We start from the raw sequence: 115,343 nt of genomic DNA, 5'->3' as shown, positions 1-115,343 counted from the left end.
GCCCGTTACAGCAGCGCAATTGCAGTTCGTGTGCCCATGTAGATGAAAGGCCACGATGTCGAAAACTGACACTCTTAATGTGAAATTGTGAATTTTCACGGGCTGGGTGGAGCCTGATGCGTGAATTAAGTTGCGGCTTGTATGAGCCGTCTTTATTTGAATTATTAAGGGGCTTCGACGGCGTTGGTGGTGCCGACGAAGGCACTCTATTTATCCTAATGGGGCGTTCGAGAGAGGGAAAATCAAGAAATTTCCCAGAAAGTTTGCTGCCTGTGATGGGGCAGCGAACAAAAGAGAAAGAGCCTGGCGCACACGTTTACGCTGACAGCGTGTGTACGCCAGGCTTAGTACTAATTCCGTCTGCTCTACAGCAGATCCTTCACTTTCGGATCCACCAGCGCGGTCACTGCGGCCTTCGCATCGGCTGCAGTTTCGGCATCGACAGCGTATGCTGCCATCTGCTGGCAGGTAGCGCGGTCGTGGAGGCGGAGAGCGGCGCGGACGGCCGGCACCTTCTTGGAAGCCATGGACAGCGAGCTCACGCCGAGTCCCACCAGGACCAGTGCCAGCAGCGGGTCACCGCCGGCTTCACCGCAGACACTAATGGGCTTGCCGGTAGCATTGCCGCCCTTGCATGCGGACTTAATCATTTGCAGCACAGCCGGCTGCCATGGCGATAGGAGATCCGCCAGAGCCCCCTGCATACGGTCGGCCGCCATAGTGTACTGCGACAAGTCGTTAGTACCAATGGAGGCAAAGTCCACAATGGACAGCAGCTGCTTCGCGCGAATTGCTGCTGCGGGGACCTCAATCATGATGCCGACCTTCGGCAGGCCACGCTCCCGTGCCTTGTCTGCAAACCACTTTGTTTCTTCGACCGTTGCGATCATCGGAGCCATAACCCGCAGGTCAGCCTTACGGCCGGTGGCGTCAAACGCAGCGGCGAGTGCATCCAGCTGCGTATCCAGCAAATCTTCCCGAGCCTGCGACAGGCGCAGTCCGCGGCGACCCAGCGCCGGGTTTTCTTCCTCGCCTAGGTCGGCAAAGCTCAGCGGCTTATCCGCACCCGCATCCAGCGTGCGCACAACCACGCGTCGCTCACCGAATGCCTTCAGCACACGAGTGTAGGTTTCCGTTTGTTCCTCCAAACTCGGAGCCTTGTCGCGGTCGAGGAAAAGGAACTCAGTACGGAACAGGCCGGTGCCCTCATTATCCTGCGCTGCTGCAGACTCACCATCTTCCGCCGTACCAATGTTGGCCAGCAGATTCACGGGGTACCCATCAGCGGTCTTGCCTGCGCCCACAGACTGCGCCAGGGCTGCTTCCCGGCGTCGAGCACGCTCTTCCAACGCGGCGACCTCATCGGCGGTCGGATTCGCAATTACCTCACCGGCGCCGCCGTCAATGGCGACGAAGGTACCGGCCTCGAGTTCCATGACGCCCTTCGCCTTAACGACGGCTGGAATGCCCAGCTGTGCTGCGAGGATAGCCGTGTGACTGGTCGGCCCGCCTCCAGCGGTGGCAATGCCTACGACCAACTCGGGGTCAAGACCCACGGTTTCAGCGGGCGCGAGATCGTCGGCAAGCAGGATAGTTGGGGTGGAAACATCCGGGACGCCCGGTTTTGGCAGGCCACGCAGCTCGCAAATTGTGCGGTCGCGAACATCGTAGAGGTCGGTGACACGTTCAGCCATGTAGCCACCGAGACTGGTTAGGAGCTGCGCGTAGTCCTCAACGGCATCGTGAACGGCCTGGGTGATGCCGGAGCCTGCCTTGAGTTTCTTCACCACGGCCCTGGCGAGCGCCCTATCGGAAGCCAGTTGCGCAGTGGCCTCCAGAATCGGGCGTGCCTGCGGGCTGGAGTGCTCAGCCTGCTTCTTCAGCGACTCTGCGACGTTGGCCATCGCCGCGCGGACGCGCTCACCATCGGCGACGGGATCGGTCGACGACGGTTCTTGAGTATCAACTCCCGGGGCGGGGAGTACCTTTACTACTTCAGCGCTGGCCGTACCGGTCGAGACACCGATGCCATAGATGACAGTGTGCTGCTCGTTCATTGCTTCCGATCTCCTTTTCGGGACCTCTGCGGGGATACTCGTCGGTCGTGGTGTGCCGTGGTGTTATCCAGGAGTGTTTTAGCTGGGCTTACTCGGCATCCAGGTCGCGCTCGAGCATGGCTGCAAGCTCGTCCAGAGCTGCAGCTGCGGAGTCGTCCTCGCAGCTCAGCGTGACTTCGTCGCCGTGCTTAGCGCCGAGGGTCATGACCTCCAGGATCGAGGCGGCATCGGCCTCTTCGTCGTCAAGGGAAATGACAATGTCGTAGTCGTACTCAGCAGCAGCCTGAGTGAACAGGGAAGCCGGGCGAGCGTGCAGGCCTACGGAGGAACCGATGGTAGCGGTACGAGTAATCATGGTTGAATCCTTTCGGGTCGAATATGTGAAATTTTCTGACTCAGGCACAGTGCCTGTACATCCCACCGCGGGTGCGCCGCCCGCTGGTGCTTGCTTAGCATCAACGTCGCGCACGCTCCGGGAAACCCTGGAGGCGGTGGGAGATACAGCCGCTGCCTGCACAATGCGTGCAATGTGCAGGGTGAGGTAGGAAACTTCGTCTTCCGTCAACCCCGACCCCAGACGCAGTTCAATGACTGCGGAGATACGCTGTGCGCAGCGAAACGCCTCTGGGGCGGAGTCACGGATGGCCTGGCCAATAGCGGAGGAGTGATCTTTCAACTGCTCATGCTTGGCAATCCGGACGAACAGGTAGCGCAGGTGTGTGATGAAGCGCCCCACATTGACAGTCTCTGGCTCCAGCGTGATGCCAAAATCACTTTCAATGATTGTGAGCAGCTGCTGCAGGACGCCCGTCATGGTGTAGGTGAAGCTCAAATCACCCGTAGAAAAACCAGCATTGACTAGGTGTAACGTAATCGCCACCGCTTCTGAGCGGGGTAATGGCGCTATACGACGGTCATTGAGAGCGCGATTGATATGCGACAAAATCGCCTGCGCCTGCGCGTATTCTTCACTATAAAGTTGGCTGACTTCCGCGAGCAGCGGGTAATCTGCTCGCTGCCCGTTAGCTGCCCTCATGATGGCGAAACCAATGTGATCGGCTAACGCCACAAGGAGGGAAGCGTTCTTCGTCATCGATTCCGGCAGGCCGGCTGCGGTTACCGCATCGGTCACAAGAGTCATGTGAGCCAGCGGAATTTCTGTGAGCATCGTGGCAATATGGTCCGGATCACGGCCTTCCGCTGGGACAAAGATGCGAACAACTTTGCTCGAATCAACCGGCTGCCCCGGGCGGGCCTTGAAGCCAATGCCGCGGCCGGTGATGATTTTCTCGCCGGTCGCGTCCTTGGCCAGGACCACGTTGTTATTGAATACTCTCAGGATTTCCATGTCGGTAACCGTGAACTCCTCCATAAGTTGAGGGATTTCAGGCCGGTATGCCTTCTAGAAATCAATTATGGCTGAACTTCGATGACCATGTCGCCGGCTTGGACGGAGATGCCGGTGACCGGGGAAACCTTGGTCAGCTTCTTGGTATTGGTGATGGTCATCAGTGTCGTGGTTGGGTAGCCAGCTTCCTTGACCTTGTCGAAATCGACTTCGGCAAGAACATCGCCGGCCTCGACGTGCTGCTTCTTGGAAACCTGGACATCGAAGCCTTCACCGGCCATCTTGACCGTGTCGATACCGACGTGGACGAGTACCTCTACACCGTCATCGGTCTTAATACCGAAGGCGTGACCGGTCTTTGCCACAGTCATCAACGTGCCCGATACGGGTGCGACCACGGTAGAACTGGTCGGCTTGATACCGACACCGTCACCGAGAGCACCGGAGGCAAAGACCGCGTCGCCGGCCTCAGCAAGGCTGACAACCTCACCGGCAACCGGGGCCTGCACCTGTACAGGCTTGGTATCAACGGCAGTTGCGACACCACCGGCGCCAGCTGCCGCAGCAGCCGGTGCGGCAGCCTCGGCGTTGGTACCAGCGTCACCGGAAGCCTCAGCTGGAGCCGAATCGGAGCCACTGGTGGCAGCGTGTGGGGTGGCGTCGCTGGGTTCGTCGTCAAGCTCTGCGGCGCGTGCGGCCTCGGCCTCAGCCTTCTCTTCCGGCGTGCGGTAGTCGGTGAGAATGATGGCGAACATGGCGACGAAGAATGCCACGGCGACGGAAATCAGGTAGACCCACATCGGTTTGAACACGACAGTGGTGATGAGGGAGGTGAAGACGAAGGCGTTGGTTGTCACACCACCGAACGGAGCCGACAGGATGGCGATAGTCAGACCGCCGGCGAAACAGCCGAGCAGCATGCGCGGGTAAATCCGCTTGAAGCGCAGGTGAATACCGTAGAGGGACGGCTCGGAGATACCACCGAAGAGACCTGCGGCGAGTGCACCGGTTGCCGTCTGGCGCATCTGTGTGTCGCGGTCGCGCATGGAAAGAACCAGCACACCGGCAGTTGCACCGAAGCAGGCGAAGTTCCAGGCACCCATCGGGCCTTGGATGAAGTCGTAGCCGAGAGTCTGGATATTGACCAGCATCAAGGCATTCAGCGGCCAGTGCAGACCCAGCGGTACCAGGAACGGGTAGAGCATCGGGATGAGAATTGCGAACACAAACGGTGCGTTCGAGTTCATCCATGCAAGGCCGGAGCCAATTCCGTTACCCAGCCAGATACCCAGCGGGCCAATGAGGAAAGCCGTCAGCGGAATCATGATCAGCATGGAGATAAACGGTACGAAGACCATCTGGACATTCTCCGGGAAGATTTTCTTCAACCCGTGGTAGACCACTGCCAGAATGGCGACCATGATCAGCGGTACAAAGACCTGTCCGCCGTAGTCATTGAGCTGCATTGGCAGGCCGAAGATGTTGGCGGTGAAAGTTTCGGTACCGAGTTCCTCGTTGACTGTCTTGATGGTGTCCGAGAAGCGATCGGTATCCTGCAGACTCATAAACTCCGGCGTCATTAGGGCAGCCATGATGGCTGCGCCCAGCCATGGATCTACCCGCAGCTTCTTCGCTGCGTTGTAGGCGACCATGATCGGCAGGAAGTAGAAGACGCTGCGCCACATGGCGTCAACAAAGATCCAAGTAGCGGACTTATCCTCAGCGCGGAAGTCGACGATGTTCAGACCGTCGAGAACCGCGGCAATAGCGATAATCAGCGATGCGCCCAACAGCACGCCCAGGATTGGGCGGAACGAATCGGAGAGGTACTCGAAGAAGTTGTCCAACCAGGAGTACTTGCCGCGTGCCTTCGAGCGAGCTTCTGCCTTAACGTCTGCGTCGGACTTAGTGGCGACTGCGCCGGCGCCCTTCATTTCCGGTAGATGCTTAATGGCCGTGTACATCGATTCGACACCACCGCCACAGATGACCTGGTAGCGGTTATCGCCCTGGTGAACGACACCGAGTACGCCCGGCACCTTGTCAATCTTGTCCTCGTTGATCTTGGAGACATCACCGAGTTCAAAACGCAGACGCGTCGCACAGTGCGTCATGCTTGTGATGTTTCCGGGTCCACCGAGGTTTTCAACTATTGCCCTCGCGCTGGAATCTTTTGACGACCCCATCGTGACCTTCCTTCACAGTAAGCAGGGCCGTTAAACGCAAAAAGACCCGAGGCGCCACAAACTGTGGGCCTCAGGTCTTGCCTCAAAAGAGTAACAACCCTGGGTTGATATCTATTAACTTCGACCCTACTCCGCTTTACATAGTTTTGACAAGGTAGTAATTCAAGCTCAAATTTCACATTTGGGGATAGCCTGGATTGCCTGTGGACAACCGCATGCAACCTATTTCGCGCTCAGTGCGGAAGCCGTAAGGTGGCAGCTATGAGGATTGGAGTTTTAGGTGTAGGAGCTGTCGGCGGCTGGTTTGGCGGTCGCCTCGTGCAAGCGGGTTATGATGTCGTCTTTCTCGCCCGCGGCGAGACTCTGACACGTCTTCGTGAGGTGGGGCTCACGCTTATCGACGAGCACGGGGAACGCAGCATTATCCCCGTCAAAGCAGCCGACAATTGGGGTGAACTCACTGCCGATGGCGTCGACGTCGATGTTGTGATTGCGGCAACCAAGGCGCTGCCGGGCAACGATCCTTTCCCGCAAGTTCCGGCTGGTGCAGCAGTGGTGACCACCCATAACTCGGTGGAAATCCCTTATTTGGCAGCGGGGCGGTTCGGTGAGGACAAGGTGTTCCCGGGTGTTATCCGCGGTTTCTTTATCCACACTGGCCCGGCAGAAGTCACCTTCCGACCAGGACCGATGAGCCTGAACATCGGCACATTCGATGACTCCACTAATGACCTGGTCGGGGCAGTTATCGAGGCATTGCACATGGCTGGGCTCGGTGGCGAACAGCTCCCGGATATCTGGGTCGATATCTGGGCAAAAGCGATGTTCGTGGCTAACCTCGGTGCCCTAGGTGCCCTGGCTGATAGTCCGATTGGTTACTTGCGTTCGGAAATGCGCGACAGCTTGACGCGGATGTTTGAAGAAACCGAGGCAGTCGGTCGAGCCTGCGGCGTTGCGCTGCCAGAGGACATCGTGTCGCGGACCTTGGCCTTTACTGATGCTCAAGGGTACGACAACACCTCGTCGATGCAGCGCGACTACACCGCGGGACTTACCAATGAGCTCGATGCCCAGATTGGCGCAATCCGCCGGATGGGGCAGAAGGCGAAAGTGGAAACGCCGACGCTGGATCTGGTGTATGGCGCTCTGGTTGGGCGTCAACACAAGCATAAGAATTAAGAGCTGCGGTGCTCAGCTAAGTCAAACCGGAATTGGGGGATTGGAAAGACTGATGAAAATTGGATCGGACTACACGGAAAACAATGGGCTCATCATCGGTGAGGATGGATTGGCTCGACCGGCATGGGCTGCTCACAGTGAGCTGCTGAGAGAGTACTACGACACCGAGTGGGGGATGCCGGTGCGCGATGAGCAAGGACTATTCGAACGGCTCAGCCTGGAGGTATTTCAGGCGGGGTTGTCGTGGGAGACAGTGCTGAAGAAGCGGCCCGCGTTTCAGGAAGCCTTCGCGAACTTCGACCCCGATGCGGTTGCTGATTTCGATGACGAAGATGTCGAAAGATTGATGAATGATGAACGAATCATTCGGAATCACAGGAAGATTACCGCGGTAATCAATAACGCCGCGGCGACGATTGCTCTGCGTGAAAACGGCGGCTTAGCCGAGTTGATGTGGTCGTTTAAACCGGAGAAGTCTCCCGAGCCACGTTCAATCGAAGAGGTGCCCAGCTACTCCGAGGAGTCCAAGGCGCTTGCCAAGGCATTGAAGAAAGCTGGTTTTAAGTTCGTAGGCCCCACCACGGTCTTTGCATCAATGGCTGCCGTGGGGATTGTCGATATCAACATTGTTGGCGCACATCGGCGCGGTGCCTCTGGCGTTTTTGGCTAGGGGAAAGGGGGATTTAACTAGCTAGGGGGAAAGAAAAGAGCGTGCCACCCGGCACGCTCAAAATCTTTCGGTTCGTGTAGAACTACTTGTTCTCGTAGGAGTCGGAGTAGTTCTGGCCGTCCTCAGAGGTCCACTTCATGGTGTCCTTAGTGAACGGCTGCTCCCAGCCGTTTTCAATCTCGGACTCCGGAGCGGTCGGCAGACCAATCTCGTTTTCCAGTGCGCCGTTGGCAACCCAGGTCTCGCGAATCTTACCAATCAGCGGCTGTGCACCGTTGGTCTCCGGGGACTCAACGAAGGTGACGTTCTCGTATTCAGCGGCAACTGCGTCGCCGACCTTCTTAGCGGACTTGAACTCGCCAGCCTCAGAATCGTACGGGGAGGTGAAGGAAGAAGCTGCCTCGGTGATGGACTCAGGCAGGTCAGCCTCTGCCACATCCTCGCCAGCAGCGTCGCCCAGACCCAGACCGTTCATAGCCTCGCCGGCCTTGTCCTTAGCGCCATCAGCAGCCTCGCCAGCCTTGTCCTTAGCGCCATCAGCAGCCTCGCCGGCCTTGTCCTTAGCGCCGTCCATAGCGTCGCCAGCCTTATCAGTGGCGTCGGTTGCTACCTGGCCAGCCTGATCCTTGGCGTTGTTAGCAGCATCCTGTGCATCATCGGAAGAACATGCAGCCAGGCCGCCGAGTAGGGCGGCGGAGCCGACGATTGCGGTAGCGATACGGGTCGTCTTCTTGTTCTGCATTTCAAAACCACTTTCTTGAGAGCTAACTAAGTTACCTATTCAATTATTGGCATCTTCCACTATTTGTCCGAATTAAATTCAAAGAGAAATTGACAATTCTTTTGAATATCGGACATTCGAAGATGGTGTGGCTTCAAAGCCGTACAGAAAGAACACTAGGTAATTCTGGGGCCTGTGCAAGTCAAATGGCGCGAGTCTGTGCACTCTATGCTCTATTTGTTACCGAATTTGCGTGATTGCGAAATTGGAATAGTGCTGGTGAGGGCGTTGCGAGTAACGGAAAGGTATCAATCTTATTAAGCTTGACGTTTATTGCTTATTTTCTTTCTCTGCGTGGTTGGAGCCGCGGGCATCGTCGTCAAGCGTGTACTCGCCATCTGGCAGGACGAACCAGGCTAAGAGGTAAAGAGCTAGGAATCCAGCGCCAATCTTCCAGCCAATCATCGATCCAACGCAGGGAAGGATGATGTAGACCATTCGTGTGAAAGTGATATCCCAGCCTTGGCTTTCCGCGATTCCTGCGAGGACGCCACCGAGGAGGCGGTCATTACGCGAGCGGTAAATTTTCTTGGTGGACTTTTCGGGAGCGGCGTCGCTCATCAGATAAAAACTCCAAGGTATGGCTATTTAGGCATTTTTCGGTCGACCGCGCTTATACGTAAGTTTCCTTCGGCATGATAATCCATGCTGCGAGGTAGAGAAGAAACTGCGGACCAGGCATCAGGAAAGACGCGACAAATATAACGCGCAGCAAAGTCGCATCCCAGTTGAAATACTCAGCGAATCCACCGAGCACACCTGCAACCATTTTGTTATTGGTGGAACGGGTCAGTGACATGTTGTTCATAACAATCAAGGGTAGCCCCAATCCGTTTAGTTCGCAGTGGTGCTAGCTCTACTAAATGTGTCGACTAAAACAGCATGTCCCAGCTAAAAACACCGCTACCCCAAGACGGTTAGGTGGGGTAGCGGTGTGGGCGTCGTCAAGCGAGCTTGACTGGGCGAGTGCTAGCAGTCGTAGTAGAGCTCGAACTCCTGCGTCGTCGGGCGCAGACGTGCCGGCATAATCTCCTGATCGAACTTGTAGCGGATATGCGCGTCGATGAGATCCTGTGTGAAGACATCGCCGGCGAGCAGGAACTCGTGGTCCTCCTCCAGCGCCTTCAGCGCACCCTCCAGCGAATGCGGGACGGTAGGGACGTCCTTGAGTTCCTCTGGTGGCAGCTCGTAGAGGTCCTTGTCAATCGGCTTGCCAGGCTCGATGCGGTTCTTGATGCCGTCGAGACCAGCCATCATTGCGGCGGTGAAAGCCAAGTACGGGTTGCCCGACGGGTCCGGAGCGCGGAACTCGATGCGCTTGGCCTTCGGGTTTGCGCCGGTAATCGGGATTCGGATGGCGGCCGAGCGGTTCTCCTGGCTGTAGACCAAGTTGACGGGAGCCTCGAATCCCGGAACCAGGCGGTGGTAGCTGTTCATCGTCGGGTTGGTGAAAGCCAGGACTGCACCGGCGTGCTTCAGGATGCCGCCAATGTAGTAGCGCGCCATGTCGGACAGGCCGCCGTAACCGTTTTCATCGTGGAATAGTGGCTTGCCATCCTTCCACAGTGACTGGTGGATGTGCATACCAGAGCCGCCATCGCCGGCCAACGGCTTCGGCATGAAGGTAGCGGACTTCTGGTTGAACTTGGCGGTGTTCTTCACCACGTACTTGAAAGTCTGCATGTCATCGGCGGCGTGCAGCAGGGTATTGAAACGATAGTTAATCTCCTGCTGACCGCCGGAGCCCATCTCGTGGTGGGAGCGCTCAACATGGAAGCCAACATCCTGCAGGTGCTCGCCGATTTCGTCACGGAGATCCTGCATGTGGTCATACGGAGCAGTAGGGAAGTAGCCGCCCTTGGTGCGCACCTTGTGGCCGAGGTTGCGCGATCCGTCCGGGTTTACCTTCACACCGGAGTTCCACCAGCCCTCAACCGAGTCCACCTCGTGGAATGACTTGTTTGAACTGGAGTCGTAGCGGACGGAGTCGAAGATGTAGAACTCTGCCTCAGCGCCAAAATTACAGGTATCGGCGAAGCCCAGTTCGTTCAGGTAGTTCTCGGCCTTACGGGCAATATTGCGCGGGTCGCGACTAAACGGCTCGCGGGTGTGCGGGTCATGGACGAAGAACTTCATGTTCAGCGTCTTCGACTTACGGAACGGGTCGATGAAAGCCGTGTCCAGGTCGGGCAGCAGCATCATGTCGGAGTTATCCACCGAGGTGTAACCCGCAATGGACGATCCGTCGAAGGCGAGGCCCTCGTAGGCTGAGTCCTCATCAAACTCGGATACCGGAACGGTTAGGTGCTGTTCGATGCCGGGAACGTCGGTGAACTGGACGTCTACCCAGCGAATGTCATTGTCCCGGATGTATCGTTGGATTCCTTCCGGAGTTGTCTGGTCACTGCTGGGTTTGAACTTACCCATTGGTAAAACTCGCCTACTTCGCGTCTAGCTTGTTGAGCTTACTAATCGTGGTGTTGAAATTACTGGTCACTACTACTTCAGCAGCGGAACATCCCACAGGTTCAGCTTGGTGCCGATGCCCTTTGCCAGGGCGTTGTCGTAGACATCGGTGGCCCAGGCGACGTCCTCGACTGGCATGCCTCCGATGGAGTAGCAGAAGATTTCCTCGTCGTTCTGGCGACCCGGGGCCTTACCGGAAGCGATATCGCCAATGTTGACAAGCTTCTCGGCGGGAAGAGTGCCCTCTTCCTTCATGTCCCACCAGCGGTTACCCGGAATACCGAGCAAGCGCTCATAGGTCACGTCTGGGCCGTTCTCGTTGAACCACTCTTCGTACAGGCCGGTGTAGTCAACGACGAGGTTGCAGTCGTCGGAACGCACGAAGTCGTCGTCGAGGCGTGCAGCGGCCGGCATGAGCAGCAGCGCGCCGGGCTTCAGATACTCCTTCTTGAAGTACGGGAAACCGGACGGGCCATCGGAGGAAGTCGAGGTGCCGGCGATGAGGATGTCGGAGTCGCGGATGGCCTCTTCTTCGGTCTCGACGATACGGACCTCTTCCAGCTGCGGGAACTCGTTCTTAATCCAATCCACAGCCTTCTGGGTCGAAGCCTGGGAGCGGCCCTTGACCTTAACCTTCTTAATGCTCGGACGCTGCGACATAGCGGAGCCGAGAATGGTGCGGCTCATAACACCCGGGCCAATGATGCCAACGACCTCGGCGTCTTCGACGGCCAGGTGCTTGACGCCGACACCCGGAACAGCGCCAGTGCGGTAGGCCGACAGGAGGTTTGCCGACATGACAGCCTTCGGGGCACCCGTAATTGCATCGTTGAGAATGAACAGGTGGATCGAACGTGGCAGGTCGTTCTGGCGGTTATCGGCATTGGAGCCGTACCACTTCACACCTGCGCCGTTGAAGCGACCACCGAGGTAAGCGGGCATTGCCATGAAACGACGGTCAGGGCCATTTGCCGGCATACCCTCATGGATTGGGTTATCCGGGAAGTTGATCTGGGCACCGTGGGAGTTAGCGGAAGCGCCGGCCATCCGGTAGTCGCCGTCGGCCAGCAGAATCAGGGTTTCTTCCATGGTCTCAACACACTTGGCGAAATCCGTGACACCAGCTTCAACCATGTCAGGTTCGCTGAGGTAGAGAAAATCAATGCGAGTTGAGTTTTCTGGGTTGGCAGCGTTTTCGTTAGTCAAGAATGCTCAAATCCTTCTTAATGTTCATCGGCCACCCTATGCGGCGGCTGGGCTTAAGTTATTCCAGATGCATGCTCTCCAGAATCAATCAAAACGCCTCGGCGCGGGCTCTCGAGGCGCCATTTCCGAGGGGTATGTCGTACCACCATACGGAAAAACCACAGCGTAGGGGGCGTTTACGTAGTTTTCAGCACGCCATTTCTGCTTTACGACGGTCACAGCGACAGAGCCCAATTTCCGTCAATAAGTTGCCCGTAATAACTACTTCGACATGCACAATTGATACTTTTTGAGAACGATTACAGATGAGTGAATTATCCTCCCACGCATCAATGTTTATGAACTTTGTCACATGTCATTAAGTTGCGACACATTTCTGGTTCAACGGGCGTGATTGCCTGGCGTCCTACCTTCGCAGCATGCCCCATCCGCTCTTGGTGTCCGCCCCCTTGCGGTGTCCCTCGCATCCGTCCCTCGTGTTGTCCCTAGCGCCACCCTCGCACTTATGGCCACTTTTCTGGCACTTATCGATGATTTTCCTTCACTTGTCGACGGCTGTCCGGCACTTATGCGCACGGTATCCTCCCCACCCTGTCACTTGTCGATGCGCTGTTCACTTATGGCCACGCTATAGCGCATCGACAAGTGAATATTGCATCGATAAGACTGGGGCGGAGAGTGTGCAACTCTACTCGTGCAGGGGTCGCGGCCCTTTTGTGGTGGTGTATGACCCTGTTCAGGGGAGTGGCCCGGAACCGCGCACAAATTCGTGCTCACATACGCGCGCGTATGCGGGCCCAGGCGCCCGCAGTCAGCATGGCCGCAACGAAAAACCGCCTGGCCACATTTACTGTGGTCAGACGGTTTTGGCTATTGACTTCAAGCAGCTAGGCGGCCACTAGGAGCAATGGGGGGGGTGCTTGCTGTGGCCGTCGTGAAGCGAAAACTTTAGCAGTCGTAGTACATTTCGTATTCCTGCGGAGTCGGGCGCAGGCGAACCGGTTCGATCTCGTTTTCGTACTTGTAGTCGATGTAGGTCTGGATGAGGTCCTCGGTGAAGACATCGCCCTCGAGCAGGAACTCGTGGTCGTTGCGCAGGGCCTCGAGCGCGGCCTCGAGAGAGGTCGGAGCCTGTGGGATGTCGGCGGCTTCCTCCGGCGGGAGCTCGTAGAGGTCCTTGTCGACCGGAGCGTGCGGCTCGATGCGGTTCTTCACGCCGTCCAGTCCGGCCATCATCATGGCAGCGAAGCCAAGGTACGGGTTGCCCGACGGGTCCGGGGCGCGGAACTCGATGCGCTTTGCCTTCGGGTTGGAGCCGGTGATCGGAATGCGAACAGCGGCAGAGCGATTGCGCTGCGAGTAGACCAGGTTGATCGGAGCCTCGAAGCCCTTGACCAGGCGGTGGTAGGAGTTCAGGGTCGGGTTGGTGAAGGCCAGTACCGCACCTGCGTGGTGAAGGATGCCGCCGATGTACCAGCGAGCGATGTCCGACAGGCCTGCGTAACCGGCCTCATCGTGGAACAGCGGCTTGCCGTCCTTCCACAGCGACTGGTGAGCGTGCATGCCCGAGCCGTTGTCGCCAGCCAGCGGCTTCGGCATAAAGGTGACGGACTTGCCCTCTTCCCAGGCGGTGTTCTTGATGATGTACTTGAAGGTCTGCAGGTCGTCTGCAGCGTGCAACATCGTGTTGAACTTGTAGTTGATCTCCTGCTGACCACCGGTGCCGACCTCGTGGTGGGCGCGCTCCAGGTCGAAGCCGGCGTCAGCGAGCTTCAGGCACATCTTGTCGCGGAGGTCCTGGTAGTGGTCGTACGGAGCGGTAGGGAAGTAGCCGCCCTTCAGACGGGTCTTGTAACCCAGGTTTGCAGAGCCGTCCGGGTTCTGGTCCTTGCCGCGGTTCCACCAGCCTTCGATGGAATCAACTTCGTAGAAGCCGCGGTTGGTGTCGGTCTCGAACTTGACGTTGTCGAAGATGTAAAACTCCGCCTCAGCGCCGAAGAAGCAGGTGTCGGCGATGCCGGTAGAGATGAGGTATTCCTCCGCCTTCTTCGCGACGTTACGTGGGTCGCGGGAGAACGGCTCGAGGGTAAACGGATCGTGGACGAAGAACTTTACGTTCAGAGTCTTTGCCTTGCGGAACGGGTCAATGCGCGCGGTGCTCAGGTCGGGCAGCAGTGCCATGTCGGACTCGTCGATGGAAGTGAAACCACGAATCGAGGAACCGTCGAATGCCAGGCCTTCGGCCATCGCGTCCTCGTCAAATGCGGATGCCGGGATGGTGAAGTGCTGCTCGATGCCGGGAACATCCGTGAAGCGGACGTCTACGAACTCGACGCCCTCTTCCTTGATATACGCGACTACTTCCTCGGGAGTTTTGAAGGACATGTGCGGTCTCCTTAGTTGGCCTTGTTTAGTACGCAGCAGGGAATTCTTGCACGCTGTTTCGTGCACCTGCCGCGCTGTCAAGGACTGGCCGGTTGACGCCTTCAAGCTTAACGAACCACGCATTCATTCTGGAATTAGAACCACGAATTTCTGGCATGGCGCGTGAGGAATTCGCCAATACGGAATGGGTTACGCAAATAGGGAGCGGATTATCTGTTTATGGAAACACGGCAATATACTGCGCATTCATGTCACACACGCTTTACGACGAGCCTTTAGCTCCCATGCTGATAAGAAAATGGAAAAGGCGACGCAACATCGCCCCCGGATTACCCCCGCACGCGCTGAATGGCTGTCCCAGCCCGTGATTTGATAGCCGGATTGCTGCACTAGACTATGAACCCATGGAAGAAAAGCACAGTTGGCTAGATGGCCCTCAGATTCCGGGAGAGTTCGATAATCCGGACAAGCTCTCGGACTATCCCGGCCAGGCATTGGGTCTTGCCCCCGATGGCCCAGGATCGCAAGCGACGTTGATGCGTCGCGTCGGCGGCATTCTCATTGACTGGATTATTTCCTTGATGATTGCCGGCGCTTTTTCGATGTTCTTCGGCCCGAGCGAGGCGCAGATTGACCAGTTCGGAGATTCGTTTATCGCCTGGCAGTCATTCCTTGCGACCTATTCGCCAGTTGTCTTCCTCATTATTGGCACGGTGTCGGTTTGGCTGTTCGCCCGCACTCCGGGCCAGTGGATGATGAAGATGGGTGTCGCTCGCGTGGACAAGCCCAGCGAGCGAGTTGGCTTTGTTCGTGCCTTCTTCCGCAGCTTGCTTACTCTTTTCTTGCTGCCGCCAGCAATCACCGACTCGGATATGCGCGGCATGCACGACCGTGCCACTGGCACGGCCGTCATTTTGGGTTAGCGCTATAGCACCAACACGACCAGGACCTGGGCGAGAATAATCTTCATGATCATGGCCATTGGATACACCGTTGTGTATCCCATTGCCGGCAACTCGTTCTTGGCCTGGTCGTTGACGTATGAGAGCACTGCCGGGTGAGTCTGCAAGCCCGAGAGGATACCCGCAGTTTGGCCGAATGGAATCTTCAGCACACGGTGACCGACAATGAGGGTCAACAGTGCGGAGCTAAACGCGATGATGGCGGCAAGACCCAGAACTGTCAGTGATGCCGGGTCAGACAACGCAGCCTGGAATCCCTTACCGGCAGTGGTGCCGATACCAGCCAGGAACAGTGCTAGACCCATGGTGCGGAACGCCAGGTTGGCCGAGTAGGGGATAGGCCAAACCAACGGGCCAGTGCGACCGACAGCACCCAGAATCAGCGCCACAACCAGTGGACCACCAGCGGACCCCAGGGCGAGCGAGCTGCCGCCCGGAAGCGGAATCTTGATGAGACCCACCAAGACACCCAGCGTAAGCCCAAGGGTGAGGGGCAAGAGGTTGACGTCGGAAAGCTTCTTGTAAGAGTCGCCGAAGAACTTTGTTGCGTCCTTGATTTTCTCTGGCGGTGCAACTACGCGGACGCGATCACCAAGCTCTAGGCGCATGTTTGGCTCTGCGACGATGTCGTGGTCGCCGCGGCGAATACGCGTAATGATCATGCCGTCCATGCGAGTCTGAAGTTCCGCAATGGGGACACCGACCACGTCAGATGCAGAGACGAAGATGCGACGGAAGTCCAGGCGACCGTCGTGTGTCGGATCGCCTGGCATAAGCTCGCCAAGGTACTCGGCGGCACGAGCAATTTCTTCCTCTGTACCGACGACGGAAATAATATCGCCGACGGAGACAGTGTCACCCGGTGATGGAATGTAGAGGTGGCCCTTGTACTCAATGCGTGAAACCGTAATGTCCAAACCGAACTTCGACGGAAGGTCAGTGATGGAAGGCAGGTCGTCCTTGAGAATCTTGATGTCCCGAGTATGCAGCGGAAGCGCGGCAACACCTGCGTCAATAGCTTCCTGGTCGTGATCGACGCGGAAGACCTTCGACATAATACCGATAGAAGCAATCACTGCCAGCACGCCGATTGGGTAGGCCAGAGAGTAACCAATCACCGGCATATCGTGGGCAGCGGCCAGCTCGGCCTTATCCGAAATGAGGCTAGGAAGAGCATCGACGATTGCGGCCATAGCCGGGGTGTTGGTCAGGGCGCCTGTGAAGGCGCCTGCGCCCTCCACCGGGTCGATAGGCAAAAACTTGATCAGCAAGAAAGACTCGATAGTGACAACTGCGAGCACACCAATGCCGAACAGGTTGTGCTTGATACCGCGCGAGCGTAACGAGCTGAAGAACTCGGGGCCCGCCTCCAACCCGATGGTGTAGACGAATAATGCCAGGCCCACGATGTAAATCAACGGGGAGATTTGAATTTCCGGCTCAATAGTCGCGAGGATAAGGCCGACGAAGAGGACGGCAGCCACGCCAAGCTTGAAGCCGAAGATCTTGATCTGGCCAATTGCCAGGCCAAGAAACAAAATCACTAGAAGCGCTAAGAGTTCATTTTCAGCCAAGAGTTGCACATATCCCATGGTGGCACAACTAGCAGTAATCTTCATTAAGCATTGTTTCCAGCAAGGATACGACCTTTGCTGACAGCGTGATAAGTGAGAGCAATCACTTCAACAAGACATCAATAACTGTGTGTGAAGACATGGCTTTAGGCATCGTTTTAAAGCTTTAAAGCACAAAAAAAGGGGGCCCGAAAGCCCCTTTTTTCTGCTTCAACCTAGATTGCCCCTCGGTGGGTTGCCCGAGCAACCGACCCTGGTGAAACCTAGCTAAAACCTCTAGTGCTTCTTGCCGCGATTGGCGGCACGGCGCGCACGACGGTTCATGCCGGCCTGTGGGTTAGCGCCCTTCGGCATTGGACCCTTGGGCATGTTCGCGCGCGCATCGCGAATACGGTCCATCGACTGGATGCGCTCATTCAGAGCGTTAGCCTGATCCTTATTCAGGTTGCGCGGCAAACGCATGAGTTCGCGCTGCAGCTTCTTCGGCGGGACCTGGCCCTCGTCGCTACCAGCAATCATGTCGTAAATCGGAGCTTCGCCCGCAATGCGTGCCAGCGACTTCTTTTCACGAGCAATCATCTGCTTGACGCGGTTCGGATCACCTTCACCGACCAGCACAACACCGGCGTTACCAATAACACGGTGAACAGCATCCATGTGCTGATTAGCGACAACACCGGTCTTGACGTGCCAGACATAGCCAACGCCCTGACGCATATTGTCCAGCGTCCACGCCGCAGCGCCGGCCTGGCCTTCCGCCTCTGTGTAGAAGGACGCCTCAAGACGCTTAGAGAAGATGTACATCGCGACCATAAAGCCGATCGAGATACCAATAATCGTCAGAACCCAGGGCCAGACTCCACCAATGAGCAGACCAAGCAGTAACAGCAGGATAATTGGACCGAAGAAGCCCAGCGCCATGTAAGGCACGAGCTTGTTGTCCCGCGAGCGCTGCAGCTTAAACGCCTGCCACATCTGGCTACGAGTCTGCTTACGCTGAGCGCGCTTGGCGGCGCGGTTCGCCTTCTTCATTTCTTTCGCATCATTGGTCGCCATAATCACCAACTTTAGGGCATGCGATGTAGTTTTAGGCAATAGACCGCGCCGTAGCGCCGTTTCGCTTTACGACGGCGCTGCGGCCGTCAGCCTCTAGGAAGCCGGAATAGCCGAAGTGACTGGCGTATCCTCCGATGCGCCATAGCGGTCGAGCAGCGTCGAGGCTTCCTGAAGCGCGAGGTTGTTGTCGTTGTCGTCGGCAAGCGCGGACAGATGCGCCGGCAGTTCCTGACCGCGGTGCGCCAGTGCGCGGGCGTAGAGCCGTCCAGCGCGGTAGGAAGAGCGGACCAGCGGGCCGGACATGACGCCGGCAAAGCCCATCTCTTCAGCGGTCTTGGAGAGCTTGACGAACTCCTCCGGCTTAACCCAACGTTCAATTGGATGGTGCAGTGGAGTGGGGCGGAGGTATTGAGTAATCGTCAGAATATCGCAGCCGGCATCGTGCAAATCCTGCATAGCGGAGATGATCTCGTCATAGGTTTCGCCCATGCCCAGGATGAGGTTGGACTTGGTAACCAGTCCAGCTTCGCGAGCGCGAGTGATGAGTTCCAAGGAACGCTCGTAGCGGAATGCGGGGCGGATGCGCTTGAAGATACGAGGCACCGTCTCCACGTTGTGGGCGAAAACCTCAGGCTTGGCATCGAAGACCTGCTGTGCTGCAGATTCGTCGCCACGGAAGTCATCGACAAGGAGCTCGACTCCGGTATTCGGGTTGAGTTCGTGGATCTGGCGGCAGGTCTCAGCGTAGAGCCAGGATGCACCGTCGGGCAGATCGTCGCGGGCGACACCGGTGATAGTGGCGTAACGAAGACCCATCTCGCGGACGGATTCCGCAACACGACGCGGCTCATCCTTATCCAATGGGTCGGGCTTGGCTGAGTTAATCTGGCAGAAGTCGCAGCGGCGGGTGCACTTATCGCCGCCGATGAGGAAGGTGGCCTCGCGGTCTTCCCAACATTCGTGAATGTTCGGGCAGCCAGCCTCCTGACAGACCGTGTGCAAAGAGGCACCCGAGACACGGTTTTTCATGTCCTTGTAGCTGGGGCCCGGACGAACCTGGTTGCGAATCCACCGGGGCTTGTTCTCGATAGGGGTCTCGGCATTTCGTGCCTCGACGCGCAGTAACTTACGTCCTTCTGGCTTAACAGTCACAGTTTCATCCTACTCTTTTGTTGATGAGTACTCGAATATGCCGGTGGTGGAGTTGTGCTTCACCCGGTGTGGCAGGTCCTTCGTGGGGTCGGGCGCGGAGCCGAAGGAATGGTCGGCAACGGTCAAACGGCCTTCCAAAGCATCTTGCAAATCTGCCAGAAGCGGCTCTGTCATCTCTGACACGCTAACATTTCGGTCAAGCTCCCGGGATAGGGCGGTCACTCCAGCATCGGAGATGCCACACGGGATGATGTAGTTGTAGAACTCCATAGAGTTGTCGCAGTTCAGACTGAGTCCGTGCATGGTTACACCATGGGTCACGCGGATTCCCAGTGCCGCAATCTTTCGGTCGCTCAGTCCGTTTGATGCGGGAACCCATACCCCCGAGCGGCCATCGATGCGGCCAGCAGCCGCGATGCCGGCTCGGCGAACGGTTTGAATGAGGGCTTCTTCCAGTCTGCGGACGTAGTCCACCACATCGACCGGCTGAGCGAGCTTGATGATGGGATACATCACAAGCTGGCCCGGGCCGTGCCAGGTGATGCGGCCACCGCGGTCGACATCGACGACCGGCAACCCATTGGTAGGACGGTCCTCCGGCTGGGTGCGCTTTCCTGCTGTGTAAAGACTCGGGTGCTCAAGCACGAGAACCTGATCTGGAATTAGGTCTTTCGCACGCTTGGCAGCAAGGTCTGCCTGTAGGTGCCAGGTCTCTTCGTAGTCGACAAGGCCGAGATGTTGAATCTCGATGTCGGAGCTTGATTCCCGAATGGATTTATCTGCGCGAGTAAAAGGTTTTCTTGGGGCAGTCATGGTGGCCTATAGGATACGCCGAAATTCTGTAGGCCTCAGATTACTTGTTACTTGGATAGCGCCAAACTTACTTGGATAGCGCCAGACGTAAAAATACCCCGGTGGTCACTAGAAAGTGACCGCCGGGGTAAAAGTGGCGTGCTTTTGTGGGCTTAGCCGAAGACGACGCGGAGGATGGAAACGGTGATTGCCGAGATACCTGCAGCGGCCGGAAGGGTAATAACCCAGGCCAAACCAATCGGCTTCATCAGGTTCCAGTTAGCGGCACGGTTAACGATACCGACACCGAGAACGGCACCAATCAGAATGTGGGTGGAGGAAACCGGCAGACCCAGCAGGGAAGCAATCATAACGACCACAGCAGCGGAAAGCTCTGCGGCAAAACCCGATGCTGGGTGGATCTCAGTCAGGCCGGATCCGACGGTCTTGATAACGAAGCGGCCGATAAACCACAGACCGGAGATGAGAGCGACACCCATGGTGGTCATGACTGCCAGCGGGACGCCGGACTCGGAAGAGATCTCGTTGGTACGGAGAACATCCAGAATTGCCACGAACGGGCCAAGCGCGTTAGCGATGTCGTTCGAGCCGTGGGAGAAAGCGAACGCAGCAGCGGTGAAGACCTGCATCCAGCTGAACAGCAGGAAGGTGGAACGATCCAAATCCTGACGCTTCAAAGTACGCGCGAAGATGTAAACGGCAAGCCACACTGCGGTGGCGATCATGCCCATAATCAGGAAGTTGTCCAGGCTGGAAAGCCCTAGGTGAAGGTTCTTCAGACCCTTGAACAGCATCATCGCGGAGATGACAATAGAGCCCAGGGCTGCTAGACCCGGAACCCAAGCTTCCAGCGCACGGTGAGCGCGGACATCATCAACCTTGGATTCGATGTGGACGAGCTTGCGGAAGTACTCAGACTCCAGGTCATCCGGAGTCCAGTCGTTGTCACGCATCGTCGTCGCGTCGCGAAGCATCGCGTTGGTGTACGAGATCTGATCGTGCTCAGGGAGCTTTTCGAAGTCGTCGCGGTGCTGCGCCTTGAGGTCCGCCTTTTCCTGGTGGATGGCCTGCAGCTGCTTGGAAGCCTTGTCGTTGTAGACGAGAATCGAGTTCTTAATGCCGCCGAACAGGAGGAACGCGACCAAACCGCCGAGGAGCGGAGAGAGGACCCAAGAAACGGCGATCTGACCGATCTGATCCCACTGGACCATGCTCCAGCCACCCTTGCCGGTGATAAAACCGACCGTCAGTGCGGCACCGACGATACCGCCGACGATGGAGTGGGTAGTGGAAACTGGCCAACCCATGCGGGTGGCAACGAGGAGCCACACTGCCGCGCCGAGAAGCGCGGACATCATGATGAAGGCGAACTCCATCGGGTCCAAACCGTGGATTGCGTTCAGGTCCACAATGCCGGAACGGACGGTGTCAGTAACCTCGCCACCAGCGAGGACGGCGCCCGAAACCTCAAAGACTGAAGCGACAACAAGCGCCTGCTTCATGCTCAGGGTGCCGGCACCGACTGAAGTACCGAAGGAGTTAGCAACGTCGTTACCGCCGATGTTGAACGCCATGAAGACGGCGAACGCGATGGTAATCAGAAGAATTGCCGTATTTGCCTGCGGGCCCACAAAGTCATAAGCCCAGAAGACAAAAATTACGATGTTGATTGCGAGAAGCCCGCCGAAGAAGAGGTGCCACCACTTATCTGAGGAGCTCGATTGCTCAGATGATGTGGTCCCGGTCGACGAACTAGTATTCGCTGGAGCCGAGGACATGCTCCACCTTTCTAAGTTACGTACAGAGAGCAAAAATAGGCACGCCAAAGAAGCCTGCTGTCTAATGATTTCTTAGATTGGTAAAGGCTAATTGCTAACTAGGTGACGGCGAGGTTAACAAATAATGAATTTAATTATCGCTATCTTCAGCTCTCGTCGGTGTAGCTGAAAGCGATAGCCGGAACTGTGTGCGGGGGTGTGTGGTGTTCTCGCATTTCGGCAGGACAAAAAGTATGCGCATTTGCTACTTGCAGCTTTGCTTTCGGTTCGACCCTCCCGCTGTCTGCTAATGGCTTAACGGCGCAATAACAGCACGTTAATTCTTTGTGCCGATGGAGCCTTTGCTAGCTATGTGTGGCTACGTGAAATCTGAGCACTAGCCAAGAATAGGGGGCCTGCGCATTTGAAGGAATCGCTGATTAGGTTCAACTGCGGGACGAATGCGGCAAAATAAATACCCGCGTCAGCCGCAAAGTGCGACTAACGCGGGCAGGGAAGAGGCAGAACCTCCTGTTAGCAAGCCAGCTAGATTCCCGCGGCGCTACTACCCCAGGAGGGGAGCAAGCTGCTTAGAGCTGCAGATCCGATTCGAAGTTAGCAACCTCGAGGCGATCAACAACGGTCGTCATGAAGCGACCTGCATCAGCGCCGTCGATCAGGCGGTGATCGTAGGTAATTGGCAGGAAGACCATGGCGCGAATACCAATGGCATCTGCCTCATTCTCGGTGACGACTACTGCGCGCTTCTTAATCGCGCCGGTGCCGACCATTGCGGCCTGCGGCGGAACCAGAATCGGAGTGTCGGTCAGAGCGCCCTCGGAGCCGATGTTGGTAATGGTGAAGGTGCCGCCGGACAGGTCGTTCGGGGTCAGCTTGTTGTTGCGAGCGCGGTCTGCGATGTCCGCAATAGCAGCAGCCAGCTCCGGCAGGGACATATCCTGAGCGTTGTGGATGACAGGGGAGAGCAAACCACGCTCGGTATCGACAGCGATACCCAGGTTGACCTGTTCGTGGTAGGTAATCTCCTTGGTCTCTTCGTTCCAGGAAGCGTTGACGTTCGGGTGGCTGACCAGAGCCTCAACGATTGCCTTTGCAAAGAATGGCAGGAAGGTCAGCTTTGCGCCGTGCTTCTTCTCGAACTCAGCCTTCTTAGTAGCGCGCAGATCCCAGATGGCAGTCATATCGGCCTCGTGGACCTGGGTCAGCTGTGCGGAAGTCTGCAGAGACTCGAGGGTCTTGGCAGCGGTGATCTCGCGGATGCGGTTGACACGCTGGGTGGTGCCGCGCAGCTCAGCGAGCTCAGGGCGAACGCCCTTGGTGGACCAGTTGGAGCCGGACTCAGCAGTAGCCTCCTGGCCGCCCTCGGCAGCGCGCAGAACATCCTGCTTACGAATGCGGCCGCCGATTCCAGAGCCCTCGACCTTAGTCAGGTCAACGCCGTGCTTGTCAGCCAGCTTGCGGACCAGCGGGGTGACGTAAGGAACGTCCTTGTTAGCGGAAGGCTTGGATTCAGCCTTCGGAGCCTCAGCCTTCGGAGTCTCCTTCTTTGGCTCCGGCTTGGACTCTGCCTTTGGAGCTTCCTTCTTCGGCTCCGGCTTGGACTCTGCCTTTGGAGCTTCCTTCTTCGGTACAGCCTTCTTTGGCTGGCCACTGCCAACGCGAGCGATGACCTCGCCGACGTCAACGGTGTCGTCTTCGTCGTAGAGGACCTCGAGCAGGGTACCTGCGACCGGGGAAGGAATTTCGGTGTCGACCTTGTCGGTGGAAACCTCGAGCAGTGGCTCGTCGACCTCGACGGTGTCGCCGACCTTCTTCAGCCAGGTGGTGATGGTGCCTTCGGTGACGGATTCGCCGAGCTCCGGCATCTCAACGTCAGTTGCGTCGCCAGCGTCAACGTCGGTGGAGTCTTCCTCAGTCTCCTCGTTAGCCTTTACTGGCTCCTCGTCCTTCTCGACTGTGGCAGATGCCTCCTCGGCCTCTTCCTTGGCGGCTGGAGCAGCGTCTGCATCGCCAACGCGAGCGATGACCTCGCCGACGTCAACGGTGTCGTCTTCGTCGTAGAGGACCTCGAGCAGGGTGCCTGCGACCGGGGAAGGAATTTCGGTGTCGACCTTGTCGGTGGAAACCTCGAGCAACGGCTCGTCGACCTCGACGGTGTCGCCGACCTTCTTCAGCCAGGTGGTGATGGTTCCTTCGGTGACGGACTCGCCGAGCTCCGGCATCTCAACATCAGTAGCGGAACCGGAGGCAGCCTTCGGTGCTTCCTTCTTTGGCTCTTCAGCGTCTTCCTTCGGAGCCTCTTCCTCGGTCTCCTCAGCGGAATCGTCAGCGCCTTCCGGCTCTTCGCCCGGCTCGCCGACCTTTGCGATGACCTCGCCAACATCGACGGTGTCGTCTTCTTCAAAGAGAATCTCGGTGAGAACACCGGCGACCGGAGATGGAATTTCGGTGTCGACCTTGTCGGTGGAAACCTCGAGCAACGGTTCGTCGACCTCGACGGTGTCGCCGACCTTCTTCAGCCAGGTGGTAATGGTGCCTTCGGTAACTGATTCACCGAGCTCCGGCATCTCAATAGAGGTCGCCATGTTTGTGCACTCCTCGAAAAGTTAAGAAATCTCGTTTTAAGACGGTTATTACAAATTAGCTTACAGGTTGAAAACTCTGCTTGCCCCGTGGGCTGCGCCCGCTTTCGACTGGTGCTTGGAATAGCTCATTCCAGCCATGATTCCAGCCGGGCGGGACGCAGTCGGATGACCGGCTACTTCGTTGCCAAATCCTCAATCACAGAGAACATCGTCCGAACCGGAACACCAGTGCCCCGCTTCGGGGTATAACCATACTCCCCGGTGGTGTTGAAGGCCGGACCGGCAACGTCGATGTGAACCCATTCAACATCCTCGCCAACGAATTCGCGCAGGTATGCAGCTGCAACGCTCATGCCACCAAAGCGAGAGTTCGTGACATTCCGCAGGTCAGCTACCGGTGACTTCAGGGCCTCTGCTAGCTCAACTGGAATCGGCATTGCCCAACCATTTTCACCAATGCTCTGAGACAGGTCTGCAACACGGTCACGGAACTCGTCGTTACCCAGGACACCCGGGGTGCGCTCGCCAAGAGCGACTAGCTGCGCACCGGTCAGGGTGGCGGTGTCAATCAGGTGAGTCGGATTGTCTTCGCAGGCGCGGACAATGGCATCTGCGAGTACGAGGCGGCCCTCTGCGTCGGTATTCAGAATCTCAATGGTCTTACCGCCGTACTGTGTGATGACATCGCCCGGACGGTACGCCTTACCGCCCGGCATGTTCTCCGCCATTGGAACGGTTGCGGTCACTGGGGTGGATACGCCTAGGCGAGCAGCCAGGACGACTGTGGCAATAACAGCCGCAGCGCCGCCCATATCGGAGATCATGTTCTCCATGCTGGCACCCGGCTTCAGCGAAATACCGCCAGTATCAAAGGTGATGCCCTTACCGACCAGGCCCAGCGAATTCTCTGCCGACTCATCGCCCTTCCAGATCAGGCGCACCAGGCGCGGCCCGCGCGAGGATCCACCACCCACGGCATTGAGGCCTCCGAAACCGCCGGCGCGCAGAGCGTCGTCGTCAAGCACCTCGACCTCGAGCCCCGCGTCACGGCCCAGCGCTGCAGCAGCGTCAGCAAACGTCTCGGGGTAGAGGTGCGACGATGCTGTATTGACGAAGTCACGCGCGGTGGCAACGGCATCTACAATTGCCGAAGCGCGCTTTACGACGTCGTCATCAGCGCCCAACACAACCACCTTCTGGGTGGCCTCGTTGCTTTCTTCGTCGCTCTTCTGACCGGAGTAAGCGTAAGCGCCCAGCGCAAAGCCCTCGGCTGCAGCCTGCGGATCGATGGCGCCGAGAGTGTTAAAGACCACCTTGGCCTTGGTCATACGGCGCGCAGCGGCGCCGCAGGCACGGCGGATGTCCTCGGCATCCAGGTCCTCAGAACCCACGCCAACGCCCGTGACACTGTCGACATCCAGGCCAGCAGGAGCCGGGATGGTGGTCACGGACTCGGCCTTAGCGTTGGCGGAGACTGCCTCAAAGGAGGCGAGCAGCTGCTCTGCAACCGAACCGATGGCCTCGGGTGCGACCAGCTCGAGGCCATCCTCGCCGTCGATAAGCGCGACGAGGACCGCGTCGGCGTCCGCGGGCAGAGAGTTGTCGGCAGCGATGACCACGCGAGTGCCGATAGCCGGCAGGTAATTGGACAAAACAGCGGCGTTGCGAGAGGCACCGAGCTGTGCCGAATCATTGTTAGCGGGGACTGACATGTAGTTGCATCTCCTTGTAGTCGTACTATGTGGTACACCACCGTATCCCTATTTGCCGGTTCGTGTCCTTCACCCCTGGACAGCGGACTGACGAGCCAGCGCCACGACTATTGGAATGTACCCGCGCCTAGTGCCCGCGACGCTGACATTGCCCTGACTAACACGGTCTTTCGGGGGCGAGTATTGATACGACTCGATCCTCGACGGTTTAGGATGAAAGACATGTCTGCTTTGGAATTTGCAATCGAACGTAACCCGAATCCACTCTCTGATGCCGAGCGCGAGGAGATTTTGGCCAACCCTGGTTTCGGTAAGCACTTCACCGACCACATGGTCCGAATTGACTGGACTGCAGACAAAGGCTGGCATGGCGCCAAGCTGCAGGCATACGGTTCGATTGAAATGCAGCCGTCTTCTTCGGTCCTGCATTACGGGCAGTCGATTTTTGAGGGCCTGAAGGCGTATCGCATGCCGGATGGTTCCATTGTTACTTTCCGCCCGGAGCAGAACGCCCGTCGCTTCCAGCGCTCCGCTGACCGCATTGCAATGCCGCAGCTGCCGGAGGAGACCTTCCTCGAGGCAATCCGCCTGCTGGTTGAAGCCGATGCAGCATGGGTGCCGCCAGCTGGTGGCGAAGAATCCCTGTACCTGCGTCCAATCATGTTCTCCACCGAGAGCACCCTGGGCGTGCACCCGTCGAACTCTTACACCTTCCTGCTCATCGCTTCACCTGCCGGCGCGTACTTCTCCGGTGGCATTAACCCGGTGACCGTGTGGATCTCCCACGAGTACGTGCGTGCCGCGCCGGGCGGCACCGGTGCTGCGAAGTTCGCAGGTAACTACGCAGCTTCGCTGGCGGCTCAGCAGCAGGCAGAGGAAAAGGGCTGCGACCAGGTTGTGTGGCTGGACGCTGTCGAGCGCAAGTACATCGAGGAGATGGGCGGCATGAACCTGGCGTTCATCTACCCGGATGAGACTGCTGACGCTGGTGTTCGGCTGGTGACTCCAGAGCTGTCTGGTTCGCTGCTGCCGGGCATTACTCGGGCATCGCTGCTGCAGGCTGCTCAGGATCTGGGCATGAATGTCGAGGAGCGTCGGATTTCCACCGAGGAATGGAAGAATGATGCCACCTCCGGTGTTATGGGCGAGGCATTCGCCTGCGGTACTGCTGCAGTCATCACCCCGGTCGGGTTTGTGAAGTCCGCTGAGGGCGAGTTCGAGATCAACGGCGGCGAGACGGGCGAGTGGACTATGAAGCTGCGCGAGCGCCTGACCGGTATCCAGCACGGCGAGGTTGAGGATACCCACGGTTGGATTTACAAGCTCGTTGAGGCTTAGTTTCGGCGTAGGTCGGCTAAGAAAAATTTAATAGTGGTTACAAGAATTAGTACTTTCGCAGCCCCTGTTTAGTATTCGCTGGTCAGGGGCTGCGTTTTTGCTTTGCTGGTTCCTCAACGGCTGTGTCGTTTTCTCATGGTTCATGAATTGTTCAGATGGCATTTGTTTAGCCGTTAAAAACATCTCTAGCGTGACCGGGGTCACTGTGAAAAACTGCCAACACGATTGATTTTTGTAGTTGGGAAAACAGTTTGAGGCGCTGTGATGGTGGTAGTTCAAGACTTTTTTAAAGATAGTTTTTCGTCAAGTAGTTCAAAGCGCCTAAGAGTAACCATCGTTGTCACTCTGTTGTTGGCTGCGTGGACGATTGGGTTTAGTGCGATTCCGGCTCCGGTGGCGGCAGCCCAAGATTCGCCTTCGCCGTCCGGGGTGGAACAGCCCGCTCCTACGGGCGAAGGGGGTACGGGCGAAGCAAAAGCAGAGCTAATCATGGATCTGTCTGGCTCGATGCTTGCCGACGACGCCGGAGGCACCCGCCTCGATGCGGCAAAGCGCGCATCCACGGAGCTGATTGACTCCCTCCCGGATGATGCGCTGCTTGGCATGCTGGTTTATGGCCAGCGCGAATCCAGTGATGAATCCAACCGCGAACGTGGTTGCCAGGACATCGAGGTGCTGTCGCCTGTCCAAAAGGTCGACAAAGAAGGCCTGAAGAGCAGGATTGCCGGGTTGGAAGCTCAGGGCTATACGCCGATCGGCAATGCACTGCGTAAGGCGGCTGATGAGCTTGGCCCAGACGGTGAGCGGTCAATTATTTTGGTCTCTGACGGTATCGACACCTGCGCGCCGCCACCGGTGTGTGAGGTTGCGAAAGAATTGGCGGGGCAGGGTGTTGGCCTGACGATTCACACCGTGGGATTCAAGGTCGATGAAGAGGCTCGCGCTGAGCTTGAGTGTGTTGCGCAGGCAACTGGCGGTCAAAGCATGACTGCGGACGATGCCACCCAGCTCGCAGACCACATGAAGTTCTTAACTCAGCGGTCAGTGCAGGGCTACGAAACCACGGGTACTCCTTTCGAGTTCTCCGAGACTAAGGAAGGCGCGAAATGGCTCGGCGAGGGCAAGTACCAGACGACGCTAGTGCCAGAGGTTGCCCAGCACGATCGCACCCCGCTCTACTACCGAATCGCGGTGCCGAAGGGACACAACGCGATTGTTACCTCAAAGGTGTTAGCGAATATCGATGCTGAGGGTAAGGGCCAGCAGGATGTCCGAACTGAAGTTGACGAAATCATCAATGAAACTGGCGGAAAATGCCAGGACGACGGTCGTATGGGGTCGCTGACTGGCGCCGAAGCTAGTGCCGATTCGTGGACTCCAACTTCGGCCGATGCAAGCGTTCTTGCATGGGATAGTGACCGCATCGAATCCAGTTGCGATCAAACCAAGTGGCTCGTCGCAAATAACGTGTGGGTCTATGACGGTGATTCAGTAGCGGACTATCGTGATGAACCGGTGAAGGTCGAGGTTAGCGTCCAGTTTGAGCCAGTCCTGAAGAAGCAGGATGCTGACAAACTAAATGAGGGGCGGTCTTCTTCGACCGGCGACAAAGCCTACAAAAAGGCCACTTTTGGAGAGGCCAAGCCCGTAAACGGTGGCAATAACGCAGCCCAAGCGCCGGAAGTTAAATCTGGGGATAACATCTCTGACACAATCGTGCCCGGTGAACAGAAGTTCTACAAGATCCCTGTCGAGTGGGGTCAGCGACCAGTGATTGCTGCCCGCACTGGAAATTCGGAGCGCGATAATGCCGATTCCATGGGAGTTGCGCTGTTGAATCCATTCGAGGTTTCCGTGGCGGATGGAACAATGCACTTTTATCAGGATTCCGAGGACCTGAACTTGTCAACAGATCGTCCGGTCGAATACAACAACCGAGAATCTAATGTTGGAGGACGACCTGTAGCCAACGCCGGCTACTACTACGCGACTGTCCGAATGGCTAACTATCGCCCGGATGAAGAGGTCAGTGGCATCGATCAGCCGTTCCAGCTCGCATTCCTCCTGGACAACAAGCCAACTAAGGGGCCTGACTGGCGACCGACTGACAAGAACGGCCCGACTCCATCCGATAAGCCGATTCTGGCCAAGGGAGAGCCGGAACAGGAATCGTCAAAGGACTCGTCAGAAGATGCGTCGAATGAATCTGACTCCTCGGATACGGATTCTCAGGCATCCGCATCCTCGTCGGACATGGAAGATGAGGGCATGAGCCCGTTGGTCATTGGCACCGTTGTAGCAGTGGTCGCCGTGTTTATCGGCATTGCCGGCGCAATCGTCTACCAGAACAAGAAGCGCAAGGAGTAGACAAACCGTAAGATCAGGAAGTTCCTGAGCAAGGGGGGCAGGGTGGGGAAGGCAGCAAAAGTGTGTCCGCCTGGCGTATCGCTGGCGGGCACATTTTTGCTACTTAGCCGCAAGAACTGACAACTCCAAGAATTATGGGCTGCAGATGTGAAACTGTGTGAGTTTATGACACTTTCATGCCATTTTTCAGGCCATTTTTGACATAAACGCAGTCAGTAACTCGGATCGACCCACCGCCGCCAGCCATAATCGCAGTCACTAGCCCCTACTGAACCCAAACCCCACTGAACCCAAACCTGGGAGTGCCACCCCAACAAAGAAAAGCGCGCCCCGTGCATCGCTGCGGCGGGACGCGCTTTTTTAATTAGCTGGGAGGCTAGAAGGTGTGCTCGTTCTTGGCGCCCCGGCAAACGGTCGGCGCAAAATAATTTGGGCGAGCCCCGAAACGAGCCTCCTGTACTCCGCCTTCCCGGCGGTGTGCCCTCAGAATACGTCCGCGTCAAAGCGACCGTCAATAGTTCTTTTTAAAGAAAACCCCAACGGGGGCAATGCGCGCATTTTCCCTGCTAGAACCCTATGGCAAGTGCCACGGCACAGACAGCGCACGTTATCTCAATGACCGCACCAAACACGTCGCCGTTGACTCCGCCAAACCTCTTCACGCAATGCCGCGTCAGCAGCAGTGTAACGCCAAAGCTCAGTGCACAAGCGACTACGCCCACGAGCCCAACCACCCAGCCCGACACAGCGAGCAGCAGTATCCACCAGCAGGTCACCGTGACTGTGGACTGAGTACCGGCAGTCAGAGAGCCGAAGCCGCTGTTCGAAAAAGGCGGAAAGCCGCGCCAGCAGGCAGTCGTTGCTGCCGCGCGAGAGGCTACAAAAGGCAAGCACAGCGCAACCACACCAGGCCACATCTGACCAGCAGACCACTGCGACAGCACACTAGCCACAATCACGGCAAAAGCAGTCGTCGTCGTCAACATCGTCAGCACGATGGAGCCCACGCCCATTGGGCCGGTGCTCGGATCGCGCAGCACCTCCCGCGCCCCCTCCGGCGGCTTATACGAGCCGAGGGCATCCGCCACATCCGCCAGCCCATCCAGGTGCATCGCGCGGGTCAACATCTGTGCCGCCACCATAATCAGGGTGCCGCCGAGGATCGGGGTGACGTCGTAAAGCGTGGGCGTGCGTGACGACGACGTTGCGAACAGCGCCGCCGTGATGAGAACTGCACCCGCGGCAGGAACGAGCCCAGCTACTGGCAGTGCGGCGATGGCGCGACGGCCGGTGATGCGGTCAAACACGCTCGCGCCTTTGAAAGGCAGGATGGTGAGCCAGGACAGGGCAGTGGTGATGGCCTCAGCGACGGCATTGCCGTGAGCAGAGGGATCGCCGTCGAGGTTGTCCTGGCGAGACGGGCCGGCTTTGTCGGACAAGTCGATTAGTCCTTGGTGCTTACGCCTGCGTCGGCGAAAGTAGCCATGTTGCGCAGGACCGATACGCCGGACTTGACCAGCGGTAGGGCAGCGACGGCGCCGGAGCCTTCGCCAAGACGCATCCCGTATTCGAGAAGTGGTTCCTTATCCAGGTGTCGAAGGGCAAGCGCGTGCGCGGGCTCTGCCGACTTGTGGCCGGCGACCCACCAATCGCGGGCGCCCGGAGCGAGCTGGTCAGCCAGCAGAGCAGCGGATGTGACAACCACTCCGTCCAAAATCACAGGAGTGCGACGAACCGCTGCTTGCGCCAAGAACGCGGCCATCACGGTCATATCCGGCGAGGAAATACGACGGAGCACCTCAACCGGGTCATTGCGCAGGCGACGCACGCGGAACATGGCATCGCGTACGGCAGCGACCTTGAGCTTCCACCCCTCGTCATCAATGCCAGTGCCTCGGCCGACGACGACCACCGGTTCGGAGTTGGTCACGGCACCAATCAGCGCCGCGGCTGGAGTGGTGTTTCCGATGCCCAGGTCGCCGGCAATGAGCAGGTCAGCGCCTTCATCAACGGCGGCGTCGGCAATCGCGATGCCCGTGCGGATGGCCTTATCGACCTCCTCCTCGCTCATCGCATCCTCGCGGTCGATAGAACCACAGCTGCGACGGATACGGTATGGCCCTTCGGCATCGTGGTCGAGGGAAATGTCCACACCGGTAACAGTGGCTCCCGCGATGTCAGCGATAGCGTTCACGCCGGCACCCTTTGCCTCGATATTGGCAAGCATCTGAATAGACACCTCGGACGGGTACGCGGACACCCCGCCCTGGGCAACACCGTGGTCACCAGCGAAGACATAAACACGACAATCGTCCAGGTCACGCGGAGGGCATTCTCCCTGACACGCCGAAATCCAAATGCCGAGTTCTTCCAACCGGCCAAGTGAGCCTGCGGGTTTAGTCAACTGCTCATGGCGCGCGCGGGCGGCCTGTTCAGTCTCTTCGTCAGGGCGTGCTACCGGTCCAAAATAATCCGCGTTCATACTCTCAAACGCTACCCGAAAACGATTTGTCTACCGACCATTGGTGCACAGCTATTCGCATTGCTAGGCAGACCGTCATAGGGGAAGCGGCGTGGAGTGAATCTAGTTCGCCGCCTTGACTTCCATGGGGCAGCCAGCCACAACTAGGACAACACGATCACAGACAGCTGCGAGCTGTTGGTTGAGAAGGCCAATTTCATCACGGAAAAGCCGCCCTGAGCGGTGTTCGGGAATGACACCGAAGCCCACTTCGGGCGACACAATGAACAGGTCGGAATCTGCGGGGAAGTTGCGCACGGCGTCGACAAGCGAGTGCGTCCACGGCGCGACGCTGCCCCTCGGCGCCTCCCACAGCCCCTGCGCGTCGATGATGTGCGTCAGCCAGGTGCCGACATCGTCCAGCAGCATGCGCCGCTCCGGCGACGCGAGAGCTTCCACCGCATCGACGTCATCAACCGTGTGCCAGGCCACTCCGTGCTCTTTTGCCTGTGCTTGACGACGAATGCGGTGCTCCTCGACCCTGGAGTGAAAATCGCTATCACCGGGCCAGGGCCGTGCTGTTGCGATGTAATGCAACACCGTTGAGGCTGCAGCATCTGAGGCACCGCCGGTTGAGGCTGCGGCGGTGGCCAGCAGCTCGTGCTCAGCCCATGAGGACTTGCCTGAGCGGGCGCCACCGAGAACCAAAGTGCGCATGGCAGATGAGGCTACTTGATTTCGTCGCCGATGTTGACCTGCGGACGCGGAGTACGCAGACGACGCGGCTGAGAAGCGCGGGAGTAAGCGTAGAAGCCCAGTCCCCAGGCCCCTTCGGTGGTCTTCGGGAAGCGCTCACGCGTCAACTTGATGGCACGGCGGCCGATGTAAATGCCCTCGATAATCAGGGCGATGATGAGAACCATCGCGATGAGAGATGCGATGTTGGCCAGCTTCGGCAGGGAAGTGCCAATCATCATAATCAGCAGCAGAATCAGCGCGAACGGGAGGAACACGTTAGCGAGGAAGCGACGGGAATCAACCCAGTCGCGGACAAACTTGCGCTCAGCGCCCTGGTCGCGTGGCAGCATGTAGCGCGGATCGCCGGCGGCCATGCGCTCGTCGGCAATGCGACGCTGCTCACGTCGCTCTGCTCGCTCGCGTGCCTTGGCGGCCTTGAGCTCTTCCTTGGACATGGAAGCCTTGAGCTCCTTGCGGCGCTGGCGAGCTTCCTTAGCGGTCAGCGGCGCCTCGACCGGGCCACGGCGGATGCCGCGTTCGCGCTCAACCTCGTTGCGCTTCGGAGTGGGGCGCCCCTTCTTGGGAGTAAAAGCACCGCTGTGCTTCTTCTCGGGCTGCTGAGACTCCGAAGCGGTGCCCTTGGCCCCGCTGGATGCGGTCGCGTCGGTGGCTACGTCTCCGGCGTTGGTTGCGTCAGCGTTAGCTGCCTCAGCTGCCTTGGACTTTTTGTCATTCTTTTTCCACGGTAGATTCACGACCCCAGATTATAAGGTCTTCAAGGTGCTTCCCTAATTAGGTTGCAGGTTGAGGGGCAGGGACGGGGCAAGGGCGAGGTTTTGGGGATGACCGCCGCAGGGGCAGGCGGGAAGAGTGCGCTTGTGGCGTGGGAAGCCGTGGTGTGGTTGCGATGTGGCGGCAAAAAGAGACTTCCGAAAAAGAGAAAGAAAAAGAGAACCCAGAATTGGGAATTAAAGACTGGTCGGTAAGGTTGTGATAAATAATGACGTAGCCGACCTTGGGGTCGACTCGCATACTTAAACACTTCAACAAGGAGGACACGCGCTATGACTACTGCTCAGAGCACTGGCGTTACCCTGACCGAAGCTGCGGCTGCCAAGGCAAAGGCACTTCTGGACCAAGAAGGTGCCACCGACCTGGCACTGCGTATTTCCGTGGCTCCGGGCGGCTGTGCCGGCCTGCGCTACCAGCTCTACTTCGATGACCGCAGCCTCGACGGCGATGTCGCCGAAGTTTTCGGTGGCGTCAAGCTGGTCGTTGATCGCCAGTCGGTTCCGTACCTGTCCGGTGCCACCATCGACTTCGCTGACACCATTGAACAGCAGGGCTTCACCATCGATAACCCGAATGCCACTGGCTCCTGCGCTTGCGGTGACTCCTTCAACTAAGTCATTAGCTGAGCAGAGCTGTCAGCAGACGCTGTGAAAAGCGTCGGATAGTAAAAGGCTCGGACCTCACTCTTGTTAACTGAGTGAGGTCCGAGCCTTTTCTATTGGTTGCCCCAGCTATGGTGGCAGCCTGCCGGGGCAGGATGGGGTTGAGGCGCGGGGACCGTCGTAAAGCGAGCTAGAGCTCGACGGGGTAGTCGCGCTGCTCGATGTCCGGAGTAATGCGGTCTTCGATGAAGATGCCGTGCCAGACCATGAAAGCAAGGATGGTCCAGAGGCGGCGGGAGTGGTCGCGCTCGGTTGGGTGGTGCTCGGCGAGCATCTTGAGCACGGCGTCCTTATTAATGAACTCATCGGTCTGGGACTCGCGGATGATGTCCTCGGCCCAGCCGTGCAGTTCGTCGCCTGCCAGCCAGTGGCGAATCGGCACCGGGAAGCCCAGTTTGCGGCGGTTGAGCACGTGCTCCGGAACAATCTGCTCCATGGCGCGACGCAGTGCGTACTTGGTGGTGCCGTGAGAAACACGCATGTCCACCGGCAGCGTCTGTGCAACGTCGAAGACCACACGGTCGAGGAACGGCACGCGCAGCTCCAGGGAGTTAGCCATGGTGATCTTGTCCGCCTTGACCAGAATGTCGCCACGCAACCAGGTGAACAGATCCAAGTGCTGCATCCGAGTCACCGGGTCCCAGCCTTCAGACTGCGCGTAAATCGGCGCAGTGACATCGCTGTGGTCCCATTCCTTCTTGGCCCACGGCAGCACTTCCTGCAGCTGCTCAAAGTTAAAGGAACGAGCATTGCCGTAGTAGCGCTGTTCCAGCGGAGTAGTGCCTCGCTGCAGGAGCGACTTGCCGCGCATGCCCTCTGGCAGAGCTTCGCCGACCTTAGCCAGACCGCGCAGCAGGGGAGATGGAACCTTGTCGAACGGCTTCAGCGACAGCGGCTCCTTATAAATGGTGTAACCACCAAAGAGCTCGTCTGCGCCCTCACCGGACAGTACGACCTTAACGTGCTTACGAGCCTCTGCGGCCACGAAGTACAGCGGCACCAGTGCAGGGTCAGCTACCGGGTCATCGAGGTACCACATAATCTTCGGAATCGCCCCGGCGAACTCCTCCGGCGAGACGACCTTCACAATGTGCTCGACGCCAATGGCGGCGGCGGACTCGGCAGCCACATCGACCTCGGAGAAGCCCTCGCGCTCGAAGCCAGTGGTAAACGTCAGCAGGTTCGGGTTGTGGCGCTTAGCCAAAGTTGCAATCGCAGTGGAGTCGATACCGCCCGACAGGAACGAGCCCACCGTGACGTCGGCACGCATATGCTTCTCGACGCTGTCCTCCAGCGCACGGGCAATGCGGTCAAAAACATCCTGTTCAGCGCCCTTAGCCACTGGCTGAATCGGGAAATTCGGCTTGAAGTAGCGGGTCTGCTTAACTTCGCCACCAGGCGTAACGATGGCAGTGCAACCCGACTCCAGACGAACAATGTCAGTGTGCAGCGACTCCGGCTCCGGAACGTACTGCAGATCGACGTAGTGCTCCAGTGCGCGCTTATTCAGCTTCTTCGCATCGATGCCCATCTCCGGCGCAGCTTCGAGCAGGGACTTCTTCTCAGAACCGAAAATTGTGCCACGCTCTGTGGTGGCGTAGTAGAGCGGCTTAATGCCGAACGGATCGCGCGCCAGGAAAAGCTTGCGCTCGACGCTGTCCCAAATGGCAATGCCGAACATGCCGCGCAAGTGCTTTACGACGTCCGCTCCCCAGTGGTGGAACCCAACGACGATAGGTTCACCATCGCCGGAGGTATTAAAGGCATAGCCTTTCTTCTCCAGCTGCTCGCGAAGTTCGACGAAATTGTAGATTTCGCCGTTGAAGGTCATGGAGTAACGATTCGGCTGATTCTCTGGTCCCCACTGCAGCGGTTGGTGGCTGTGGGCAATATCAATAATGGATAGGCGGTTGAAGCCGAAAACTGCGTCCTCATCGTGCCACGTGCCTGCATCGTCAGGGCCGCGGTGCCGCATGCAGGGCAGGGCCCTTTCGACAACGGGAACGAGCTCCGCTGCGTCAGAATTTGCAGCCAGGATTCCGAGAAGACCACACATGCTTCGTGCGCGCACCTTTCGCTTAGTGTCACTTAATGGATTTTCGACGGCTCCGTAGCTAGCGGCTCAGCGCGACTGGTTGTCGCCTTAACCGGTGGCCGTGAAGGACCGCCGCGTGGCTGAGTAGCTGGGTTGAACCCCAGATTGGCGCCACATAGAAATGCTGCACCTACTTTAATGCCTTTTGGGGAAAAGCGAGAATGTCTGAGTTTGCCGTGTCTAGGGCTCGGGGCAAGGTTGCGCGGGACGGTGTGTGCGTCAGCGCGTGGCACAAACACTAAAAAATTCATAGACTTAGGAGCGTCAACAGGGTGTAACTGGTGAGAATGCCACCCCCGATAGGCGGGTCTTTCTCAGTATTTTATTAGGGCAGATATACTCAAAGGCACCCCACAGCCATATTTATTGTGGAGAAAGCTTAAGAATCGACTACTCTGCTTGGGTAGGACGAAACCTTAATCGGTTATCGAAAATTGTGTGGATCAGGAAGGCAGACACACGTGAATCAGCGTAGAAAGTTCGGAGTCGCCCGTAAGCTCGGCGTCCTCGGCGTTGCCACCGGTAGCGCAGCCTTGCTTGCCGGCTGCGATGTTAATCCTCCGGAGAACGGCTTCTTCAAGCTGCTCCGCTTTGGTTGGCCGGAAGGTGTGACCCCGGAAGCACAGTCCATGGGTAACTTCTGGGTTTGGACCTGGGTTGCAGCTTGGATTATCGGCATCATCGTTTGGGGCGTTACCCTTTACTCGATGGCAAACTTCACAGCTAAGAAGGCTGAAAAGAAGGGCAAGGGCGAGTTCCCGCGCCAGACTGCATACAACGTTCCGGTTGAGTTGTCTCTGACCATTCTCCCGATTCTGATCGTGATGACTCTGTTCTTCTTCACGGTTCAGACTCAGGACAAGGTCACTGCCCTGGATAAGGATCCGGAAGTTACCGTCGACGTCACCGGTTTCCAGTGGAACTGGAAGTTCGGTTACGCCAACATTTCCGCTGACCTGATGGGCGGCGAGGAATACAACGGCCGTATTGAGAAGCCGGCTGATGAGCAGTTCTTCACCGAGGGCGGCCACGAGGTTCCGTCCGCTGAGGATCGCGCAAAGCAGAAGGAGCACCCGGTTCACGGACGCTCCAAGGAGAGCCTCGACTACCTGCACTACGACGAGATTGAGACCCTCGGTACCACCGAAGAGGTTCCGGTCCTCGTTGTTCCGGAAGACACTGCAATCCAGTTCGACCTCGCGTCCGCTGACGTGATTCACTCCTTCTGGGTTCCGGAGTTCCTCTTCAAGCGCGACGTGTTCCCGCACCCGGAGGCTAACAAGTCCAACCGTGTCTTCCAGATCGAAAAGATTGACTCGGACAAGATTGCCAACCGACCAGAGGACAACCCGAGCGACAAGGTCAAGAACGCATTCGTTGGCCGTTGTGCCGAGATGTGTGGTACCTACCACGCAATGATGAACTTCGAGATTCGTGCTGTCTCCCGTGAGGCATTCACCGAGTACATCAAGTTCCGCCAGGAGAACCCAGAAGCTACTAACGCTGATGCTCTGAAGCACATCGGTGAGCCGGCATTCGCAGTCTCCACTTCGCCGTTCAACTCCGGTCGTGTCGACACCCGCGACATGGGTGATCGTGGTGCTAACACCATTGACCTGAACGCGACCGCCAAGTAAACCCAGCAAGATTCTTACTTAAAGGAAGTTCTCAAATGAAGTCTGCAGCAAAGCTCTTCTACGGACTTACCGTGTTCCTGGGGTTCATGGCTGTCGTCTACATCTTCGGCACTCAGTACCTCCAGGACACCGGTAACGTCATCAACGAAAGCCAGGGTCGCCTCGAGTGGGCTGGCGCAACCGGCCTGGTCCTCGCAGCTCTGATGACTCTGATGCTCGGTGGATACTTCCACTTCACTGAGCGCCGCTCCGACATCACCCCGGCCGACTTCGAAGAGGCAGAGATTGCCGACGGTGCAGGTACCCTCGGTTTCTTCTCCGCTAGCTCGATTTGGCCGTTCGTGATGACCATGGGCATCCTCCTCATGGGCTACGGCATCGCATTCATGGCCTACTGGCTGATTGTCCTTGGCGCGGTAATTCTGATCGTCTCCGGCACCAAGCTCAACACTCAGTACATCACTCCGCCGGAGAAGCACTAGTCCGAGTGCAATCAGACTGAACCACAGTCGTAGATAACCGAAAAGTCTCTCCCACTAACAAGGGCGTTAGTGGGAGAGACTTTTTTGTTTGGGCGAGTGGGAGGGGATTCCTAACTGGTGTTACCTCGTCGGTTAGGATCTGTAGTCAATATATGATTCCGCATCAAGCGAATTCGACGGGTTTCTGCCCCTTAGGTAGTTCGATGACCTCACCGTCAGTCACCTGCAGATGACGCGCTTCGAGCGAGTTGATCATGCGGTGATCGTGGGTAATCACAATAATTGTGCCCTCTGCAGATGCGATCGCGTCTTGGACCTGCTCGATTAGATCCACACTCAGATGGTTCGTAGGCTCATCGAGCAGCAAGATCTCCGGCGGATTGGCTACGACCAACGCTAACGCCACCCGGCGCTGCTGGCCGATGGAGAGGCTTCCTACCGGTCGATTGGCATCCTCAGGGCTAAGCAATCCAAAGTCGTCGAGAGGCACGCGGGCATTGGGCGCAAGGTCGTACAACTCACGGGCGGACTTCTTTGGGTTTTCCCAGTCTTGTTCCTGAGCCAGCATGGCTACTCGACAGTTCTCGCCGATACGCACCTCGCCAGCCTGCGTCTCAACTTGCCCCATGATCGTCTTAAACAAAGTAGATTTGCCGGCCCCATTAGGGCCGGTGATCACGACCTTGTCGCCGGGACGAATAGTCAGTGAACCAACCCGAATTCGATCTGGGACGACCACACCGCGCATCTTGATGTGAAAATCTTCATCGCTGCCCGAAGCAGCGCGCTTGGTCGGTAGGGGTGCGGTCAACGGGGCATCAAAGCCCAGTAGTGCCGGTGGACGCTCCACACCTTCCTCAATGAGTTCCTCCAGCCGCTGCTTAGCCGAACGCACGCGGCGGGCGATTTGCCGCTCTACACGACCGCCACGGCGGTCATAAGCCATCTTGTTATTGTCCGTCATTTCCCGACCCGGTGAGATCTCACGAGCGCCATTCTCGATGGTGTCTTCCAACCGATTGCGTTCATGCTCCTCCGAGCGCCACTGGTGCTCCCATAGCTCACGCTGGTGGCGACGGTGCTTCGCGTAGTCGGAGTAATTACCACGGAACAGCCCAATACCAGGGCGCCCCGGCACCAAGTCTCCAATTACAGTACAAACGGCATCCAGGAAGTCGCGGTCATGTGTTGCCACCACAACCACTCCAGGGTGGTTCTGGATGGTGTCAATCACGAGCTGGCGACCGCGTTCATCGAGATGGTTGGTGGGCTCGTCGAGAAGCAGAATCTCTGGCTTTCGAATGAGCGTAATCGCGAGCCCCAACCGCGCCCGCTGCCCGCCGGAAATCTCCGTGGTTAGTTGCTCTGTCAGGGGAGCGCCGTCCGGAGCAGAACCGGTCAGGCCGAGATGGTCGAGCACAATCTCCGCATTATGTTCGGCGTTCCAGTCATCGTGAGCCATGACGTCCGAGAAGGCCTTCGAATACGCCTTCTCTGCCGCCTTAGACTCATCTGGGGTCTCTGCTAAGGCCATCGCCTCAGCTGCCTCTTCTAACTCCGCTAAACGACGTTTCGAGGGGCCGAGGGCTTCATCGATAAGCATTTGCACCGTGGAGTCGAAAGGAGCTTCCAGTTCCTGAGAGCCGAGTACACGCGTGCCAATATGAGTCACCGTACCGCTCGTGGGCCGACGACGACCCGACAGCAGCCAAAGAAGAGTGGACTTGCCGGCTCCGTTGTCTCCAACCAGACCGAGGACATCGCCGTCGGAAAGCGTGAGCGAGACATCGCGCAAAACAGGCGTGGCCTCGTAGTCGAAGTTGACACCGTTGGCGACAAGCTGTGTGGCGTTGCTCGAAAGATCGGTGGTGGGGGAGGGACTGGTAGACATATGTCCATTTTAGTACTGGTAAACAGTAGATTTGGTATCCGACATATGTGGGGTCAAGGCGAAATCGGAAGAATCTGGGTAACAAAAACCACCCCGGTCGACATCCGAAGTGGATGCGGACCGGGGTGGTCTTATTTGAGCGCAGTAGAAAACCTACCGCGGAACTTTACTGCTCGAGCTGGCGACGCTCTTCAGCGTTTTGAGCTTCGAGGTCACGGAACATCTGAGCCTGCTGCTCGTGGTTCTCGTGCTCGATACGAGCTGCCTCTTCGGCGATCTCCGGGGAGTCCGGGCTGAAGAAGCTACCGCGACCCGGGCTACCAGCGGCGCCCAGTTCGTTCATGGTCTTCGGGACGTAAGCACCCTGGTACTCGAGCGGAACGGCGTGGCCGTGCTCGTCGACCGGACCCAGTGGCTGGTGGACCTCGATGAAGGAACCATCAGGTAGCTGGTTGATGATGCCCGTCTCGATGCCGTGCTCCAGGACAGCGCGGTCAGAGCGCTGCAGGCCGATGCAGATTCGGTAAGTGACGAAGTAAGCGATCGGAGGCAGGATGATCAGACCGATACGGCCAACCCAGGTCATCACGTTCAGCGAGATCTGGAAGTGGTATGCGATCAGGTCGTTACCACCGGACAGAGTCAGCAGGGTGTAGAAGACCAAAGCCATGGCACCCAGGCCGGAGCGAACCGGCACGTCGCGCGGACGCTGCAGCAGGTTGTGGTGGGCGTTGTCGCCGGTGATCTTCGCCTCGATGAACGGGTAAGCGAAGAGCAGGACAACCAGAACACCACAGAGCAGGGCGACCCAGAAGACTGCCGGGATCGTGTAAGAGCCCAAGTAAAGCTCCCACGGCGGCATGACACGGGCAGCACCGTCAGTCCACAGCATGTAGATATCCGGCTGGGAACCAGCGGAAACCTGCGCCGGGTTGTACGGGCCAAGGTTCCAAATTGCGTTGATCTGGAAGATACCAGCGAATAGCGCCAGGAAGCCGAACGTAATCAGGCCGAAGGAAACGGACTTGACTGCGAAGATCGGGAGAATACGAACGCCGACGACGTTGTTCTCGGTACGACCTGCGCCAGGGAACTGGGTGTGCTTCTGGTACCAGACCAGAGCCAGGTGAGCGGCAATCAGACCCAGCAGCAGGGCCGGGAGAATCAGCACGTGTGCAATGTACAGGCGCGGGATAATCATGTCACCCGGGAAGTCGCCGTTGAACATCATCCAGTGCAGCCAGGTGCCGATAATCGGCAGACCGATGATGATTGCGGACATAATACGCAGACCAACACCGGAAAGCAGGTCGTCCGGCAGGGAGTAACCCATGAAGCCCTCTGCCACGGACAGCAGCAGGAGGATGGAACCGATGACCCAGTTAGCCTCACGCGGCTTGCGGAATGCGCCGGTGAAGAAGATGCGGAACATGTGCGCCATGATGGACACGGCGAACAGCAGAGCACCCCAGTGGTGAATCTGGCGAATGAACAGGCCACCGCGAACCTCGAAGGAGATCTGCAGGGCGGTCTCGTAGGCGCGAGACATCTCGACACCGTTGAGCGGCGCGTAGGCACCGTCGTAAATGACCTTCGACATCGACGGGTCGAAGAACAGAGTCAGGTAAACACCCGAGAAGAGCAGGACTACGAAGGAGTAGAGTGCAATCTCGCCCAGCAGGAAGGACCAGTGGGTAGGGAATACCTTATTGAGCTGCTTACGCATGCCGCCAGACAGGGTGTAGCGGTCATCCATATTCTTAGCAGCGGTTGCTAGTTTCGTTGGATTACTCATGACTGACGCTCCCAGAATGCCGGACCGACGGGCTCAATGAAGTTGCCCTCTGCGTACATGTAGCCTTCTTCGTCAACGCTGATCGGCAGCTCTGGAAGAGCGCGAGCAGCTGGACCGAAGACCGGCTTGCCGTAGTGCAGTGCATCGAACTGCGACTGGTGGCATGGGCAGAGAATACGGTTCGTCTGCTGTTCGTACAGAGAAGTCGGGCAACCGATGTGTGTACAAATCTTCGAGTAGGCGAAGTAGTCGCCGTAGTGGAAGTCTTCCTGACCCTTGCGCAGGATTGCCTTTTCAGCGTCCTGGGAACGCAGACGGATCAGCATGACCGAGTTGCGGGAGCCGTGAATCGAGTGCATGTGTGCCTCGTAGACATCAGCATCCTTGGAGTACTTGTCGCCGTCGTTGACGTCCTCCTCCGGAAGAGGGAAGACGGTCTCCATGGAACCTGCGGACAGGTCCTCTGGGCGGAGGCGAACCAGGCGGGAAACGCCCTTAGTGGTGTAGCCGTGTACGCCCTCTTCAGCGATAGCGCCGGTGTCGCGACCCAGGTAAACCTTGTGGCCCTTCTCGACGAGAGTCCAGCCAGTGGTCCACAGGGTGCCGTCACCAGTGACGTCAACGTCGTGGCGTGGCTTCCACGGGTTCTTAATCATGCCGCCAAGCGGAAGGATCATGCCGATACCAGCCAGGACGGCGCCGGTACCAAGGAGGCCCTTGATAGCGGAGCGACGACCCAGGGTGGAGGTCTGCCAAGAATCGTTCAGCAGGGCAACGATGGTCTTCTGGTCGACCTCTTCGGACGGACCATCGTGGCGGCGCTGAACCGAAATCTCTTCCGGAATGAAGCGCTTGGTGAACTTAACTGCACCAATACCCAGGGTGACGATGCAGCCACCGATGGTGATACCCAGCAGCGGGGTGTACATAGTGTACAGCCACAGACCCTCTTCGCCGTGCCCCTTGTAGTGCCACGGGTAGAACAGGTAGATGGCGATGAATGCCAGGCCAAGAATGACCGACAGTGCCAGCCAGATGGTGACACCACGAGCCGCGCGCTTTTCAGCCGGGTCGTTGGCAATCGGGAAGCGTTCCTTGCGGTAAGCAATGGTCACGTCATCGAGTTCAGCACCCAGACGAGCGAGATCCGCATTGCTCATCTTCGACAGCTCTTCGGAGCTGTACTTCTTGTTTTCGTTATTACTCATCGGCGGGATCCAATCCAAAGAGCGGCCGCTACGAGAGCGACAATGCCTACAATCCACATGACAAGGCCCTCAGCAACTGGGCCGATGCCACCAATGCCCCAACCACCCGGGGTCGGAGTTTCCTTGGCGTTCTTGATGTAGGCGATGATGTCCTTCTTCTCGTCAGCAGACAGCTGGCGGTCAGAGAACTTCGGCATATTCTGCGGGCCGGTCAGCATGGCCTGGTAGATTTCCTGCTCATTTGCAGGATCCAGGACCGGTGCGTACTTACCGCTGGACAGTGCGCCGCCACGACCGGTGAAGTTGTGGCAGGATGCACAGTTCAGGCGGAACAGCTCGGAACCGCGAGCAACGTCAGCCTTGTCAAGCTCACCGTTCGGGCCAGCGTTCTTACCGCGTAGCGACTCCATAGCGATGGAGCCGTCCTCGTCGCGGACGATGCCGGCGCCGCCGCCATTAGCCTGGACGTAGGCTGCGATAGCCAGCGTCTGCTCTTCGGAGTAACGCGGGGTCTTACGTGCTGCCTGAGCCTCGTTGCGGAGCATCGGCATACGACCGGAGTGAACCTGGAAGTAAACCGAGCCTTCGCCGACGCCGATCAGCGACTTGCCGCGGTCCTTAACGCCCTGAAGGTTGGCGCCGTGGCAAGTAATACAAGCAACGTCGTAAAGCTCCTTGCCCTGCTGAATCATTGCGGCTTCATCCTGCTGAGCAGTAGCCGTCTGTGCATCAGGGGTCAGAGCATTAGCGAGGAAGCCCGCGCCGGTGAGGGCGAGAGCCATAGCCATAATGCCGGAGGCAGTACGGCGCATCTTGCGGCGGCCCTTTGACTTCGGGGCCGCAGCCAAGGACGTGGTGTCCTTGGTTTCGGAGGTAGTGTTTTCCATCTTTTTCCCTTTAATACTGTTCGTGGAAAGTGGATGGGCTGTAGGCCGTACTAAACAAAGGACGGCCAATACGGCCTACTGGATGAAGTAGATGGTGATAAACAGGCCAATCCACACGACGTCGACGAAGTGCCAGTAGTACGAGACCACGATGGCAGCAGTGGCCTGTGCCGGGGTGAACTTCGCCTTGGAGGTACGGATAAGCACCACAACGAAAGCCAGCACACCCGCGAGGACGTGGGCTGCGTGGAATCCGGTGGTGATGAAGAAGACCGAACCGTAAATGGAGTTCTGAATGGTCAGACCGTGGCTAACCAGGGTGAAGTACTCGTAAGCCTGGCCGACGAGGAAGATTGCACCCAGGGCGGTAGACAGTGCGTACCACTTACGGAGTGCGAAAACGTCGCCACGCTCGGCCGCGAACACGCCCCACTGGGCAGTGAACGAAGACGACACTAGGATCACGGTGATCAATAGTGCGTACGGGACATTGAGGTGGCCGGTACCCCAATCCCACGAATCGCCCTGGCCGTTCGCGCGTGACACGAAGTACATCGCGAACAGACCGGCGAAGAACATTAATTCCTGAGACAGGAACACAATCGTGCCGACACTGACCATATTCGGTCGGTTTAGTGTCGCAGCACGACGTGGTGCTGTCATACCTTGATTTTCAACTGCGCTCGTCACAACTAACAGTATGTACTGTTCTTAAGGAGTAGTCACGTTGCAACCCCCGTTTTTGTATAAAAATTCCTAAAATCCCAGGTCGCGAGGAAAGGTTTCTGAGAATTTCACTAATTTTTCCCCCTGTTGGGAACTTTCCGGTGTCTTTATCCGACGCGGGTGAATTCGAGGGTTTTGTTGTGCCGAGGTGCGTGGTGTCCATCCCCCTGGACTGCCAAGTTCGCCTCCGGTGAACCTGGGTTAGCGATACTGCGGCATCGGCTGTCGGTTAGTTTATCGCAGGTTCGGCTCTGTTTAATATCGTATTTTTCCAGTTGCCCCAATGGGGGTGAGATTTTCGGTGAACGCAAAAGGTGGACCTGGTGATGCGCTGGATATATGGGGGAGGTATCTTGTCTTATTACGTACAGCACGGTGGGATTTTTTCAACAGCCCTGTGATGTGGTGCGCCTGGTGGGCGGGATAGCCAGCAGAACCTAGGTGCAGTTGTATTAATAAAGTACGAATACAGACTCGACTATCTAGTGGAAGGGAGTGGCGATGAGCGAGATCGGCGATAAGAGGGCGGTCGAAAACTGGCGCCATGTTCTCTCCACGATTGGCGCTGGCCGCGAAGTTTCCGGTGAGGGCATTCGATTCGCCATGGATCAGATCATGTCCGGTGCTTCCGGGGACGTGCAGACCGCAACGTTTGCTTTCGGTCTCCTCGCCAAGGGGATTACGGCTGCCGAGCTCGATGCTGCGGCTGAGGGCATGCTTTCATTTGCCCGCCCAGTTCATGATCCACAGCTCGCCGGTGTTATTGAGCGCGGTGCAGTCGATATCGTCGGCACCGGTGGTGATGGCGCAAATACCGTCAACATCTCCACGATGTCCATGATTGTTATCGCGGCCAGCGGTGTGCCGGTGCTCAAGCACGGTAACCGCGCGGCTTCCTCGAAGTCGGGCGGAGCTGACATGCTGGAGGCCTTTGGCATCGACATTGAGAACGGTCTCGTTACTTCTCCGGAACATCCGGATTTCTACGTGCGCTTCCTCTTTGCCGCTCGCTTTCATCCGGCCATGCGCTTCGCTGGACCGGTGCGTAAGGAGCTAGCGGTTCCGACAGTCTTCAACCTGTTGGGGCCGCTGACGAATCCAGCACGCCCGCAGGCGAGCTTGATTGGCTGTGCCTTCGAAGATCAGATGGAGACGATGGCGGACACCTTCGCCCGCCGTGGTCAGCGCGCGCTGGTGGTTCGCGGAAGCGATGGCCTCGACGAGATTACCGTTACTGGCCCCACCAAGGTCTTTATTGTGGAAAACGGTGGAGTTGCCGAAGATGCCATCGATCCACATGACTATGGCATGGAGTACTCCGAAATTGACGCGCTGCGTGGCGGTGACCCTGCTTACAACGCTGATGTTGCACGTCGCATTTGGGCTGGCGAGCTCGAAGGCCCGATTCGCGATGCAGTCATCCTTAACTCCGCCGCCGCAATCGCCATTTCGCGTGGTCTGAGTGGCCGTCCGCTAAAGGAAGCTATGGCCGACTCCATTGAAGAGGTCAAGGAAACGCTCCAGTCGGGGCTGTGCTTGGACATCCTTACCGCGGCGATGAAGGGTTAAGGTTCGCGTCGCGCTTCACGACGTGCTTGCTGCGCGTCAATTGCCCACTGAAGGTATTTTCCTGCGCCCAGCCTAGGGTAGGAAAACTCGCCTCCGGTGGGCTTTATTCGTACCTCCGGGCGCTGCAGCCATTTCCAGATAATACTGAGTTCATCAATTGATGCTCCTTTATATAAGGAGTCATCTGGAGTGACTGTTTGGGCCGAACTCACCATGAGGTCGATGATGTAGTTCATATCCGCGCCACGTGGTGCGGTGCTGGCGCCGGCCAACCTGCCGTAGCGAATTTCCGCTAGGTGCCAGCCTCCATTGCCATCGGGGAAAGCGGCTTGCAGAGATGGGATGGCGGCAAGCATGCTCAGGCGCTGCTGCTTGTCCAAGCTGATAATGAACTCCGCAGTGCGGTCACGCTGCACTGCCGCGCGTTGGAAGCGGTGTGCTTCGGCAAGTGCTGATATCTCTGCAATCATGTCTGCGATCTCGTTGGAACCGGTGGTGGAGATCTGGGCGGTTGTTATCGCAAAGTCGTCGTTAAGCGCGGAGAACCTGTCGCGGATGGCAGTAGCGGTGTCGCGCGTGCGGAACGGACCTAGGCTGCGGGCGTCGGTGACTGTCCGGCTAATTTTGGCAGGCCGACCGGGGCTAGTGGGGACGATGTACCAGCCGCGGGTTGGTTCGGTGCGTTGTCGGTTGTAGGGCGGACGGAGTGCAGAAATCAGACGAGCCTCGCGGATTTCTGCAGCGAAGCCGTGCGGGCACTCGATGATCTCGACGCGTTCGGCTAGAGAGACCATTTCCGTAATCTTGCGACGAGAATCAGTGCCGTTGAAATACTGCAGAAGTCTACGTCGCAAATCGAGAGCTGTACCTATATATAAGGGGTCGTCATTTCTTGACCGAAAAACATAGACACCAGGGGTGTGCGGAGCTCCATCGGCAAGGTGCCGTTTAGCACGAACCTCTGGAGCGACGGTGGGCGAGTAGTGTACTAGCTCGGACGCTGTTTGTACTTCATCGCCAGCTAGTCTCTCCATGAGGTAGTGAAGGACGTCGACGGTTGCGATTGCGTCGTCAAGCGCCCGGTGGGTGGGGCGATTCGGAGAACCGACGTACCGTGCGAGCTGTGAGAGCTTGAAACTGCCAACTTGTGAGCGGTCGAGGACGCGACGCGCCAACGTGAGGGTGTCTACGACACTGGGGCTCGGCCAATCTAGGCCCAAATCTGTGCAAGCCTGGCGGAGGAATCCAATATCGAACTTGGCATTATGCGCAACCCAGACGCTTCCCCGGGCAAATTCGAGGAACTGAGTAATAACTGTGCCGAGCTGTGGGGCGGTTTCAACATCGGCGGTAGTGATGCCGGTCAGAGATGTGATGTGGTCGGGGATCTCCATACCGGGGTCGATGAAGCTGGAAAAGGTGCCAATTGTCTTACCGCCACGGGTTTTGATGGCCCCAATTTCAATGATGTGGTCGTTTTTGGCCTTCAATCCGGTCGTTTCCAGGTCTACGACGACAAAGGTGGTGTTGAAAAGAGAATCATCGACGGTGCCTTCGAGAGGGAAGTGCTGTTGTCCTGAATCCACGTCAATAATCCTATGCTGAGCGCTCCTAGTGGTGTTAAAACTGTGAAACTTGAGCAAATTGAGCTGTTGCAAGCTGGAGTGTGACATAAAACACGTTTTGAGCCCGCGATAAAAATGTGTCGACTTTAAGGCATTAAGTGTAAAGTTCTCGGCGGACTTCAAAATGCCAGGTAGTGACACGTTTATCAAACTGTTATTATTCCGCTATAGGGGGAGTGTTTAGTTGTAACAGCTTGGTAACGGTTTAGTTCTATCGATGGTAACAACCGGGCCTCGAGCGGTTTTCTGGACAAACGGCTAGACAAAACTTGATGCCATTTCGTAACCTTATCGAGACATTGAAACGGGGCCACTGAGTTGGTGCCGGTCATTGATAAGAAAACACAGAGCCTTATCGAAGGTCCTGAGGGTCTAAGTAGTGAGAGCCTCAGGGGATTCGAGCCGGGGACCCACCTCGAACCATGGGGTGAATCCCAAAGGGAAATCCCGGAGGGTAGGAAGTCTTCCATTCTTCCGAACCCGTCAGCTAACCCGGTCGGCTAAACAGGAAGATTTTGGAGTTTCAAAACAATGGGCAAGCACCACCGCCGTTCTAACTTTGCACGCAACGCAGTCGCATTTGGCGCAACTGTCGCCGGCGTTACCGCTCTCGCAGTTCCGACCGCTAACGCTAACCCGCTGAACGACATCCAGGGCGCACTGAACGGCTTCGATACCCCGCAGGTTGCAGGTATGCAGGATGTTGTTGGCAAGTTCAACGACATCGCAGGTGAGGTTACCTCCGGCAGCGTTGCAAACGTTGCAGCACCGTCCACTGGTTCGGCTATCGTCTCCGCTGCACGTTCCAAGATCGGTTCCCCGTATGTGTGGGGCGCTACCGGTCCGAACTCTTTCGACTGCTCCGGTCTGACCTCCTGGGCATACCAGCAGGTCGGTAAGTCGATCCCGCGTACCTCCCAGGCGCAGGCTTCCCAGGGTACCGCGGTCTCCAGCCCGGCACTGGGTGACATCGTTTCCTTCTACTCTGGCGCTACCCACGTCGGCATCTTCTCCGGCAACGGCAACGTGATTCACGCTCCGCAGTCCGGCGATGTCGTCAAGGAAGCTCCGATGAACTACATGCCGGTTCACAACTTCGTCCGCTTCTAATCTGTTTGAACGGATGACAACCTGCGGGGCCTTGATACCCCGCAGAGCCTTGGCTCTCTTTTTACCGAGGGGGCACTGAGGCGAGCGCCCGGGTGCTGACGCTATGCGCGTCGTAAAGCACTATAGGGGCGCTCGCCTCATTTTTTGTTTTTCTACTGCGGTTACGCAATGCGTGGAGTCGAAGGGCTATCCTGGTTACTCCCTTTGGATACCCCTTTGCGCTGGCGGTTTGTCGGTGTGTTGTTCCGCGGCAAGGCTGCTACAATTTGCTCGAATGCGTCAAGTGGTTTGATGTTTTGTTTTTCGGGGAAGAAATTTGAATACACAACTTGAAAAGGGTTTGGATTTGTCGCGTCACCGTGTCTCTCGTCGTCGCCACAACTCTCGTCGCGGTGTAGTCGGGCTTACGGTCGTGACTGGGCTAACCTTTGGCGCCGTAGGTTTGGCGCCGATTGCCTCTGCACAGGATGAACAGCCAGCCCCGGATCTGGCTACTGCAGACGGCATTATTGCAGAGCTGGAGAAGATTTCTCGGGATACCGAAGCGGTTTCTGAGGAAGTTACCGAGCTGGATTCCCAGGTTCAGGCCAAGGAAGAGGAACTCCGGCACGCCGAGGGGGAGCTGAAGCACTCTGAGGATCAGGTTCTCCGAGCACAGGATGACCTCAAGGCGCTCTCTGGTGAGATTTCTTACTTCGCGAAGAAGCGGATGCGTGGTGAAATCGTCGACCCATTGTCGGCCGCCCTGGGATCTGCCAGTGCTCAGGACGCTATCGACCGTGCCGGTTACATCAACAAGATGTTCCGCGACAACGATGAAGTTGTCAGCCGTGCGGTGCAAGCCCGCAAGGATGCCGAGGATGGTAAGGCCAATGCGCTGCGTCTGCAGGACGATATCCGCAAGCAGCTCGATGACCTGGCCAAGCGCCGCGATGATTTGGACAAGCGCAGCGCCGAATTTGATGAGCGCGCCGAGCATGTCAAGTCCATGGTTGAATCGCTGAGCCCCGAACAGCGGGAAATTTGGATTTCCAAGAACAACCCAATTACCGAAGGGTTGGACAAACTGCTCGGATCTTCCGCCGCAGTTGATGCCGCTCTGTCGAAGCTGGGCTCCCCGTACTCGTGGGGAGCTGCTGGTCCCTCTGAGTTCGATTGCTCGGGTCTGATGTACTGGGCGTACCAGCAGATTGGTAAGTCCATCCCGCGGACCTCGCAGGCGCAGCTCGCCGGTGGTACTCCGGTGAGCCGCGACCAGCTGCAGCCGGGCGACATCATCGGTTACTACCCGGGAATCACGCACGTGGGCATGTACATCGGCAATGGTCAGATTGTCCATGCTTCCGACTACGGTATTCCAGTCCAGGTCGTTTCCATCGACCAGGGGGGCCCGTACCAAGGCGCTGTCCGCTTCTAACTAGCGGCAGGTGACCTCGCGTCCTTTTAGTCAAGGTAGATAAACTCGGCTCCATGTCTGCGCGCGTACTGCTCATTACGAATGACTTCCCGCCTCGCGATGGTGGAATCGAGTCCTACCTGCGTGATTTCTGTGCTCGTTTGGATCCGGAGAACCTCGTAGTCCTCGCGTCCTCGCGAGCTCCGAAGGAAAAGCTCCGCGCCTACGACGAGTCGCTACCGTACCGTGTTTACCGCATGCGTGATTCCGTGCTGCTGCCACTGCCGCACGTAGCTCGTCGCGCCGCTCAGATTATTCGCACCGAACGCATTGACACCGTATGGTTTGGTGCCGCCGCGCCACTTGGTTTGCTTGCCGACGCATGCCGTCGCGCAGGTGCCACCCGCATCGTTGCTACCACTCACGGACATGAAGTGGGCTGGTCGATGCTGCCATTGGCCCGCCAGATGCTGAGGCGCATTGGTAAGAGCTCCGATGTTGTGACCTATATTTCCCGCTACACCCGTGGTCGATTTGCGGCAGCCTTTGGTCCGCAAACAGCATTTGAACGCCTGCCTTCCGGTGTCGATATCGAGCGATTTTCTCCGGACCCCGAGGCGGGACAGAAGATCCGGCAGCACCACGGAATCGGTGAGTCTCAGCCGCTTATCGTCTGTATTTCTCGGCTAGTGCGCCGAAAAGGCCAAGATATGCTGATTCGCAGCATGCCTAAGGTTCTTGAGCAGCACCCGGATGCCAGGTTGCTGATCGTGGGTGTTGGTCCGTTGAACCGAGAATTGAAAAAGCTGGCAGTAAAGCTCGGGGTCTCCGAGCAGGTCATTTTTGCCGGCAAGGTCTCTTATGATGACCTCCCCGCCTATTACAATGCGGCCAGCATTTTTGCCATGCCCGCCCGAACCCGCGGACGTGGCCTCGATGTAGAAGGCCTCGGCATTGTCTACTTGGAAGCACAGGCCTGCGGTGTCCCTGTCATAGCTGGCAAGTCTGGTGGCGCCCCGGAGACAGTTATCGATGGCGAAACTGGCATCGTTGTCGACGGGGCCTCGAAGCGCAGCGTCGCCATCGGGCTGGTTGAGATTTTGGATAATCCGGAGCGCGCGGCGGCGATGGGAGCCTGTGGTCGGGAGCATGTTGTGCAGTCGTGGACCTGGGAGGTCATGGCTGCTCGGGCTCGCCGAATTCTCCGAACCTGCGCAATCCCTTTATAATCAACTGTTATGTCCACCGATATTCCGATTCATCCGAGCTCAGAAGAGTCCGACGCCGCTGATCGCCCGGCTATCGGTTTTGATATTGGTGGAACAAACCTGCGCGCTGCAGTGGTCAGCGCTGATGGGCAGGTGCTGTATCGAGTTCAGACTAGTTCTGACGGCAGTGTGGATGCCATTGAACGTGGCATTGTCCAGACATCCGAGCGCTTGGTTGAACGCTTTCCAGATGTCAGCGCCATCGGTTTAGCTGTAGCTGGTTTTTTGGATTCTGACCGCCAGACGGTTCGTTTTGCCCCGCATCTGCCGTGGCGCGATGCGAACGTCGTCAAGCGTTTATCCTTGCTTCTCCCATGTCCGCTGCAGCTTGAGCACGATGCCAACTCGGCCGCCTGGGGTGAGTATCGCTTTGGTGCGGCTCGCGGTGCGGATAATTGGGTGCTGTTTGCGCTGGGTACGGGAATCGGCGGCGCGATGATGCAGGGGGGTGAGATTTACCGTGGCGCGTACGGCACGGCGCCGGAATTCGGCCACCTCACCGTTGTGCCGGATGGTCGTCCCTGCTCCTGCGGAAAGCGTGGTTGCTTGGAGCGTTACTGCTCGGGTACGGCGTTGGTTACCACCGCTCAGGAACTCTCTGAATCCGGTCGCTACTTCTCGCGGCTTACCGACGGGCTCGTGGCCGGCTCGGTAACTGGTACCGATGTCGTCTCGGCTGCTCGCCAGGGGGATGAATTGGCTCTAGCTGCGATTGATGACTTTGCTACCTGGCTGGGGCGTGGCCTGTCGATGGTGGGCGATGTCTTTGATCCGGAATTGATTGTTATCGGTGGCGGTGTTGCCTCGGCGTCTGATCTATACCTGGACAAGGCCAAGGCCGAGTTTGCCCGCAATCTCACCGGCGCTGGCTATCGTCCGGTAGCGGATGTGCGGGTCGCTGAACTAGGTGCGGATGCTGGGTTGATTGGTGCGGCGGATATTGCGCGCAGCGTTGTGGCTGCCGAGGGTGCGACATCGTCGTAAAGCGTCAATTTGGGGATTGCAGGGGAATTCGCCCGCGAAAAGGTGGGGGAATGGCTGCGGAGATGGATCGTCGGACCAACTGAACCTGTATAGTTTTAAACTGTGAATAATCGCTGGTACAAGTTCTTTAAGTACATCCTCATTGGCCCTTGGCTGCGGATCTATAATCGCCCGTACTACATCGGTGGTGAGAAGATTCCTCAGGAAGGTCCAGCGCTGATGGCGTCGAACCACCTTGCTGTGATGGATCACTTTTTCTTCCCACTGGTCTGCCGTCGTCAGCTGACGTTCCTGGCGAAGGCGGAGTACTTCACCACGCCGGGCTTTGTCGGCGGTATCCAGAAGTTCTTCTTCTCCTCGGTGGGGCAGGTGCCGATTGACCGTACCTCTGGTGATGCAGCTCGCGATGCGCTGAACGCCGGCTTGAAGGTGCTGTCACGCGGTGACCTGCTGGGCATTTCCTTGGAAGGCACCCGTAGTCCCGATGGTCGACTGTACCGCGGTAAAACCGGTGCGGCACGTGTCGCGCTGGAGGCCGGTGTGCCGGTGTTCCCAATGGCGATGATTGATACGGAGAAAGCCAACCCGATTGGTTCGTGGATTCCTCGTCCGGTGAAGGTCGGCACGATTATCGGCGATCCGATTAATCCGTCGGAGTACAAAGCCAAGTACAGCGATGAGTATGAAGCGGCCAGGGCACTGACGGATGACCTGATTAAGGAAATTCAGAAGCTTTCTGGTCAGGAATATGTCGATGCTTACGCGACTGATGTGAAGAAGTCCTTGGAGGCCGGCACCGGCTATCCAGCGGGAACCGAACCGGGTGGAGAGCTCACTACTCCGGCTCCGGGGCCGAAGCCGACCCCTCGTCGCTGGTTCCGACGCGCTCGCTAGAATAATTAGGCGCAGATAGTTTTCGCGACAGTGGGGCTGCACACTTCCTATGGCGATTCGGTGCATGGGTAAGATTTGCTCGGTAGGGCTCCACGGTCTTTTGGTCGCGAGGTAGCCGACGCGAGGCCGAGGCTGGAGAGGATTCCACACCGTGCGTTATTTTTATGACACCGAGTTTATTGAAGACGGCAAGACTATTGATCTTGTCTCCATCGGTGTCGTAGCTGAGGACGGCCGCGAATACTACGCGGTGTCTACCGAGTTCAATGAGAGCAAGGCCGGCCCGTGGGTGCGGGCCAACGTGCTCAATCAGCTGCCCAACCCCTCATCTCCGCTGTGGAAGAACCGGGACACGATCCGCGAGGAACTGCTGGCATTTTTCACCGAACCCGGTACGGGCAGCCCAGAGCTGTGGGCTTGGGTAGGCGCCTACGATCACATTGCGTTGGTGCAGCTTTGGGGTGATATGACCAAGCTGCCGCAGTTCATGCCACGTTATACCCGTGAACTCAAGCAGTACTGGGAGATGGCGGGCAAGCCACGGTTGCCGAAACAGACTGCAGGTAAGCACGACGCGCTGGCAGATGCCCAGCACAATCTGCTGAAGTTTCAAAAGATTGCACAGAAGTTGCCGCTTGATTAAGCAACGGAATTCGAATATTTGGTGACCTGACTAACACCCTTCTGGCAGGGGCACTACAATGAACTTCTGTGAGTTGGACTATTGATCTCCCTGTAGATGACCTGCCCGATCTGCCACCGCTTCCCGGAGACATGGCTGAGCGCTTTGCTGATGTCGTATCCCGCCAAGCCCTACAGCAGCCAAGCTGGGATGCCCGCGCCGCTGCAAACGTGCGTCGCATTCTCGAATCGGTGCCGCCAATTGTGGTCGCGCCTGAGGTTCGCAAGCTTCGTCAGGAGCTTGCCGACGTCGCTAATGGTAAGGCCTTCCTGTTGCAGGGCGGTGATTGTGCGGAGACCTTTGAGTCCAATACTGAGCCGCACATCCGCGCCAATGTGAAGACCTTGCTGCAGATGGCCGTTGTGCTGACCTACGGCGCATCCACTCCGGTCGTGAAGATGGCTCGTATCGCTGGTCAGTACGCCAAGCCGCGCTCGAAGGACATCGACGGCGACGGTTTGCTCAGCTACCGCGGTGACATGGTCAACGGTGTTGAGCCGACCGAAGAAGCTCGAGTTCACGACCCAGCTCGAATGGTGCGTGCCTACGCCAATGCCTCCGCGGCGATGAACCTGGTACGTGCACTGACAGGTTCGGGCACCGCTGACCTGCACCGTCTGCACGAGTGGAACCGTGAGTTCGTCAGCAACTCGCCGGCTGGCGCCCGCTACGAGGACCTGGCACGCGAGATTGATCACGCACTGCAGTTCATGGCTGCCTGTGGTGTTGCGGACTCGAACCTGCAGACCGCGCAGATTTACTGCTCGCATGAGGCGCTGGTTGTTGACTACGAGCGCGCTATGCTGCGCCTTTCTGAAAACGATGGCAGCCAGGAGCTGTTCAACCTCTCCGCGCATCAGCTGTGGATTGGTGAGCGCACCCGTGGCATTGAGGATTTCCACATCAACCTGGCTGCCATGATTGGCAACCCCGTCGGTGTGAAGATTGGCCCGACCACCACGCCGGAGGAGGCTGTCACTTACGCCGACAAGCTCGACCCGTTCTTCCAGCCTGGTCGCCTGACCCTGACTTCGCGTCTGGGCAATGACAAGGTTCGCTCCGTGCTGCCTCCCATCGTTGAGGCTGTGGAAGCTTCTGGTCACAAGGTCATTTGGCAGTGCGACCCGATGCATGGCAACACTTACTCGGCCTCCAATGGGTACAAGACCCGCCACTTCGACCGCATCGTCGACGAGGTTCAGGGCTTCTTCGAGGTGCACCGCTCGATCGGTTCACACCCGGGCGGTATCCACGTGGAGCTGACCGGCGAAGATGTCACTGAGTGCCTCGGTGGCGCGCAGGACATTTCCGATGTCGACCTGCCAGGCCGTTACGCATCCGCCTGTGACCCGCGTTTGAACACTCAGCAGTCGCTGGAGCTGGCCTTCCTGGTTGCCGAGATGCTGCGCAACTAGTTGCAACCAGCTCAGCTAGGTACAACTAGCCCAGCTGGTGCAGCGCCGCGTTCAGTGGAGCGCTGCACTTTTTACAGAGTGCTGACCGAAATGCGGTCGCCCGCCGTGGCCTTGGCGCCCGGTCGGGGTGACTGCAATACGATGCGATCCTCCTCGTTCGCAGAGACGTCGATGTCGAGCTGAAGATGCTGTTTCTCCGCTTCACGACGTGCCTGCGCAACAGTTTTACCCAGCAGCTGCGGAACCTTCACTGCTCTGGACACCGTCAGCGTGACAGTCGCATCATTGGGGTTAACCAAACGACCTGCACTCGGTGAGACTGCGTCGACACGGCCGTAGTCGCGCGAGGAGGAGGACGCGTCCTTTACTTCGCTTACCTCAATGCCCTCGCGCTGCAGAATTTGGCGAGCAGTATCCTCCGACTTGCCCACGACATTGGGCACTTCGATGCCGTTGTTAATGGTCAACGTCACAGAACTACCGCGTTCGAGGCCAGTGCCTTCCTCAGGAGACACGGAAAGAACCTCTTCCGGCTCAGCAGAGGAGGAGAACTCCGCCGATACCTCCCGGACTTCCAGCCCGGCCTTGCTCAACAGCTCACGAGCTTCATCCTCTTGAAGCCCCACGATTTTTGGCACCTTCACCGGTGCTGGCCCCTTGGAGTAATGCACAGTCACAACTGAGCCAACTTCGACGGTCTGTCCTGGAGCAGGAACCGCATATACCAAGCCGCCGGTGGAGACATCATCGGAAAAGACGGGGTCTCCGACCTCTTCTTTCAACGTCCGCTTAGCTAGGGCAGCACTGAACACTTCCTTTGAGTGGTTCGCGGGATATGCGGGCACAGTCGGGCGGCCGAGACTGACCAGTACGCGAACATCATCACCGCGGACAACCCGCGCTCCAGCCAGGGGGTCCGAGCCAATAATCTGGGACACTGCGACATCGTTGTCGTAGCGCTCATCAACCACCGGTTCAAAGCCCGCCTCACTGATTGCGGTCATCGCCTGTGGTTGCGACAGCCCAGTGATAGAGGGCACTTCGCCATAACGGCCAGAGCCCAGCCACCACGCGCCAAGCCCCATGCCCAACGTGGCAACCAGGGCGATAATCAGCCACAATGCACATCCACGGCGCGTCCGCTGTCGGGTAGCTCGACGGCTCTTAGGCGTCTGAGTCTGAGCAGATCGCGGCTGCGGATGCTGTGGGTGCTGTGGCCCCTGAGTGTCCGGCGGCAGCGGATATTCCGGAGCGCCTGGAACGTCGGCTGGTACGAGAGCTCCACCAGACGGCTCCGGGGATTCCCAGCCAGTGGGGTTGTACTCGTCATAGCGATCGAAAGTGCGTGTCCGCCCCGCATCCGGGTCGTCGAAATCATCGAAAACGTTTGGTGGTCCCGGTGGTCGGGAAGAAACGGGGCTACCGGGTGCGTCCGTCGAGAAGCCATAGCCGTCGTGACCGAAGCGCTCGGGTGCCGTCTCTGCGGTGCCGTGTCTGTCATCGAAATGGTCGTTGCCCGGTCGGTGGAAGTCCTCTGTGAGCCCCTCCATGGCGGCAGCGTTGGCGGCTGCTGAATTGACGGGCGATGGCACGCGGAATGGTGGCAGCGCGAGTTTGTCCGCAATGTCTTCGAGTGCGTCACCGAATTCCTCGGCCGTCTCAAACCGATCCTCCGGCCTGCGGGAACAAGCGCGGGCGACCAACTCGTCGAACTCCTCGGGAACGCCGTCGATGAGCTCCGAGGGTGGCGGGACATCTTCGTTCAATCGCTTCATGGCAACGCCGAGCGAAGAATCGGCGATGAATGGCGTGGTGCCGGTAAGCAGCTCAAAGAGCAAAATACCCGCCGCATACACATCGGAGGCAGGGGAGATGGATTCACCCGTGACCTGCTCCGGAGCCAGATAAGCGACGGTGCCGACGATGACCGAGTTAGAGGTCACCTTGGCATCAGCGGCCGCGCGCACTAGACCGAAGTCCGCCAGCTTCACTCGCCCGTCCGAGGCAATCAGCACATTTTCCGGCTTGATATCTCGGTGCACCATGCCGCGGGAATGCGCCACCGATAGGGCGCGCAAAACCGAGCGCATTACGACGGCAGCTGCATGTGGAGGCATCGGACCGCGCTGACGGAGCAGCTCGCGGAGGGTCCCACCGTCGACGAATTCCATAATGAGGAAAACATGCCCCGCCGGGTCCGTGCCCTGGTCGTAGACGTTGACGAGCGACTCGTCATTGAGGTGCGCGACCGCGCGGGCCTCACGTTCGAAGCGGATGCGGAAAGACTCGTCGTCGACAAAACGCGGATCCATGACCTTTGCGGCCACCCTGCGATCGAGCCGCAAATCGGTGGCGCAGTACACGGTGCTCATGCCACCGTGTGCGATGGTGGCTCCGATGCGGTAGCGACCATCGAGAATCTGCCCCTCGACAAGCTGCGACATAAACCAGCCTTCCCTGTTCCAATCAGTTGCTTCTAATAAGTATATGGGGACGTACCTACTGCAAGGCCAACGCGCTAAAGTGACCAGTGTGAGAAAGATTCCAACTTGCCACGATGTCCTGAGCGCCGACGAACCCACTCTTGCGCTGCCCGATGCCGCTGACCTCATTGGCGTCACCGTCACCCGAATTCACGCGTTGCTGCAGGAGGGTCGCCTTATTGCAGTCCACCGCGACGGCATTGCACAAATTCCCGCCCGCTTCTTTGAAGATGATGAGGTCGCGCGTTTTGTACCTGGCGCACTCGCATTGCTTGCCGACGGCGGCTACACGCGAGAAGAAACGCTGGAGTGGCTATTCACCGAAGATGAATCTCTGCCTGGACGTCCGGTGGACGCCCTGCACGGTCACCTTGCACGCGAAGTAATGCGCCGCGCACAGGCTATGGCGTTGTAAAGACCCGGACGGCGTCCTACGCCCGCCGTCCTACGCCCGCGATAGCTCCTGTCGTAATCGCCCGGCCACTGCTGTGAAAAGCAGCGGGAGGGCGATTTTTGCTTTTCGAGCGCGTCCCACTTGAGCGCGTTGCGCAAAGACGTTGTAGTTCATGCGCTCAATTTCGCCGAGAATGTCTGAGTAGAGAATCTCCGCGGCACGGATAGCCTGACGCCCTGGCACCTCTAACATGTCCACGCCGCTGCTGGCTTCGGCATAGAGTGCGCGGTTGCGAGCGATGAAGAAGGCCAATGCCTGACGTACCGCCGGGGTCGTCTGTCCCGTGGCGGCACAGTAGCCGATCTCCTCGGTACCCACTCCGAAGGCCTCCCACTCATTCAGTGGTAGGTAAATACGGCCACGGCGAAAATCCTCGGCGATGTCGCGGAGGAAATTCGTCACCTGAAAGGCTTTTCCCAGGAGCTCTGCGTAGGGAGTGGCTTCCTCGCGGGAGACCCCTGCGCGGGTGCCTAGGATGGGCATCATCTCAAGGCCGATGACTGCTGCGGAGCCCCACATATACGAGTCGAGTTGCTCCCATGTTTCAAAATGCGCAATGTGGCACGATGTGTCGGGCACGTCCATCAACATGGAGTGAACAAAGTCCGCAGAGAGCTGTGGATCGATGTCGTAGTCGCGAAAAGTCTGTGCGGCCGCCGAGATGACGGCACGGTCGCGGTCGCGGTGGACGTCGTCAAGCGAACCGATGACGACAGCTGAGTGGAAAAGCTCGCTTAAACGTGTGACCGTGGCTTCGATGTGCGTGGGGGAGCGGTCGGCGTCGGCGGGGCAGTCGACGTAGTCATCGACGATGCGTGCCCAGGCGTAGAGAGACCACACCGCACGCTGTTGGCGGGGTGCCAATAGTCGCGTGGCCAGGGAATACGTGCGACCGTGGGAGGCCATAATATCGCGGCAGAGCTCGTAGGACTGTGGCAGCGCGATGGTCGAGAGAGGCTGTGGGGTGGGCATGGACAACTATGCGACCTCGGTCGACCGCGACAGGGGCGCCACCGTGGAATCCGTGTCTGCGGCGGTTTTATCGTCACGCCACGGGTACTTCCAGCTGAATTTTCCAGTGGTCAGCCAGCCGACGGCCAGCCAGCCGAGAACGGTAATGATAACCATCCAGGGCACGTCGTAGAAGCGGTGATTGCCGCCGCCGGCGAAGGACAGCGACAGGATGAATGTGAACAACACGGTGCCTTGAACCACCCATCGTGGCGGGCGAATCGTTCCCATGGGAGTCAATAAGCTGGCGTAGTACCAGGGAAGTGCCACGGCATTAAATACGCAGGCCACCACGTAGGCGGCAATCATGCCAGCGACATTGTTACGAGGGGTGGCTCGGAAGTAGAACCAGGAGATCACGAGTCCCACCAGCATGATGATGGAGGAGACCACGCGTGTGTGGCTGACGATGACATTGAAACCGATGTCGTCGTTGAACCACGCCGTGACGCCCGAGATCACACCAGCGACCGCTGACGGTGCTGCCAGGGGGTTAATCACCTTGGTATTGCCACTGATCTCGGAAATCCAGCCCCAGCTCGAGCCGGTCAGCCACGTCACCACTGCAAGCGTGCCGACGCAAACTGCGACCAACACGATGCCCACACCGGCAATCGCCGGAATCTTGCGCAGCATCTCTTGAACCGTGGCGATGGGCTCGCGCCTGGTCAACACAATCCACACGACGAAGGGCAGCGCCAGGACAGCGGTGGCTTTCAGCGCGACGCCAATTCCGATGAGGACAGCAGCGACCAGGCCACCCCGCATGCGCTCCATGTGCAGTGCGGCGACTAGTGCCAGGCTGACCAATCCGACCATCAGTGCCTCGTTGTGCATACCCGCAATCAGATGCAGTAGCACCAGTGGATTGAGCACACCGAGCCACTGTGCGAAAGCCGGATTTGCTCCAAGCTCCCGGGCGATTCGCGGGATCGACCAGACAATGGCGGCGAAGCCCAGCAGACACACAATGCGGTAGAGAATCACGCCGACGGTGATGTTGTCGCCGACAATCCGCGTGATGACCTCGCCAATTCCCAGATGCAGCGGGCCATACGGGGTGGTGGTATTCCGCCAATCTGCGGATACCTCCAGCAGCATCGGCCCTGGATTGGCTGCAGCTCCCTCAGTGTAGGGATCAAACCCATCGCGGACCATCGCGCCCTGCATGAGATACGAATAGACATCGCGAGAGAACAGCGGTGCGGCCAGCGCGAGGGGAATTGCCCAGGCCATCAGGATTGAATTGAACCGACGCAACGTGGACTCATCGCCGCCAGCGTTCGCTGGAACCGCAGCGTCTGCTGCGTCGCCATCATGGGCAGAACCGGCCACAATGTCCCGGATGGTCCCCTTCGAGAACAGCAGTTCCCGCCCGATGCGCAGCCACGAGATAAGCAGCAGGGCGATACCTACCCAAATCACAATCTCACAGAAAATCTGACCGTGACCGTAGGTGATCCAGTCGAGTCCCAGAGCGTGGACAAGGCCGCCACGGTAGCGATTCGCACCGGAACCGTAGGAGCCCAGAGCAATGAGGATGCCACCGTAGACACCCAGCTGAGCACTCCGCGATAAATTCATGTCAACCTAAACAATCGATACATTGCTGATGCATTAATCCTAGTTGGTCAGTGACCACCGGCAGACATCCGGGAGACATTCATGAGCTAAGGCGTTTCAAACCGCTGTGCCGCAAGTCGTCCCGAAATCATGACCGTCGGCACGCCAACTCCCGGCACCGTCGTCGATCCCGCCAGCGTCAGATTCTTTGGCATCTTCGGAGAGAAGTTGCGGGGACGGAATGGCCCCGTCTGTCGGAACAGATGCGCCAGCCCAAACGGCGAGCCAACGCCCATGTCACGTTCTTGCCACTGTTGAGGGGTATCGATCCGACCGACTCGCCACTTCGTAGAGATCCCGGTCAGTCCGCGCCGCTCCAGCTCAGCGGTTATTTTCGCGACGTAGTCCCCACCGATTCGCGACCAAATCAGATTGGCCGACTGCAAGTTGGGGCACGGCGCGAGCACGCTGACAGGCTCCCACTGCACGCCGTTCGCATCTGTGACGATACGCTCCGGCGCGCTCACCGCAGGCCGGGTGACCAGCAATGACGGGTCCGACATTAGCTTTCCATGACGCGGTGACGAGATTTCTTCAAAGGTCTCGTTCCACTTTTCGCCAAACGAAATCAGGTGATGCCGTTTCGGCCACGTCGTCGTCTCCGAAACCGGAATCAGTCCGTGCGCCACCACCGCCGATGGGGAAAATCGAACCGGGAACAGCCGCCGCGCTCCTGTCCGCTTTACGACGCTCCGAAGGCCTCGCCACTTCGATGAGCTACTGGCGGCAGAGGTAGTCGCGTCGTGAAGCCAGCTCTGCACCACAGGTAAATCGGTAGTAGCGATGACGGCATCGGTGGGACGCTCGCCAGTTGCCGTGGTGACGGCGGAGACAAAGCCTGCCTCGTCGAGCTTCAGCCCAGTGACATCAACGCCGAAGTCGATGGTGCCGCCAGCTCGACGGACGGCCTCGGCGAGCAACTCGCTGACGGCGCCTATACCCGAACCAAATGCGGGGGAGTGCGGATAGTAAACCCCCATCGAGGTATCCATGTGGGAAATGCAGCCGTAGACCGCACGGGCCTTAGCGGGAGGCACACCTGCGTAAAGCGCCTGGAAGCTGAAAACGCGAGCGAGATCATTATCTCCGAGGAAGGCACGAATCTTAGGTTCGAGGGCGCCGAAGGCACCGAGTCGGAGGAGCGTAGTGAGGTCGCGAAGCGCGCCGGGCCCGGTGAATAGGTCCGTAACGCGGTCAAAGCTGCGGGACATGAAGTTGTCGAAGCAGGCATTGAAGAGACTTTGCAGCCACGTGCGAAGTTTGCGGTAACCGGCGACGGTGGAGTCAGAGGCACCGAAGCGCGCGAGCTCATCGGCCATCATGTCTTCGTTGGAAAACACGTCGAGCCCGCCGCGGGTGGCAAATTCCGCACGGTAGGTGGGCGTGATTGGGGAGGCCGAAAAACCCGGGTCGATATCGCGCGCGTAGAGGCCGACGGCGGCGAGGGCATCGTCGACAAGCGAGGGCATGGTCCATACAGTTGCGCCAGTGTCGAAGACTGCGGTGAGCGATTGCTCGTCGATATCGACTGTGATGGGTTCACTGGCGCAGCGTCCGCCGACGAAACTTCCCCGCTCGACAACGGTGACATCGTAGCCATCGGCGATGGCGTAGAGCGCGGCGGTAAGTCCGGACAGGCCTGCGCCGATGATGGTCAGTCGTGGTGTGGCGCCCTTATGAGGACGAGTGATCGCACGTCGCAGACGCGGGGAATTACTGAGGGCACGAGTGGGGGAAGCAGCGGGCATGACTACGCAACACCTGGTCTAATGCTGACGAGCGGTGGCGCGAACGCCCATAGCAATGAGGTTCTCGCGCGACGTTGCAGGCAGGTCGGCATTCTCGATAGTGGAGAAAGCGCGGCTGGTCAGGCGGTCAATTTCACGTTCGACGGCATCGGCAGCGCCGGAATCAGCGATGAGATTTCGTAGCTCATCAATATCTGCAGCAGACGAGACCGCTCCCAGGCGTTCATCGATAAAGCGGGCCTTTTCAGGTGCGGAATCGAGGTAGAGGCTTAAAGCCTGGCCGACCAGTACGGTTCGCTTGCCCTCGCGGAGGTCATCGCCGGCAGGCTTGCCCGTGACTTCGGGATCGCCGAAAACACCCAGCTGATCGTCGCGGAGCTGGAATGCCACACCGATATCGCGGCCGAAGCTGCGGTAGGCCTCAACCAATTCCGCTGGGGCGCCGGCAATCGCAGCACCAATGTGGAGCGGCCGCTCGATGGTGTAGGCGGCGGTCTTGAACAGATTGATTTTCTCAGCGGTCTCGACGCGACTGTCCCGGCTGGCTTCGGCCGTGATATCGAGCAGTTGGCCGCCAAGTACTTCAGTGCGCATCGCCCGCCAGGGGACAAGTGCGCGGGTTAGCGCCTCCGAGCTGAGGCCTGAAGAGTGCATCATGTCATCAGCCCAGGTCAGAGCAACATCGCCAATGAGGATTGCGGCCGAAATACCGAAGCGGTCGGCGGCTCCATTCCAGCTATTGGCCTCGTGCTTGGCCTCGAATACCTTGTGGATAGTCGGTGCGCCACGGCGCGTATCAGCGTCATCGATGATGTCGTCATGAATGAGTGCACAGGCTTGAATGAGTTCCAGGGCGCTCACCGCGTTCATCACAGCCTGGGAATCCTCGGCTGGGGAGAAACGGCCTTCGAGGCCGCCTGCTCCCAACCACCCCTGCCAGGCGAAGGCTGGACGCACGCGCTTGCCCCCATTGAGGACGAAGGAATGGAGCGAATCTATGGCCTCGGTGTACACCGCATCGACCGACGCGACATCGTCGCCACGGCTTTTGAGGTAGTTCTCCAGCGTTTTGGTAACAGCAGCTGGTACTTCGCGGGGCTGCAGCGCGGCCAAATCCAGTTCTTCGCTCATGTGAGCCTCTCGTCGATGACGGGTAATGCTGACTCAAGAATAGGACACCGCTTAGTATGAGTGACTATGTCCTCAACAATGCCACCGTCGCCAGGCCGCCAAGTGACGATCCGCCAGGCGCTTTCAATGCCGAGCGCGGGCAGTATTCCCTTCTCGGTCGAGTTCATGCCCCCGCGTGACGACGCCGCCGAGGAACGTCTTCTTCGAGCAGCTGAGGCTTTCCATGATCTTGGTGCCTCCTTTGCATCCGTGACCTACGGCGCCGGTGGTTCTAGCCGCGACCGCACCCTGCGAATCGCCCAGCGCGTTTCGAGGCAGCCGCTTACAACGCTTGTGCACCTGACATTGGTAGAGCACACTGTCGACGAGCTGCGGGAAATCCTGCGCTCTTATCTCAGCGCGGGGCTGACGAATCTGCTTGTTCTGCGTGGTGACCCACCGGGAGACCCGCTTGGTCCTTGGGTGGAGACCGAGGGCGGTCTGCACTACGCCAGCGAGCTGATTGAGCTGATTAAGGCCGAGCCGGAGTTCGAGAAGTTTGAAATCGGCATTGCGTCGTTTCCGGAAGGACACTACCGCTCGCCGGATTTGGACCATGATACGCAGTACACGCTGGCCAAGCTGCGCGCGGGAGCCGAATACTCGATTACGCAGATGTTCTTCGATATTGAGCACTACTTACGCCTTCGAGACCGCCTGGTGGAAGCCGACCCAGTGCACGGTGCCAAGCCCATCATTCCGGGGCTGATGCCGATTACATCGCTGCGCTCAGTGCGCAGGCAGGTTGAGCTCTCCGGGGCACAGTTGTCATCCGATTTGGAGGAACGCCTGATTAAGGCAGCAGATGGTGACGAGCAGGCCAATAAAGATGAGATTCGCAAGATTGGTATCGAGTTTTCGACCAACATGGCAGAGCGGCTCATCGCCGAAGGCGTGCCGGGGCTGCACTTTATGACTATGAACTTCGCTCGCGCCTCCCAGGAAGTTTTGCACAACCTCGGCATGGCGCCCGAATGGGGCACCGGCCAGGATATGCTGCGCGGCGGTTTTTAATTGCTAAAAGTCCTGCATGTCGCGAACTCTTCGCGCCCACAGGACACCTAGCACTGAGGCTAGGACACCGGCGGCTGTGGTCACACCGGCAAATAATAGGAATTGATTCCGCTTGGTGGATCCAGCCGGCGACGAAGCCCATACATTATGGTTCTCGCCACTGGCGAGCTGCCATTCCACCTTGTTCGGTTCGGTCTGGCGGCCATTGGAGTCAGTAACCTGCTCCGGGAACGCGACGACGAAATCAACCTTCGCGCCGGGCAGGTGAGTCAAATCCATGTGGCCGTTCATCGAAATCTTGCCGCCACCGGTACGGTCTAGGTCGATGTCTACGCGATCGTCGGAAAGCTGTCGGAGCGTATCGGTGAGTTCAATGAAGTGCAGCTCGTTGAACGAGACTTCCATCTTTCCTGTGGAGGAGTCGATTACTCCCTGCGAGACGCGGTCGGAGAGATCTTCCGGTACTTGCCACTGCTCAAATTGGGAACGGACTTCCTCCGTGGGTGTTACGTGAATTGTGCCCGAGACCCTGTCGTCGCCGGAAATGGTAATGCCAGCCTGTGCGTCAAAGCAGCCGCTGAGCGGCAAGATGGCGGCAATTCCGGCCATTGCTGTGGCAATGCGCAGAGGCGAAAGCCGTCGACGTGGTGTGGAAGGTTCACTCGGTGATGATGTCACGGGGAAGATCTACTCCTAGAACTGCGAAGGGACGGGAGTCCCCTGTGAAATAAAAGTTCCTTAAAACATCCTTGAAACCAAATTGGCGGTAGAGCTGCCATGCCCTATTGGCCTCATTCGGGTATTCCGGGGTTGACAACAGAACTCGCGTCTCTGGGCGGGAATCGACCAACTCGCGGAGCAGTCGTTTACCGAGTCCCCGCCCCTGAAAGCTGGGGTGTATGTGAATCTCAGACAGTTCGGCGTAGTTGCCCAAGAGCTTGACGACGTCCGGTAGCGAGCGCCCGTCCATGAGCAGTCCATCTCTTACCTGGCGATACCACCAGTGCGTGTCCAATCCTGTACGGCAGTAGCCGATGCCAACCAACCTGCAGCGCGGGTCGCGGAGAGCCTGGGCAGGGGAGAGCTCTTTGGGGTGAGCTATGGCTGCAGCAGCCATGAAGCCGGGTTGAGTGGTTTGCTTCTGCCATTCGTGGAGACGACCGGGCAAGATTGCGGGGTTGTACTGCATCGCGGTGATGTAGAGAGCCACTGCTTCTTGCAGGCGGAGATTGAAGTCTCCTGCTGTCATCGGAACCACGCTGTATTTCACAGTGACCAGATTAGCGACTTGGACGAACTTAGTTGTGAGATTACTGCAATAACATCGAGTCGAACAGGTGTGCGAAAGTGCGCATGGCGTAGTCCGGGCTTGGGGATAGATTGCAGTCAATCCCGCTAAGGAGAAGCGGAAAATCCGTGCTCATGTGAATGCTGTGTGAAAGGAGAAGCAGGGTGGTGGCAAGGTCGAACGTGGTGGAGTTTAGGGCGATTTCGCAGTCGGGTTCGGTCGCCCCGGTCGGTGTCTCAAGGCAATCGCTGGAGCTGCTGGGGCGGGCAGAGGCTCTGCTAGCGAATGCTCGGAATGCCAGCTCTGATGAGATGTTGGAGCTTTCCTACTGTGCGGCGCTGCGTTGCGCAGGCGCGCTGTTGAATCGCGACGATGTGTCGGTGGCTGGGGGTTCTGGCTCGGGCGCTCGTTCGGGCTCGGTAGTTAAGCGTCGTCGTTCGGCAACACAGAGTGCCTGGTTGCGTTTAAAGAAAGAGCAGCCCGAATTTGATAGCTGGGTCACCAAGTTTGAGCAGTTCACCGCGCTGCGTGAGGAAGTCCGGTTGGGTATTTCGCGTCGCATTGACTCTCGGCGGGCGCAGGAGTTGTGGGATTTAAGTTGTGCATTCTTGGGGGCTGTCCGGGCTGAGCTGGGTGTTCTGCCCGCGGCTGCGTAAGCCGGTGGGGGCGTGTTAGAGCGTTGCTTTCCTAAATAAATGGGGGATTGTTCGGATTCATGGAACAATAGAGGTGAGTCGCCCGTTGAAGGGGTAAGAATGAAGCTAACGGACGCCGCGTTAGCAGCACGTGGCCTGTAATTAACTTTGTTGTATCGGCATTGTTAGTTGAGGGGTCAAGGCTCGCCAGTATCGCGGTGGGCAATGCTCAAGTAGGCGATGGAGGAATTGTGGGATTATCTGAGCACGAACAGCGGATGCTCGACGAAATCGAGTCTGCACTCTACGCTGAGGATCCTAAATTTAGTTCGACGATGGCCGGAAATGCGTTCAGCTTTCCGGAGGAAAACAGCGCACCTCGTGGGTTTTCCATCCAGGTTTTTGCGCTCATGCTCCTCGGTCTGCTGATGTTGATTGGCGGCGTCGCTCTTTTCTCTGTGAGCAATTGGTTCATTGTGTTATCGGTTGCCGGCTTTGGCCTTATGTTCGGTTCCGGCGTTTGGGCTCTGACCGGCGCCGGTAAGCAGGAGAAGGCTAGTTCTGCTTCGGGGCTGAGCTTTGGAAAGTCTGAGTCCGGGGCGGCAAAGAGTCGTCGAGGGACCTCGGGTAGCCGTGGCTCCTCTGGTGATTCCACGTTGGAATCGCGTTTCCGTGGCCGCTTCGAGGGGCGTTAGGGGATAAGCCTCAAGAATTAACAAGTGAGGGCAAGCCAGCGATGGCTTGCCCTCACTTTTTTGTTTTTCTAGACGTGAATCGTCTCCACAAGATCTCACCCACTTTGCCCCACCCCGAGTCCCCACTTTCCCCCACTTAGCTATTGGGATGGAGGAATTCTTATCTGCGGTCGTTGTTGGTATCTCCGAAAGTTTGGCTCTGGCGACACAAAATTGCAGGTCAACGCACTAAGTCTGGCGACCAGGTTGAATCTGGATGGTTTTTAGCAGGTAAGTGGTGGGTAGTGGGGCGTAAACTGCTTTCTGTTAACAATGTGGTTGGTGTGGCGTCGTTATCGGCGTGGTCGCGGGTGGGTGCCCCACTTTTTATTCGCGCTTTAATTGTCGAGGTGATTCTTTAAAAGTCCAGGTCAATTGGGTTAAAGCAGATGTCCTAGCGGTGGGGTTGCGCTGATGCTGTGGCTATTTTTCTCCTTCTTGTGTTGATAGTGGCAGATAGTGGGGTAAAGTGGGGCATGATGTTGATTGAGGTTGGTCAACATTGCAGAAGTGAATATCCGATTTGCGCTTAAAGTTTGGCGAGATTTTGGCACAGCGGGAAAGCACAGCCCTCCGGCTCTGCTTGAAGGCAACGCCTAAATCCCTGAATTCGGTAAGCGTTTGTGCGTTGACATTGAGGTTGACACGGGGATAGGAGGCCAGTGACGCATGTTTCTGGGCACCTATACGCCGAAGCTTGATGACAAAGGGCGCCTGACGTTGCCGGCGAAGTTCCGTGAGGATCTCGCAGGTGGCCTGATGGTCACTAAAGGGCAGGATCATTCTCTGGCGGTGTATCCGAAAGAGGAGTTCGTCAAATTAGCTCAGCGGGCTACTAAGGCCTCTCGTACGAATGCCAAGGCGCGAGCTTTCATCCGAAATCTTGCGGCGAGCACCGATGAGCAGCGTCCTGATGGCTCGGGGCGAATCACGTTATCGATGGATCACCGTCGGTACGCGAATCTCTCCAAGGAGTGTGTGGTTATCGGCTCTATTGACTTTCTGGAGATCTGGGACAAAGAGTCCTGGGAGGCCTACCAGGCGGAGCATGAAGCTGATTTCTCCGAAGGTGAGGATGACTCGCTGTTCGGCGTTTTATAAACCGCTTGGAATAACCGAAAAGAGGGAATGTCCGCATGGACTCTGCCTGATAGCCCCTGGTGTACTTCCCCGATACCAGGTTCTGTCAGGCGGGGCCCTGTGAACATCCCCGCTTTTTGTTTTAAGCACCGATAGCAGCATTCCCAGTAGTGCTCATGAGGTGCGGTCTGGTTGCTGGCGCGGCACTCGTCGTTAAGCAAACCGGGAATACACTCGATAGATTCTCTGACCAGTGCGAACATACCCGGTGAGGAGGGGAAATGAACGGATCGGCACCTGCGGATGATCGCAAGTCCGGCGAGTTTGGTCATGTCCCCGTTTTGCTTCACCGAGTGACTGATTTGTTGCGCCCGGGCATCGAGGCACTGGGTGACGACGCAGTAGTTGTCGACGGCACTCTTGGTGCCGGTGGGCACACGGAATACCTGTTGGAGCAGTTCCCGAAGCTCTGCGTTGTTGGACTCGATCGCGATGACAATGCATTGCGAGGGGCAGAAGAACGTCTCGCGCGCTTCGGTGATCGCTTTGTATCCTTCCGTGTGCGTTTCGATTCGCTCGCCGAGGTGCTCAGTGGTGAGATTCCTGCAGCCGCTGGTGGCAGTGGCGCGGAGGACATTCTCGCCCGCGCCGCTGAGAAGGGCATTGCAGGTGCGCTTTTCGATCTCGGTGTTTCCTCGATGCAGCTTGACCAGGTCAATCGTGGATTCGCCTACCGAGTCGACGCCCCGCTGGACATGCGCATGGATGCAAGCCAGGGGATTACCGCAGCGGATGTGCTCAATACCTATTCGCACGGTGATATCGCGCGTATCCTATCGACTTACGGCGACGAGCGCTTCGCCGGCAAAATCGCCTCGGCAGTCCTGCGTGAGCGGGAGAAGGAACCGTTTACGACCTCCGGTCGTCTGGTCGAGCTGCTCTACGAAACCATTCCGGCGGCATCTCGCCGCAAGGGCGGACACCCGGCCAAGCGTACGTTTCAGGCTCTTCGTATCGAGGTAAATCGTGAGCTTGAAGCTCTGGAAAATGTACTGCCACAGGTCTGCAATGCACTCGCAGTCGATGGGCGTGCAGTGTTCATGAGCTACCAGAGTCTGGAAGACCGCATCGTCAAGAAGGACTTTGCGGAGCGCGTGAAGTCGACAACCCCACCGGGGCTCCCGATGGAGCTTCCGGGGCATGAACCGCACTTTGCTCTCATCACGAGAGGTGCGGAGAAGGCGTCGGCAAGCGAGATCGAAGACAACCCCCGAGCCGCACCGGTGAGAGTTCGCTGTATCGAGCGAATTCGAGCCGATTGACCCAAACCTTTCAACCGCACCAAACGCACCCTTAACGATCTAAGTACTGGGAGAACTTTCGAGCATGGCAACGACAATCACGGAGCACGCCCCCACCCGGCGCACCTCCCGCGGCGCATCTGCAACCGTCGCCGGTGCCAAGACGAAGACTCGTCAGCGCGGTCGCAGCGCCCGCACGAAACAGGATCTTTATCAGCGCCGGCGGTTTGGGCGCACAGGTTCTCAGCAGGTCATCTCGGTGCGTGGGCGTCGCGTTACGACGTCCTCGAGGGATAACCACAAGTTTGCCGGTGCGGCCGTGATGATCATTCTCGTCGTTGCCGGAATCGTGGCGGCGATGTGGCTGTCGGGTATTTCGACCTCGACATCCTTGCAGCTGGATGCTGCGCAGACCAAGGAAAAGGAGCTGCGTAACCAGCTGGAGGTGCTCGAGCGGGATGTTGCTTACATGAAGTCAACCGGTGCTATCGCGCAGCGTGCTGTGGAAGAGGGCATGGTCAATCCGGAGCAGCCTGCCGTTTTGACGACTGATCCGGAAGGCAAGGTCGTGGAAGTGCGACCGGGCGATGAGAAGCAGCAGAAGATTATCGACCTCAACAGTGAGTCGCCGAATGTTCCGCATGCGCCGTCGTCGAACCCGAAGGACACCGAGAATGTTCCAGGGATGCAGGCACCGGCCATTGAAGAAGCGCACCCACGTCCCAACGGGTTGCCGGCAACCGCTCCGTATGCGCCGCAGAACCATGAGCCCGCACCAGCACCTGCGCCGGCTCCGGCACCCGCGCCTGAGGCTGAAGCTCCAGCGCCAGCTCCGGAAGCGCCCGAAGCGCCAGCCTCGGTGCCGGAAGTACCGGAAGCACCGGCACCCGAGCCAGCTCCAGCACCGTAGGAACTTAGAAACTAAACACGGCCAAACTGGCCAACTGTCCGATATTCTGGCGGTTCCACTGTTTCTGGTCAGGCGACTGTAGACTAATTAATTCAGTACTCGCGATGGCAGGGAATACCGCCTAACGTTATCGCGCGCGGGAGAATCGACTTAGTAGAAAGCACTAGCGCATGATTCGATCTGAAGACGACTACCCCAACCGTGGAGGGGGGTATGACTTCGGCGAACGTGCTTACCGAATTACATCCCGTGAGCGCAGAGACCAAAGTCGAGTTCGGGATGGTCAGCGCAGCCGGAGGCTCGATGCTAATACCAACCGAAGCGTGCCCCCGCGCGAAAAAATGCGCATTAGTAATAAGGACTTCATCCGGCGTCGCAACTGGCTGCAGTTTATAGGCGCTATCGCAGTCGTAGTGCTGGTCTCCCGTTTGGCTTGGGTGCAGCTCGTCGCAGGTCCTGACCTTTCTGCGGCGGCACAGAATCAGCGCACGGTGGAAGTTGTTGATGCAGCTCGGCGCGGTGCGATTCTCGACCGTAATGGAGCTCAGCTTGCCTTCACGATGGAGGCACGCAGTATTACCGTGCACCCGAACACTTTGCGCAAGTGGATTGGGGACGCACATAAGCAGCGCCCGGATGATGTCGCTGCCTACGATGAACGCCTCGAGCAGATCGCCAAGGATTTGCCGAAGCTACTCGACGTGGCCGACATCGACGCGGAGAAGTCGGGAAGCAGTCGCCGTCGTCAAGCGGAACCCGAAACCGAGGAGAACTCGGTGATGAGCGCGCCGTCCCGGGTGAGCTCGAAGGACATTCTAGAGAAGCTGCGCAATGAGGACAGCACCTACGAGGTGCTCGTGCGTAATGTCGATCCGGACAAGGCCGCCGCCATCGTGGAAAAGTATCCGGAACTGGTGGCGGAGCGTCAGGATATTCGCCAGTACCCGAATGGGGCGACGGCGGCTAACGTCATCGGCAAGATTGGCATGGATGGCGTCGGCCAGTTCGGCTTTGAAGCCTCTCGTGATGCCACTTTGCAGGGTATTAACGGTGGCAAGACCATTGATATCGCCTCCAACGGCGTGGCAATCCCGGGATCCACGCGCGATGTTCACGCGGCTGTGGACGGTACGACATACGAGCTGACCCTGGACCTCGACATGCAGTACTTTGTCCAGCAGCAGGTCAACCAGGCGAAGGCCAACTCGGGAGCGAAAGATGCGTCGGCAGTTGTGCTCGACGCGAAGACCGGCGAAGTGCTAGCAATGGCGCAGGCGGACACGGCTAACCCGAATAAGGATATGGGGGCCGAGCTCGAAGAGGGGCGCACTATCGGAAACTCCGCTGTATCGAACCCATTTGAGCCGGGCTCTGTAGCAAAGATCATTACCGCCGCGGCCGCTATCGAAGATGGCAAGACCACACCGGATGAGGTTCTGCAGGTCCCGGGCACGATTGATATGGCGGGTGTCACCGTGAGCGATGCATGGGAGCACGGCACGGAAGCTTTCACGACGACCGGTGTATTCGGCAAGTCCTCCAATGTCGGCACCCTAATGCTGGCAGAGCGTTTGGGTCAGGACCGCTTCGCTGAGATGCTGCATCTCTTCGGGCTGGGGCAGTCCACGGGTATCGAGTTGCCCAGTGAATCGTCCGGCTTTGTGCCACAGCGTCCGCAGTGGTCCGGCGGTACATTTGCGAACCTGCCCATTGGTCAGGGTATGGCCATGACACTGCTGCAGATGACAGGAGTTTTCCAGGCAATCGCCAACGATGGCGAGCGCATCCCGCCGCGTATGATTCGTTCGACAATTTCCCCGGACGGCACGAAGACGGCAACAGAGCGCCCGGAAACAGTGCGTGTGGTTAGCCCGGAGACCGCCCAAACTGTGCGCGCTATGTTTGAAGGCGTTATGCAGTCTGATCCCACGGGGCAGCAGTCGGGTACCGCGGCCGGCAATAGTATTGAGGGATACTCGCTCACAGGCAAGACAGGTACGGCGCAGAAGTTTGACCCCGACACCGGCGCGTACTCGAATTCCAAGTACCACATCACGTTTGCAGGCATCGCGCCTGCCGACGATCCCCGTTTTGTCATTGGCATTATGCTTGACGAACCCCAGCGTGGTGTCCATGGTGACGGCGGTCAGTCAGCAGCCCCACTGTTTAAGGACATCGCCGCTTGGGCGCTTAACCGCTACAACGTACCGCCGTCGCCACCCCGCGAGGGCAAGTTGTTGCTGCAGCCGTAACGAGGTCACCACCACAATGAAGTTACCGCGACAGCACTAATACACAGACTTTTATTACTTTGGTTTCTGCAAAGTGAATCTCTTGAATTTTTCCAACCTGTTGTACACCAACGACTGACTTGAAAGAGGGAACAGCCAATGACCGCCACCCTTGCGAAATTGTGTAACCTCGCGCATGGCCGACTTGACGGCATTACCGAATCCGCGGCGGCAGGAGCGGATATCGCCGCAATCGAACTCAACGCTGCCGAAGTGCCTGAAGGCGAAATGTTTGCTGCCGTCCCAGGTACTCGCACGCATGGTGCGCGCTACGCGCAGCAGTCGGCTGCTACAGCGATCCTGACTGATGAGGAAGGTCTGAAAATCCTGCGGGAAGCAGGGGAGACTCGACCAGTCCTGGTTGTCGACGATGTCCGGGCCGTCATGGGGCACGTTGCTGCAGAAATCTACGATCACCCCTCGGATTCACTGACCATCATTGGGGTTACCGGCACCTCTGGCAAGACCACCACGACCTACATGCTGGAGGGCGCGCTCCTGGCAGCTGGATGCTCGACAGGCATCATTGGTACTACCGGCACGCGCATCAATGGCCGTGCCGTTCCGTCGAGCCTGACTACCCCAGAAGCTCCGGCCCTCCAGCGCCTGTTCCACCAGATGCTCTCCGAGGGGGTGACGCACGTTGTCATGGAGGTTTCTTCTCACGCACTGTCGTTGGGGCGTGTAGACGGAGTCAGTTTCGAGGTCGGGTGTTTCCTCAACCTCTCGCAGGATCATCTGGACTTCCACAAGACCTTGGAAGAGTATTTCCAAGCCAAGGCCAAGCTCTTTGATCCCGCAGGTCCGACACATGCACCGAAGGCTGTCGTGTGCATCGACGACGACTGGGGTGTCCGCATGGCAGATATCGCTGCCGGCGACCCGGATGTCCAAGTCACCACTGTCCATACTCAGCATCGCGTAACCGACAAGACGCCAGCTGCCGAGGTCTTTGCAGAATGGCACGCCGCTGCAGCCACTGTCGCCACCAACGGTGTCCAACATGTGGAGCTAACGCGAAATAACACTGACACAGTTGAGGTGGAAGTTCCTCTGCCGGGTGCTTTCAACGTTGCCAATGCCGCAGTCGCATGGGCTGTGCTCGATGCGATTGGGCATGCCAATCACGCGGCCAAGAGCGGTCTGGCACAGGTGCGTGTGCCAGGCCGCATGGAGCGCATCGATCGCGGACAGGACTTCCTGGCTGTGGTGGACTATGCCCACAAGCCAGCCGCAGTAGCTGAAGTGTTGGCCACCTTGCGTGCACAGACCGAAGGTCGCGTGCTGGTTGTCGTCGGCGCCGGTGGCGACCGCGATAGTGCCAAGCGTCCAATTATGGGAGCTGAGGCTGCATACGGTGCCGATGTCGTCATCATCACCGATGACAATCCACGCTCCGAGGTGCCCTCTGAAATCCGTGCGGCCGTGGTCGCCGGTGCGAAGGAAGCGGTTGCCAGCGGCAAGGCCAGTTCTGACACGGTTGTTGAGGAAATCGGCGATCGCGGCCAGGCAATTCGCCGTGTCGTCGAGCTCGCCCACAGCGGCGACAGCATCGTGGTGGCAGGCAAGGGACACGAAACCGGCCAGAATATCGGTGGCGTAATTCACCCGTTCGATGACCGTGAACAGCTGGCCGAAGCACTCACACAGCGACTGGAGGGATCCGCTGATTGAGATTGCTGAAATCGCTGAGGAAGCGCACCACCTGACATGCCTACCGCGAACCATTCGCGGTAGGCGAATAAAATCAAGAAATCATCCTTTACTAGGCGCCTGGAACTCTAACCAACAAGGACTATAGACATCATGATTGCCCTGACCGCCGCGGAAATCGCTCACATCGTGGGAGGTGAACTCGCCCACGTCAATGATGACGCCACAGTGACTCAGCCCGCAGAATTCGACTCCCGAAAGATTCGCGAAGGCTCGCTCTTCCTCGCCCTGCCGGGCGCGCGTGTCGACGGCCACGACTTCATCGATCAGGCTGTAGCAGCTGGAGCGCCGATGGCACTGGCGGCACGAGATGTTGGGCAACCTGCGGTCGTCGTCAAGCCTCTTGGTAAGCAGGACTCCAATGCCGACGCATTTGCACACGATCCGGATGGTTCCGGGGCGGCGGTGCTGGAAGCGCTTGGTAAGTTGGCGCGTTACGTCGTCGACGAGCTGAAGAAGGATCAGCTGCATGTCGTCGGTGTGACGGGTTCGGCGGGAAAGACGTCGACGAAGGACATGATGGCGACGCTGCTGCGTACCGACGGTCCGACGGTGGCGCCGAAGGGGTCGTTTAACAACGAAATTGGACATCCGTACACGGTGCTGCAGTGCACTTCGGAGACGAAGTACCTGGTTGCGGAGATGAGCGCACGCGGAATTGGGCATGTGGCCCACCTGGCGCGCATTGCGCCACCGACTATTGGTGCGGTGCTCAATGTTGGCACGGCGCACCTTGGTGAGTTTGGCTCGCGCGAGGCAATCGCGCAGGCTAAGGGCGAGCTCGTGGAAGCGCTGCCGGCTGCGGAGCAGGGCGGTGTGGCCGTACTTAATGCCGACGATGACTACGTCACTGGCATGGCTCCGCGTACCCAGGCGAAGGTGGTGTTCTTCTCTGCAGATGAGAACTCCGAACGCCACGCAACCGCGGATTACCGCGCCACGAATGTGCAGCTCGACGATTTTGCTCGTGCATCTTTTGACCTGCATGTACCGGACGGGCGTACATTCCCGATCCAACTGCAGGTCTATGGTGCGCACCAAGTGGCCAATGCCCTGGCGGCGATTGCGGTGGCAGTGGAATCCGGTATTGATGCTGAGCAGGTCGCAAAGGCGATGGCCGCGCATGTGGCAGCGTCAGAGCGGCGCATGGATGTCCAGCAGCTCACTGGCAACATCGTCGTTATTAACGATTCCTACAATGCCAACCCTGATTCGATGCGTGCGGGGATTGATGCTCTGGCACGTACAGCAGCTGGCCCAACGCACCAGGACGCCTCATCGTGGGCCGTGCTGGGACAGATGGGTGAGCTTGGTGATTCCGCTGAAGATGAGCACTCGTCGCTTGGCGAGTACCTTGTGGGCCGCGGCATCGATCGACTAATTGCAGTCGGAGAGAGTTCTAATGTGCATGCCCTGGCCGACAAAGCGGAAGAGTTGGGGTTAAATACTTCTAGGGTGCCGGATACATCCACTGCCGCGGATTTGGTGGCGGCCGAGGTGCGTCCGGACGATGTGGTGTTAGTCAAGGCCTCCTATGCGGACGGTATGTGGCGGGTCGCGGACTCGCTGGCTGCCAAGGTTGGGACTACGCCCGAAGGTGAAAGCGGAGAGGAAAAGTAAGTGATTCAACTTATTCTCAGTGGTGCGATTGCATTTCTGGTGAGTGTCTTTTTAACACCAGTGCTTATTCGCAAATTCTCTGCTGAAGGTCTTGGCCAGGAGATCCGTGAAGAAGGGCCGAAGAGCCACCTGCGCAAGCGGGGAACTCCGACTATGGGCGGCATCGCCATCATCGCCGCAATCGTCGCTGGTTATTTCCTCTCACACCTCGTTACGTATATCCAGACTGGCGTGGGGCCGTCCGCCTCCGGTCTGTTGGTGATGTTCCTGGTTCTGGCGATGGGCGCATTGGGTTTTGCCGATGACTTCATCAAACTCTACAAAGGACGCAACCTGGGGCTGAACAAGACCGCGAAGCTGGTTGGGCAGCTGGCGGCAGCGCTGATTTTCGGCGTGCTGCTGCTGCAGTTCCCGGATGCGTCTGGCTTGACTCCCGGTTCGACGAGCTTGTCGCTGATTCGAGATATTCCGTTCCTGAATCTGGCACCGGGGCCTGTGTGGTTCGGCATGATTGTCTTCCTGGTATTTGTCTTCATCGTCATTGCCGCATGGACGAATGCCGTCAATCTCACTGATGGCCTTGACGGCCTGGCCGCTGGCGCCACCGCGCTGCTACTGGCCACCTACACGCTGATTTCCTTCTGGCAGTTCCGTAACTCTTGCGAGGCTTCGCTGGGCAGCGGTTGCTACAACGTCCGCGATCCGCTGGATATCGCCGTTATTTCCGTCGCGGGTCTGGGCGCCTGTTTGGGCTTCCTGTGGTGGAATGCAGCGCCGGCAAAGATCTTCATGGGAGATACCGGTTCGCTGGCTCTTGGCGGTTTGGTAGCGGGTCTGTCATTTGTCACCAAGACTGAGCTGCTGATGGTTATCATTGGCTTCATCTTCGTGATGGAAGTTGCTTCCGTGGCAATCCAGATCGCGGTTTTCCAGACGACTGGCAAGCGCGTATTCCGCATGGCTCCTCTCCATCACCACTTCGAAAACGGAGGTTGGGCGGAGACAACTGTTGTCGTTCGCTTCTGGCTACTCGCAGGCATTTTCAACATGATTGGCGCAGCCATCTTCTACAGTGACTGGCTCTCTCAGGTAGGCGTATTTCAATGATTAACTCACCAGACCCGACCAACCTCACCGATATCCGAAATCTCGACTTAGTCGCTACGGTGCGCTCTGGTCGAGTTCTGGTGGCAGGAGCCGGAGTTTCCGGTCGCGGTGCCATTGCGATGCTCAAGGACATCGGCTGTCCGGAAGTTGTCGTCGTGGACGATTCCGCTCTCGGCGCACTGGTTGCCGCTGACTTTTCGGTTCGGCATGTCACGACCGCAGACGCTCGCGACGAGCTTGCCGACGCGGTTGCGATCGTGACCTCCCCGGGGTGGCGTCCGACCAGTCCGCTGTTCGACGCCGCCGCTGAGGCCGGTGTCCCGGTATTCGGTGATGTGGCGCTGGCTTTCGCCGGCGACTGTGCCCAGCTGTGGGGTCCGAAACGGACCTGGCTGGTAGTCACCGGCACTAACGGCAAGACCACAACCACCTCCATGCTGGCCGCCATGCTCGGGGAGCAGGGCGCAGCTGTGGGCAACATTGGTGTGGCCCTGTACGACGCACTGACTGCTGAGCCTCGTATCGAGGTGTTGGCCGCAGAGCTGTCCAGCTTCCAGCTGCACTGGGCTCCAAACATTCGCCCAGATGCGGGAGTACTGCTGAACCTGGCGGAAGACCACATCGACTGGCACGGTTCTTACGAAAACTACGGTCTGGACAAGACCCGTGCGCTGCGCGGTACTGTCGCAATCTACGGTGCGGATGACGCAGATGTCGTCGAGCACGTGGAAAAGATGCTGAAAAACGACGAGCTCGGCAACTCCGTCGTGGGCTTTACCGATGGTCCCCCGGAGGCACACCAGGTCGGAGTTCGCGACGGCATGATTGTCGACCGTGCTTTTGGCGGCGGCGATGCCGCAGCTGACGACTCTGGTCCGGGCATTGTCATCGCACCGGTAGCGGGAATTTCTCCTCCCGGCCGGGCAGGTGTTCTCGACGCGGTGGCCGCCACTGCGATGGCGCGCAGTATCGGTACCTCACCGGAGCAAATTGCAGCGGCATTGGAGACTTTCGAAGTTCGGGCACACCGCGGTCAGATTGTCCATAAGGCAAATGATGTCGTGTGGATTGATGACTCCAAGGCCACCAACCCCCACGCTGCCGACGCTGCACTGTCCGGTCATGAGCGTGTCGTTTGGATCGTCGGTGGTCAGCTCAAGGGCGCGGAAATCTCGCCGCTAGTGGCGAAGCATGCTCACCGCCTGCAGGCCGCCGTGGTTCTGGGCGTCGATAGGCAACTAGTCAGCGATGCGCTCTCCCGCATCGCACCTGCTGTGCCGGTCGTTGTCATTGATGACACCGACAAGGTCGATGCCATGGCGAAGGTCTGTATGGCAGCTAGTGAATATGCCAACCCTGGGGATGTGGTGCTGTTGGCACCAGCTGCCGCCAGCTTGGACATGTACTCCGGTATGGCTGAACGTGGCGACTTGTTCGCGCAATGGGCGCAGAAGGTGACGTCAACTGATGGATAACTCCCGCAAGGCTCGTAATTTAAGCGCTAGCGCCGCGACGGCACAAAAGGGGACGAAGGCTACCAGTTCACAGCGGCCTTCGTCGTCAAGCTCTAGTGCTCGAGAACGGCCGGCGTGGGTGGAGCGTTTTAACGACTGGAAGTCGCGTCCGCTGTTCGACTACCACCTGCTGATGATTATCGTCGCGCTGCTGACGTCAATCGGACTGGTGATGGTGCTGTCGGCATCCATGGCCAGCGCGGGTAATGACTCGGGCAGCGTGTGGTCGGTGTTCATCCGTCAGCTGGTCATGGTGGTGGCGGGTCTTATCTCCATGTGGATTGTGCTGCGAATGCGGGTGGAATTGATTCGCTCGCTATCGACAGCAGCGCTGATTTTGTCCTTTGTGCTGCTGGTTTTGGTGATTATCCCTGGTATCGGCATCGGCCTGGAGGAAACCGGTGCGCGTTCGTGGCTGAGTATTGGTGGTATCACCATGCAGCCGTCAGAAATCGCGAAGATCGCGCTGGCACTGTGGGGTTCGAAGCTGCTGGCTGAAAAGGTCCGCACTGCTGTGTCCTATACCGATTTGTTCGGGCTGTTCGGTGCGGTCAGCTTCGTGGTATTGGCACTGGTGATGCTGCAGCGTGACCTCGGCATGGTTGCTTCCATGGCGTTCGTCGTGGTGGCGTTGGCGTGGTTCGCTGGCCTGCCGCGCGTATTCATCACCGGGCTGCTTGCCGCTGCGGCTTTCGCCCTGGTGATTTTTACCGTCACCGCGGGTTTCCGTTCGGCGCGAATCAGGGTCTACTTGGACTCGCTGGTTGGTAACTTCAACGACGTGCAGGGCGATGCCTACCAGTCCTACCAAGGCTTTCTTTCGCTTGCCGACGGCTCTCTCACCGGTGTCGGTCTCGGTCAGTCGAGCGCGAAGTGGGGATACCTACCGGAGGCGAAGAATGACTTCATTTTCGCCATTATCGGTGAGGAGACTGGTTTCCTCGGCGCGCTGATGGTTATTTTGCTCTACGCAGCGCTCGGCTGGGTGGGACTTCGTATCGCCGGTCGTCAGAACGATCCGTTTCTCCGTCTGCTCGCGGGCACGATTACTGCTGCAACCGTGGTGCAGGCTTTCATCAACATCGGCTACGTCGTTGGTGCGTTGCCAGTGACTGGTCTGCAGCTGCCGCTGATTTCCGCCGGTGGTACATCGGCGATGGTGACGTTGTTCTCGATGGGTCTGCTGGCCACATGTGCCCGCCACGAATCGGAGGCAGTCTCTGCAATGCAGACTTCGGGACGTCCGGGGCTGGACAGGTTCCTGGGTATTCCGGAACCAATCCCGTATGACGAATCGCGTCGCCACGCGCCGAAGGTGCGTGCCCATCGCGATCCGCAACGCTTCGGTCCTCCCGTGGTGACCAGTGGAGCGCGTACTCCACGCGGCGAGGGGGCGCAGGTGCGGGAAACCTACAGTGGCCGAGCTGACCGACCCAATCGGCCCGGCCGTAGTGGAGGCAGCCGCAGTGGTCGAGGTGCCGCCCCGCAGCGTGGCTCCCGAACCTCCGGCAGCTCCGGAAACTCGGGCAGCGTTCGTGGCCGCGAAGTGGATTATTCCCCTCGCAGTGACAACGGACGGACGCGGGGATTTACAGCGAGGTCGCCGCGGGCTGGACGGTCACAGGGCTCCTGGTCGTCGTCAAGCTCAGGCCGGGGCAGTAGGATTCGGGGCGAAGGCCGTGGCGGACAGTCGCGTTCGCGCCAGCGCCCGGGCCGAAACAATAGGAACGGCGGTTCAGCACCGCGGAGGAGGAATCGATAACACCATGGCAGACAAGAATCTGGGCGCAGCCGCTGGGGCGAAAGGCGCTTCGGAGTCTGAGCAGTTTCTCAAGGAAGATGGCTCTGCTCCGACCATTGTGGTGGCCGGCGGTGGTACGGCTGGCCATATCGAACCTGCACTGGCAGTAGCGGATGCGATTTTGAAACTGCAGCCGGATGCCCGCGTCATTGCACTCGGTACGAATCGGGGGTTGGAGTCGACCCTCGTACCGGCGCGAGGCTATGACCTGGAGCTGATTCCGCCAGTGCCGGTGCCGCGCAAGCCGACTGCGGATTTGTTCAAGCTGCCTCTCAACGTCGCTCGTGCGGTGCGTGAGACCCGCAAGGTTTTCAAGCGTATTGACGCTGATGCGGTCATCGGCTTTGGTGGCTACGTATCGGCACCGGCCTACATGGCGTGCCGTGCGGGGAAGAAGATTCCGTTCCTGGTTCACGAGGCCAACGCCCGTGCGGGCCTGGCCAATAAGCTCGGTGTCGCACTCGGGGGCGTCGGCTTGGCCGCCGTGACTGGCTCTGGCCTGAAGGCCGAGGTTGTTGGCAATCCCGTGCGTGCCAGTCTCGCGGCGTTGGACCGCGACGCCAAGCGTGCCGAAGCCCGCGAGTTCTTCGGTTTACCGCAGGAGGGTCCGGTGCTCTTTGTCACCGGTGGTTCGCAGGGGGCACGTTCCATCAACGAAGCTGTTACCGGTGCAGCCGCAGAGCTCGCCAACGCCGGTGTATCTGTACTGCATGCCTACGGCAAGAAGAATCACGTCGAGGTCGAGGCTATCCGCGAGGACGCCCCCTATGTCGCTGTGCCGTACATCGACCGGATGGATCTGGCGTACTCCGCCGCCGACCTGATTTTGTGCCGTTCCGGTGCGATGACGGTGGCTGAAGTCTCAGCTGTCGGCTTGCCTGCGGTGTATGTACCGCTGCCACACGGAAATGGGGAACAGGCGCTCAACGCCACCGATGTCATCGATGCTGGTGGCGGTATTCTCATCGCCGACGAGTCGCTGACTGCGGCATCAGTTTCGGATATCGTGATTCCGCTGGTCACGTCCCCAGAAAAGCTTGCCGACGGGCGCCGCGCCCTGGCCAACATTGGACATGGTAACGCTGCGGAGAACATCGCCCGTCGGGTGCTGTCTGCGGCTGTGAACTCTAAGAAGTAAAGCGAGCATAAACATGAACGTTAATTTCGATGACTTTCAGCCGGTAACGGGAGAGCTGCCCGCAAGTGTCCACATGATTGGCATTGGCGGTGCCGGTATGTCCGGTATCGCTCGCATCCTGTTGGCGCGTGGCATTCGTGTTACCGGTTCCGATGTCAAGGAGTCCCGCGCGGTGGTGGGACTGCGTGCGATGGGAGCCACCATCGCCATTGGGCATGACCGTGCGAATCTTGAGCTTGCTGGCGAGGGAGAGCTGCCGGACGCAGTGGTCATTTCCTTCGCAGCTATTCCGAAGACGAATCCGGAGCTGGCCGGTGCACATGAGCTGGACATTCCGGTGCTCAAGCGCTCCGATGTGTTAGCGCTGTTGATGCAGGACTCCAAGGCTCTCCTGATCGCCGGTACTCACGGCAAGACCTCGACTACGTCGATGACCGTCGCCGCTTTGCAGGCAGCTGGTTTGGATCCGTCTTTTGCCGTTGGCGGTCTGATGAGCAAGGCCGGTGTCAATGCTCACCAGGGCAGTGGCGATGTCTTTGTTGCTGAGGCCGATGAGTCGGATGCCTCGTTGTTGACCTACCAGCCGGAAGTGGCCGTAATTACCAACATCGAGCCCGATCACCTTGACTTTTTCGGTGACGACGAGACCTACTACGCCGTCTTTGACGCTTTTGCAGAGCGCATTAAGGATGGCGGTCATCTGGTCATCTGTGCTGAGGATCCGCATGCGGCCGCATTGGGCGAGCGCGCGGTGGAGCGCGGCATTAACGTGCTGGCTTATGGTGGGGAAGAAGCCTTGGCTCAACACCCGACGCTGCCGGTCGGTGCCGTTTTGCACGGCTGGACTCCGGTCGGTGGTGGTGCCCGCGTGGAGGCCACTGTTGGCTCGACATCGGTGAGGTTTGAACTTCATCAGCCCGGCCGTCACATGGCGCTCAACGCGCTGGCTGCAATGGTCGGTGGCGACTGCGTCGGGGCAGATTTGGGGCGTATGGCGCGCGGTCTCGGTGAATTCACCGGTGTCCGTCGCCGCTTTGACTACCACGGCAGTATCGGCGAGGGCCCATTTGTTGGCGCTCGTATCTACGACGACTACGCGCATCACCCGACCGAGGTCTCCGCAGTTCTCGGCGCAGCTCGGGAGTTGGTCACCGAGGCCGGTCGTGGCAAGGTCATCGCTGTGTTCCAGCCTCACTTGTACTCGCGTACTCGCAACTTTGCCGAAGAGTTCGCTGCCGCCCTGTCTCTGGCGGACAAGGCCGTATTGCTCGATGTCTTCGGCGCCCGCGAGGAGCCACTGCCGGGCGTCGACGGCGCGCTCATTGCCAACAAAATGACCATCCCTGTGACGTATGAGCCGCATTTCACCAGCGTCCCGGCTCGCGTTCGCGAAATCGCCGAACCGCACGATGTCATTCTGACCATCGGCGCTGGCTCTGTGACGATGCTTGCCGACGAAATCGTGCGCGAGCTCAGCGGCGACAACGACGAACAGGTGGAGTCGTAGCACTGTGAAAACCAGCCGAAAGCAATCTCAGCAGACCGACGGTGCAGGCCGGGGCACAACAGCGTCGCGGCGTCGGCGTTCAGCGCGCGCCCCGCGACGCGGCTGGCTCATCGGCGGTGGCCTGGTCGCGATTATCGCCATCGTTGCAGCGGTGGTGTGGTTTTCGCCGTGGCTGGTTGTGAAAAACATCGATGTTGAGGGCGTCGTCCACGGGGATAAAGACGCGATTGTCGAGGCCAGTGGTATCTCCGAGAATCAAAAGCTCATTCGCTTGGACACGGATGCCTCAGCGCGCTCCGTGGCGGGGCAGCCGTGGGTCGATAGCGTGACGGTCAGTCGTTCGTGGCCGCAGGGCGTGACTATTTCGGTACGGGAATTCACCCCGGTGGTGTTTGTCCGTGCCACTGACGGAGAGCATCTGTTTTCCGCAAATGGTCAGGAGTTCGTCACGGCAGCCCCGCCGGCGGGTGTCATCGAGGTTGTTGATGCACCTCGCGTGGATGAGCCAACAGACGGCAAAGTTGACCCCGAACCGCGCGTTATCAAGGCGGTTTTGAACGTCGTCAAGGCGTTGCCAGAGCCCGTTGCACACCGTGTGGAGCGGATTAGCGCTCCTTCCGAGGCAGAAATCAAGCTATTTCTGACCGATGGATACGAGGTGTACTTCGGGTCCTCGGATAATGCGGCAGAAAAGGCACGCGCGACGGAGATTGTGCTGAACCGTGGCGAGAAGATTTGGAATGTCTCCAACCCCCGACTACCCGCTGCTAAGGGAGAGTAGAGAATGGTGGTGTCTGGAGTGATTTCTGTGGCTAAACACTATCCCTCAAGTGCAGGTTTAAGGTAGCGACACGCGCTAAAAGGTCGCTGAATTATTTGCAGTTTTCGACCACAATGGGGTCAACAGCTTTTCGGCCATGATGCACTTCTTCCGTGCGGTGTCATGGAGAGCTGTACTGCCCGGCGGTGCCAATGCTGTCGTGCGGCCCATGTGCAACGTGGCTAGATGAAATTATTTAGGACCTATAGGAAAGGGCGAGAAACGCGCAATGACCTCCCCGAATAACTACCTCGCCGTTATCAAAGTCGTCGGTGTCGGCGGCGGTGGCGTCAATGCTGTCAACCGCATGATCGAGGAGGGGCTGAAGGGTGTCGAATTTATCGCAGTCAACACCGACTCGCAGGCCCTGATGTTCTCCGACGCTGATGTCAAGCTCGACATTGGGCGTGAGGCAACTCGTGGTCTGGGAGCTGGCGCTAACCCCGAGGTTGGCCGCACTTCCGCGGAAGACCACAAGGACGAGATTGAAGAGACCCTCAAGGGTGCCGACATGGTCTTCGTTACCGCAGGTGAGGGCGGTGGAACCGGTACCGGTGCAGCTCCGGTTGTCGCGAGCATCGCCAAGAAGTCCGGTGCCCTGACCGTCGGCGTGGTAACCAAGCCGTTCGACTTCGAGGGCAAGCGCCGTGCACGCCAGGCCGCTGAGGGCATTGAAACCCTCAAGGAGGTCTGTGACACCCTTATCACCATTCCGAACCAGCGTCTGCTGCAGATTGGTGAGCAGGATCTGTCCATGATGGACGCGTTCCGCTTCGCCGACGAGATTCTTTACAACGGTGTCCAGGGTATTACTGACCTGATTACCATTCCGGGCATGATTAACGTCGACTTCGCCGACGTCCGCTCGGTAATGGCTGAGGCTGGCTCGGCTCTGATGGGCGTTGGTTCCGCACGCGGCGACGACCGTGTGATGAACGCCGCTACTCAGGCCATTAACTCCCCGCTGCTGGAGTCCACCATGGATGGTGCACAGGGTGTGCTTATTTCCGTCGCCGGTGGCTCCGACCTGGGCTTGATGGAGGTCAACGCCGCCGCGTCCATCGTGGAGGAAAAGGCTGATCCGGATGCCAACATCATCTTCGGTACCATCATCGACGACAACCTCGGTGACGAAGTTCGCGTCACTGTGATCGCTACCGGTTTTGAGCAGGGTAACGGCAACCCGCTGGACAAGCCAGCCGCAGGTGCCGCTGCACGTCCGGCTGCACAGGATGCCGAGGCGCGTCCGGCCGCTGAGCAGGCACCGCGACAGGGCAGCGCACTGCCGGGCGGTGACAACCTCGGCGCTCCGGCCCCGCGTGCGGAGGAAGAGCGCCCGGTCGCACAGCCGCGCGAGCGTGAGGATCGCGACCGCTTTGTCCCGCGCACCAACCCGAACAGCGGTGGTCTGTTCACCGACAACCCGACACCGCGTACGCAGGAATACCGCAACTACCGTGGTGCTCACCGTTCCGAGGATCGCGATGACCGCGACGACCGTCGTGGCGGCTACCAGGCTTCCAGCGACCTGCCGGAGTGGGGCTTCTAAGAAATCATGACTGAATCCCGCCGCAGCCGAAAAATTCTGACGAATCGGCGCGGCGGGTTTTCGCTGCCACCATATGATTCCTTCAATCTTGGAGATCATGTCGGCGATGACCCGTCCGCAGTCGAACGCAACCGCCAGCGCTTGGCCGATTCTCTGGGAATCGACCGTGCCCGCTTCGTCTATATGGAGCAGCTTCACACCAACACGGTCACCGTCGTCAACGAACCACAAACTGAGCCTGTCCCGGCCACCGACGCCATCGTCACGACCACGCCGGGTCTCGCGCTGGTAGTACTCGTTGCCGATTGCGTTCCCGTCTTGCTTTCCGACGATCATGCGGGTGTCGCCGCTGCGGTACACGCGGGGCGAACCGGCGCTCGCAACGGAATCGTTCGTAAATCTGTCGAGAAGATGATTGAGCTCGGTGCCATGCCCGAGAATATCCATGTGCTTCTCGGTGCAGCGGCTTCTGGCCACAATTACGAGGTGCCTGAGTCGATGGCCGATGACGTCGATAAGCATTTACCCGGAGCGAAGACGCGAACGAAGCAGGGGACTGACGGTGTCGACGTGCGCGCCGGCCTGATGCGTCAGCTCTATGACCTCGGTGTACGGCATGTCAATGTCGAGTCCAGCTGCACTATTGAAAGTGAGCAGTACTTTTCCTACCGGCGGGAGGGGAAGACTGGCCGTCAGGCGGGCATCGTAATCCTGCCTGAGCAGGGCTAAGTTTCAAAGTTGTAATTTTGGCGCGCCAAATTTGCGCGTGTCTATGCGATATTGCCAACCCAGCCGGTAGGTTGTGGGTAGCACAGACTTAAATTCGCACACTAAGAAGGACGTAGCAGAAGATGGCTGATTTCTTCCGTGGGGTTTCAAATTTTTTCGGTCTTACCCCGACTGATGACGCGGCTTACGACGAGCACTACGACGAGTTTGACCGCCGTGACGAGGAGCGTTTTGATGACTCCTATGCCGACTCGCGTCGTGCGGAGCGCCACCGCTACGAGCTGCGCGAAGAGGCTCCACGTGAGACTGCAAGTGTGAACTCCCGCGAGGAGGACTACCGCTACGGCAACCTGCACTCCGTTGCTGAGACCAAGGAACCGGAGCAGGTCTTCATCAAGCCGGAAAGTGGTTTCCAGGACAAGTACTCCAAGGCTCCGGACATCGGTTCGCACTTCCGCGACGGTGACATTGTCACCTTCGATCTGAGTGAGCTTGACCCATCTGAGGCTAAGCGCTACGTCGACTTCGTTGCTGGACTGGTTTTCGGTCTGCGCGGTCGAATCAAGGCTGACGGCTCCGTGTTCACCCTGTACCCGCATGGCTGCGATGTCAACGAGGGCCAGTTCGACCGGATGTCCGGCTAGTCAGCCGGCTCGCATGGCTTGTTAGTGTTTCGTATTTCGATTAATTAGCTAGACTGTTTATTCGTGTCTTCACTACTGCTAGTTCTGCTAATCCTGCTGAAGCTTTTCACCTATCTGCTGTTGGCTCGCATTGTGATTGAAATGATTCAGTCATTTTCTCGCTCTTGGCGACCAGGCAGGGTGTTTTCGTCGATTGGCGAAGTTGTTTTTGTCATTACCGACCCGCCGGTGAAGCTGTTGCGCCGACTCATCCCGCCTATGCCGATGGGCAACGTGATGGTGGACATGTCTGTGCTTGTTTTGTTCTTCATCCTTATGATTCTGCGAATGGTGCTGCAGGTAGCTCTCGGCGCGGTGGTGTAAATATCGCTAACTGTTTGCTTGGGGTCCACAATGTGGATTTCGGTGGAGCTGTGTTGTTTTGACTGTCCCGAATGTGATGTTCTCGGGCATTGAATTGCTACCGGGGGTGTTAATCGGGGGCAATAATAGGAACCCGTTGGGGAATGTAATCCCCAATGGGTTTTTATTGTGTCGGGGGTAAAGTTCTGTGGCTAAAGGTGCAGGGTAAGGGCGAGGTTTAACGTTTTACTAGAACTTTGCCATTGGTTAGAACGTGGGGGATAGAGTCCTGCCCAAAATAAATGGGGTGAGGACTGTGACTAGAGCAGGTAGGATTGGCCGGGTAAACAGTACTACTGGAAATAATTCTCTTAAGATTTCTTAAGAACTGTCCGCTCAAAGTGTTAGGGGAACTCACCATGCCGTTGACTCCGGCTGATGTGCATAATGTGGCTTTCAGCAAGCCTCCGATTGGCAAGCGTGGTTACAACGAGGACGAGGTCGATCAGTTCCTCGACCTCGTAGAGGACGCACTGGGTGAGCTCCAGGATGAAAACGCTGAGCTGCGCCAGCGCGTTGAGGACCTTGAAGGTCAGCTAGAGCAGGGTGGCGGCGCAGACTACGCTGCTTCCGGTGCTGCCGCTGCGGCGCCGGCTGTCGATGAGGACAAGCTGCGCAAGGAAATTGAGCAGGAGCTGCGCGCTGAGTACAACGAGCGCCTGAGCGCTCAGCAGCAGGAGATTGAGGCTCACTACCAGGATCGTCTGGATGCTCTTGAGAAGCGTGCTTCTGAGGCAGAGGCTTCTGCACAGCAGGCTTCCTCCGCAGCTGCGGAGCAGCCGCAGGCAGTTGCAGCAAGCACCGGCACCGAGTCGCAGGAAGTTAGCCTCCGCGCTGCTCGTATCCTGCAGGCTGCTCAGGACACCGCTGATCGCGTCACCACTGACGCCGACGCTGAGGCCAACAAGCTTGTCACCGAGGCTCGTGAAAACGCTGACCGCACCGTGGCAGAGGCCAATGAAGAGGCCGAGCGCACTATCACCAACGCTCGCAATGAGGCAGAAGCAACTTTGGCTGATGCCAAGGAGCGCAGTGAGCAGCTGTTGGCTGATGCCCGCAACGAGTCTGAGTCGACCCTCACTGACGCTCGCCAGCGCAGCGAGCAGATGATCAGCGACGCAGACGCTCGCTCTAACGCCACCATCACCGCAGCGCAGCAGAAGGCAACCGCGCTGCAGGACGATGCAGAGCGCAAGCACCACGAGATCATGACCACCGTCAAGGAGCAGCAGACCGCTCTGGAGGGGCGCATCGAGGAGCTGCACATCTTCGAGCGCGAGTACCGCACCCGCCTGAAGACCTTCCTGGAGTCCCAGCTCGACGACCTGAACTCTCGCGAGTCGGCTGCCCCGGCCGACGGCTACAACAACTAATTACGTAGCCAACACGTAGAAAACCACCACGCTCGGCTCCCCAGAGAGGGGAGGCAGAGCGCGGTGGTTTTTGCTATCTTTCCCTGCGAACCAATCGCATTCTTTGTTCCGGTCAGGGTTGTAGTAGTTGCCTGAGACACTGCTATACTGACACCCATACGCGCAATGAGCCGGCCATCACCGGGGAGCGTTTCGGAAGAACAGTCCAGTAGAAAATGGGCCCAGTAGAACCGAACGGTTTGGCACCGTTACAAAGCCTTATTAAATAAGCGGGCTATCGCGTGAAACCGCATGGTTCTTGTTCGCAAGAACCGTCGTAAAGCGTGATGCCAAGCGGGGTGGTACCGCGCGAGACTCCTTTTCAGCGTCACCAGTAACAACGCTGAAGGGGCTAGGCATGCGTCCCCGTGGTGAGTATTAATGATGTTCGACCACGGAAGTGACGTAGAAACGGTGTCTAATTCGAACGATGTAAATGCCTCTGCTGAGGCCACTCCGGCAGGTGGCGCGTATCCGCGCACTGCTGACTTTGGTAAGTACACCTCCAGCCCGAAGTTTCCGGAACTGGAGGAAAAGGTTCTGGAGTACTGGGGCAAGGACAGCACTTTCCAGGCCTCTATCGATCAGCGTGATGGTGCTGACGAATACGTCTTTTATGATGGCCCGCCGTTCGCCAACGGTCTACCGCACTACGGTCACCTGCTGACCGGTTACGTCAAGGACATCGTCCCTCGTTACAAGACCATGCGTGGCTACCAGGTTGGTCGCGTCTTCGGCTGGGACTGCCACGGTCTTCCGGCTGAGCTGGAGGCAGAGAAGCAGCTCGGTATTAAGGACAAGGGCCAGATCGAGGAAATGGGTCTGGCTAACTTCAACAAGTACTGCGCTGAGTCGGTGTTGCGGTACGCGGGCGAGTGGAAGGAATATGTCACTCGTCAAGCGCGTTGGGTTGATTTCGACGGCGGATACAAGACCATGGACATGAGTTACATGGAGTCCGTGATTTGGGCCTTCAAGGAGCTCTACAACAAGGGCCTGGTCTACCAGGGATTCCGCGTGCTGCCGTACTCCTGGGCAGAGCACACCCCGCTGTCCAACCAGGAGACCCGCCTGGATGATTCCTACAAGATGCGGCAGGACCCGACCCTGACCGTGACCTTCCCGTTCACCGGCGCCAAGGCGGGCTCGGCAGCGGAGAAGACGCTGGCGGACAACCCGGTGCTCGCTGACACTGCGGCTATCGCTTGGACCACCACGCCGTGGACGCTGCCGTCCAACCTTGGTCTGGCCGTGAACCCGAAGGTCACCTACGCCGTAGTTAAGGTCGGCGAGGATTCCTCCGTGCCGGAGTTTGCAGGTAAGACCTTCCTGCTGGCAGAAGCACTGATTGGTGCCTACGCCAAGGAATTGGGCAAGGAACACGAGGTCGTGGCTACCTTCGCTGGTGCTGACCTGGAAGGCCTGACCTATCAGCCGATCTTCGACTACTTCGCAGATCACCTGAACGCTTTCCAGATTATGGTGGCGGACTATGTCACCACCGAGGACGGTACTGGTGTGGTCCACCAGGCGCCGGCCTTCGGTGAAGACGATATGAACACCTGTAATGAATACGGCATTGATGTCATCATTCCGGTGGACATGGACGGTAAGTTCACTTCGCAGGTGCCGGAGTACCAGGGCAAGTTGGTCTTTGACGCCAATAAGGACATCATCCGTGACCTGAAGGCCGCTGGCCGCGTCGTCCAGCACCGCACCATCGAGCACTCCTACCCGCACTCCTGGCGTTCGGGCGAGCCGCTGATCTACATGGCACTGCCGAGCTGGTTTGTGTCCGTTACCAAGATCCGCGAGCGCATGGTGGAGCTCAACCACAACGAGATTGAGTGGATGCCGGAGCACGTCCGCGACGGTCAGTTCGGCAAGTGGCTCGAGGGCGCACGTGACTGGAACATCTCCCGTACCCGCTACTGGGGATCGCCTATTCCGGTGTGGGTTTCCGACAACGACGAGTACCCGCGTGTCGACGTCTACGGTTCCCTCGATGAGCTGGAGGCGGACTTCGGCGTTCGCCCGACCACACTGCACCGCCCGGAGATTGACGAGCTGGTTCGCCCGAACCCGGACGACCCGACCGGTAAGTCCATGATGCGCCGCGTCCCGGATGTCCTGGATGTCTGGTTCGACTCCGGTTCCATGCCGTTTGCGCAGTTCCACTACCCGTTCGAGAACAAGGAGTGGTTCGAGTCCCACGCACCGGCCGACTTCATTGTGGAATACATCGGCCAGTCCCGCGGCTGGTTCTACCTGCTTCACGTCCTGTCGGTTGCACTGTTCGACCGCCCGGCGTTCAAGAAGGTCGTCGCCCACGGCATCGTGTTGGGCGATGACGGCAACAAGATGAGTAAGTCCAAGCGCAACTACCCGGACGTCAACGAGGTCTTCGACCGCGACGGCTCCGACGCTATGCGCTGGTTCCTCATGTCCAGCCCGATTCTGCGCGGCGGCAACCTGATTGTCACCGAGCAGGGCATTCGCGAGGGCGTGCGCCAGGCGCTGCTCCCGATGTGGAACGCATACTCGTTCCTGCAGCTCTACGCTTCCAAACCGGCCGAGTGGTCGGTGGACTCCGACAACATCCTGGACAAGTACATCCTGGCCAAGCTTGCAGCAACCGTCCGTGCTGTTACTGAGTGCCTGGACAACACTGGCATTGCTTCTGCCACCGATGAGGTCCGTCAGTTCTGTGACGCACTGACCAACTGGTACGTGCGCCGCTCCCGCGACCGCTTCTGGGCCGGCGATGTCAAGCACCCAGAGGCCTTCAATACCTTGTACACGGTGCTGGAGGTTCTCACCCGCGTGGCTGCTCCGCTGCTGCCGATGGCCACCGAGGTCATCTGGCGCTCGCTCACTGGCGGCCGCTCGGTGCACCTGGAGGATTGGCCGAACGTCGACAAGCTGCCGACCGATGACGAACTCGTTGAGTCCATGGACATTGTCCGCAATGTCTGCTCGGCAACATCGCGCATCCGCAAGGCCAACCAGCTGCGTAACCGCCTGCCGCTGAAGAAGCTGACCCTGGCATTCCCGGATGCCGAGCGTCTGCGTGAGTACACCGACATCGTTTCCTCCGAGGTCAACGTCGACAAGGTGGAGTTCACCTCCGACGTGGACTCGGTGGGACGATTCGAGGTCTCCGTCAACGCTCGCGTGGCCGGTCCGCGCCTGGGTAAGGACGTCCAGAAGGTCATTAAGGCTGTGAAGTCTGGCAACTATGAGGTTGTCGACGGCACGGTTGTCGCCGATGGTATTCCGCTGCAGGAGGGCGAGTACACCCGCAACCTGGTCGCGATCTCGCCAGATTCCACCGCTGAGGTCGACGGTGTCAATGGTCTGGTCGTGCTCGACACTGAGCTCGACGAAGATCTGGAGTCCCGCGGTTGGGCCGCTGACCGCATCCGTGGTCTGCAGGATGCCCGCAAGAACGCTGGCCTTGAGGTCACCGACCGCATTTCGGTGAAGCTGCAGGTCCCGGCCGAGCGTGAGGAGTGGGCCAACCGCCACGCTGACCTCATCGCCCGGGAAGTTCTCGCAACCGCTTTCGAGGTCGTCGCTGGCGGAGAGTCGCTGAGCTACGACGTGGCGGACGGCTGCTCGGCGGATATTGCCAAGCAGTAGGGGAGAGTAATCTCTATGCCGACTTCCGGGCGGTGGGTTCTGCACATCGACATGGACGCGTTCTTCGCGTCCGTCGAGCAGCTCACTCGCCCGACTCTGCGCGGGCGGCCAGTTCTCGTCGGCGGACTGGGCGGTCGAGGTGTGGTCGCCGGTGCCTCCTATGAGGCCCGCGCGTACGGCGCACACTCGGCTATGCCGATGGCTCGCGCACGTCGTCTCATGCCACCGACCGCCGTGACGGTCAGCGCGCGCAAGGGCATCTACGGGCCGGTGTCGCGCCGCGTGTTCTCTGTAATCCGCGAGCGCGTGCCCGTGGTCGAGCAGCTCAGCGTCGACGAGGCTTTCATGGAACCCGAAGAGCTTCAGGGAGCCTCGAAGGAGCAGGTCATTGCCTGGGCGGAGCAACTGCGGGCAGATATCCGGCGGGAGACCGGCTTGGCCTCGTCGATAGGCGCGGGCGCGGGCAAGCAGTTCGCGAAAATTGCGTCAGGCCTGGCGAAACCCGATGGCGTGTACGTGCTGGACCCCGCACGCAATCACGAGCTTCTACACCCATTGCCGGTAGAGAAGCTCTGGGGCATCGGCCCTGTCACCGCTGCAAAATTGCACACGCTGGGTGTGGAGACGATCGGTGATTTTGCCGCCATGTCCCAGCGTGATGTCGAGGTTTCGCTGACATCCAAAACCGGTGTAATGCTGTGGCAGCTGGCGCAGGGGACGGACGATCGGCCGGTTAAGGAGCGCGATGTCGCCAAGTCTGTATCGGCGGAGTACACCTATCCTGAGGATTTGGAGTCGCAGGCCCAGCTCCACGCCGCCGTCGATCGCGCAGGTGAGTCCGCATTTCGACGGCTCAAAAAAGATGGCCGTGGTGCTCGCACCATCACTTGCAAGGTGCGTCTGTCTGACCTGAGCATCCATACCCGATCTGAGACGCTCGCCTACGCCACACAGGATTTCGACACCCTCATGGCGGTGGCGCACCGAATCGCGTTCACGCCCGCGGAGGTCGGCCCAGTGCGACTGGTGGGCGTCGGTTTCTCCGGGCTGGATTCGCACATACAAGAAGTCCTGTTTCCTGAGCTCGACCGCGCTATCACCGTCGAAGATCGAGTACCAGCACCTGCGCTTTCCGACGCTCCCGCCGGCCTGGTCGAGCTATCTGGAACCGGTGCGTTGCCGACCGTTCGGCTTTCCGACTCCAAGTGGGCACCCACCTCGGACGTACACCACAGCGAGTATGGACATGGTTGGGTGCAGGGGTCGGGGCACGGGATTGTGACTGTCCGCTTTGAAAGCCGCACCAGTGGCCCCGGGCGCATGATTACGTTGAAGGAAGACGACCCGGAGCTGCGTCCGTGCTCCGCGGTGTGCAGTTTGGACTGGCCGGAGTGGCTGGCATCCGACGAAGCAGCAGCTCTCGACTTGCCGCAACCTGAGCGGGAAAGCGAAGACGATCTCGGCCCCGACGCGGATGCTTGATATGGCTGACTGCCTCAGTGCCGTTCGCGGCTCTCTGTTTATGCGCTGTCCGTAAACTGGGGCACTATGACTACCGCATCCCGCATTGCAGAGCTCGAGGCAGCTCGCCGCGCCTCGTTGCGCAACACCGATCGAGATCCGAATCCGTCGACCACACTTCCCGACGACGGTCTGGATAACCGCCAGCGCATGCTGAACGGTCAGTGGTATATCGCCGATCATCCGGAATCACAGGCTCTGAACGTGCGAATTGGCCAGGTGGCCGCTGAATTTGAGGTCGCATTCCGCGAAGACCAGCAGGCAGCACAGCAAGTGCTAGCACCGGCACTGGGGTCTTTCGGAGAGAGCAGCACCGTTCGCCCGCCGATCTACCTGGACTACGGCGATAACATCCACATCGGCGACAACGTTTTCATCAACTTTGGGCTCACCGCACTTGACGTGGTGAAGGTGACAATCTGCGACTATGCGCAGCTCGGGCCCAACGTACAGCTGCTTCCACCAGTACACCCACTGGGAGCTGAGGCCCGCGCCGCTTATCTAGAGTCTGGAGATGAAATCATCATCGGACGCAATGCCTGGATCGGTGGCGGAGCCATCATCCTGGGCGGTGTTCACGTCGGCGACAATTCTGTGGTCGCCGCGGGTGCCGTGGTGACTAAGGACGTTCCCGCGGGCGTAGTTGTGGCTGGAAACCCGGCGAAAATCATCCGCATCATCGAGGCGTGAATTAGAACAGCGTCTGCGGATGCACATTCGCAGCCAGCGCGGCGGCGAGAATGATGCGCGCCTGCGGTGCATGCACGCAACCAGCGCTAATCACACCGTGCCGAGCCAGCGTCGCACCGCCACCGGCACCGCCGTAGGCGGCGTGGACATCACCGCGCGGAACGCGCGTTGCCATCACGACGGTCACATCAGCCGCAATGGCCCGGTCAATGGCAGCGGCAAACTCATCGGAGACATTGCCCGACCCCAGGCCCTCTACGACAATGCCGCGTGCACCGGCGGCGACTGCCGAATCCAGCAGTGATCCATCTGCACCCAAGTAGGCGGGGATAATCTCTACCTTCGAGCCCGCCAAAGCCGCCAGAGGCAGCGGATCTGGACGAACCGGCTCCTCCGGTGCATTAGTGGCAAAAGCCAAAGGATCGGTTGTGTGCCACTTCGTCGCACCTCGTACCGGCAAGACTGCGTGGCCAAAGACAATAAGAACGCCAATTCCCTGCGCAGAGGCATCGGAAGCAATGGTCACGGCCTCAAAGAGGTTCCCCGGTCCGTCGGTTTCCGGATGATCATAGGGAAGTTGTGCACCAGTAAAGACAACCGGACGCGAGTCAGCATGGAAAATATCGGCAGCCATGGCCGTTTCCTCCATCGTGTCCGTGCCATGAGTTACGACGACACCGTCCACGGAGTCGTCATCAAGCACTTCGTGAATAGCGGCGAGAACACGGTCAACGTCGGTGAACGCGAGATTCGACGAGTCCAGCATCCCGAGCTCACGAACCTCCAGCTCTAACATGCCCTCTGGATAACGCTGCGCGACCGCTGCGACGAGCTCCGTGCCCGAGATGGTCGGGGTTAGCGCACCGCTGCGATCCGTGGTGCAGGCGATGGTGCCGCCGGTGGTGATGACAACGATTCGGCGAGGGGAGACCGTGCTAGACGAGGCCGAGCTAGCCGGGGAATGATCCTGAGTCGACATGTCCACCATCTTACCTAGGCGATGTTTTGGCCTTGTGTAGGATTATGGAAGGCGTGAAGCCAGCGAATCTTCATGCAGATTTTATTGGAGTAGTGCACATATGAAAGTCCCCTGCAACCAGCGCGTTAGCGGAATGCGTTGGCGCACAGCGCGTGGTGTGACAGTAGCGGCGATTGTCTCGGTCAGCGCACTTGGGCTCGCTGCCTGCGGTGGCGGCAATACTGCAGCGCCGACGACTGAATCGAAGACATCCAGCTCGGCGGAACCCGTCATCATGCTGCCGACGCGCGCAGAGCTTAACGACGTCCTCGCACGCCTTATCAACCCCGATTTACCTATCGAGGAAAAGGCGCTGACCATCGAGGACGGAGATACTGCCGGCGATTTCTTCGACATTGTCACCAATAGTGCCAATGAGCAGGAAATCAGCTTTGATGTCATTGATCCGATCACGCCCGGCTTCACGACGAAGCAGGCCGTAGCCGGTGTCAATATCCTCCGCCCGGAGGAAGATCCGATGCTCGTGGATCAGGTGGACTTCATTTACAGGGATGGCCGTTGGATGCTGAGCAAGGAATGGGCCTGCAACCTGGCATCGACGCTTGATCCGGAGCACAAGCCTGGGTTCTGCCTCGCGCCGGGCGAAACCCCTCCGCCGCCGCCTGAGCCGGAGGAAGAAGCCCCAGTTGAAGAGGCTCCGGTTGAGGAGGCCCCAGCACCGGTCGAGGAGCCAGCCCCGGCTCCGGCGCCCGAACCACCCGCTGAGGAAGTTCCGCCTCCTGCACCTGAACCGCCGGCTGAGGAGGTCCCGCCTCCTGCGCCGGCCCCGGCTCCGGCTCCGGCGGAGGACGCGCCTCCTCCGCCTCCACCGGCTTAGGCGCCGTCGGGCCAGGTATCACAGCCTAGTCCGGTCGGGTGCACTGGGCAGACAAAAGAAAGTGTCTAGGTTTATGACAGTTCCGCCCATTTTTTGGGAAGAAAAGTGACATAAACCTAGACACTTTCTCGTCTTCTAACCTTGCGCTGGCCAGAGCTATTTCTTCTGGGCTACTTCTTCGACCCGCTGCCGTCCTTAAACTCCAGCCCGCGGTGCGTCTGCTGAGTGATGCGCACATCGGAGTTGCCGTCGCCGTAGGTCACGGAGGTCACAAAGTCGATGTTGCCCTTCATCGGAAGCGGCTTAGTCAGGTCGATGGTGACGCGGTCGGCAAGCATGTCAGTCGTGGCCTCGACAACCTTCAGTGCACCCTCGCCGCCAGTGTCCAACTCGGTGACTGTCGGAACCTGCTTGACATCGACCTTCAAATTAACAATGTCGCCCGCACGGCTGAGCAGGGTATAGGTCACTTTCTGCGTCATCGTGGTCTGGCCTTCGACCTCGCTTTCGACCGTCCAGGTCGCATCCTTTCCGATGTCCTCGGAGGGGAAGACGATAGGTACGGAATGCAGCTGCTGCAGCGCCATCTCCACGCCAGCGCGAGCGGTGTCGGTCGCCTTCTCCGGCGCTCCCAGTTTGAGTTCCTTGACCTCACCAGTGGCCGTTGTTGACCAATCAGAGATGAAGCCCTGCGCGGTCGCGATATCCTCATTCAGCTCATCGTTGGAGCCGTGGGGTTTACCCACCTCTGACGTCACCACACGAGTATCGTCATCGCTGGTAACAGTACTAGTCAGGGGGATTTCCAGGCGGGTGTCCGGGAAGGTCTGGTCGCTATCGGCGTTTCCGCCACGCTGCGCGAAGCCCTGCGTCACCGCCACGGTCGACTCCTGCTCTGCACCGTCGTCCTTCCAGCGCACGCTCGCCAGCTCACCGCTACCAGCACTGGTCAATTCGACCTTGGGTTGTGCAACGTCCACGGGTTGCGTTTCCACCGAGCTTTCCGACGAGCACGCGGCCAATGACACCATAGTGGTAGCGGCAACAACAGCGGTGCCGACCCTCGCCAGCAGGCCATGCTTGGTGTGACCAGGCTGGTCGCTGCGGCTAGGTCGACGGAACCACGAGGAGGTGGTGTCTCCTGCACGTCGTAAAGCAGTGGAGGCCGGAACAAACTGAGATTGGAAACGTCGAGTCACACCGGTTAGCGTACCGGTTTCGCGGTGGATAGGAACCACCCGGGCGGTGTCAGTTGGCTGAATATGGGTTTGTTAGGCCATTATGGGACAGTGACTAAGAAGGAAACGAGGACATATTTCCCGCGGCGGGGGATTCTCGCTGCGGTTATTGTGTCAGTTGCGATTATCGATCAGCTGACCAAGATTATCGCTTTGAAGACTCTCGATGGCCGTCCTGCGGTGCAGGTCATTGGCGATCTCTTCGAGTTGCGGCTCGTTTTTAACCCCGGTGCAGCCTTTTCCTTTGGCACGAACGCCACCTGGGTTTTTACTACGTTGCAGCTGGTTTACATCCTGGCTGTGATGTGCTTTTCCCATTGGTTGCGCAGTCCTATATCGGCGACTGCGGCGGGGCTTATTGCTGGTGGTGCGCTGGGCAACCTCATCGATAGGCTGTTTCGGGAACCCGGTTTCTACGTCGGCCACGTCGTCGATTTCCTGTCGGTTAAGGGTTTTGCCGTATTTAATATCGCGGACTCCGCGATTACAGTGGGCGTTATTATCCTCGTTATCTGGATGGTTTTTTCCAAGGAGCCGGATCTCTTCGCTGATCAGATTGCAGCGGAGAAGAAATCTTCCCAGACGGATCAGAAGCAGTCGGCGGAGGGAGGACAGCAGTGAACGACAATGCAGTAAATACCGGTGCAGCACTCGGGGGAGCGCACCAGCCCGACCGAGAAACCCGGCAGATGCCCGTTCCACCGGGCTTGGCCGGTATGCGGGTAGACGCCGGTGTGGCTAAGTTGCTGGGGCTCTCGCGCACAGCGGTGGCTGATTTGGCAGCGGCCGGGGACATCACGGTCGATGGCGTGAGCGTTGGTAAGTCCGACCGATTGGAAGAAAACGCTTTCCTCTCTGTGTTGTTGCCGCCGGTGGAAAAGCCATTGGTTCCCAAAGAGGAACTCGTCGAGGGCATGGACGTGCTCTACCACGACTCCGATTTGGTGGCTGTTCACAAGCCTGTCGGTGTGGCCGCACATCCGTCGGTCGGTTGGGAAGGCCCAACGGTTATCGGCGGACTGGCGGCTGCTGGTTTCCGCATTTCTACCTCCGGTCCGCCCGAGCGAAAAGGCATCGTGCATCGCCTCGATGTTGGCACCTCTGGCGTGATGGTTGTCGCCTGCTCCGAACGGGGCTACTCCGTGCTCAAGCGGGCGTTCAAAAACCGTGAGGTGTCCAAGACCTATCACGCTCTGGTTCAGGGGCATCCGGATCCGCTGTCGGGGACAATTGATGCGCCGATTGGCCGTCATCCTTCGGCGGGTTGGCGCTTTGCCGTCCGCCAGGATGGCAAGCATGCTGTGACGCACTACGAAACGCTTGAGGCCTTCGCCCCAGCAACGCTGCTGAAGGTGAATCTAGAGACTGGGCGCACGCACCAGATTCGCGTGCACTTCTCTGCGCTGAATCACCCATGCTGCGGCGATCCCATGTACGGTTCCGATCCGGCATTGGCCAAGCGCCTGGGGCTCAACCGCCAGTGGCTTCACGCGGTCTCGCTTGGTTTCCACCATCCGGCAGATGGGCGCTGGATGGAAATCGAATGTCCATACCCAGATGATTTGAACCACGCATTGGAAGTTTTGAGGCAGAGCGCATGACGCAGACCCCATCGGGATCCAAGAACCCACCACGCCGTGAAACTCGTGCGAAAAGCACTGGTGACGGCAGTATTTCGCCAGTGATGGCACTGATCTCTGGTTTCTGTGTTGTCATATTGGTGATTGTTTTAGCAGTCGCTTCGACTTCCGATCGGGTAAGCAAGCCGCAAAATCTCAACGGCGATGCGCTCGGCCCGGACCCGTGGGAAGCAACCGAGCAGTACGTAGAGCGTGCCGACGAGTCCCTCGCGAATATGAAGAAAGAGGACTATCGGCTAAAGACCGGCCAGCCAGTCGTGGAGGACCCGAAGTTCTGGGCGATGGTGACTTTTGACCGGCTGCTCGATGCGCAAGAAGCGGCACAGGTCTATGAAAAAGAGCCCTCTCTGCGAGTGTCGACTGCAATCATCGGCGGTGTGAGCACCCGGTATTTGCCGCAGCCGAGTAAAACAGCGAGCGAAGAAAAGCTGCTGCAAGATCAGCTGGAGTTAGCAGCTGCTTACGCAGACGTCGCGATTGACGACGAACGGCTCGGCTTCAACGGGTTACTGGTCTATGGTGACGCTGAATCGTTGATGGATGTCAAGAAAATGCCCGATGTGAAAGCTGTCGAGGCGCTGCCATCAGATGCGGCGCGTGGCCGTTTTGGTATTCGCCCGGTGCTGAGTTCCGGCTTCACGGATAAAGATCCGCTCTTTGCGCCGGGGCTGAGCCAGAACTAAGCGGTCAGAACTAATAGAAGCCAGAACTGAGTGCCCAAATCCAAACGACTAGGATGAAGCGGCTAGAACTCTGCCGCCAGTACGCAGTCAGTTTCAACGAGAACGAAAAGGAGTCAGTCAACAGTGATTCAGGCATTCGGTGCGTACCTTTTGTGGGCGCTGTTTCCGCTCTATTTCCCCTTGCTGGAACCAGCAGGGGCCGTAGAGATTTTGGCGCACCGATTCGTCTGGACCCTTGTCTTTATGGTCATTGCCCTCAGCTTCATGCGCGCATGGCCAGAGCTGAAGGCCGCGAGTGCCAAGACCTGGGGCACTATTTTTATTGCCGCACTGTTGATCTCCGTCAACTGGGGTGTGTACGTCTACCTGGTCAACAATGGGCAGGTGGCGGAGGCCGCGCTCGGCTACTTCATCAACCCGCTGGTCAGCGTTTTGTTGGCGATGATTTTCTTCCGTGAAAGCATCTCGCGGTTGCAGCTCGGCAGTGTCATCCTGGCAACCATTGCGGTCATTGTTCTCACAATCGGTGTGGGACATCCGCCGTTGGGTGCGCTGGCGCTGGCGTTCAGTTTCGGTTTTTACGGACTAATGAAGAAGCGGGTATCGCTTTCCTCTGCAGCTTCGCTGACGGCCGAGTCCGCCGTAATCACACCGATTGCGCTGGCCTACATCCTCTGGTTGACCTACAACGGGCAGAGCACCTTTACCTCCGAAGGAACTGGTCACGTGCTGCTCATGATGAGCGCCGGTGTTGCTACCGCCATTCCGTTGCTTCTCTTCGGCGAAGGTGCCAAGCGCCTGCCGTTGGCCACATTGGGCCTGATGCAGTACCTGACTCCAGTTCTCCAAATCACCCTGGCAGTCACTGTGCTGGGCGAGCAGCTCGAACCGGAGCGCTGGATCGGGTTCTTCATCATCTGGGGTGCCGTCGCGCTGTTCATCTGCGATCTCATCCTGAAGATGCGGCGCCAGAGGCGGGTTCGCCGGGAACTCCGCAAGGCCGGTGTTGAACCGGCCGCGGTTTCCGACGATGCCGCCGACCAGACGGATGGGGCGGTTACCCGGGACGTCGTAAAGCCGGCAGATAATTAGCAGAAAAGTTCGCGCAGGTGCTCGTTGAGGAAGATTCCCTGCGGGTCGACCTTTTCCCGTAGTGCCTGGACCTCGCCGAACAGCGGATAACGTTCCGCGAAATCCTCCGCGCGGAGCGTGTGCAATTTGCCCCAGTGCGGGCGACCTTCGTGGGCCTTGAAAATCGGCTCGATGAGGTTGAAGTACTCTCGATAATTTTCCTTCCAGTAGCGGTGGATGGCGATGTAGGCACTGTCGCGACCGTACGCAGTGGATAGGGCCACATCATCGGCTTTCGCGGAGCGCACCTCGATGGGGAAGGAGACTTTCATCCTCTTGCGGGCAATCGCGTCGCGGATTTCCCCGAGGACATCGGAAGCGGCCTCGAGCGGGACGGAGTACTCCATCTCGGAAAAACGCACTCGGCGCGGCGAGACAAAGACCTTGTGCGCCTCATTGGAGTAGCTGCGCTCTGGCACGGTGTTGGTGGCAATCCGGTTGATGGTATCGGTCGTAGCGGGAATGGCCTTAGCAATCTCGCAGCACGCCAAGAGTCCCATGTTGTTGACGACTTCGTCGTTAAGATACGTACGCGCGCTGCCCAGGCGCTGCTTCAGGCTATTGCGGCTCGGGCGGCGGTGGCGCTGCGGTTCAATGCGAGTATTGTGCTTGACCAGCGTCTCGCGCTGTCCCGGGAACCAGAAAAACTCCAGGTGGTCAGCTTCTTTGCAGCGCTCGGCGAAACTCTTGCGCAGGGAATCAAACTCTTCGCGGTGCTCGTCGGCGTGCAGATCAAACGCTGGCACGACGGACATCGTGACCTCCGTAAGCACGCCGAAGACACCCAGTCCCAGCCGTCCGAGGCGGTAGAGCTCGCCGTCGATTCCCTCAGCGTCCGGATGGCAGTGCCTGACGACGCCATCCGCGGTGACAATCTTGAATCCTTTCACGGTGCCTGCGAAGCCGGTGAATCCAAGCCCGGTGCCGTGTGTGCCAGTAGAGATAGCACCGGCCAGCGACTGCGGATCGACATCGCCCTGGTTGGGAAGTGCCCAACCGAGCGGGCGCAGAATACCTGGAGTGTCGCGCAGGCGAGTGCCGGCACGCAGCGTGGCGGTCTGGTTGGCGGCGTCGAGTTCGACCAGACCAGAGCAGCGGTCGAGTTGAATGCGGTGCCCATCGGTGGTGGCCACGGAAGTAAAAGAATGACCGGCCCCTAGCGGGCGCACCGTAGTTCCTTCGGTCTTCGCCGCTTTAATTACCGAGATAACGCCCTCATCATCGTGCGGCTGATGAGTGTAGGACGGGGTGCACGATTGCGTGTGCGCCCAATTGCTCCAATGAGAGTTGGCGACGGCTTTTGCCTGCGCACGCCGACGTACGCGTGGTACGCGGGACTCAACTGTAGAGACTGTGAAGCGGGCGTTGTTGCGTGAATTGCTCATGTGAAGATCAATCCCTTTCCTCGGTACGTGGGCCAGTGGGCGATGATGGCGCCATCTCGAACTGCAATGACTTCTTGTGTGTGCTCGGCTATTTCGCCGGCCTTGGCGTGGCGGAACCACACGGGATCTCCCAGCGAAATTGCGTCGGCGGTCTTGCCGAGCAGCGGAGTCTGCACCTCACCTGGTCCTTCCTCTGCCGCGTAGCGCAGGCCAGTGGGGTACCAGGGGGTTGGCAGCCGGTCAGCTCCCGCCGGTCCAGAGGCAATTCGACCACCGCCGGACACCGTGACCACGCCCTTCTTAGGGCGTCGCGTCGCCGGCAACACAAACCAGGACGCCGGGCGCAGATTGAATGCGCGATAGTTATCGAAGAGGGTTGGTGCCAGGAACCCCGACCCCGCCGCTGCCTCGGTGACTGCGGCCTCGGCGCACGTCGACTCCAGCGACCCCGTGCCACCACCGTTGACAAACTCCAGCGGCCCCGCCACTTTCTCGACTGCAGCGACAACCTTCGCGCGGCGCTTTGCCAATTCCTTCTTTGAGACGGCCTGCATCACTCGAATTGCGCGCGCACGCAGGGAGTTTCCGGCATCGCCCACTCCGGCAATGTGTCCCTCATACATCATGATTCCCGCCAGCTGCAGCTCCGGACGGGCAATAATCTGCTTGGCAAACGCCGCTGCCTGCTTCGGCGAGAACAGGCTTGAGCGCAGCGTACCGATATGCACGCCGGGGAGGGGACGAAAGGATGCGTCGACGTCCATACACACGCGGATTGGCGCATTTTCGCTTGCCGACGACGCCAGCGCCTCTAGATGCTCGGGACGGTCAACCATGACGCAGATGGCGGCACGCGCTGCATCATCGTCGGCAAGCTCTGAGATAGCGCGGGCGTCAAGAGTTGGGTAGGCGACGACGATGTCGTCACTAATGCCTTCTCGGAATAGGTACAGCGCCTCTGCCAGTGAATATGCCAGCACGCCCTGGAAACCGGGGAAGGCCAGGGCGTGCGAAATAAGCTGTGGAATGCGAATCGATTTCGAGGCCACGCGGATAGGCATCCCGTTTGCACGGCGGAGCATATCGCGGGCATTGGCTTCGACCGCCGCGAGGTCGACGACGACTGCAGGAAGGGAAGTGCAGTTAAGCAGCGTGTCGGTAGCTAGTGGCGGGCGGGCTGTCTGGGACGTCTGCGGCGGCAGCGCCTCGGGTAAATGAGACGTCGGTGTCGGAGCCGGGCGGGATGTACCCGAGGACTCCGGGGCAGAAGCTCGAGAAAGTTTCATGCCCTAAAACGTAATCATTGAAAACCTGTACTGTCTTTGATTTTGAAAAGAAAGTCAGAATTTTCCAGGTCTGCGCTTTTTTTAGACCAGCCAGCTGTAGCGGGCGGCATCCATGTTGGAGGTGATGACATCGCCATCGATGAGGTAGCCGGCGGCAACGGGGCGGCGGTCGATGGTTGCAAGAACCTCGTCAAGCTCGGGCTTGGGGAAGTAGGTGAAGTGGCCATCGGAAAGTGGTGCGAACACTGTATTGCTCCTTTGGTTCTTTGCTTGGGATTAACACGGAAAGGCTAGCGGCCGCGAGGAAATATGAGGACTTCCTCACGAACCGTGGTGTTGAGTATTGTCAACTGGTTTTGAAAAGTAAAGGAAAAGTAAGAGTGATGTTGCACACGTCTTTAGCTATAACTGTGCAGGCATAAGGGGCTGCTTCATTTTGGGTGTTCGAAGGAATCTTGTTCAGTCCGGGGGATTGTCTACAATCTGGACTCATGGCTAACTCCTCCTTCGTGCACCTCCACAATCACACCGAGTACTCCATGCTCGACGGTATGGCGAAGATTGATTTGCTCGCCGACGAGGTTGCGCGACAGGGAATGCCTGCGGTCGGTGTCACCGACCACGGCAATATGTTTGGCTCGAATGCGTTCTATCGGCAGATGAAGTCCAAGGGCATCAAGCCAATCATCGGCATTGAGGCATATATGGCGCCGGAGAGCCGTTTTAATAAAAAGCGCATTCAGTGGGGTGAGCCGCATCAGCGTCGAGATGACGTCTCGGGTCGCGGTTCCTACTTGCACCAGACCATGTTGGCTGCGAATGCGCAGGGTCTGCGGAACCTGTTCTACCTGTCGTCGATGGCGTCGTATGAGGGGCAGATTAGTAAGTACCCGCGTATGGATGCCGAGTTGGTGGCGGAACGCGCCGAGGGCATTATCGCGACCACTGGTTGCCCGTCGGGTGATGTGCAGACGCGTCTGCGTCTGGGGCAGTTCGACGAGGCTCTGCAGGCCGCCGGAATGTGGCAGGACATCTACGGCAAGGAAAACTACTTCCTTGAGCTGATGGATCACGGGCTGGATATTGAGACCCGTGTGCGAAGTGAGTTACTGGAGATTGGCCGGAAGCTGAACCTGCCGCCACTGGTTACGAATGACTGTCACTATGTCACCCGTGACCAGGCCAAGGCTCACGAGGCCATGCTCTGTGTGCAGACGGGTAAGACGCTCAATGACCCGGACCGTTTTAAGTTCGACGGTGACGGCTACTTTATTAAGTCCGCCGAAGAAATGCGCGCGACCTGGGATCACCTAGTCCCGGGTGCCTGCGATAACACGCTGCTCATCGCAGAGCGCGTTGAGGACTACGACGAGCTGTGGGAAGAGCACCCGCACGATCGCATGCCGAAGGCGGACGTTCCGGAAGGGGAGACGCCGACGACATGGCTGCATCACAACGTGATGGAGGGGCTGCGCAAGCGCTTTGAAGGGCGCGAGGTACCGGAGGAGTACATCCGGCGCGCGGAGTACGAAATTGAGGTTATTGACGGTAAGGGCTACCCGTCGTACTTCCTTATCGTTGCGGAGTTGATCCGCCATGCCCGTGAGGTGGGCATCAAGGTCGGTCCGGGGCGTGGTTCCGCTGCCGGTTCCCTGGTTGCGTACGCGACGTGGATTACCAATATCGACCCGATTGAGCACGGTCTTCTCTTCGAGCGATTCCTGAACCCAGAGCGTCCGTCCGCGCCGGATATCGATATCGACTTCGACGACCGCCGCCGCGATGAAATGATTCGCTACGCGGCAGATCGCTGGGGCGAAGACAAGGTGGCGCAGGTGGTCACCTTCGGTACGGTGAAGACCAAGCAGGCTCTGAAGGACTCGGCGCGTGTGCAGTTCGGTCAGCCGGGTTACCAGATTGCAGACCGCATTACTAAGGCGCTGCCACCTGCGATTATGGCTAAGGACATTCCGCTGAGCGGCATCGTCGACCCGGAGCACCCACGCTACGGCGAGGCCGCCGAGGTTCGTCAGCTTATTGAAACCGACCCGGATGTGGCTCGAATTTACGAGACAGCCCGTGGTCTCGAGGGCGTCGTTAGGCAGACCGGCGTGCACGCTTGTGCCGTGGTGATGGCGTCGGTGCCACTCTTGGATCACATCCCGATGTGGAAGCGACAGGCTGACGGCGCGATTATCACTGGCTGGGACTATCCGGCGTGTGAGGCCATCGGTCTGTTGAAGATGGACTTCCTGGGTCTTCGAAACCTGACGGTTATCGGTGACTGTATTGAGCACATCAAGTCCAACCGAGGCGAGACAGTTCTGCTCGATGACCTTCAGACCGATGATCCGAAGGTCTATGAGCTGCTGTCGCGCGGTGACACCCTCGGTGTGTTCCAGCTCGATGGTGGCGGAATGCGTGAGCTGCTCAAACGCATGCAGCCAACGGGCTTCGACGACATCGTGGCATCGCTGGCGCTGTACCGTCCGGGGCCGATGGGTGTGAACGCGCACTTTGACTACGCGGATATTAAGAATGGTCGCAAGCCTTATAACGCCATCCACGCGGAACTGGATGAGCAGCTGAAAGAAATCCTGGAAGAAACACACGGCCTGATCGTGTACCAGGAGCAGATCATGAAGATCTCGCAGAAGCTGGCGAATTACACCGCGGGCCAAGCAGATGGTTTCCGTAAGGCCATGGGTAAGAAGAAGCCCGAGGTGCTGGCCAAGGAGTTCGTGAACTTCGAAGGCGGCATGTTGGAGAATGGTTTCTCCAAGGATGCTGTCCAGAAGCTGTGGGATATTATTCTGCCCTTCGCCTCGTACGCGTTTAACAAATCTCACGCGGCGGGCTACGGCCTGGTGTCCTACTGGACCGCGTATCTGAAGGCCAACTACACCGCTGAGTACATGGCGGCGCTGTTGACCTCGGTGGCGGATGATAAGAACAAGCTGGCTATTTATCTGTCGGACTGTCGCCACCTTGGCATTAAGGTGCTGCCGCCGGATGTCAATGAGTCGGGTATGGACTTCGAGCCGGTCGGTGAGGATATTCGCTTCGGCCTTGGCGCTATCCGCAACGTCGGCCATGATGTGGTCGCGTCGATTGTGAAGACGCGCGAGGAGAAGGGCAAGTTCACGTCGTTCTCGGACTACCTGGACAAGATTGAGACGCTGCCGTGTAACAAGCGCATCACCGAGTCGTTGATTAAGGCCGGCGCTTTCGACTCGCTGGGGCACCCACGAAAGGGCCTTGCGCTCATTCACGAAGAGGCCATTGACTCGGTGCTGTCGACCAAGAAGGCTGCAGACAAGGGACAGTTCGACCTGTTTGCGGGCTTCGGTGGGGAAGAGGACACCGGATCGGAGAGCATCTTTGAAATCCGTGTGCCGGATGAAAAGTGGGATCGCAAGCACGAGCTGACCCTGGAACGAGAAATGCTGGGCCTCTATGTCTCCGGTCATCCACTCGATGGGTTCGAAGAATCGCTGGCCGCGCAGACCGATACCGCTTTGACCACGGTCGTCGGTGGGGAAGTCGCTAACAACACCGAAATCACTATTGGTGGCATTGTCTCTAGCGTTGACCGTCGCGTGAATAAGAACGGCCAGCCCTGGGCGATTATCGGTATTGAGGACCACAACGGCGCGCGCGTGGAAGTTATGGCTTTTGCGAGAACCTACGCGATGATTGCCACCAGCATTGCTGAAGACGCCATCGTGCTTATTCGTGCCCGCGTTCAGTACCGCGATGACCGCATGAGTGTGGTCTGTGATGACCTGAAGCTGCCGGATCTTGGCCGTAATGGCTCCACTTCGGCGCCGCTGCGTCTGACCATGCGCACTGATCAGTGCACTCCGGAGATGATTGCCAAGCTGAAGTCAGTACTGCTGGACAACCCAGGCGACTCCGACGTTTACCTCAAGCTTGTCGACGGCGATTCCCACACCACTTTGGTTCTCGGCGAGCACTTGCGGGTTGACCGGGACGCCAGCTTGATTGGTGATCTGAAGGCGACGATTGGGGCCAGCATTTTGGGGTAGCTTATCGTGGCCCTGATTGTCGCAACCGGTTGTATGACCGAGTAGAGTCATAGCTCATGAGTGAGAATTCCGTGCCTGCTTCCCAGACCGAACGCCGACTTGTCCACGCGGCCGATATTCAGATTGCGCAGGCACGAATTTCTTCGGTTATTGCGGCCACTCCGCTGCAGTTCAGCCCACGTCTTTCCGAAATCACCGGCGCTAAGGTATTCCTCAAGCGGGAAGACCTCCAGGACGTGCGCTCGTACAAGATTCGCGGTGCCTACAACGCCATGGTTCAGGTCACCGACGAAGAGCGAGCAGCAGGCGTCGTTGCGGCATCTGCAGGAAACCACGCTCAAGGCGTGGCATATGCCTGTCGTCAGCTGGGTATTAAGGGGCGCATCTATGTGCCCAATGCCACGCCGAAGCAGAAGCGCGACCGTATCGCTTACCACGGCCGCGATGCCGTTGAGATTGTCGTTGTCGGGGACTCCTTCGATGAGGCCGCCGCTGCGGCGCGTGCTGACGCACAGCGCACTGGTGCCACCATGGTGGAGCCATTCGACTCCTTCAACACCATCGTCGGACAAGGCACTGTCGCAGCTGAAATTATTGCGCAGCTCTCCGGTCAGGGGTTGACCTTGGATACCATCTGCGTACCGGTCGGTGGCGGTGGTCTGCTCAGCGGTGTCACCTCTTACCTGTCGGATATGTCGCCTAACACCCAGGTCATGGGGGTGGAACCTGCGGGTGCGGCCTGCATGCGCGCAGCCCTGGAGAACAACGGCCCGATTACGCTGGGGCACACCGATCCGTTCGTCGATGGCGCCGCGGTGGCCCGTTTCGGTGACCTGCCATGGCACATCCTGGAGGCCAACCGCAACCGCGTTCATCCGATGATTGCGCCGGAGGGCGCGGTCTGTGAGGCGCAGCTGGATCTCTATCAGAACGAAGGGATCATCGCTGAGCCGGCCGGTGCGCTGTCTGTGGCAGCTCTGGAGCAGATGCAGTTTGAACCGGACGAGGTTGTTGTCTGCATCATCTCGGGCGGTAATAACGACGTGCTGCGCTATGCCGAGATCATGGAGCGCTCGCTGGTCTACCGCGGCCTCAAGCACTACTTCCTGGTCAACTTCCCGCAGAAGCCCGGCCAGCTCCGCATGTTCCTCAGCGATGTTCTCGGCCCGGATGACGACATCTCGCAGTTCGAGTACCTCAAACGCAACAACCGCGAAACTGGCGCGGCTCTTGTCGGTATTGAGCTACGTCGTGCCTCTGACCTCGAGGAATTGCTGGCACGCATGGATGCCTCGCCGCTGAAGTGCCGCCGACTGGTACCCGGCACACCAGAGTATGACTTTTTGACCTAGACTTGCTGGGTCCAGCTGGGAAACCTCCGAGGAAGTCCTCCCAGCTCCGTTAATTAAATGAATCTTTTCGAGCAAGCTTTGTAGCGAAGGGGAGCGTCCACCCACTATGACTGGGGCAAGCAGTGTCGACCAGGGTGTCCGAGTGGAAAATACCGTGATTGTCGAAATGTGGCTGGCTGCCGCAGAGCAGGACCTGGCCACCCGGATTCCGGGTCTGCTGGAATCCGCCACACAGGCCAAAGTTGAGCCACTGTTTGTCTGGTCAGGGCTGGCGATGGACGAGGTTGAGCGTATCGACCGCTTCCTGGGAACGCTCCTGGCCCATCATCTGGCGGGCGGTACTGCTGCTGATATTGAAGCTGCGAAAAGTGTCGTTGACAATCACCCGCTGGTCACCCTTGCCTCGCTGGTAGGACGCGCCGCGCGTGTTGCGTCGGCAAGCGAAATGTGGCTGGACTGGCCAGCCGCTCTGCAGCTGGATCCAGACGCTGACACTACCGGCGCGCTCATCAAGCACCTCGCCGCCGCAGTGCCGACAATGCTGGCCAAAGCTGGTTTGCCTAACGACGTCGACAGCAACCAAGCCGACGCGGATCCGCTGCAGCGGGCAGCGCAGGTGCTTTTGCTGCACGCGGGAGTGCAGCTGTCAGTGATGCCACTGATTATCGAGCGCTGCGAGGACCTTGCCGGGGTAGCGGAGCTATCCGACCCTTCATCAAATGACTTGGTACAGGCGCTGTCGAAGGTTCATCCGCTGCTCGAGGAGCTGCTGACCGAAATCGCAGAGGCGGAAGATGGTGTCTACCCGCTGGCGCTGCGGCAGTTGGCCAGGACGGCACCTCGTCAGGCACACAAGTTGTTTAAGGCAACCCTCGGCTACGCCATTGCCACCGCCGCTGATCCGGCCAACTGGGAGGCTCGGGAAGAACTCGGCCAGCTCGATGCGGGGCTGCCGCCTATTCTGGTGGCCGCTGCGCGTGAAGAGCTGCGTATGCGTCCGGCGGGTACTGCGAATCGTCGTGAAGCCGTGGGCGTGGTGGCAACGACCGGCCGCCCGCAGCTGTACTTCGATGAGCTGACGCAGACCGTTGGCGTACAGCTACCGACGCCGCTGGATCCGGCGGGACGGACCTGGCGTGTCACCTTCGGCGGCACGGTAGCAACGACGCCGGTGGTGGGCCTGCAGGATTCGCTGCCGCGTCCAGTGGTGACCATCGATGAGCCGGTGCGCGATGTGCTGGTGGAAATCGGCGATGAGAAGCACTGGCGAGTCCCCGCGATTAGCACTGAGGACCCGATTCTCATTTTCGGTGCCGACGGTCAGTCAGTCACAGACAAGGTCTCGCTACACTCGACGTCCGCTACGGTGGTCTACCCGGTTGATGCCACACTCGTTGACCCCGTCACAGGCGCTGAGGTGCCATTGCTATCGGACCCGCGCCCATTTAACTGGGAGCTGTGGCAAGTCGCTGAGATCGACCTTCGCGATGTTCATGCAGTTCAGGTTCGTCGGTCCGGGGCGGCTGGCGAGGTTCGCTCGGCATCACCGCAGCGGCAACCGCGAATGACCATGCCCCACGCACGTCTCGACGGCACGGTGTCTGCCTACGGCACCCCGGTTTACGCCGGTGGGCCGGTCGCTGTGTTCCCGCCGACGCTGTCCGGTAAGGACGAGTCCTGGCGCGCCATTGTCACCGATTTTGGTGGCTATGGTGCGTTTACCACGGATTCCGTCATGGTCTATGACCTCGAGGTGCCCGCCGCGGGTGGCGAGGTTGAGATCCTTACCGATGATGATTATCCGTGGGTCGGCGAGTTCGTGGTTCGCCTGGTCAATCCGCGTGGCCGCAGCTTCCAGAAGCACTTCGCCATTGCCGAGCAGGCAGACCTCACGATTACTTACAGCGGTGGTGGCGACGGCTTCCGCATCCCAACCATCGACGGGCTGAGCCCCGCCGACATCCGCGTTGTCTCGGGTGACAAGCCGCTTGACGCCGAGCCCGCTATCGTACGCCTCGGGGCGGACGAAGTCACAGGTACCGTCGAGCTTTCCACCGAAGAAGGCGCATGGCTGCAGTTGCAGGTCACGCCAGGCACGCTGCAGTTTGAGGTTCCGCTTGCCGACGAATCCGTCGCCCGCCGCACCACTACATTGGTCACCCGCCCGAAGCGTGTCGATGCCTTCGGCAAGATTGTCGTCAATGCCCCGGGCGAGTTGCGCCATGCGCATGTTGCAGTTTCCAGCGGTGAGCGCGACATCTGTCGTGTCCCCATCAAGCGTTTCGGCGATACTGGCTACGCGGAGTTCGGCAAGTTTGCCGACCGTATCTCCCTGCTGAAGGCCCTGCGCATCAGTTTGGACTGGACACGTGTGACGGGACGGAAGCGCCTGTCTGTACCACTGGTGGAGGCTTCCTCCCGCGATGCCATCCGCCAGATTGCCTTCAACGATGAAGCCACTGACATCATCGAGGTTGATGTCGCTGACGACGTTTCGCACTTGCCGATGACCCTGTGGCTCTGGGCCGCCGGTCAGCCGTGGCGCGAACCCGTCGCCCTGGAAGTCGTAGAGGGCGAATGCGAGCTTCCCGCCGAACTCCGCGGCCTTGGCCCATTTGTCGCGCAGGTGACTCTCGGTGTGGAAAAGGAACGCCACCCGCAGTGGCCGGCGGCCGGGTCGACCATTCTGAATCATGTCGATGATGCAGAGGCTATCGACCTCGATGGCGAGGACACCGATCCCGTTGCTCGCGCGCAGGAACTGTGGGGCGAGCTAAATCAGGATCAGCTCGCACGTTTGTGGACACTACTGGCGACCTTGCGGGCTGGTCGTGCAACCGACATGGTGCAGGCGAATCCGCTGCTGGCCGCACCTAGGTTGGGTGCGATCTTGTGTGCCGAACCACGCGCTGGTCTGGCAGCGTTGAACCGTTCAGTCATCGCGCTCGACGATCAGCCGGGTATGTTTATCGCCTCCGGACTCGTGCTGGGAGACTTCAGCGCTACTAAGCCAGTGCCGGGGCGTCGCCGTGTGCCGTGGCTCGGTGCATTGGCAGCATTGGCGGATCTCACTGATGAGAGCGTGGACCGTTCTCGTCAGCTGGATTACCTGCGCACAACTGGTGGCCAGGGACTGCTGGACATTGCTGCCAGCGGCCAGGACACCACCCTGGAGTCCGCTACTATCGACCAGAGCTCGGTGCAGATTACCTCGCTGCCGGAAGCACAGGCCAGCGCTATTCTGTCGCAGGTCTTTGATCCTTACCGCATGGTCCCGGGTCCGCTGACCGACGATGACGCTCGCTTCACCGCAATCTACGAAGTGGTACGCAATCGTGCTGAGATTGTGGAATCCGGTGTCATGACCCAGCTTGCCGCCGCCTCTCGGGTGTTGTTTAAGACGGTATCGAAGGCGTCTCCACGACTGCGCAAGGCGGTCAATGTGCGCTTCCACAAGCTCGACGGCATCGATGCGGATGATCCTTCGCTGCACTGGACTCTGGTGCCGGGAACGTCACTGCTTATTGCAGTGGCTGCCCGCGTATTGGCTCGTACTCAGGCTGAGAACTCTGATGCCAGTGTCGCCGCTGTCCGTGAGCTGATTCCGATGTGGGCTCAGCTGGCGGACCTGGTTCCGACGTTGGTGATGAGCGATATTCTCATCGCAGACGCGTTGGTGGCTCACGTCCTCCACGGTGATGTCACCGAGTTGCCGTGGCCAGCACCCGAGTCGGGTGCAGCGGATGAGGAAGAGTCCGACACCGAGGCTGAAAATCCGGCTGACTAGCTGAGCGAGACGACAGCGTAGCCCCACGCTGGAAGCGAGATTTCGGGACCGGCAGCTTCGTCATTGACGATGCTGGCTGCTGCGTCTTCAAAAGTGTGCAGCAGGTGGGCGGAACCGAACTCGGAATCCAGGCTGACGCTGGTTTCGGCGTCGGAGAAATTCGCCACCAAAGCGACAGTTTCAAAGGCATCCGAGTTTCGGGCACCCATTTCGCGCTCATCCTGGCTGCGCACAACGACGAGGCAACGATTGTCCTCGTCATACTCAGTCACCACAGATGCCGACCAGGGAGTGCGAAGCGACGGGTGGGACTTCCGCAGCGCGAAGAGATCGCGGTAGGCCGCCAGAATAGTGGCGTGCGAGCCCTCCGAGACCTCCTGCCAATTGAGCTTCGAGTGGTGGAAGGTCTCTGGATCCGATGGGTCGGATACCTCCTTCGGATCCCACCCGGCACGGGCAAACTCACGTAGGCGTCCCTCGCGCGTGAGCCGTTGCAGCTCCGGATCTTCATGGGAACAGAAGAAAGCAAACGGGGTAGAGGCGCCCCATTCCTCACCTTGGAAGAGCATCGGGGTGAAAGGACTGCAGGCGATAACTGCTGCCTTTAAAACCTGCTGCGCCGGAGTGAGGTTCATCGACGGACGGTCACCGACAGCGCGGTTTCCCGTTTGATCATGTGTGGTCGTGTACGTTACGAAAGCATGCATGGGCTGTACAGACAGGTCGAAGAGACGACCATGAGTGCGACCACGGAACGTCGACATTGTGCCCGTATGCCAGAAGCCAGTTTCCAAAGCACTAGCTAGCGCTTCCACCGACCCAAAGTCTGAGTAGTAGGCGTGGTCCTCGCCAGAGACCAGCGTGTGCAGTGCATGGTGGACGTCATCATCCCACTGAGCGTTGAGGCCAAAGCCACCTGCAGCGCGCGGGCGGACCAAACGCGGATCATTCTGGTCGGACTCTGCAATCAAAGAACGCGGAATACCAGTCTCGGCTGCGACAGTGTCTGCGACAACCTGCATCTGCTCCAGAATGTGGAATGCCCCCTCGTCATGCAGGGCATGGACCGCGTCCAGACGAAGACCGTCGACGTGGTAATCCACCAGCCATTGGCGCACTGCATCCAAAATATACGCACGCACCTCATCAGAGTTGTCGCCAGTGAGATTGACAACCTCACCCCAACCCGTCGAACCACCAGCGGTGTAGGGGCCGAAAAATCCCACATAGTTGCCGTCTGGACCAAAGTGGTTAAAGACCACATCCAAGATGACAGCCAAACCCTTTCGGTGACACGTATCAATCAGCTTCTGTAGACCCCGCGGGCCACCGTAGCCCTCGTGCACGCTGTGCCAGGACACACCGTCATAGCCCCAATTACGGTCACCACCGAAAGGCTGCACTGGCATCAGCTCAATATGTGTTACCCCCAGCTCAATCAGATGGTCTAGAT

88 protein-coding genes, 1 pseudogene and 1 riboswitch (1 of these 90 only partly in view) are annotated in these 115,343 nt (G+C 58.6%); of the genes and pseudogenes, 48 read left to right on the top strand and 41 right to left on the bottom strand.

Going from position 1 to position 115,343, the window contains the following annotated elements; translation table 11 throughout:
- Window positions 1–365: 365 nt before the first annotated feature.
- From ptsP to CRD18_RS05870, 4 genes and pseudogenes are all read right to left on the bottom strand, one after another.
- Entirely contained in the window at window positions 366–2,057 is a 1,692-nt protein-coding gene (gene ptsP / locus CRD18_RS05880) for a phosphoenolpyruvate--protein phosphotransferase (RefSeq protein WP_187403946.1), read from the bottom strand.
- Between the two features lie 88 nt (window positions 2,058–2,145).
- Window positions 2,146–2,412, bottom strand: coding sequence for an HPr family phosphocarrier protein (locus CRD18_RS11110; protein WP_224433282.1), 267 nt, complete (start codon window positions 2,410–2,412; stop codon window positions 2,146–2,148).
- Between the two features lie 177 nt (window positions 2,413–2,589).
- A pseudogene (locus CRD18_RS11105) lies at window positions 2,590–3,405 on the bottom strand (PRD domain-containing protein); the annotation flags it as partial.
- Window positions 3,406–3,470: 65 nt separating this feature from the next.
- Window positions 3,471–5,591, bottom strand: coding sequence for a glucose PTS transporter subunit IIA (locus CRD18_RS05870; RefSeq protein ID WP_070438610.1), 2,121 nt, complete (start codon window positions 5,589–5,591; stop codon window positions 3,471–3,473).
- Between the two features lie 261 nt (window positions 5,592–5,852).
- Between CRD18_RS05870 and CRD18_RS05865 the strand changes: the two genes are divergently transcribed.
- Both CRD18_RS05865 and CRD18_RS05860 read left to right on the top strand, forming a co-directional pair.
- The gene (locus CRD18_RS05865; RefSeq protein WP_049189583.1) at window positions 5,853–6,770 is read left to right on the top strand and encodes a 2-dehydropantoate 2-reductase; all 918 of its coding nucleotides are present in this window, start codon (window positions 5,853–5,855) and stop codon (window positions 6,768–6,770) included.
- 52 nt (window positions 6,771–6,822) lie between these two features.
- Complete coding sequence (locus tag CRD18_RS05860) at window positions 6,823–7,440, top strand: DNA-3-methyladenine glycosylase I (RefSeq protein ID WP_049189582.1); 618 nt, start codon at window positions 6,823–6,825, stop codon at window positions 7,438–7,440.
- Window positions 7,441–7,522: 82 nt separating this feature from the next.
- Here CRD18_RS05860 and CRD18_RS05855 read toward each other — a convergent pair whose 3' ends face one another.
- The 6 genes from CRD18_RS05855 to glnA (CRD18_RS05830) all read right to left on the bottom strand — a co-directional run bounded on the left by CRD18_RS05855 (window position 7,523) and on the right by glnA (CRD18_RS05830) (window position 14,278).
- Window positions 7,523–8,182 carry a YtxH domain-containing protein gene (locus tag CRD18_RS05855; RefSeq protein ID WP_187406590.1) on the bottom strand — a complete coding sequence of 220 codons (660 nt, stop codon included), beginning with the start codon at window positions 8,180–8,182 and terminating at the stop codon, window positions 7,523–7,525.
- Between the two features lie 309 nt (window positions 8,183–8,491).
- The gene (locus CRD18_RS05850) at window positions 8,492–8,782 is read right to left on the bottom strand and encodes a PspC domain-containing protein (RefSeq protein WP_070603031.1); all 291 of its coding nucleotides are present in this window, start codon (window positions 8,780–8,782) and stop codon (window positions 8,492–8,494) included.
- Window positions 8,783–8,834: 52 nt separating this feature from the next.
- Window positions 8,835–9,029 carry a PspC domain-containing protein gene (locus CRD18_RS05845; protein WP_049170202.1) on the bottom strand — a complete coding sequence of 65 codons (195 nt, stop codon included), beginning with the start codon at window positions 9,027–9,029 and terminating at the stop codon, window positions 8,835–8,837.
- A gap of 161 nt (window positions 9,030–9,190) precedes the next feature.
- Entirely contained in the window at window positions 9,191–10,648 is a 1,458-nt protein-coding gene (glnA, locus tag CRD18_RS05840) for a type I glutamate--ammonia ligase (protein ID WP_049170204.1), read from the bottom strand.
- A 72-nt stretch (window positions 10,649–10,720) separates the two neighbouring features.
- Entirely contained in the window at window positions 10,721–11,893 is a 1,173-nt protein-coding gene (locus tag CRD18_RS05835; protein ID WP_049170206.1) for a tyramine oxidase subunit B, read from the bottom strand.
- Window positions 11,894–12,841: 948 nt separating this feature from the next.
- Complete coding sequence (gene glnA, locus CRD18_RS05830; RefSeq protein ID WP_048732575.1) at window positions 12,842–14,278, bottom strand: type I glutamate--ammonia ligase; 1,437 nt, start codon at window positions 14,276–14,278, stop codon at window positions 12,842–12,844.
- 404 nt (window positions 14,279–14,682) lie between these two features.
- Here glnA (CRD18_RS05830) and CRD18_RS05825 point away from each other — a divergent pair, with 404 nt between their 5' ends.
- Window positions 14,683–15,201, top strand: a complete 519-nt coding sequence (locus CRD18_RS05825) for an RDD family protein (protein ID WP_049192901.1) — start codon at window positions 14,683–14,685, stop codon at window positions 15,199–15,201.
- 2 nt (window positions 15,202–15,203) lie between these two features.
- Here the strand turns inward: CRD18_RS05825 and CRD18_RS05820 are convergent, their stop codons facing one another.
- From CRD18_RS05820 to CRD18_RS05790, 7 genes are all read right to left on the bottom strand, one after another.
- The gene (locus CRD18_RS05820) at window positions 15,204–16,823 is read right to left on the bottom strand and encodes an aspartate:alanine exchanger family transporter (protein WP_179078162.1); all 1,620 of its coding nucleotides are present in this window, start codon (window positions 16,821–16,823) and stop codon (window positions 15,204–15,206) included.
- A 267-nt stretch (window positions 16,824–17,090) separates the two neighbouring features.
- Complete coding sequence (locus CRD18_RS05815) at window positions 17,091–17,870, bottom strand: DUF4191 domain-containing protein (protein WP_005511046.1); 780 nt, start codon at window positions 17,868–17,870, stop codon at window positions 17,091–17,093.
- A 93-nt stretch (window positions 17,871–17,963) separates the two neighbouring features.
- Entirely contained in the window at window positions 17,964–19,022 is a 1,059-nt protein-coding gene (lipA, locus tag CRD18_RS05810; protein WP_049192902.1) for a lipoyl synthase, read from the bottom strand.
- Between the two features lie 9 nt (window positions 19,023–19,031).
- A complete protein-coding gene (gene lipB, locus CRD18_RS05805) occupies window positions 19,032–19,835 on the bottom strand; it encodes a lipoyl(octanoyl) transferase LipB (protein ID WP_049192903.1) in 804 nt (267 codons plus the stop codon).
- A gap of 152 nt (window positions 19,836–19,987) precedes the next feature.
- A complete protein-coding gene (locus CRD18_RS05800) occupies window positions 19,988–21,613 on the bottom strand; it encodes an inorganic phosphate transporter (protein WP_016423042.1) in 1,626 nt (541 codons plus the stop codon).
- A gap of 569 nt (window positions 21,614–22,182) precedes the next feature.
- A complete protein-coding gene (sucB, locus tag CRD18_RS05795) occupies window positions 22,183–24,198 on the bottom strand; it encodes a 2-oxoglutarate dehydrogenase, E2 component, dihydrolipoamide succinyltransferase (RefSeq protein ID WP_187406589.1) in 2,016 nt (671 codons plus the stop codon).
- Window positions 24,199–24,371: 173 nt separating this feature from the next.
- Entirely contained in the window at window positions 24,372–25,910 is a 1,539-nt protein-coding gene (locus CRD18_RS05790; protein WP_187406588.1) for a leucyl aminopeptidase, read from the bottom strand.
- 222 nt (window positions 25,911–26,132) lie between these two features.
- Between CRD18_RS05790 and CRD18_RS05785 the strand changes: the two genes are divergently transcribed.
- On the top strand, window positions 26,133–27,248 hold the full coding sequence (locus tag CRD18_RS05785; RefSeq protein WP_049170221.1) for a branched-chain amino acid aminotransferase: 1,116 nt from the start codon (window positions 26,133–26,135) through the stop codon (window positions 27,246–27,248).
- Between the two features lie 489 nt (window positions 27,249–27,737).
- Entirely contained in the window at window positions 27,738–29,615 is a 1,878-nt protein-coding gene (locus CRD18_RS05780) for a VWA domain-containing protein (protein ID WP_070607043.1), read from the top strand.
- A 566-nt stretch (window positions 29,616–30,181) separates the two neighbouring features.
- On the opposite strand, the gene CRD18_RS05775 is transcribed toward CRD18_RS05780, so the two are convergent.
- From CRD18_RS05775 to CRD18_RS05760, 4 genes are all read right to left on the bottom strand, one after another.
- Entirely contained in the window at window positions 30,182–31,054 is an 873-nt protein-coding gene (locus CRD18_RS05775) for an adenosylcobinamide-GDP ribazoletransferase (protein WP_070549814.1), read from the bottom strand.
- Between the two features lie 5 nt (window positions 31,055–31,059).
- On the bottom strand, window positions 31,060–32,097 hold the full coding sequence (cobT, locus tag CRD18_RS05770) for a nicotinate-nucleotide--dimethylbenzimidazole phosphoribosyltransferase (RefSeq protein ID WP_049190512.1): 1,038 nt from the start codon (window positions 32,095–32,097) through the stop codon (window positions 31,060–31,062).
- A 102-nt stretch (window positions 32,098–32,199) separates the two neighbouring features.
- Window positions 32,200–32,793 (bottom strand): bifunctional adenosylcobinamide kinase/adenosylcobinamide-phosphate guanylyltransferase, encoded by a 594-nt coding sequence (locus CRD18_RS05765; RefSeq protein WP_049190511.1) that lies wholly within the window; start codon window positions 32,791–32,793, stop codon window positions 32,200–32,202.
- 11 nt (window positions 32,794–32,804) lie between these two features.
- The gene (locus tag CRD18_RS05760; protein ID WP_016423034.1) at window positions 32,805–33,569 is read right to left on the bottom strand and encodes a DUF3043 domain-containing protein; all 765 of its coding nucleotides are present in this window, start codon (window positions 33,567–33,569) and stop codon (window positions 32,805–32,807) included.
- Between the two features lie 309 nt (window positions 33,570–33,878).
- Between CRD18_RS05760 and CRD18_RS05755 the strand changes: the two genes are divergently transcribed.
- Window positions 33,879–34,220 carry an iron-sulfur cluster assembly accessory protein gene (locus CRD18_RS05755; protein WP_005512007.1) on the top strand — a complete coding sequence of 114 codons (342 nt, stop codon included), beginning with the start codon at window positions 33,879–33,881 and terminating at the stop codon, window positions 34,218–34,220.
- A 178-nt stretch (window positions 34,221–34,398) separates the two neighbouring features.
- On the opposite strand, the gene asnB is transcribed toward CRD18_RS05755, so the two are convergent.
- Window positions 34,399–36,324: an asparagine synthase (glutamine-hydrolyzing) gene (gene asnB / locus CRD18_RS05750; RefSeq protein WP_049192931.1), complete on the bottom strand. Its 1,926-nt coding sequence runs from the start codon at window positions 36,322–36,324 to the stop codon at window positions 34,399–34,401.
- A gap of 500 nt (window positions 36,325–36,824) precedes the next feature.
- Here asnB and CRD18_RS05745 point away from each other — a divergent pair, with 500 nt between their 5' ends.
- Both CRD18_RS05745 and CRD18_RS05740 read left to right on the top strand, forming a co-directional pair.
- Window positions 36,825–38,000, top strand: a complete 1,176-nt coding sequence (locus tag CRD18_RS05745) for a cytochrome c oxidase subunit II (RefSeq protein WP_049190506.1) — start codon at window positions 36,825–36,827, stop codon at window positions 37,998–38,000.
- A 35-nt stretch (window positions 38,001–38,035) separates the two neighbouring features.
- On the top strand, window positions 38,036–38,482 hold the full coding sequence (locus CRD18_RS05740) for a cytochrome c oxidase subunit 4 (RefSeq protein WP_016423031.1): 447 nt from the start codon (window positions 38,036–38,038) through the stop codon (window positions 38,480–38,482).
- Between the two features lie 163 nt (window positions 38,483–38,645).
- Here the strand turns inward: CRD18_RS05740 and CRD18_RS05735 are convergent, their stop codons facing one another.
- The 5 genes from CRD18_RS05735 to CRD18_RS05715 all read right to left on the bottom strand — a co-directional run bounded on the left by CRD18_RS05735 (window position 38,646) and on the right by CRD18_RS05715 (window position 44,953).
- A complete protein-coding gene (locus CRD18_RS05735) occupies window positions 38,646–40,373 on the bottom strand; it encodes an ABC-F family ATP-binding cassette domain-containing protein (RefSeq protein WP_049192933.1) in 1,728 nt (575 codons plus the stop codon).
- A 166-nt stretch (window positions 40,374–40,539) separates the two neighbouring features.
- Window positions 40,540–42,168: a cytochrome bc complex cytochrome b subunit gene (locus CRD18_RS05730; protein WP_016423029.1), complete on the bottom strand. Its 1,629-nt coding sequence runs from the start codon at window positions 42,166–42,168 to the stop codon at window positions 40,540–40,542.
- Window positions 42,165–43,376, bottom strand: a complete 1,212-nt coding sequence (locus tag CRD18_RS05725) for a ubiquinol-cytochrome c reductase iron-sulfur subunit (protein ID WP_049170241.1) — start codon at window positions 43,374–43,376, stop codon at window positions 42,165–42,167. Before CRD18_RS05725 ends, CRD18_RS05730 begins: the two co-directional genes overlap by 4 nt.
- Window positions 43,373–44,263 (bottom strand): c-type cytochrome, encoded by an 891-nt coding sequence (locus tag CRD18_RS05720; protein WP_016423027.1) that lies wholly within the window; start codon window positions 44,261–44,263, stop codon window positions 43,373–43,375. Before CRD18_RS05720 ends, CRD18_RS05725 begins: the two co-directional genes overlap by 4 nt.
- Window positions 44,264–44,338: 75 nt before the next feature.
- Complete coding sequence (locus tag CRD18_RS05715; protein ID WP_088611596.1) at window positions 44,339–44,953, bottom strand: heme-copper oxidase subunit III; 615 nt, start codon at window positions 44,951–44,953, stop codon at window positions 44,339–44,341.
- A gap of 537 nt (window positions 44,954–45,490) precedes the next feature.
- On the opposite strand from CRD18_RS05715, the gene trpD reads away from it, so the two are divergent.
- Entirely contained in the window at window positions 45,491–46,558 is a 1,068-nt protein-coding gene (trpD, locus tag CRD18_RS05710; RefSeq protein WP_049190496.1) for an anthranilate phosphoribosyltransferase, read from the top strand.
- On the opposite strand, the gene CRD18_RS05705 is transcribed toward trpD, so the two are convergent.
- Window positions 46,555–48,144 carry a DEDD exonuclease domain-containing protein gene (locus CRD18_RS05705; RefSeq protein WP_187406587.1) on the bottom strand — a complete coding sequence of 530 codons (1,590 nt, stop codon included), beginning with the start codon at window positions 48,142–48,144 and terminating at the stop codon, window positions 46,555–46,557. The two genes, trpD and CRD18_RS05705, sit on opposite strands and share 4 nt — an antisense overlap.
- A gap of 413 nt (window positions 48,145–48,557) precedes the next feature.
- Window positions 48,558–48,700: riboswitch (cyclic di-AMP (ydaO/yuaA leader) on the top strand.
- A 14-nt stretch (window positions 48,701–48,714) separates the two neighbouring features.
- Between CRD18_RS05705 and CRD18_RS05700 the strand changes: the two genes are divergently transcribed.
- From CRD18_RS05700 to CRD18_RS05670, 7 genes are all read left to right on the top strand, one after another.
- Window positions 48,715–49,293, top strand: a complete 579-nt coding sequence (locus CRD18_RS05700; RefSeq protein WP_048731217.1) for a C40 family peptidase — start codon at window positions 48,715–48,717, stop codon at window positions 49,291–49,293.
- A 346-nt stretch (window positions 49,294–49,639) separates the two neighbouring features.
- Complete coding sequence (locus CRD18_RS05695) at window positions 49,640–50,710, top strand: NlpC/P60 family protein (protein ID WP_350309571.1); 1,071 nt, start codon at window positions 49,640–49,642, stop codon at window positions 50,708–50,710.
- A gap of 53 nt (window positions 50,711–50,763) precedes the next feature.
- Window positions 50,764–51,918, top strand: a complete 1,155-nt coding sequence (locus CRD18_RS05690) for a glycosyltransferase family 4 protein (RefSeq protein WP_187406586.1) — start codon at window positions 50,764–50,766, stop codon at window positions 51,916–51,918.
- 9 nt (window positions 51,919–51,927) lie between these two features.
- Window positions 51,928–52,941 (top strand): ROK family glucokinase, encoded by a 1,014-nt coding sequence (locus CRD18_RS05685; RefSeq protein WP_187406585.1) that lies wholly within the window; start codon window positions 51,928–51,930, stop codon window positions 52,939–52,941.
- A gap of 102 nt (window positions 52,942–53,043) precedes the next feature.
- Entirely contained in the window at window positions 53,044–53,835 is a 792-nt protein-coding gene (locus CRD18_RS05680; protein ID WP_187406584.1) for a 1-acyl-sn-glycerol-3-phosphate acyltransferase, read from the top strand.
- 151 nt (window positions 53,836–53,986) lie between these two features.
- Window positions 53,987–54,478 carry a polyadenylate-specific 3'-exoribonuclease AS gene (locus CRD18_RS05675; RefSeq protein WP_016423018.1) on the top strand — a complete coding sequence of 164 codons (492 nt, stop codon included), beginning with the start codon at window positions 53,987–53,989 and terminating at the stop codon, window positions 54,476–54,478.
- A 68-nt stretch (window positions 54,479–54,546) separates the two neighbouring features.
- Window positions 54,547–55,932 carry a class II 3-deoxy-7-phosphoheptulonate synthase gene (locus CRD18_RS05670; RefSeq protein WP_070429538.1) on the top strand — a complete coding sequence of 462 codons (1,386 nt, stop codon included), beginning with the start codon at window positions 54,547–54,549 and terminating at the stop codon, window positions 55,930–55,932.
- Window positions 55,933–56,003: 71 nt separating this feature from the next.
- Here CRD18_RS05670 and CRD18_RS05665 read toward each other — a convergent pair whose 3' ends face one another.
- A complete protein-coding gene (locus CRD18_RS05665) occupies window positions 56,004–58,376 on the bottom strand; it encodes a PASTA domain-containing protein (RefSeq protein WP_070429539.1) in 2,373 nt (790 codons plus the stop codon).
- A gap of 79 nt (window positions 58,377–58,455) precedes the next feature.
- On the opposite strand from CRD18_RS05665, the gene CRD18_RS05660 reads away from it, so the two are divergent.
- On the top strand, window positions 58,456–58,830 hold the full coding sequence (locus CRD18_RS05660) for an Rv2175c family DNA-binding protein (protein ID WP_005510311.1): 375 nt from the start codon (window positions 58,456–58,458) through the stop codon (window positions 58,828–58,830).
- 30 nt (window positions 58,831–58,860) lie between these two features.
- Here CRD18_RS05660 and CRD18_RS05655 read toward each other — a convergent pair whose 3' ends face one another.
- From CRD18_RS05655 to CRD18_RS05640, 4 genes are all read right to left on the bottom strand, one after another.
- Window positions 58,861–59,841 (bottom strand): phytoene/squalene synthase family protein, encoded by a 981-nt coding sequence (locus CRD18_RS05655; protein WP_016423016.1) that lies wholly within the window; start codon window positions 59,839–59,841, stop codon window positions 58,861–58,863.
- A 6-nt stretch (window positions 59,842–59,847) separates the two neighbouring features.
- Complete coding sequence (locus CRD18_RS05650) at window positions 59,848–61,464, bottom strand: alpha-(1->6)-mannopyranosyltransferase A (protein ID WP_049190488.1); 1,617 nt, start codon at window positions 61,462–61,464, stop codon at window positions 59,848–59,850.
- 86 nt (window positions 61,465–61,550) lie between these two features.
- Window positions 61,551–63,251, bottom strand: a complete 1,701-nt coding sequence (gene crtI, locus CRD18_RS05645; protein WP_187406583.1) for a phytoene desaturase family protein — start codon at window positions 63,249–63,251, stop codon at window positions 61,551–61,553.
- An 18-nt stretch (window positions 63,252–63,269) separates the two neighbouring features.
- Complete coding sequence (locus tag CRD18_RS05640) at window positions 63,270–64,382, bottom strand: polyprenyl synthetase family protein (protein WP_048731197.1); 1,113 nt, start codon at window positions 64,380–64,382, stop codon at window positions 63,270–63,272.
- Between the two features lie 66 nt (window positions 64,383–64,448).
- On the opposite strand from CRD18_RS05640, the gene metF reads away from it, so the two are divergent.
- Complete coding sequence (gene metF / locus CRD18_RS05635; protein ID WP_048731195.1) at window positions 64,449–65,435, top strand: methylenetetrahydrofolate reductase [NAD(P)H]; 987 nt, start codon at window positions 64,449–64,451, stop codon at window positions 65,433–65,435.
- A gap of 3 nt (window positions 65,436–65,438) precedes the next feature.
- Here the strand turns inward: metF and CRD18_RS05630 are convergent, their stop codons facing one another.
- Together CRD18_RS05630 and CRD18_RS05625 are read right to left on the bottom strand one after the other, a co-directional pair.
- Window positions 65,439–66,113 (bottom strand): DUF3153 domain-containing protein, encoded by a 675-nt coding sequence (locus CRD18_RS05630; RefSeq protein WP_016423011.1) that lies wholly within the window; start codon window positions 66,111–66,113, stop codon window positions 65,439–65,441.
- Window positions 66,094–66,684 (bottom strand): GNAT family N-acetyltransferase, encoded by a 591-nt coding sequence (locus tag CRD18_RS05625; RefSeq protein WP_048731193.1) that lies wholly within the window; start codon window positions 66,682–66,684, stop codon window positions 66,094–66,096. Before CRD18_RS05625 ends, CRD18_RS05630 begins: the two co-directional genes overlap by 20 nt.
- 206 nt (window positions 66,685–66,890) lie before the next feature.
- Between CRD18_RS05625 and CRD18_RS05620 the strand changes: the two genes are divergently transcribed.
- From CRD18_RS05620 to CRD18_RS05515, 22 genes are all read left to right on the top strand, one after another.
- Window positions 66,891–67,379 (top strand): SAV_6107 family HEPN domain-containing protein, encoded by a 489-nt coding sequence (locus CRD18_RS05620; RefSeq protein ID WP_048731236.1) that lies wholly within the window; start codon window positions 66,891–66,893, stop codon window positions 67,377–67,379.
- 230 nt (window positions 67,380–67,609) lie between these two features.
- Window positions 67,610–68,053 (top strand): DUF3040 domain-containing protein, encoded by a 444-nt coding sequence (locus tag CRD18_RS05615; protein ID WP_187406582.1) that lies wholly within the window; start codon window positions 67,610–67,612, stop codon window positions 68,051–68,053.
- Between the two features lie 708 nt (window positions 68,054–68,761).
- Window positions 68,762–69,193 (top strand): division/cell wall cluster transcriptional repressor MraZ, encoded by a 432-nt coding sequence (gene mraZ, locus CRD18_RS05610; RefSeq protein WP_005510286.1) that lies wholly within the window; start codon window positions 68,762–68,764, stop codon window positions 69,191–69,193.
- A 260-nt stretch (window positions 69,194–69,453) separates the two neighbouring features.
- Entirely contained in the window at window positions 69,454–70,494 is a 1,041-nt protein-coding gene (gene rsmH / locus CRD18_RS05605; protein WP_070605646.1) for a 16S rRNA (cytosine(1402)-N(4))-methyltransferase RsmH, read from the top strand.
- Between the two features lie 64 nt (window positions 70,495–70,558).
- Entirely contained in the window at window positions 70,559–71,383 is an 825-nt protein-coding gene (locus CRD18_RS05600) for a hypothetical protein (RefSeq protein ID WP_070605644.1), read from the top strand.
- A gap of 170 nt (window positions 71,384–71,553) precedes the next feature.
- Entirely contained in the window at window positions 71,554–73,635 is a 2,082-nt protein-coding gene (locus CRD18_RS05595) for a penicillin-binding protein 2 (RefSeq protein ID WP_187406581.1), read from the top strand.
- A 138-nt stretch (window positions 73,636–73,773) separates the two neighbouring features.
- Window positions 73,774–75,348, top strand: a complete 1,575-nt coding sequence (locus CRD18_RS05590) for a UDP-N-acetylmuramoyl-L-alanyl-D-glutamate--2,6-diaminopimelate ligase (RefSeq protein ID WP_187406580.1) — start codon at window positions 73,774–73,776, stop codon at window positions 75,346–75,348.
- 132 nt (window positions 75,349–75,480) lie between these two features.
- Entirely contained in the window at window positions 75,481–77,007 is a 1,527-nt protein-coding gene (murF, locus tag CRD18_RS05585; RefSeq protein WP_187406579.1) for a UDP-N-acetylmuramoyl-tripeptide--D-alanyl-D-alanine ligase, read from the top strand.
- Entirely contained in the window at window positions 77,008–78,114 is a 1,107-nt protein-coding gene (gene mraY / locus CRD18_RS05580; protein ID WP_016423002.1) for a phospho-N-acetylmuramoyl-pentapeptide-transferase, read from the top strand. It begins immediately after the preceding gene.
- Window positions 78,111–79,589, top strand: a complete 1,479-nt coding sequence (murD, locus tag CRD18_RS05575; protein ID WP_049170263.1) for a UDP-N-acetylmuramoyl-L-alanine--D-glutamate ligase — start codon at window positions 78,111–78,113, stop codon at window positions 79,587–79,589. Before mraY ends, murD begins: the two co-directional genes overlap by 4 nt.
- Window positions 79,582–81,390: a putative lipid II flippase FtsW gene (gene ftsW, locus CRD18_RS05570; protein ID WP_049170264.1), complete on the top strand. Its 1,809-nt coding sequence runs from the start codon at window positions 79,582–79,584 to the stop codon at window positions 81,388–81,390. The genes murD and ftsW overlap by 8 nt, the downstream gene beginning before the upstream one ends.
- A gap of 4 nt (window positions 81,391–81,394) precedes the next feature.
- Entirely contained in the window at window positions 81,395–82,567 is a 1,173-nt protein-coding gene (gene murG, locus CRD18_RS05565; protein WP_016422999.1) for an undecaprenyldiphospho-muramoylpentapeptide beta-N-acetylglucosaminyltransferase, read from the top strand.
- Window positions 82,568–82,580: 13 nt separating this feature from the next.
- The gene (murC, locus tag CRD18_RS05560) at window positions 82,581–84,074 is read left to right on the top strand and encodes a UDP-N-acetylmuramate--L-alanine ligase (protein WP_049170265.1); all 1,494 of its coding nucleotides are present in this window, start codon (window positions 82,581–82,583) and stop codon (window positions 84,072–84,074) included.
- 4 nt (window positions 84,075–84,078) lie between these two features.
- Entirely contained in the window at window positions 84,079–84,855 is a 777-nt protein-coding gene (locus tag CRD18_RS05555; protein ID WP_049170266.1) for a cell division protein FtsQ/DivIB, read from the top strand.
- A 268-nt stretch (window positions 84,856–85,123) separates the two neighbouring features.
- Complete coding sequence (gene ftsZ / locus CRD18_RS05550; RefSeq protein WP_070566018.1) at window positions 85,124–86,443, top strand: cell division protein FtsZ; 1,320 nt, start codon at window positions 85,124–85,126, stop codon at window positions 86,441–86,443.
- 6 nt (window positions 86,444–86,449) lie between these two features.
- Window positions 86,450–87,172, top strand: coding sequence for a peptidoglycan editing factor PgeF (pgeF, locus tag CRD18_RS05545; protein WP_070566020.1), 723 nt, complete (start codon window positions 86,450–86,452; stop codon window positions 87,170–87,172).
- 122 nt (window positions 87,173–87,294) lie between these two features.
- The gene (sepF, locus tag CRD18_RS05540) at window positions 87,295–87,816 is read left to right on the top strand and encodes a cell division protein SepF (protein WP_048731168.1); all 522 of its coding nucleotides are present in this window, start codon (window positions 87,295–87,297) and stop codon (window positions 87,814–87,816) included.
- A 63-nt stretch (window positions 87,817–87,879) separates the two neighbouring features.
- Window positions 87,880–88,179, top strand: coding sequence for a YggT family protein (locus tag CRD18_RS05535; protein WP_016422993.1), 300 nt, complete (start codon window positions 87,880–87,882; stop codon window positions 88,177–88,179).
- Between the two features lie 398 nt (window positions 88,180–88,577).
- Window positions 88,578–89,591 (top strand): DivIVA domain-containing protein, encoded by a 1,014-nt coding sequence (locus tag CRD18_RS05530; protein ID WP_016422992.1) that lies wholly within the window; start codon window positions 88,578–88,580, stop codon window positions 89,589–89,591.
- Window positions 89,592–90,011: 420 nt separating this feature from the next.
- Entirely contained in the window at window positions 90,012–93,272 is a 3,261-nt protein-coding gene (gene ileS / locus CRD18_RS05525) for an isoleucine--tRNA ligase (RefSeq protein ID WP_187406578.1), read from the top strand.
- 15 nt (window positions 93,273–93,287) lie between these two features.
- Window positions 93,288–94,754, top strand: coding sequence for a DNA polymerase IV (locus CRD18_RS05520; protein WP_070566022.1), 1,467 nt, complete (start codon window positions 93,288–93,290; stop codon window positions 94,752–94,754).
- Window positions 94,755–94,820: 66 nt separating this feature from the next.
- A complete protein-coding gene (locus CRD18_RS05515; RefSeq protein WP_016422989.1) occupies window positions 94,821–95,483 on the top strand; it encodes a sugar O-acetyltransferase in 663 nt (220 codons plus the stop codon).
- Window position 95,484: 1 nt separating this feature from the next.
- Here the strand turns inward: CRD18_RS05515 and CRD18_RS05510 are convergent, their stop codons facing one another.
- Entirely contained in the window at window positions 95,485–96,462 is a 978-nt protein-coding gene (locus tag CRD18_RS05510) for an asparaginase (RefSeq protein WP_069359185.1), read from the bottom strand.
- Between the two features lie 100 nt (window positions 96,463–96,562).
- Between CRD18_RS05510 and CRD18_RS05505 the strand changes: the two genes are divergently transcribed.
- The gene (locus CRD18_RS05505) at window positions 96,563–97,339 is read left to right on the top strand and encodes a hypothetical protein (RefSeq protein ID WP_069359184.1); all 777 of its coding nucleotides are present in this window, start codon (window positions 96,563–96,565) and stop codon (window positions 97,337–97,339) included.
- Window positions 97,340–97,509: 170 nt separating this feature from the next.
- Here the strand turns inward: CRD18_RS05505 and CRD18_RS05500 are convergent, their stop codons facing one another.
- Complete coding sequence (locus CRD18_RS05500; RefSeq protein WP_242458677.1) at window positions 97,510–98,538, bottom strand: hypothetical protein; 1,029 nt, start codon at window positions 98,536–98,538, stop codon at window positions 97,510–97,512.
- Between the two features lie 90 nt (window positions 98,539–98,628).
- Here CRD18_RS05500 and lspA point away from each other — a divergent pair, with 90 nt between their 5' ends.
- From lspA to rarD, 4 genes are all read left to right on the top strand, one after another.
- Window positions 98,629–99,198 (top strand): signal peptidase II, encoded by a 570-nt coding sequence (gene lspA, locus CRD18_RS05495; protein ID WP_016422985.1) that lies wholly within the window; start codon window positions 98,629–98,631, stop codon window positions 99,196–99,198.
- A 68-nt stretch (window positions 99,199–99,266) separates the two neighbouring features.
- The gene (locus CRD18_RS05490; RefSeq protein WP_042389388.1) at window positions 99,267–100,178 is read left to right on the top strand and encodes an RluA family pseudouridine synthase; all 912 of its coding nucleotides are present in this window, start codon (window positions 99,267–99,269) and stop codon (window positions 100,176–100,178) included.
- Complete coding sequence (locus tag CRD18_RS05485) at window positions 100,175–100,900, top strand: hypothetical protein (RefSeq protein ID WP_048734791.1); 726 nt, start codon at window positions 100,175–100,177, stop codon at window positions 100,898–100,900. The genes CRD18_RS05490 and CRD18_RS05485 overlap by 4 nt, the downstream gene beginning before the upstream one ends.
- Before the next feature lie 123 nt (window positions 100,901–101,023).
- Window positions 101,024–101,992, top strand: coding sequence for an EamA family transporter RarD (rarD, locus tag CRD18_RS05480; RefSeq protein WP_048734788.1), 969 nt, complete (start codon window positions 101,024–101,026; stop codon window positions 101,990–101,992).
- Here rarD and CRD18_RS05475 read toward each other — a convergent pair.
- From CRD18_RS05475 to CRD18_RS05465, 3 genes are all read right to left on the bottom strand, one after another.
- Window positions 101,989–103,416, bottom strand: a complete 1,428-nt coding sequence (locus tag CRD18_RS05475; protein WP_048734784.1) for a D-arabinono-1,4-lactone oxidase — start codon at window positions 103,414–103,416, stop codon at window positions 101,989–101,991. The genes rarD and CRD18_RS05475 overlap by 4 nt on opposite strands.
- The gene (locus tag CRD18_RS05470; RefSeq protein ID WP_048734781.1) at window positions 103,413–104,702 is read right to left on the bottom strand and encodes an alanine racemase; all 1,290 of its coding nucleotides are present in this window, start codon (window positions 104,700–104,702) and stop codon (window positions 103,413–103,415) included. The genes CRD18_RS05475 and CRD18_RS05470 overlap by 4 nt, the downstream gene beginning before the upstream one ends.
- Window positions 104,703–104,783: 81 nt before the next feature.
- Complete coding sequence (locus tag CRD18_RS05465) at window positions 104,784–104,948, bottom strand: hypothetical protein (protein WP_016422979.1); 165 nt, start codon at window positions 104,946–104,948, stop codon at window positions 104,784–104,786.
- A 245-nt stretch (window positions 104,949–105,193) separates the two neighbouring features.
- On the opposite strand from CRD18_RS05465, the gene dnaE reads away from it, so the two are divergent.
- The 3 genes from dnaE to CRD18_RS05450 all read left to right on the top strand — a co-directional run bounded on the left by dnaE (window position 105,194) and on the right by CRD18_RS05450 (window position 113,890).
- Window positions 105,194–108,751 (top strand): DNA polymerase III subunit alpha, encoded by a 3,558-nt coding sequence (gene dnaE, locus CRD18_RS05460; RefSeq protein ID WP_016422978.1) that lies wholly within the window; start codon window positions 105,194–105,196, stop codon window positions 108,749–108,751.
- A 56-nt stretch (window positions 108,752–108,807) separates the two neighbouring features.
- A complete protein-coding gene (ilvA, locus tag CRD18_RS05455) occupies window positions 108,808–110,103 on the top strand; it encodes a threonine ammonia-lyase IlvA (protein ID WP_049190440.1) in 1,296 nt (431 codons plus the stop codon).
- 106 nt (window positions 110,104–110,209) lie between these two features.
- Window positions 110,210–113,890 carry a hypothetical protein gene (locus tag CRD18_RS05450; protein WP_187406577.1) on the top strand — a complete coding sequence of 1,227 codons (3,681 nt, stop codon included), beginning with the start codon at window positions 110,210–110,212 and terminating at the stop codon, window positions 113,888–113,890.
- Here the strand turns inward: CRD18_RS05450 and treZ are convergent.
- Window positions 113,887–115,343, bottom strand: the 3' portion of a protein-coding gene (gene treZ / locus CRD18_RS05445) for a malto-oligosyltrehalose trehalohydrolase (protein ID WP_070429574.1). It continues 460 nt past the right edge of the window; only the last 1,457 of its 1,917 coding nucleotides appear in the window; its start codon lies off the right edge, out of view — the gene reads right to left on this strand; the stop codon is at window positions 113,887–113,889. The two genes, CRD18_RS05450 and treZ, sit on opposite strands and share 4 nt — an antisense overlap.

The organism is Corynebacterium sp. LK31 (assembly GCF_014335015.1).
Classification (GTDB): domain Bacteria; phylum Actinomycetota; class Actinomycetes; order Mycobacteriales; family Mycobacteriaceae; genus Corynebacterium; species Corynebacterium jeikeium_D.
Note: the sequence above shows the minus strand (reverse complement) of the source record. Positions and strands in the feature narration are given on the sequence as shown.

Bases quoted from the DNA above. Each gene is read 5' to 3' on its own strand.
- ptsP (WP_187403946.1), bottom strand. From the start codon at position 2,057: ATGAACGAGCAGCACACTGTCATCTATGGCATCGGTGTCTCGACCGGT.
- CRD18_RS11110 (WP_224433282.1), bottom strand. From the start codon at position 2,412: ATGATTACTCGTACCGCTACCATCGGTTCCTCCGTAGGCCTGCACGCT.
- CRD18_RS05870 (WP_070438610.1), bottom strand. From the start codon at position 5,591: ATGGGGTCGTCAAAAGATTCCAGCGCGAGGGCAATAGTTGAAAACCTC.
- CRD18_RS05865 (WP_049189583.1), top strand. From the start codon at position 5,853: ATGAGGATTGGAGTTTTAGGTGTAGGAGCTGTCGGCGGCTGGTTTGGC.
- CRD18_RS05860 (WP_049189582.1), top strand. From the start codon at position 6,823: ATGAAAATTGGATCGGACTACACGGAAAACAATGGGCTCATCATCGGT.
- CRD18_RS05855 (WP_187406590.1), bottom strand. From the start codon at position 8,182: ATGCAGAACAAGAAGACGACCCGTATCGCTACCGCAATCGTCGGCTCC.
- CRD18_RS05850 (WP_070603031.1), bottom strand. From the start codon at position 8,782: ATGAGCGACGCCGCTCCCGAAAAGTCCACCAAGAAAATTTACCGCTCG.
- CRD18_RS05845 (WP_049170202.1), bottom strand. From the start codon at position 9,029: ATGAACAACATGTCACTGACCCGTTCCACCAATAACAAAATGGTTGCA.
- glnA (WP_049170204.1), bottom strand. From the start codon at position 10,648: ATGGGTAAGTTCAAACCCAGCAGTGACCAGACAACTCCGGAAGGAATC.
- glnA (WP_048732575.1), bottom strand. From the start codon at position 14,278: ATGTCCTTCAAAACTCCCGAGGAAGTAGTCGCGTATATCAAGGAAGAG.
- CRD18_RS05825 (WP_049192901.1), top strand. From the start codon at position 14,683: ATGGAAGAAAAGCACAGTTGGCTAGATGGCCCTCAGATTCCGGGAGAG.
- CRD18_RS05815 (WP_005511046.1), bottom strand. From the start codon at position 17,870: ATGGCGACCAATGATGCGAAAGAAATGAAGAAGGCGAACCGCGCCGCC.
- lipB (WP_049192903.1), bottom strand. From the start codon at position 19,835: ATGACTGCCCCAAGAAAACCTTTTACTCGCGCAGATAAATCCATTCGG.
- CRD18_RS05800 (WP_016423042.1), bottom strand. From the start codon at position 21,613: ATGTCCTCGGCTCCAGCGAATACTAGTTCGTCGACCGGGACCACATCA.
- sucB (WP_187406589.1), bottom strand. From the start codon at position 24,198: ATGGCGACCTCTATTGAGATGCCGGAGCTCGGTGAATCAGTTACCGAA.
- CRD18_RS05790 (WP_187406588.1), bottom strand. From the start codon at position 25,910: ATGTCAGTCCCCGCTAACAATGATTCGGCACAGCTCGGTGCCTCTCGC.
- CRD18_RS05785 (WP_049170221.1), top strand. From the start codon at position 26,133: ATGTCTGCTTTGGAATTTGCAATCGAACGTAACCCGAATCCACTCTCT.
- CRD18_RS05780 (WP_070607043.1), top strand. From the start codon at position 27,738: ATGGATCTGTCTGGCTCGATGCTTGCCGACGACGCCGGAGGCACCCGC.
- cobT (WP_049190512.1), bottom strand. From the start codon at position 32,097: ATGAACGCGGATTATTTTGGACCGGTAGCACGCCCTGACGAAGAGACT.
- CRD18_RS05765 (WP_049190511.1), bottom strand. From the start codon at position 32,793: ATGCGCACTTTGGTTCTCGGTGGCGCCCGCTCAGGCAAGTCCTCATGG.
- CRD18_RS05755 (WP_005512007.1), top strand. From the start codon at position 33,879: ATGACTACTGCTCAGAGCACTGGCGTTACCCTGACCGAAGCTGCGGCT.
- asnB (WP_049192931.1), bottom strand. From the start codon at position 36,324: ATGTGTGGTCTTCTCGGAATCCTGGCTGCAAATTCTGACGCAGCGGAG.
- CRD18_RS05740 (WP_016423031.1), top strand. From the start codon at position 38,036: ATGAAGTCTGCAGCAAAGCTCTTCTACGGACTTACCGTGTTCCTGGGG.
- CRD18_RS05735 (WP_049192933.1), bottom strand. From the start codon at position 40,373: ATGTCTACCAGTCCCTCCCCCACCACCGATCTTTCGAGCAACGCCACA.
- CRD18_RS05730 (WP_016423029.1), bottom strand. From the start codon at position 42,168: ATGAGTAATCCAACGAAACTAGCAACCGCTGCTAAGAATATGGATGAC.
- CRD18_RS05725 (WP_049170241.1), bottom strand. From the start codon at position 43,376: ATGAGTAATAACGAAAACAAGAAGTACAGCTCCGAAGAGCTGTCGAAG.
- CRD18_RS05720 (WP_016423027.1), bottom strand. From the start codon at position 44,263: ATGGAAAACACTACCTCCGAAACCAAGGACACCACGTCCTTGGCTGCG.
- trpD (WP_049190496.1), top strand. From the start codon at position 45,491: ATGAGCGAGATCGGCGATAAGAGGGCGGTCGAAAACTGGCGCCATGTT.
- CRD18_RS05700 (WP_048731217.1), top strand. From the start codon at position 48,715: ATGGGCAAGCACCACCGCCGTTCTAACTTTGCACGCAACGCAGTCGCA.
- CRD18_RS05690 (WP_187406586.1), top strand. From the start codon at position 50,764: ATGTCTGCGCGCGTACTGCTCATTACGAATGACTTCCCGCCTCGCGAT.
- CRD18_RS05685 (WP_187406585.1), top strand. From the start codon at position 51,928: ATGTCCACCGATATTCCGATTCATCCGAGCTCAGAAGAGTCCGACGCC.
- CRD18_RS05665 (WP_070429539.1), bottom strand. From the start codon at position 58,376: ATGTCGCAGCTTGTCGAGGGGCAGATTCTCGATGGTCGCTACCGCATC.
- CRD18_RS05655 (WP_016423016.1), bottom strand. From the start codon at position 59,841: ATGCCCACCCCACAGCCTCTCTCGACCATCGCGCTGCCACAGTCCTAC.
- CRD18_RS05650 (WP_049190488.1), bottom strand. From the start codon at position 61,464: ATGAATTTATCGCGGAGTGCTCAGCTGGGTGTCTACGGTGGCATCCTC.
- crtI (WP_187406583.1), bottom strand. From the start codon at position 63,251: ATGCCCGCTGCTTCCCCCACTCGTGCCCTCAGTAATTCCCCGCGTCTG.
- CRD18_RS05640 (WP_048731197.1), bottom strand. From the start codon at position 64,382: ATGAGCGAAGAACTGGATTTGGCCGCGCTGCAGCCCCGCGAAGTACCA.
- metF (WP_048731195.1), top strand. From the start codon at position 64,449: ATGTCCTCAACAATGCCACCGTCGCCAGGCCGCCAAGTGACGATCCGC.
- CRD18_RS05625 (WP_048731193.1), bottom strand. From the start codon at position 66,684: ATGACAGCAGGAGACTTCAATCTCCGCCTGCAAGAAGCAGTGGCTCTC.
- mraZ (WP_005510286.1), top strand. From the start codon at position 68,762: ATGTTTCTGGGCACCTATACGCCGAAGCTTGATGACAAAGGGCGCCTG.
- rsmH (WP_070605646.1), top strand. From the start codon at position 69,454: ATGAACGGATCGGCACCTGCGGATGATCGCAAGTCCGGCGAGTTTGGT.
- CRD18_RS05600 (WP_070605644.1), top strand. From the start codon at position 70,559: ATGGCAACGACAATCACGGAGCACGCCCCCACCCGGCGCACCTCCCGC.
- CRD18_RS05595 (WP_187406581.1), top strand. From the start codon at position 71,554: ATGATTCGATCTGAAGACGACTACCCCAACCGTGGAGGGGGGTATGAC.
- CRD18_RS05590 (WP_187406580.1), top strand. From the start codon at position 73,774: ATGACCGCCACCCTTGCGAAATTGTGTAACCTCGCGCATGGCCGACTT.
- murF (WP_187406579.1), top strand. From the start codon at position 75,481: ATGATTGCCCTGACCGCCGCGGAAATCGCTCACATCGTGGGAGGTGAA.
- murD (WP_049170263.1), top strand. From the start codon at position 78,111: ATGATTAACTCACCAGACCCGACCAACCTCACCGATATCCGAAATCTC.
- ftsW (WP_049170264.1), top strand. From the start codon at position 79,582: ATGGATAACTCCCGCAAGGCTCGTAATTTAAGCGCTAGCGCCGCGACG.
- murG (WP_016422999.1), top strand. From the start codon at position 81,395: ATGGCAGACAAGAATCTGGGCGCAGCCGCTGGGGCGAAAGGCGCTTCG.
- murC (WP_049170265.1), top strand. From the start codon at position 82,581: ATGAACGTTAATTTCGATGACTTTCAGCCGGTAACGGGAGAGCTGCCC.
- ftsZ (WP_070566018.1), top strand. From the start codon at position 85,124: ATGACCTCCCCGAATAACTACCTCGCCGTTATCAAAGTCGTCGGTGTC.
- pgeF (WP_070566020.1), top strand. From the start codon at position 86,450: ATGACTGAATCCCGCCGCAGCCGAAAAATTCTGACGAATCGGCGCGGC.
- sepF (WP_048731168.1), top strand. From the start codon at position 87,295: ATGGCTGATTTCTTCCGTGGGGTTTCAAATTTTTTCGGTCTTACCCCG.
- CRD18_RS05530 (WP_016422992.1), top strand. From the start codon at position 88,578: ATGCCGTTGACTCCGGCTGATGTGCATAATGTGGCTTTCAGCAAGCCT.
- ileS (WP_187406578.1), top strand. From the start codon at position 90,012: ATGATGTTCGACCACGGAAGTGACGTAGAAACGGTGTCTAATTCGAAC.
- CRD18_RS05520 (WP_070566022.1), top strand. From the start codon at position 93,288: ATGCCGACTTCCGGGCGGTGGGTTCTGCACATCGACATGGACGCGTTC.
- CRD18_RS05515 (WP_016422989.1), top strand. From the start codon at position 94,821: ATGACTACCGCATCCCGCATTGCAGAGCTCGAGGCAGCTCGCCGCGCC.
- CRD18_RS05510 (WP_069359185.1), bottom strand. From the start codon at position 96,462: ATGTCGACTCAGGATCATTCCCCGGCTAGCTCGGCCTCGTCTAGCACG.
- CRD18_RS05505 (WP_069359184.1), top strand. From the start codon at position 96,563: ATGAAAGTCCCCTGCAACCAGCGCGTTAGCGGAATGCGTTGGCGCACA.
- CRD18_RS05490 (WP_042389388.1), top strand. From the start codon at position 99,267: ATGCCCGTTCCACCGGGCTTGGCCGGTATGCGGGTAGACGCCGGTGTG.
- CRD18_RS05485 (WP_048734791.1), top strand. From the start codon at position 100,175: ATGACGCAGACCCCATCGGGATCCAAGAACCCACCACGCCGTGAAACT.
- CRD18_RS05475 (WP_048734784.1), bottom strand. From the start codon at position 103,416: ATGAGCAATTCACGCAACAACGCCCGCTTCACAGTCTCTACAGTTGAG.
- CRD18_RS05470 (WP_048734781.1), bottom strand. From the start codon at position 104,702: ATGAAACTTTCTCGAGCTTCTGCCCCGGAGTCCTCGGGTACATCCCGC.
- dnaE (WP_016422978.1), top strand. From the start codon at position 105,194: ATGGCTAACTCCTCCTTCGTGCACCTCCACAATCACACCGAGTACTCC.
- ilvA (WP_049190440.1), top strand. From the start codon at position 108,808: ATGAGTGAGAATTCCGTGCCTGCTTCCCAGACCGAACGCCGACTTGTC.
- CRD18_RS05450 (WP_187406577.1), top strand. From the start codon at position 110,210: ATGACTGGGGCAAGCAGTGTCGACCAGGGTGTCCGAGTGGAAAATACC.